The organism is Photobacterium profundum (assembly GCF_003026285.1).
GTDB lineage: Bacteria > Pseudomonadota > Gammaproteobacteria > Enterobacterales > Vibrionaceae > Photobacterium > Photobacterium profundum.
This window is the reverse complement of sequence record NZ_PYOD01000007.1, coordinates 57672-173014: the sequence shown is the minus strand read 5'-3', so window position 1 is coordinate 173014 and position 115343 is coordinate 57672. Positions and strand designations below refer to the sequence as shown.

Sequence of the window (115343 nt, the reverse complement as noted above, 5' to 3'; positions counted from 1 at the left end):
GCCGATGATGCCATACGCGGTATTCAACCACGTATTTACTTCAGTGGTTTAGTTTCTAATGGCAGTAAGTCGACCATATTCATGGGCACTGGTGTTAACGAGCGTGAGTTTAATATGAAAGGACCGTTCCTTGATATGAGAGCTGGTCAAACCCTGTCTGATATTACCTCTAGCCGTTATGATCCTGCCGAACCACAGGTGATGCTAGGGGTCGATTTAGCTCGCAATCTAAAAGTAAACATTGGTGATTGGGTAACATTACTTGCAACCACTAGTGACGGGGCACTTAACGCATTCGATTTCAATGTACGTGGCATCTATTCAACTGGTGTGCCTGATCTCGATAAACGCCAGCTGTACATCCATATAACAAGTGCACAAGAGTTATTAGCGAGCGACAAAGTCAGCACTTTATCCGTATTCTTATTTGAAACAGCACAAACAAATGCCGTGCAGCAACGTATTAGCGAAAAACTTCATCAGCTATCCAGCTCTTCTGACCTATTATCAAAAACATCGGACCAATTATCAAAAACGTCAGATCACTTGTCTCAGCCGATTGAAATCACCCCTTGGCAAGATCGCGCATTCTTCTACAAAAAAGTAAAAGATTTATATGACCGCATCTTCGGCATTATGGGAGCAGTAATGGGCTTGGTGGTATTCGTCGCTCTATTTAACACCATGACCATGACAGTGACGGAAAGAACTCGAGAAATCGGCACCTTATCTGCCCTTGGCAGTTACCCGTCAGAGATCATTCGAGGTTTTTTATGCGAAGCCGGATTATTAGCACTCATTGGTAGCATGTTAGGCGCGGTATCTAACGCCTTAACGTGTGTATTGTTATTATTTGTCGATGTTCAAATGCCCCCTCCGCCCGGCAGAAGTGAAGGCTACCCGCTGAATATTTATTTCTCATTTGAGCTTGTCGCGTTTACCACTTTCGGTGTGATGTTTATTTGTTTATTGGCTGCATTTTTCTCTGCACGTAAAGGCGTAAACAAACCCATTACCGAGGCATTAATTTATGTTTAATAGTTATTTTAGCCCTCACACGGCACGTCGTTTTCAATTCAACCGAACGCTGGTTTGCGCTGTTTTACTGGCACTTACATTACCTATATCGTCGTTGGTTTTGGCTAATGAAAGTATTGACCAACTTGAAGGCATAGCGCAACCTGAAAGCTTAACCCAACTTGAAAAGATTGCTCAGCCTAAACACAGAAACCAGCAAGCCGTAACAACAATGATAAGCAAAGCCGATAGCTACCGTATTCATCCCGGCGCTGCAAAAGTGGTTTCACTAGTGAAGCTTTATAAGTCAAACACGTTAGATAAAACGCGCCAGTACAATGTATATACCCGCCCTAATCGCGAGTCACTGGTGGTATTTAAATCAGCAGTGGAAGCAGGGCAAAAAATGCTGATGATTGAAGATAATTATTGGTTATTGATGCCCAAAAGCCGTCGCCCTATTCGTATTACCCCCATGCAAAAATTACTGGGTGAAGCATCCGTTGGAGATATATCAACACTCACTTGGAGTGAAGATTATCAAGGTGAATGGGTAAAATCGACATCCATCAAAACACCTAATGGCACAGAAGTAACAACCCACCAATTAAAATTGACCGCCAAAACCAAAGGGGCAAGCTATCAAACCATTGATCTGTGGTTAGACGCCAATAATGATTTCCCAATCAAAGCAGATCTGTATTTACGTTCAGGGAAAATGGCAAAACAAGCGTGGTTTACTCAAGGTTTGCGTGAAGGGGTAACCAGCGTTGTCGCCATGACTCTACTTGATAAGATCCAACCCAATAAAAAGACGATCATTGAATATCAAGCAATCTCGCGCCAGACGCTAGAAGATAAATATTACAACCCGGCGTATTTGTCTCGCAATAGTGTGTCAGAGCTATAATCATGAATAAAAATAAGGCGATTAAAGCATTCAATAACATCGGGGTTCTTATGATCCTTGTGTTACTGAATACGCCATATTCAGCCGCCAGTAATAGTAATTTATCACTACATTGGGATTGGATGATCAGTACTGAAAGCGTGCAATCAAGAAACTCGCCATTTATTCCGCCACAACCTGATAGCCGTCAAACCATTGATGGATTATTAGAAGTGGAAGTGGGATACAAACAATGGCTAGGATTGATTTCGTTTAAAACTACTGACCTATATTCAGAGACTCAAGGCGGAGCTTCAAGCTCTCTCTTAAATACTTACCAAAACACCTCTCCATACAGTGAGTCAAACAATGATCCTAGCGCTGAATTCATTATTCGAGAGCTGTATTGGCAAGGCGGTTTTTCCTTGGCGAATGAAGCTCTCGGTGAACAGTACATTGATGTCACATTGGGTAAAATTCGATTGGATTGGGGCGTAGGTTACGGTTATCGTCCGCTTGATATCATTAAGCCATATCGCAGAAATCCCGTTGGAATAGTCGCAGAAGAAGGGGCTGGCGTAGTGGCATTATCTGTTTTCGATGCGACAGGTGAATGGACGCTGCTTTACACCGATTCATCATGGACATCGCAATCACTTAATGACCTAGAGCTGCAATCTCAACAACAAGGCATTGGCGTTCGCCACTATGGGATGCAGGGCGAACAAGAATACCAATGGCTGGCTTACTATGACGATGTACGCCATGGATTAATCGGTGGCAGCATGGTGTCTGTATTAGATCTCGCTTGGGAATTTCATGGCTCTGCCACTTACCAACATCAAAGCCTAGGTTATGAACTACCAAATTCGAGCCAGCACCCCGTTGTTTTAGGTGAGCAAGGTAACGCTTTTCAAACCCTATTGGGGTTAACGTGGGCTAATGAAGTGGGCAATAGTATTATTTTAGAGTACTGGTATGACAGCCGAGCTTGGACTTCATCGCAATGGCAAGAAGCGATCGATACCACCACCAGCTTAAATAAAATAGCAACACCATCGACAAGTTCAACTCAGACTGGAACATCGCAAAACACAGCATTGAGTGCATCGTATGCGCAAGGTTTCCAACATAGCAATATTGTTCAGCACAATGTGATGTTGCATTGGTCACTCAATTCAACAGCATGGGCACAATGGGATTGGAGCCGAAAAATCAATTGGATTCAACACGTAACCCCAACCTTTGATTTGCTTTACTCCCCGCAAGATAATGGGATTATTGCGACACAGTGGCTGAACTATGAATGGATAGATACTGGAAGTGCCTCTCTCAATTTGGAACTTGCAGCACGATTTTTGACTGGGCAATCAAATTCAGCTTATGCTAATTTGCCAGATCAGCATATGATTTTGCTAAACCTGAAAGGGCGATTCTAATGAGCAATATACAAATGGACGAAAAAAAAGAAACGAATTATTCATGGGGTAAGTCGTTCTTATTAACCAGTATTTTTTGTTTTATCATTGCCTTAACAACTCAAGCAGTTTGGTCTAATTCTCTTTTAAAACACCTCATTATCAGCTTCGGTTTTGGCTATAGTGCGATTTTCAGTGCCAAGCTTATTCATCTTGTGTTTCCTTCGATTTCACGCCAACGAGAAATTATCTGCACTCTGAGTTTCTCGATGGTCTTTGGTACTTTAAATGCGCAGTATTGGGTAAATGATTTCCTTGGTGGTAATGGTTGGAATAACCTAAAACCTGTCATATTACTTGGGCTTATTTTTACTGGCTTTTGCTACTACTTCTTTTATTCAAAAGAACAAAAACTCATTGCCGATAAAGAGCTCGAAACCCTTAAAAGAAAACAAACAGAACAAGAAAAAGTACTGTTAGTCAGCCAACTGAAGCAGCTGCAAAGTCAGATCGAACCACATTTTTTATTCAATACGCTCGCCACAATCAGTGTGCTGATCGAAACTGACAGCAATAAAGCCAAATTAATGCTAGAAAAACTCACTGAGTTACTGCGCGCAACACTCAATAACACTCGGCACCAACACACTACGGTTGAGCAAGAAGTCTCATTGGTTGAGGCATACTTGCAGATCCAACAAATACGCCTTGGGGAGAGGTTAAACTATGTCATCAATATCGATGGCATCACATCAACTCAGGAATTACCACCGCTATTAATTCAACCGTTAATCGAAAATGCATTAACACACGGTATTGAACCCATAGCCAAGGGTGGGAAAGTCACACTCGATATAGTCAATATTGGTAAAACTATGCAGATCAGCGTAACGGATAACGGGGCAGGATTTAGCCCCACCCCGCATGCTGCTGGGCATGGATTAGGGCTAGAAAATATTCGCCAGCGCATAGACATGTTATTTGACGGCAAAGCCAGTATATCGATAAAAGAGCATCAAGCTGGTGGCGTCATTTCAACCTTAATCCTACCCATCGAAAAGCATGATTAGCACCATGAGTTCGCTAGTAAATTAAACGATCTAAGGACAGATAAGATGACACAATTTTCAACCGCGATAATTGCCGATGACGAACCGCTTTTACGCCATCATTTAAACCGTTCTTTAGCCGAAGTATGGCCAGAGCTCAGCATTGTGGCGAGTGCTGAAAATGGAAAAGAGGCTTGGTTAAAAATAAATGAACATCAACCAGACGTTGTATTTCTTGATATTCGCATGCCAGAATTAGACGGTATGGCACTGGCTAAAAAACTCAAACGAATGCCTACCTCACCCTTGATTGTTTTTATTACTGCGTATGATGAATATGCGGTAAAAGCATTTGAGCAAAGTGCGGTTGATTACTTATTAAAACCTATTTCCGAATCACGCTTACTGACTGCCTGCAATAAATTACAGCACCAGCTGTCAGTGCAGCAATCAAAACAACAGCCCCCCTCAAAGGCACAATCGCAACCCGACATATCGGCATTGATCCAGCAAATTCAACAGCTATCAACTCAGTCTGATCCACAATACCTCACTTGGATAAAAGCCAGCGCAGGTGATGACATTCATTTAATCGCGATATCCGATGTGCTCTATTTTAAAGCGGAAGACAAATATGTATCAGTGTTTAAGCGATTACCCAATAACGCAGTTCAAGAATATATTATTCGCACATCACTGAAAGAGTTGCTCGCACAGCTAAATCCTGATTTATTTTGGCAAATACATCGTTCAACAGTCGTTAATGTCGCAACCATTGAAAAAGTGAAGAAAGATCTAGCAGGAAGAATGTCAGTTATCGTTGATGGGCAAAAGCTGCCTGTTAGCCGAACTGCGCAAGGTTTATTTAAAGGAATGTAATAGCTAGATAGCTTGAACCAACAATAAACTGTTGTTAATAGTACTAAGCCCAAAACATATTTATTAGTAATAAATAACGTAATTAAAACTTTTTCAAGAGCCTTAAATGAGTATAACAACGAAAGAATATTGTCACAAAAAGGTCTAAGAAATCAGATGTTTTAACGAGATTCAGCCCACAAGTATATAGATTTACAATTACTCAAATATAACGCGATAGTATCACTAACTCTTCTTTCATATTCCTATGAGGCATTCACTGTTTTTACCCATTAGACGCCGAGCAGAATTTGCCATGACGCCTCTTGATAAACCAGTAAATTAAGACGCCATTTTTCACATGAAATTTAAAGTAGAAACCGTAGTGAATCCCACAGAGCTATCACTAAAACAGTAACAACAGCCTAAAATAAGATAATAACCATAAGAATCAGATAATAACAATGGTGAATGACGACACCAATCATATATAAAATGTATCGGTTACCTTTATCTTACGGTTAAAAAAGAAGTCCTTTATGGGTCAGCATCTTCTCTTTATTTTATAAATTGCCTTCACTAAAACATGTTCTTGATAAAAATCTTAATTCTCGACGTGAATTTTGTTCCATTTTTTACCCATTCTTATTGTAAACTATATTCCTTTAACGAAATCAATCGCAATTTTTATACCCCATAGATTCCTTTGATAAGGATATCAGTAGAATTAGGTATGACTTTTAAGAATGCCCTTTGCATTCGTATGACGGTAGCGGGAAGCCTTATAATGGGATATTTAGAAAGAATTAAACAGTTAGCTAAAATCCAAGGAATTAGCCAAAAGCAACTTGGCGAATCTTTGGGTCTTCAGCAAGGAACAATGAGCCGTAAGTTATCGGGTAAATACGGTATTGAAGTCCGTGAGCTAGAAAGAATCGCAGAGACATTAAATACGTCTATCGGTTACCTCTTAACTGGGCAAATCGATACAGGTACTCAAGCAACAACAGCGATTACTCATGAGTCTTCACAAGGTTCAACCTGTACTTACATCCCGATTATTCACCGTAAAGATTTTGGATCTTTCATCGACGGTGAATCCGTAAATGTAGTCAGTAAGCGCGTAATACCACAACACCTTGAACGTGATGATTGTTTAGGTTTATTTGTTGATAACGAAAACATTTCACAATGTGCACCGATTGGCAGCTATGCATTAGCCACCAAGCAAGCGACTTACCGCCCTAAACAACCAGTATTTGCATCGGTACGTGACAGTGAGCCTGATTTTTATCACATGACTCAATTAGCTGATGGTGTCATCTTTTCGACATCACAACCCGATTTTCCTAACCTCTTTGTCAATAATGATGAATTTAAAGTTCACGGCTACATCATTCAATCAGATTGGGCTTACGATCGTTAAACACAGCTTGTAATAGCTATGTGGGTATATACCAACCTAGGCTTTTAACTAGAAAGAATATCAAAACAGGCTGTTTCGATTTATTCAAATGGTCTGACACTTGTTTAGGTTGGTATTCACTTTATGACTACGTAGAATAGCGAGGGTAAAAAAAACCGTCGATATTATTCTTAGCTAGTGGTAAATCATGTCAAAAATTATCGTTGCCTCTACCAATCCGGCAAAAATTTCTGCTGTTTCTTCAGCATTCTCGCAAGCTTTCCCTGAACAATCCTTTACTGTTGAAGGCATTAGTGTCGCCAGCGAAGTAAGAGATCAGCCTTTATGTGCAGACGAAACCTTACTCGGTGCAAGAAACCGTGTTAAGAATGCACGAAAGTTGCAGGCTGATGCTGATTTTTACGTCGGACTGGAAGCGGGAATCGATGGGAATTCTACCTTCGCGTGGATGGTGATTGAAAACCATAAGCAACGCGGTGAAGCACGCTCTGCTTCTTTGCCTTTGCCCCCTATTGCGTTAGAAAAAATCCAACAAGGCATTGAGCTTGGTGATGTGATGGACGATATGTTTAATCAACAAAACGTTAAGCAAAAAGGTGGAGCCATTGCAATGTTAACCAACCATACACTCAGCCGCAGTTCGGTCTATCAACAAGCCCTGATTCTGGCCTTAATTCCATTTATGAATGAACAATGGTTTCCTTGCCGTTAACTTATACCAATGCCACTAATTATCAAAACGTCAGGTATTAAAAAATCCTGTCACGATACTCATTATTGAAAAAAGTATCGTGACAGGATTTGATGTATTCAGAGCAACTGGCTTATTGGAGAACTTATTGCTGTTGCTTCTTTAGTAACTCTGCCAGCCATTCTTTTGTATCGTCACTCTGATGCTTTAATTCATTAGATCCTCGGGTAATCGTTGCTACCCCAACCCCTAACAATTCACTAATTTTTCGTTGGCTACGTTGCCCATTCATTAGCTCATGAAGAATATTCACCCGAGCCAATAACGCCTCTCTTTCATCCGGGGTTAGCAATAGCTTCAGCATCACGTCATCTTTCTGCTCTAATGCTGCCTGACGAAGTAAATCGACGACCTGTTGCCACTCGGTAAAATCAGCCGTTTCCGGAGTTGTTGACATGTAAACCTCATTAAGGCGTTTTGAATCTTCAAGGAATGTTAACCTGTTCTGATCCTGTTGCACACTAATTTGATTGATTCAGCAAGATTTCAGCCTTGCTAAATCATCGTCAAACACCCTCTAGTAACGGGTTGTTAATTCATTCTTTTTAAGTAATGTCGATTTTTTACCCATCAAGTCACTGTAGTATATTTCAAACATTAAAACGTTCTGTACATAACCACGGGTTTCATTAAATGGAATTGCTTCAATGAAGGTATAAACATCACGAGAACCGCTATTTTGGCCCTTCCAACGATTCACTCGACTAGGACCTGCGTTATACGCAGCAAACGAATAGACACGGTTATCATCGTAGCGTTCTAGCATCATTTTCAGGTAGCCACTACCAAGACGAATGTTGACCCCCGGATCAAACAAACTGTTTTTCCCGGTATAATTACGCCCTAGCTTTTTAGCCGTTTCTTTAGCGGTGGCTGGCATCAATTGCATCAAGCCTCGCGCCCCAACTGGAGATTGTGCTCGTGAGTTCCATGCACTTTCCTGACGAGCCAATGCCATCATCGTCGGAGTTGGCAGGTCACGTTGCTTGCTGAAGAAATCAAACCACCACTTATGAGCCATCGGAAAACGCAATGTAACGTGATCCCACAACTGGCCAGAAATGGTTGCCTGTACCGCTAAATGGTGCCATTTATGTTTGCCCGCATAAGCAGCCAACATACGCTTTTGTTCAACCGTCTTTCCACTTAATAGGTAATACCATTCACGATTAGCATCAAGCGACTTATCCAGTGCTATCAGCTCTTGAATACGTACCAAGGTTGTCGTGTACTGCTTACTTTGCTTAGCAATACTCTCTGGCACCGTTTGGGTTGGATAGACGATCGGCTTGTTTAACACGGTTGCCGCCGCAGCACTGTAGAAATCACGTTGCCCTAAAATCGAGCTGTACAGCTTATTCGATTCTGATTTTTTACCGTTACGCGCAAGAAAATAGGCTTGCCAGAATGTCCAACGCGTGGTGTCTTTTGCTTCTTGTGGTAAACGATTCACCCACTTTTCAGCTTCCGTATAATTAGCTTCGCGTAACGCCAATCGAATACGGCGCTCTAGCGCATTAACACTGGAACTGGTTTCTAGCTTGCTATCACGCCACTGAATAAGATCGGACTTATCTGTCGACATTAACCTTAGTATTGTGTAATCCGCAATGTGTTGGGCACGTGATGGCTTAAGGTGTTGCCCATCAACGGTACGCTGAAATTGTTTAACTGCTTCTTTCACATCTTTACGGGCTAAGCGTTTATAAGCGGCTTCTGCTATCTGCTGGTTAAAATCGGTAACTTTGCTGCGTTTGGCAAAATCAGCGACGTTCTGTGGTTTATCTAATAAACCTAACATATCGTCACCTATCGCTTGGCTCGTTCCTGATAATTGTTTATCAAGATATTTCAACAAGCCGCTGTTGCCTTGATCGTAAGCCAATAACATACGATCGAGAATTAACTGATTCGTGCGTTTACCCGCTTTCGTCCAATCGGACAATAATGGATCACACGCATCGCTGATAGAGGTACCGGTTAGCCAAAGCGCGTTGGCCCCCTGCCAAGCAAGATCCTTATTTCCCTTCTGGCTTTGCGCATAATAGTAATAACATTTTAATGCTTGCCCGTTGGGTTCATTGGGTTGAACCGTTAAAAAATCATTCCAGCGTTTTGTGCTTGCAAGATAATTTAAGTAATTCCCTTTCACTGTCGTATTAAAAGGGAGATCCTTATAATCAGCAACAAACTCAGCTACTTGCGCGGGTGTTTTCTTGCTGAGATCTTTAGAAAAATCATGATAATCTAAGTATGGCGTTAAAGGGTATTCATCTAATTTTTGACGTAATTGACGATAACCATCATCATCTCTCTTATCTAACGCTTTACCCGCTTGTACATACCACTCACGTTGCTGATCAAGCTTAGAGGCGTGACTTACTGGCACACAGCTTAAACCGAATATCACCACGGTTACGGTTACTACCTTATGGACAGAAAAACTAAGCACAAGAAAACTCCATTTCGGTTTTAGGATGATATTTATTCATAGTAAACGCTAATTATGAACAATGCTGTTAATCTTATGTCTAGATTGGGTAAAATACCTTCTTCATTTTAGATTAGAGATCATAAACTGATATGGCTGAATACGTTTATACCATGCAGCGCGTGGGCAAAATTGTTCCACCAAAGCGTCAAATCCTTAAAGATATTTCATTAAGCTTTTTCCACGGCGCCAAAATTGGTGTTTTAGGCTTGAATGGTTCAGGTAAATCAAGCCTGCTCCGTATCATGGCTGGCCTTGATACGGAAATTGAGGGTGAAGCACGCCCACAAGCAGGTTTGAAGATAGGCTACCTTCCTCAAGAACCTGTTCTTGATGAAGAAAAAACAGTACGTGAAATTGTTGAAGAAGCAGTTTCTGACGTAAAAGACGCCTTAACACGTCTTGATGCGGTTTATGCAGCGTATGCTGAACCTGATGCAGATTTCGATGTGCTTGCTAAGGAGCAAGGTGAGCTTGAAGCCCTTATCGAAACCAAAGACGGCCATAATCTAGAAAATACTCTAGAGCGTGCCGCTGATGCATTGCGCCTTCCTGAATGGGATGCACCGATTAAATTACTGTCTGGTGGTGAACGCCGTCGTGTGGCAATTTGTCGCTTATTGCTTGATAAGCCCGACATGCTGTTACTTGATGAACCAACAAACCACTTAGATGCTGAATCAGTAGCATGGCTTGAGCACTTCCTATGTGAGTACACAGGTACTGTTGTGGCGATTACCCACGACCGTTACTTCCTTGATAATGCAGCTGGTTGGATTCTAGAGCTTGACCGTGGTGAAGGTATTCCATGGGAAGGTAACTACACATCTTGGCTTGAACAGAAAGATGCACGCCTACAGCAAGAATCATCTCAAGAAAATGCACGTCAAAAGACAATTGCTAAAGAGCTTGAATGGGTTCGTCAAAATCCTAAAGGTCGTCAAGCGAAATCAAAAGCACGTATGGCGCGCTTTGAAGAGCTTAATACTAACGACCACCAGAAACGTAACGAAACCAATGAACTGTTTATCCCACCGGGTGAGCGTTTAGGTGACAAGGTTATTGATGTAACCAACCTAACGAAGTCATACGGTGATCGCGTATTGATCGATGATCTATCGTTCAGCATGCCAAAAGGGGCCATCGTCGGCATTATCGGTGCCAATGGTGCCGGTAAATCAACACTGTTTAAAATGCTAAGTGGTGCTGAACAACCTGATTCAGGTACGGTAGAACTCGGTACAACGGTTAGCCTAGCGTCTGTTGATCAGTTCCGTGATAGCATGAATGATAGCAACACCGTTTATCAGGAAATTTCTGAAGGTGCTGAAATTATTCGTATCAACAACTACGAAGTACCAGCACGCGCTTATGTGTCACGCTTTAACTTCCGTGGCAGTGATCAGCAGAAACGCATTGGCGACCTTTCTGGTGGTGAGCGCAACCGTGTTCACTTAGCGAAACTGCTAAAAGCGGGCGGTAACGTATTACTACTCGATGAACCAACCAATGACTTGGATGTTGAAACACTTCGAGCACTAGAAGAAGCCTTACTTGAGTTCCCTGGTTGTGCCATGGTTATCTCGCACGACCGTTGGTTCCTCGACCGTATTGCGACCCATATTCTAGACTACCGTGATGAAGGCAAAGTTAACTTCCATGAAGGTAACTACACCGAATACACCGATTGGTTGAAGAAGACATTGGGTGCAAAAGCTGCAGAGCCACATCGCATTAAATACAAGCGTATGACTAAGTAATGTAGTCACCGTTAATAACACTAAAAAGAGCTGATATTTCGGCTCTTATTTTTTATATGGAAATCTTATAACAACACAAATATAGACCTTTGATATCCCTTCCCATTCATAATCGAACAATACAAAACGCTTCGTTTTATCACTTAACCATAGATATAATGCCGATTTCTTTAACTTTGCATTAATAAGCAACTGGTTTTAATAAATTTGTGATCATATTCCTAGAGATAAATCTCTTTTCTCTTTAAACTTATGTGACGATAATTCAAAAAATAAGAAGATTATGGTTGAACGTCGTCATTTCATGCGCATTATTTATCAGTCATCAGCAACGCTTTCTCAGGCCAATGATGAATGGACTACTGATGTCTGTGATCTCTCGTTGCAAGGGATACTATTAACCCGCCCAGCAGACTGGCAGCCGAGTCAAGATACATGCTACACCGTTCGCTTCTGCTTACATGAATGCGATATCGAATTGGTCATGGACACCCAATTAGTTCGACACTGTAATGATTATTTACGCATGCGTATTCAACATATGGATATTGATAGCGCAAGCCACTTAAAGCGCCTAGTCGAATTGAACATCGGAACTGATGAACTATTACATCGCGAGTTAGAACAACTTGCCGACTTAGAAAGATCTATTAACGAGCAGTAGAAACGAATTATTCATCATGTCTGACAATATATGCATCTCGGTTTCAGATAACCGAGGAACCTCACATTACCGTATTAACCGTTTTAAAAAACGTTATGTCGTATTGCTATCAACTGTACTTCTCTCTCTTTTAATAGGTGGCGGCTACAGTATTTATTTTCTCTATCAGCAGACGCAATCTTCTGATTACCAACTAAGTCAATTAAATGTACAAGCAGAGCAACTGTCTGAATCACTGACAGCTGAAAACACCACAAATGACAATCTCACCAAACAGCTTGCAGATAAGAATGCAGAACTATTGCGTCTTACCCAGCGCGTTGATGATGTAGAAACGATTTTAGGTTTACAAGGCGATAGCCCTGAAGACATTACTCTCGATCAGCGAATTGATAGTGCGGCAATTAGCTCTGCTGTTAGGGGGACATTATTTCGCTTAATACCTAACGGTAACCCTACCGATGATGTCCGTCTATCATCCGGTTTTGGCACCCGTATTCATCCAATAACGGGCAAACGTAAAAGTCACCGCGGGTTAGATTTTGCAGCGAATACAGGTGCGGCAATTTATGCCCCCGCAGATGCAGTAATAGAGCTTGTTCGCCCAAGTAACAAAGGCTACGGCAATCATTTAAAATTGAATCACTCTCTTGGTTTTACGAGTTCTTATTCTCACATGAGTAAGTTCAATGTAAAACGAGGACAGTTTGTCCGTAAGGGAGATTTAATTGGCTGGACAGGCAATACAGGCATGTCTACAGGTCCGCATTTACATTACGAAATCCGCTTCTTAGGACGAGCGATTAACCCTCGCCCGTTTGTCGATTGGACACCTGATAATTTTGATAATCTGTTTGAAAAAGAAAAAACAGTACAATGGGCTGCACTGTTAGAAATGGTCAACAATGTCGTTTCAATGCAAGTGCAACTAACATACGTACCCCAGCCCGCAGATCCAATCGATACTGCGAGCACCCAAGCAGTTTCAAGTGACGAGCGAAAACTCTAGGGTGATACCGAACAGGTTGATGATTATAACCATCCCCCCCAGCCCTTAAAAAAAAAGATAAAAAAACGAGAGCATCTGCTCTCGTTTTTTTTCATCGCTTATCAATACGTCACTATCGATGAACCCTTATCAAGCCATATTACTGGCAGTTGTATCTGATAATCTAAGACACACGATCAAAGGCTTCTAACGCTTCTTGCAAATCTTCTACCGCAATAATTTCAATACCGTTAATTTTCCGGCTCGCATTCGCCTTCGGTACAATCGCGCGCGTAAAGCCCTGCTTAGCCGCTTCCCGAATACGTTCCATGCCATTCGCTGCCGGGCGAATATCTGCATTCAAACCGATTTCACCAAACACCAGTACATCCTGTGGAATTGGCTGATTCTTGAAACTCGAGAAGATAGATAACAATACGGCCAAATCAGCAGAGGTTTCTTCAATCTTGATCCCACCGACGCAGTTCACGAAGATATCCATGTCTGACAGCATCACACCACCGTGCCTAGCTAATACGGCAATCGACATGGCTAAACGGTTAGAGTCATAACCAACCGATAAGCGACGAGGGTTCTCTGTCACGGAGTTATTACACAATGCTTGGATTTCTACCAACAACGGACGTGTCCCTTCCCACAACGTTGTACAGGCTGATCCTGCATGGTTCTTATCTGAACGACTCAAAAAAATAGCAGAGGGGTTTTTTACCTGCTTCATGCCTTGTTCGGTCATTGCAAAGAAGCACGATTCTGAATCAGCACCAAAACGGTTTTTAGAAGTGCGTAATACGCGAAACTTTTCATCTGATGTCGAAGATAAAGCAAACAATCCATCCACAATGTGGATTAGCTGCATAGGGCCAGCCACATTCGAATCTTTGTTAATATGACCAATCAGTAAAAAGGTGACGCCTTCCGTCTTGGCAAAACGCGTTAAGGCAGCTGCAGATTCTTTGACTTGGCTTGGGCTTCCTGCTGCAGAATCATTGTGTGCGACCGTCATGGTTTGAATCGAATCAATAATAACGAATTCAGCTTTCAGTTGAGTCACTAAATGTAAAACTTGCTCAACCGACGTTTCAGCGACAACATTAATTTTATCAATGTTTTGGGTTTTTAATCGCTCTGCACGTTGAGAGATCTGATGAATAGATTCTTCACCTGACACATACAATGCCGATTTTATTGCCGCTACCGCCCCAATACTTTGCAATAGTAACGTTGATTTACCCGCCCCTGGGTCACCACACAAGAGTAATACTGACCCCGGAACAATGCCGCCACCTAAAACACGGTCAAACTCACCAATACCTGAACTAAAACGCGGTAAATCTTTGGTTTCGACTTCAGACAATTTCTGTACTTTGGTTGAAGCACCTGCATAGCTGGTTGCTGCGCTAACAGAGCCTATCGCTGCTTTCGTTTTAGGGACTGTAAACTCGGTAATAGTGTTCCATGCGGCACATGCGCTGCACTGTCCTTGCCAACGAGGAAAATCAGCCCCACAGTCACTACACACATAAGCGCGCTTCATTTTTGCCATTTTGTATCCTAATTTATTGATCAAACACTCAATATTTATCGAAATTACGGCTAAAAGACGTTTTTAATCGATTAATCTCACTACACACTTAAGATTTGCTGCAAAATGCAGATAATAGAAGCACAAGTAATGTATCAGAAAATAAGATGTTACTGGACGAATATAAAGGACTAATCGAGCAACTCATCCCCGTTTACGATAGTGAAGACTTCGACGATGTCTTTTTAATGCTAACGTATGAGGAAACAGGCCCAACTCGCCTTCAGCTCAAACTCGAAATAAAGCGTATGATGGCACCTTGCCAGCAGATCGTTGATCTTCGCGGTCGAGTAAAAGGAGAATGCCGCCCGTATGAGCTCCACGGTCTCACCCATTGGTTAGATGATGTCGCGATCAATACTTATCACAAACGCATAAAAGTATACGGAGGCAAATTTCGAGTCGGATTATATGAAGCATTAATCAATACTCGTAATAACTTTCGCGTGCTGCATCATCAAGAAAAACTCAAACCACAAATAACTGAAAAAACAAAACAAGATACGCAGTTTGATGCCAATCTGATTCGTTTTGGTCATTACTTAACACGTGACGAAAACCGCCTGCAAATATCGACGCAAGTGAATCTGCGCCTTCCTTTTGGTCAAGCCGTGCATGGGGTGACGTCTGATCTTTCCTATTCAGGGGCTAAATTTAAAGTACCATCAGCCTTTAAATATAATCTTGGTCAAACAGTGAAAGCCAGTTTTCCTGTGTTGGCAGAAAAATGCAATGATGCCCGCCTTGCGAAAGATATTGAATACCGCATTCTTGGCATTGATGATAATAAAGATAACGACAGCTTCAAATGGTTACGCTTAACGCTACTGGGTGATAACCAAGTAATTAAAGACACTATCAAGCTGAATCAAAACCTGAGCACTAGTCGTTCTCGAAATAACCATGAAGACAAAGTAATTCAAGCCCGCACCAAAGGCTATGAGCATTGCTTTTTAAAACATACCGCTAGCTTGCCATTATTTTTCTCTGGCACAGAACTAAAATACAGCCTGTTAACTGAGCACAATCAAAATATTTGGGAAGATTGGCACGACGAACGCAACCAGCCTGTTATCAACCACCTTCTGTCAGAAGCACGGATGGCAACCCTTGGCAAAGCAGGATTGAAGCAATGTAGTACTCTGATTTACAGTTTTTACCACGAGCATAATCATAAAAAGTTTTTCTATTCTGCGGCACTGCCAGAGATGACCCAAGAGCAACGACAGCTCTTTTGGCAAATAGGGGCTACACGTAAGAGCTGGCGAGTCACACGTATAACGGTATACCCAATCGGATCGAATGATCTGGAACGCCTACAAGATATTGCACCTGAAATGGTGGAACAGTTCCAGCATTTAACCCATATTGGGGTCATGCAAAACCTAACCAATGACCAAGCACAGCAAGATTACAGGTTAAGCATTAAATCGCAATTACCGTCAAAAGCTTTGCATGTATTTAGACACCAACGCGATCCTATATGCCAAGCAAAAGGCGTATTTTTCGATCCCAAACCACAGCGAAGTGAAAATCGTTTTAAATTTAAAACCCCAGTAGAGATCCAACACCCAGAGCTCGGTAATGTACTCGGGGCCTCTATCGATTTCTCCACTCGCGGGTTAAACCTCAGTCTTGCACAGCCACTTGCCGCAAAGAAAGACGACAGTGTCATTATTAAATTTACCCAACTACACAAGTTAGATAAAAATTCATCGTTAGATAAAATGCCTTACCGCATCATTAGGATTAGTCCAGACTGTCTTAACATTCAATTAACGTCTGGCAGTGGTGAAGAAGCTCTAAAAGGCGAACAATTTTTACGACGATTAATCAATCATAATGAAAAAAAACTGCTTTTATCCAAAGAAACCTTACCCAAAGGTCCGCTATTATTAGCCATGCACCAAATGTTACTAACACGTCTAAACTGTGTGCCTTATTTTGCTGAAAAGATTAATCACAAAGTCACCGTAAAAGCGATTGGGTGTAATTTCCCATTACCCGCCCTCGCGAAGTTGTTTAATCAGTTAGCTAACGGCAAGGGATTTTCGTTACAGCCTATTTTTAAAAATCGGGTACAACGAATGCTGGCTGAAACCATGCGTCCGGTTGAAATTCGTCAACCATTCGTGCATGAAGTTTACCTTTGGGTTCAGCGTAAAGGTGACTCTGTCCAGCATATTGAGAGTAAATTGTTAGATGAGTTTGATGATTTAGAGCAACGAATCAATTTTGTAAAAAAAGCTCGTCAACAAGGCGAGTTCATCGCAATTCGTATCACTGCGGTACCTGTTTTAAACCCCATGACGGCATTAATTGGCGAAGAGTTAGGGCAATTAGCCCGCTTAACGATGCACCGTGCACGCGCATTAGAAGTCGAGTTTACGTCATTAATTGGCAGTGGTGAAATGTTCGATGTTACGGATGAAGTGCTGGTTAGACTCGAAATTAATTAAGTTGTTAGGCGTAGTATACAAAGCATAAAAAGGGCCATGATGTTGACATATCATGGCCCTTTTTATTTATGACGCTTAATGATTTTTAATGATTAATGTCGAAATACGCAAGAGTAGCCGAAGAACTATTCTAGATAAGTAAATGTTACCAACTCACATTTTGAGGCATTAACGATGCAGATAAGATACAAAGCACCCCACCTAAATCTGCATGACGAATAGCAACTGGTGCCTCAGCATCTACTTTTGGTTTCGCATGATAGGCTATCCCTAAACCTGCAGCAGCCATCATCACCAAATCATTCGCGCCATCACCAACAGCAACCGTATTGTGCGGTTCAATATCATATTCATCAGCAAGTTCATACAGAATATCTGCTTTTGCTTGCGCATCGACAACATCACCTAACACTTTACCTGTTAGCTTACCGTCCACAATTTCTAGCGTATTCGATTGAGCATGCACTAAGTGCAATTCATCTTTTAAGTAGTCTGAGAAATAGGTAAATCCACCTGATGCAATAGCGACTTTCCAACCATATCCATGCAATGTCGCCACCAACTCTCGTAACTCAGGCATCATGGGCAATGTTGAACGAACAGTTTCAAGAATCGATTCATCCGAACCTTTTAAAGCCTCAACACGCTGACGAAGGCTTTGCTCAAAATCTAATTCGCCCTGCATTGCACGTTCTGTTACTTCTGCAACTTGTTCACCAACCCCAGCTAAAACAGCAATCTCATCAATACATTCGATTTGAATCGCGGTGGAATCCATATCCATCACTATCAGCCCAGGCTCAAGCAGGTCGGGCAAATCAGAGGTACGAGAAAAATCCAGCTTTTGGCTAATGACAGCTGCTGCATACTCATCGGTTAATTCATTCCCAATCAATAATGCATCGTATGAGCCCACTTTCCATGCTGCGACAATATCCAGCTCTTGCCCTGCACTGTCTCCTATCTTATGAACATCAAGCTCAGTAATATGCCGACCATACAATAACCATGATGCTTTCTGCTTGGTTAAGTTAGGTACCGCTAATATTTGAGGAAAACGCTTGTTAAGCGAAGTGTGCTTTTTGATTTTAAGTAGTTGTTGCTCATCCATGTTTGTTTCTATCCATTTAATTCAAAAACAGCTTGGGCGTGATTGTTATTTATTCATAATCCAAGCTATTTATAATGACACGCTATGCGCAATTACATTCTATTATAGCCATTGATGACACTTTCACGCCCAAGTTACTCTTTGCTGTTACTATCAAAGTACCCTATTGCAATTTGTTTGGGCAAGCCCCAATATGGCAATCGTTTGATTTTGCAGTGTAGAATAAGACAATATGCGTCTACTCTACCAAGCTTATAACTGAATTACGTTGGTTATTATGAAAGTAAAAAAAACACGATTACAGCGAGCATGGCAATTATTTGTCTTAATTTTCAGTCTAGGTGGTTTAGTTGCCATGCTGGAGTATGGCTCTAATGTGAATATACGTAACTACGAGGTGCTCAGTGAACAAACACAGTCATTGTCTCGCCTCGTTGTTCGTCAAGCCGCAGAGAGTGCTTCAAAAGATGTTGTCGATAATAACCAAGACAAATTAAAAGCCCTTGTTCAGCAAGTCTCGCAAGAAGCCTTAATTTTAGATGCCAGTATTTATGATTTAGAGGGTATTACCCTTGCGAAAACCGAAGATGCCATGCCACTTGAACAAGTCACTGGGCTATCGACACCCTTAGCGATAGCAAGCTTTGGACGCCAACAAATTGTAGAACCCATCTTTTCTGGCGATAATATTATTGGTTTTATGCGCATTACACTGGAACACGGTAAACTACTCGAGAATGCCAATAACCAGATAGAAGAAATGACCAGTATTGTTCGAGGGCTCATTATTGCGGCCTTACTTATCGGCTTCTTGCTGGCTTACACCTTCGGACGCCGTAAAGACATCTGGCACTTCCCATTTTTACTGACAGCCAATGCTAAAGATTGATAATCAAGCAACCAATTTACACCAGAATACTTAGCCGTTAGCTTGCAGTCATAAAAAAAGACGACCTCGTGGTCGTCTTTTTTATATCTGGTTTACTATTATCGAATTATCGATAAATTATGCTTCGTCTGCATCACCTAGCAATACAGATTCAAGTGCGATTTCCATCATTTCATTGAACGTTAGTTGACGCTCTTCAGATGTTGTCGCTTCACCACGTAGAATGTGGTCTGAAACAGTACAGATAGTCAGTGCTTTAGCACCAAACTCAGCAGCTACACCGTAGATACCAGCCGCTTCCATTTCTACGCCTACGATACCGTATTTATCCATCGTTTTGAAAAATTCAAAGTCAGGATTGTAGAACAGATCAGCAGAGAAGATGTTACCCACTTTAACAGGGATACCTTTTGCTTTTGCTGCATCAACGGCATTTTGTACCATACCGAAATCAGCAATCGCAGCAAAATCGTGGCCGCCAAAACGGATACGGTTTACTTTAGAGTCTGTTGATGCGCCCATGCCGATAACTACATCGCGTAGTTTCACGTCATCACGTACTGCACCACAGCTACCCACACGAATAATTTTCTTAACACCAAAGTCTTTAATTAACTCTGTCGCGTAGATAGAACAAGAAGGGATACCCATACCGTGACCCATAACAGAGATCTTACGACCTTTATAAGTACCGGTATAACCAAACATACTACGTACGTTACATACTTCTTTTACGTCTTGTAGAAAAGTTTCTGCAATGTACTTCGCGCGTAATGGATCACCCGGCATCAGTACTACGTCAGCAAAATCACCCATTTCAGCATTAATATGTGGAGTAGCCATAGTTGTGTCCTTATTTCGTTTTTATAAACACTAAGTCGCGTTTTCTGTCATTACTAATAGCTGCTATTTCACTAAGGGGCAAATATAAATAGCCTCTTAATCAGTGAAATAGCAAAATGCGAAATCATTAACCTGAATTACAGGAATGACTTACCGTATTCCATGTCAGATGTACCGTAATACTCTGCAAGGCTTTGACCAATATCTGCAAATGTTTCACGACGACCTAAAGATCCAGCAGGAATCTTAGGACCCGTTACGATTACAGGGATATGCTCACGCGTATGATCTGTACCTTCCCATGTTGGATCACAACCATGATCCGCGGTCAGAATTAATACATCATCTTCTTGAAGCAGTTCTAGCACTTCTGGTAAGCGCTTATCAAAGTATTCAAGGGCTGCAGCATAACCTGCAACATTACGGCGGTGGCCATAAGCTGAATCGAAATCTACAAAGTTAGTAAAGACTAAGCTGTTATCTCCCGCTTGTTTAATTTGCTCAAGCGTTGCTTCAAACAGAGCAGGAATACCATTCGCTTTCACTTTTTTAGTGATACCACAGCCTGCATAGATATCGGAAATTTTGCCGATAGAAATAACGTCACCGCCTTTCTCATCTACTAACTTCTGCAGTACTGTTGTTGCTGGTGGCTCAAGAGATAAATCACGACGGTTACCCGTGCGTTCAAATTGCCCTTTACCTGGACCTGTAAATGGACGCGCAATTACACGACCAATATTATAGTCTTCCAGCTCTTCACGTGCGATTTGGCACAGTGTTAGCAAGTTATCTAAACCAAACGTTTCTTCATGACATGCAATTTGGAATACCGAATCTGCAGAGGTATAGAAGATAGGCATGCCCGTCTTCATGTGTTCTTCACCCAATGCATCCAATACGTGTGTACCAGATGCATGGCAGTTACCTAAGAAGCCAGGTAGGTTCGCACGCTTTAGGATGCGATCTGTCAGCTCTTTCGGAAAACTGTTGTCGAGATCAGAGAAGTAACCCCAATCAAACAATACGGGTACGCCTGCAATTTCCCAGTGACCTGATGGGGTATCTTTGCCTGATGATAATTCTTTGGCATGACCGTAAGCGCCAGTAATTTCAACACTTGGATCTAAGCCTTCAGGAAAGTAACCAGAAGATTCTTCACACGCTTTACCTAAACCAAGTTTATTTAAGTTAGGTAGGTGAAGTGGACCACTACGATCACCGTTATCAGCTTCGCCACGTGCACATGCCTGAGCAATGTGACCCATGGTATTTGAACCTACGTCACCAAAGTCAACAGCGTCTTCTGTTGCGCCGATACCGAAAGAATCGAGAACTAGGATAATTGAACGTTTCATTTAAACTCCATTAAATATCTTCAGCGCGAATACGACGGTAAACGTCAGGGGTTGGCGCAGGCTTTTCATCAGCAATAGTGATATTAGCACGTACGGCATTTGCCGCTTCTTGCCACTGTGCTTCGCTACGAGCGTGAATCACACATAACGCGGTATCTGTATTCACTTCATCACCCAAACGGATCATGTCGCTTAAACCTACTGCGTAATCAATGCTGTCACTCGCCACACGGCGACCGCCACCCATGCCAACAACCGCCATTCCTAAACCACGAGTATCCATGGCGTAAGCGTAACCTGTTGTTTCAGCAAACACTGGCTTAGCAATCTCTGCTTTCTCTAGGTAGTTGTCGTAATTTTCCATGAAATCGACTGGGCCACCTAAACCTGCAACCATTTTGCCGAAGCATGTTGCTGCTTTACCGTTATCCAGAACCGCTTGTAACTTCTCACGTGCTTGCTCAATATCTGAGGCTAAGCCACTGTTTACAAGCATTTCAGCACACAATGCCATGGTCACTTCAAATAAGCGAGGGTTACGGTATTCACCGGTGAGGAATTGTACGGCTTCGCGCACTTCCAAAGCATTACCGGCAGTAGACGCCAATACTTGATTCATATCTGTCAATAATGCTGTCGTTTTGGTGCCAGCACCATTTGCCACAGCCACGATCGATTTAGCCAAGTCTTCAGATGCTTCGTAAGTTGGCATGAATGCGCCCGAACCTACTTTCACATCCATAACCAAAGAGCCTAAGCCCGCAGCCAGTTTTTTCGACAAGATAGAAGCAGTGATCAATGAGATATTATCTACCGTCGCTGTTACGTCACGAGTGGCGTATACACGCTTATCTGCTGGTGCAAGATCGCCTGTCTGGCCAATAATCGCTACACCTGCATCTTTGGTTACTTGACCGAATACGTCATTGGTAGGGGTGATATTGTAACCAGGAATTGATTCTAATTTATCTAGCGTACCGCCAGTGTGTCCCAAGCCTCGGCCTGAAATCATTGGTACGAAACCACCACATGCTGCAACCATAGGGCCAAGCATCAAAGATGTTACGTCACCTACACCACCGGTAGAATGTTTGTCGACGATTGGGCCATCAAAGTTCATGTGGCTCCAATCGATTACCATGCCAGAATCACGCATTGCACAGGTCAGTGCTACACGCTCATTCATGGTCATATCATTAAAGTAAATTGCCATTGCAAACGCAGCAATTTGACCTTCAGACACAGTATCTTTTGCGATGCCTTGAATGAAAAAATTAATTTCGTCAGCAGTTAATTCAACGTTATCACGTTTTTTTCTAATTATTTCTTGCGGTAAATACATGGTATTCCCCAATCAAAAGTTGGTCGTAGGATAGATAACTATTCGATTGTTTTTAAATGAGAAATATCAGTTATTCCCCATAATTCGCCAGCATTAAGGCGCAGCGATCCACACAAGTATTGTGTTGTTTTAACAGAAACAATGAATAGTCACAGGTAGAGCTAAGATAAGGTGGCATTACGCCACCTTATTTATTCAGACTTAGTAGCCGCCTTGAGCCGCTTCTTCGCCTTCACCTAAAGTGTGCAATAAGTTTGCAAGTAGGCTTGATGCACCAAAACGGTAGTGCATGTTGTCAGCCCAGTCACCACCAAGAATGCGGTCTGCCATAGCAAGGAATGCTTGAGCATCTTCTGCAGTACGAACGCCACCAGCTGGTTTAAAACCAACTGTTTTAGCAACATCCATATCTTTAATTACTGTCAGCATAATTTCTGCTGCTTCTGGTGTTGCGTTAACAGGTACTTTACCCGTTGATGTTTTGATGAAATCTGCACCGGCTTTGATCGAAAGCTCAGAAGCCTGCTTGATTAGCGCTTCAGTCTTAAGCTCACCCGTTTCGATGATAACTTTAAGCAGAATATCGCCACATGCAGCTTTACATTGCTTAACTAGCTCAAAACCAACTTCTGAATTACCAGCAATTAATGCACGGTATGGGAATACAACGTCAACTTCATCAGCGCCGTATGCAACAGCCGCTTTTGTTTCAGCAACTGCGATTTCAATATCGTCGTTACCATGTGGGAAGTTAGTAACCGTTGCAATACGTACTTCTGGTGTACCTTGTTCACGTAACTGCTTCTTAGCAGCAGGAATGAAACGTGGGTAAATACATACTGCTGCAGTGTTGCCTACAGCTGTTTTAGCATTCTTACAAAGCGCGATCACTTTTTCATCAGTGTCGTCATCGTTCAGAGTTGTAAGATCCATTAATTTTAATGCACGTAATGCAGCAGCTTTTAAATCGCTCATGACTATCTCCAGTCCAGTTATTTTCTACCAAGCTTATAGAAACTGTTCCATACGCTTAACGATACGTCTTTTCATACCGCCAAACGGCCCGCTGACAGCGAACAGTTAGATAAGCGGACTTGATTCCTTGAAGACTCAAGTAAACAACGCGAGATCGTTTTACTTGATTGCTATCCTTTTCACCGCGCGAGACGTTATGTTTTTTTCATCTGTAATACAGAGACGAATCAACCAACGTCTTGCAAGTTCGTGTTGTTCAGCAAAACCGTGACAGTTCTTCCATCATGGTTAGCTAACGCTGAAACAACAGGTGCCTTTTTATGATGGTACGCCCTAATAATACCAAGGTCCGATGCACGTCACCATCAAAGTCGTGTTTCCACACGTGGACAATGTGTTTACCTTGAGAATTAACCCTAACTAATTAATAAGTAATGGTTAATCCCATTCAAACCACAACAATCAGTAATAAACCATTACTCATATATTCATAAATTATCGATTAATTATCCCATCAATAAGATATTCATAGGTCTAGACCGTTGCGATACAAAGTATGGTTTGAATCAATATGCAAGATGCTATCAAAAGAATAGAGCAGAAAACGGAGCGCAATCGATTTTATGAAGGAAAGAAACACGGCAAGGCTAGTTTTTACCAAATCTGTTGATCATTAGGGTGATTTGGAAACAATGATGCTAATACCAATATGGCGAAGTAAATGGTTATAACGTTGCGCAGGAAAACCAGCAAGAACAAGACAGCAATTGAATCAGCCTATGGTGCCAATTATAAAGCGCTGATGCCGTTACTCTTAATATTAGCCAGTAAATGTAAACAGATAATAGTGTAGGTGGTATCAGCTTTACTTTTCACTTTTAAACGGCAAAAAAAAACGCCACAGCAAGCTGTGGCGTTTTTGTGCTGACAGAGTCAGGAATTACATTGCGCTTAGTGAGAAGAACAAACCAGCGATTGTTGCAGACATTAGGTTAGATAATGTACCTGCAGCTACTGCACGCATACCGAAACGAGCGATATCGTGACGACGGTTTGGAGCAATGCTACCAAGACCACCTAGTAGGATTGCTACTGAAGATAAGTTAGCAAAACCACATAGTGCGAAAGAAATGATTACTTTCGTCTTCTCAGCAAGGATAACTGGAGCCGCATCGCCTAGGTACGGTACGTAACCTAAGTAAGCAACAAATTCGTTCAGGATCAGTTTCTGACCAATGAAAGAACCAGCAATATTTGCATCTTCCCATGGCACACCGATTAGGAATGCTAGAGGTTGGAATACATAACCAAGAATAAGTTCTAGTGTTAGTTCAGGCATACCGAACCAACCACCGATGCCACCTAGCATACCGTTAACTAATGCAATTAGACCAACGAAAGCCAATAGCATTGCACCAATGTTTAGTGCTAGTTGCATACCAGAAGACGCACCGCCAGCTGCCGCATCAATTACGTTAGCAGGCTTATCGTCAGCAGAATCAGCATCAGATGCTAATTGCTCGATAGGCTCTTCAGTTTCAGGCTTGATGATTTTAGCAAACAGTAGACCACCAGGGGCTGCCATGAAAGATGCTGCGATCAAGTATTCTAGAGGAACACCCATTGCAGCATAACCAGCAAGAACACCACCAGCAACAGATGCTAGACCACCACACATTACTGCAAACAACTCAGATTGCGTCATCTTTGGTACAAACGGACGCACAACAAGTGGCGCTTCTGTTTGACCAACAAAAATGTTAGCAGTTGCAGACATTGATTCCGCGTTTGATGTACCTAATACTTTTCTTAGACCACCACCAAGAACATTGATTACTACTTGCATAACACCCAAGTAGTAGAAAACGCTAATAAGTGCAGAGAAGAAGATTACTGTTGGTAGTACTTTAAAGGCGAAGATAAAACCAATACCTTCAACAGAAAAGTTAACTAAGCTACCGAATAAGAATTCGATACCAGTGTTACCGTAATCGATAACGCTCTGAACACCGCTACTCGCAGCACCTAGAACGTCCTTGCCCCAAGGTACATAAAGAATAAATGCACCCAACAAAAATTGAATGGCAAATGCGCCACCAACAGTACGTAAATTAATAGCTTTACGGTTATCAGATAATAGAAGTGCTAGACCTAGCAATACTACCATCCCAACCAGGCTCATAAACATGCTCATAGTTTATGGCATCCCTTTATAGTTAAGTTTGGCGTCTCGACAATTTGGCTCATTAAGAGTCCGGCAGCATTATACTCATCCAGGTAACTATAAAGTAATGCGGACATCACACTTTCCAAGGAAAGGAGATGTAAGTTTAGCGGTAATTGTGATGACAATCACACTAAGATCATTCATTCACGCAAACGTTTCGCGCAAACGTTTCGATCTGAGAGTGATATCACAATGAAATACGAAATAGTTCAGCGGTAGTTAAGGTTGTCACCTCTTCTATCACCTGTTCAGATTCCATTCTAATACTCGCTAAAGTTCGCAATATATTACATACCCTATCAGGGCGATTAGGCTCACCTTGGAACCCTGATATCGGCATATCTGGTGCATCGGTCTCTAATATGAGTTCTACCAACGGTAGAGACCCTATTGTATGGCGAGTTTTACTGGCACGGCTATATGTAATCGATCCACCTACGCCAATTTTGATACCTAGATCAATAAGTTGCTTTGCTTGTTGATAGCTACCACTAAATGCATGATAAACACCACCTGCAATGGGTAGATTTTGTCTCAAAACTTTCATCAATTCAGGAAATGCTTTACGACAATGCAAAATAACGGGTAAGTCAAACTGATTGGCTAACATTACCTGTTCGCTAAGCAACTCTATTTGTTGCTCTTTATCTGCATTAGCAATGACAAAGTCTAGTCCACACTCACCGATAGCAACGCACTTTTCTCGATAAGCGTCTGAATATTGAGACACTTTTTGGAGCCGTTCTTTCAGTAACGGTAAAGCGCATTCCGAATGTTCATGGCTAAAGAAAGGATGTAAGCCCAGAGCGTAATACAACTCATTAAATTGGTGACTTAACTGCTCAACTGCATGCCAATTTCTCTCCCCTACAGAAGGAATAATAATACGCTTAACCCCCGCATCTTTTGCCAATGTTAGGTAATGTTCTGGGGCATCTATAAAAGGGGCAAAATCAAAATGACAATGGCTATCAATCAACATAAAAACGCTTTTTATTCTGTAAATCAGAGGGCGAACTGTACTTTTTCTGTTGAAAATGTGCGGCTCGACGTTTGGGGTGTCGCGCATCATCTTCATCATAACGAATAGGCGCACAACAGCGCCTATTTTCGGGTGTAAAGCCCATACGTTCGCACCACTGATCATACTGAGCGATACATTTTTTCAACCATGCCAACATCTTCACCCTCTCTTCTTTAACATTCACCTATTATTATATTCACTTTTTAGCAACCATTACCACCATACTTCGCCCTAAGACTAAAATGCTATCAGGCTTATAAGCTGGTGCATCATCAATATCATAAATATCAAATGGGCTTGCTTGTCCCGTGTTTATCAATAAATGCCAATCACTGTACTCACGATTAGGCAAAGTGAATTCAAGCGGGTCCCAATACGCATTACAAATAACGTATAACTCATTTTTGGTTAAAGGATGGTTCACAGTAAGCGCCAACGAATGTGAATGCTCCGACCAATCGGGTTGATTGGGCTGTACACCATGCCAATTAATATCAACGCTTTTGATAACCGAGCTTAATGACATGTGCATGTTCCAATCAATAGTAGGCTCTGCGGTTCTTATTAGGCTTAGCTGTTTCACAAAGCGGTGAAGATCTGCATGCTGTTCGACAAGTTGCCAGTCAAACCAACTTAACTCATTATCTTGGCAATACGCATTATTGTTACCTTGCTGGGTACGACGCACTTCATCCCCCATATTGATCATCGGTGTACCTAAAGACAAAAATAACGTTGCCAGCATATTTTTACATTGCCGATTCCTCATCGCATCTATTTCGGCTATCTGCGTCGGCCCTTCAACCCCATAATTACAGGATATATTGTGGTTATCGCCATCGCGATTATCTTCCCCGTTGGCGTGATTATGCTTCTGGTTGTAACTCACAAGATCATTTAACGTAAAGCCATCATGGGCACAGATGAAGTTCACTGAACGATGTGGCGAGTGATGGTGGCTACAGTAAATATCAGGCGAGCCTAAAATACGGGAGGCAAATGTTTCTACACTGCCACTGTCGCCACGCCAAAATGCGCGTATATCATCGCGGTATTTACCGTTCCATTCATTCCAGCGATCGCCAATAAACGAGCCGACTTGGTACAAACCTGCTGCATCCCAAGCTTCAGCAATGATCTTAGTGCCACTCAAAATCGGATCTGAATCTATCGACCACAGTAATGGCGGCTCTTTCATCGGATGACCTTGACCATCACGAGCCAGCACCGATGCTAAGTCAAAACGAAAGCCATCAACCCGCATTTCAGTTACCCAAAAATGCAATGCATCAATAATCATTCGACGCAAGACACTATGATTCGCGTTGCAGGTATTGCCACAACCACTATAGTTAGCAAACTTGCCAGTATCACCTTCAGTCAAATAATAGGCTTTGCTCTGTAACCCTTTAAAACAAAATGTTGGACCGTTTTCATCACCTTCAGCGGTGTGATTAAACACCACATCCAGAATCACTTCGATATCCGCTTTATGTAACTCGCGCACTAACATTTTAAATTCATCAATGGCGGCTATAGGATTTTTCTCAACACTGTATTGAGCATGAACCGAAAAAAAGTTTATCGGACTATAGCCCCAATAATTCTGCCGCCCTTCAGGTGCATCATGGATATCAAACTGTTGTACAGGCATTAACTCAACAGCCGTTATGCCTAATTCTTTAAGGTACGGTATTTTTTCAATAATGCCTGAAAATGTGCCCCGTTTAGCGTCAGCAACACCAGATGATGGATGTTTGGTAAACCCAGCGACATGCATTTCATAGATAACTGTATCAGTCAGAGGGTGACCGGGAGCTCGTGATTCTTGCCAATCAAAATGACGATGATCAACCACAATGCTTTTCATACAAGCATCCATGTTTGAGCCAGGATCTATCGCTCGCTGGCGACTGTAATTTTGACTGAAGCAAACCGCATGGCTGTAAGGATCGATTAGTACTTTGTCTTTATCAAATAGCAGCCCTTTCTCAGGTTGCCAAGGACCATTAACTTGAAAAGCATACACCTGACCATGACCAATATTGCCTACGAACATGAACCAATAATGGCCACGCTTATGAAGGATAGGGTCTAGATCAAAAGAAATGAAAGGTGCATCAGCATGCTGATGGTGAAACAGGTGAAGAGTGATTTTCGTGGCATCTTTTGAATAGAGACTAAAGTTAACGCCGTTATCTTTTGCTGTCGCGCCTAGAGGTGATGCTTCACCAATCCATGTGAAAATATCTTGGTTTGCTACATCAGTATTTGCAACACGACTCTTTTGCTTACCTGCAGGTACTACATTGTCCATTGTTTAGCTCCTTGTCTCCCATATGCACAATGGGAGTATACACCCAAGCTACCTAAAGATGCAGGATTCAGAGTTATATCAGGTTGTTGGTTGATATCAGGACATAAAGCACAAAAAAGCCGCCACAAATGTGACGGCCTTCTGAACATGTTACTCGTTGGTGACTCTAATTGTGATTAGTGCTCACGAGTGGCATGAAATTCAACAGCAGGGAAACGTTCTTTCGCCAAATTCAAATTGACCATGGTTGGTGCAACATATGCTAAGTTATCACCGCCATCGAGAGCGAGGTTCTGCTGGTTTTTACGTTTAAATTCTTCTAATGTTTTCACATCATCACACTCAACCCAACGTGCTGTCGCGACATTAATACCTTCGTAGATGGCTTCTACGTTGTATTCTGCTTTTAAGCGTGCCACAACCACATCAAACTGAAGCACACCCACCGCACCAACAATCAAATCATTGTTTTGTAAAGGACGGAAGACCTGTACAGCACCTTCTTCAGAAAGCTGTACCAAACCTTTAAGCAACTGCTTCTGTCTCAATGGATCTTTTAGGCGAATACGACGGAACAATTCAGGTGCAAAGTTTGGAATACCAGCAAACTTAAGATTCTCACCTTGAGTGAACGTATCACCAATCTGAATCGTACCGTGGTTATGCAAACCAATGATGTCGCCCGCATACGCTTGTTCTGCACGAGTACGGTCACCAGCCATAAAGGTTACCGCATCAGAAATACTGACGTTTTTACCCGTACGTACATGGTTCATTTTCATGCCTTGGTTATAAGTACCTGACACGATACGCATAAAGGCGATACGGTCGCGGTGCTTAGGATCCATGTTGGCTTGAATTTTAAAAACGAAACCCGAGAACTTCTCTTCGATAGCTTCTACATCGCGCTCATTTGCTTTACGTGTTTGTGGTGCTGGCGCCCACTGCGTTAAGCCTTCAAGCATGTGGTCAACACCAAAGTTACCCAGTGCTGTACCAAAGAATACTGGTGTTAATTCACCTTTCAAGAACAACTCAAGATCAAATTCGTGCGCAGCACCAATAACCAATTCAAGTTCTTCACGTACGCTTGCAGCCAGTGATTCACCAACAGCAACATCTAACTCAGGGTTATCTAACCCTTTAATGGTGCGTACTTCTTGAATCTCGTGGCCGTGGCCAGATTCATACAAAATCGTTTCATCACGGTGAATATGGTAAACACCTTTAAATTCTTTACCACACCCAATCGGCCATGAAATTGGCGCACAAGCCATATTTAGCTCAGTTTCAACTTCATCTAATACTTCCATTGGATCACGTACTTCACGGTCCATTTTGTTCATGAAAGTAACGATTGGCGTATCACGTAAACGGGTTACTTCCATTAACTTACGCGTACGATCTTCGACACCTTTAGCGGCATCGATAACCATCAAACATGAATCAACAGCCGTTAATGTACGGTACGTATCTTCCGAGAAATCTTCGTGTCCAGGAGTATCAAGAAGGTTCACGAGGCAATCATTGAATGGGAACTGCATCACAGAAGTCGTTACTGAGATACCACGTTCTTTTTCCATTTCCATCCAGTCTGATTTCGCGTGTTGATTAGAACCGCGACCTTTTACGGTACCCGCTTTTTGAATAGCGTTTCCGAATAAAAGAACTTTTTCAGTAATGGTGGTTTTACCCGCATCGGGGTGAGAAATGATGGCAAACGTTCTACGTTTACCCACTTCTTGTAAAAAAGACATAAGTGTTGATAATCCTGTGAGAGATTCCAATAAGGGCTGACCCTAGAAAAGTACCATCGCCTGCGTAGGCAGGGAACTGCGAAAATTGTGTTATAGCAACAAATTACATGTCGACCTCAATCATACGCAGGAAATAGATGAAACTCAGGAGCCTGATAATGGCGGAATTATACGCAAATCCCACGAAAAGAAACAGAGATAACAAAGGAGATATAAAGGCTACATAACCAAATACGTCATAATTAACGCATCTTCACGTCCATTTTCGGATGGGTAATACCCTTCACGGCGGTTTATCTCGTTAAAGCCAGCCGCTTCATACAATTTATAAGCACGAACATTACTGGCACGCACTTCTAACCAGATATCTTCAGCATTCCGCTGTTGTAATATATCGATAAAGCCTTCTAACAATGCTTTACCGTAGCCCTTGCCTTGCTGGCTAGGATCAACCGCAATATTCAGTAATGTTGCCTCACCAGCCACCAGCTGACCGTAACAATAGCCCACGAGTGTATCATCGACTAACAAAACAAAATTCGTCGCGATATTGTTAGGCTCTTTACGAATCATCGATTCAGCCCACGGAAAAGTGTTGGCGGCACGCTCTATACGCCAAACATCATCATGGTGTTGCGATTCAAGTGGAACAATTTTATTTATCATAAGAACAAATCTGCTGCCATAAGGCTTTCTTACTTGATGGGTTTGAATGCATTGCTTGCAATGAACTAGAATTCAACACTTGGCAACCAACTGGGTGTACGCCTTGGCAACCTGCAAACCAACACCAGGTTAAATGATGTTCTGCAACTTGCTCTACCGCTTCTAAAGGCAATGATAACGCTTGTTCAGGCATCAATTTCATACTGCCTAAAATACGTCCAAACAGCCAAGCATCATGCTCATTCAGTTCATCATCAGTAATAAACAATAGTTTGCAACTTTCAGGTAGATCAATGACAGGTACTTGCATATTAGGGAAGAACTCCGGTTTGCGTACCTGCCAATAGGTTAACCCCATTTCTTGCAATACCTGAATATCACGCTGTTTCATTCAATACTCACAATAAGCTTTTAGTAGTGATAAACACTTTGGGCGGCAATCCTATCAAATTCATACCGCACCACCAAGACATACCCAGCATGCGTTTAATATAGCCATCATCAAAAATAAAAAACCACCGTTAAGGTGGTATTTTATGGTGAATATGGAATCAAACTATATTCCCGAGATTACAGCGCTGAAAACTCTTCACTGTACTTAACGACGCCAGATTTACCGGCTAGATGCTCAGGTATCACTTCTAACACCATAAAGGCCTCATCAGGTACTTCCCAAATACAGCCAAGACCGTGTTCAGAAGCTTTCTCGAAACCCACTTGTGGGTAATATTCACTGTGACCAAGCACAACGACAACGGGGTAACCAAAATCAGCCAGCATTAATTTTGCTTCTTCCATTAATGCTTTTCCAATACCTTGTCGTTGGTATTCAGGTTTTACCGATAATGGGGCTAAGCCTTGCCAATTGTCATCTACATCATCAACGGTAACTGGGCTAAAGAGAATATGTCCAATCACCTCGCCGTCATCGCTACACGCAACAAGAGATAATGTACGGTGACTATTCTCACGTAATCTCATCACTAAATCAGCTTCAGCATCGGTCTCAAACACCGTCTTCAGCAGTCGATCTATGGGTAGAATATCCGCAGGTGCTTCAGTTCTAATGAGCATTCATAACCTCTTTTTCAGCACCAGCACCTTGCATTCCCTTTTGAATGAAGTCTGCCGATTGCTGTAACAAAAATTTGAGCGGCGAAGGTAAAGAATCTAGATCAATGCTGTCCATCAAGTTCTTTACTTCCAGTCCTAACTCAGTATCCCCTTCTATACGAAGACGACGTTGAAAAAATAAGGTGTCAGGGTCTTCTTTACGTGCGGCAATTAAGACTAAGTCATTACATTCGCCACTGAAGCTAACATCTTCTTGCTCGATATGTTCAGCGACGACTAGTTTGTCATCTTGGTAGCTAATATACCAGTGCAGTTCTAAATCCCTGACTTCGACTTTTAACCATCGTCCATCAAGAAATTCAAAATCACCATCTTCTAACGCTTCCTTAAAAACGAGTGTTAAGCCTTCTAACATCATTTTTTTCTGAACCGTAAAAGGAGTCAATTTTGCTGGAACGCGAAGTAACGCAGGACCATGTTGAACAATGTGCTTTCGAAGTTGGGTTATCACTGTATGTATTTTCCTATCACTACCGCTATTAATACCTGATTGTATTGCAACCTTGGCAAACAGTTTCATGCCTTGAGTCAAAAAAAACGCTTCTCTCAGCGCAAAATTTAGAATTCTTCCTCATTCACAGGTTATATTACAGAACACGACTCATGAGATGAAACATTAAAATCATAGTCACCCTTTATAGTGCTACCCATTATGGTTATTCAATTTGGTAACCCCGCGCTATTTTCAATCTGAATATGGATATACGGTGCTTTAATGCCGACAGAGCAACTTAATTATTGGTTTCCTCTGCTCACAGATAACAGTCCGTTTCTGTTTGCAGTATTAGATCCACAACATAACTACTTAGTCGTTAATAATCGTTACTGCGAAATAAGCGGTCTTCAGCGTGACGATCTTGTTGGTCAAAATGACAGCGACATTCTAGGACAAGCCTTCTACCGCTCTCTGCGTCCATTTTATGAACGTGCTTTTCAAGGAGAATCAGTCGAAGGTGAAGTGGTTCTGGATGACAACCGTCATGAAACCAGCATGCATTTCAGCCTATCACCACTGCGAAATAAAATTGGGGATGTTAGCCATATTGTTCTGCATTCAGTCGATACGTCTGAACGACAAATTTTAGTTAACTCACTTGAAGAACTTGAACATCAATTAAAACAGCTAAATGAGTTGATCTCTGACGGCATGTGTATTGTTGAAGGTGGCATCATTATATCGGCCAATCAAATTGCGGCTAATTTATTAGGATTCGATGATTCTAAAGAATTATTAGGTGAAGAACTTGGCCGTTTACTAATAGATAGCCATAGTCAGCGCATCTTAGGTGAAACACTGTCTCAAATCCCAAGTGGTGATCCTCGTAAATGCCACACAAGCCCACGCTGCTGTACTGAACGTCCATTATTGGTTACCACATCAGACATAACCTTAATGGGTTCATCCGCAAAGCTGGTTAAACTACAAGACGCAGCTGAAAATACCGTGCAACAAGGACAAGTTGAACAGCTTGTTCATACCGACCCATTAACGGGTTTATACAATCGCCATGGTTTTAGTCGTCGATTAGAAAGTCTAATCACCAATGAAACACCACTGGTCATGCTGTACCTCGATATCGATAACTTCAAAAATATTAATGATTCATTAGGTCATCATATTGGCGATCGGGTACTGCAAGAAATATCACAACGCTTACGCCGTTTATTGCCGGAAAATGCCATTATTGGGCATTTGGGTGGCGATGAATTTGGGATTGTTTTATCTGAACCCGAGCACGATAGAGCGGGAGACCTCGTTGCTCAGCAAGTTATCTCGTTAATTAACCAACCTTTTGATTTGCACCATTTCAGTAAACATTTAGCGTGCTCAATTGGCATGGTGTCTTACCCTGGCAATGGTAATGATGCACGTATTTTGCTGCAAAATGCCGATACCGCGATGTATGAAGCAAAAAATCGTGGGCGTAATCGTTTAGTTAAATTCAATGAAGCCATGAATAAAGAAGCGCGCATGCGCTTATGGTTAGAAATAGAACTTCAAAAAGTACTGCAAAATAATGGTTTAGAAGTCTGGTACCAACCCAAAGTAAATGCTCGCGACTTTGCTATTGATGGCGCTGAGGCATTAGTTCGCTGGAAGCACCCAGTTGAAGGTTATATTAGCCCGGCACAATTTATTCCCGTCGCTGAGAACTCAGGATTAATCGAGCAGCTTGGCTTGGTCGTTATGCGAGAAGTTTTCACAACGGTAAGACGCTGGAAACAACAAGGTATCTTATCTGGACGTGTGGCGATCAACTTATCACCACAACAATTTGGTAACCCAAACCTCATTGATTTCGTGAAAAAGCTACTCAAAAGCACAGGCGTCAATGCCACAGATATTACCTTTGAGTTAACCGAAAGCGCCGTAATGAGTGATGGTGAACACACCATACAAATGTTAAACGCGATAAAAAAACTCGGGTTTGCATTATCAATAGATGACTTTGGTACTGGTTATTCATCATTGTCGTATTTAGCACGTTTTCCGTTAGACGAGCTAAAAATTGACCGCGCTTTTATTAATGACATCGATACGGTGCCCAAGCAGGTAACCTTGATTGAAAATATAATTAACTTGGGTAAAGCCCTTAATATGAGTATCGTCGCGGAAGGGGTCGAAACACGCCAACAAGCAACCTTGTTATCAAACCTCAATTGTGACTATATTCAGGGGTTCCATTTCTATCGTCCGTTACCAAAAAATGAACTCGAAGCGATCTTAGTGAAAAACAGTCGCAGCCAAGATTAACCACTTTTCTAGATAGGCATCTACCACTAAAAAGTTGTCCTAAATCAACAAAAACCTGCCTGACATCAAAACAAGGGGGCACTAAGCCCCCTACTATTTGCTCTATTACTTATTATTCCCATCAAAGACTGGTTGATAAAAATAATATGGAGCTACTTTGCCCCGCTGGTAACCTTCCAGCCTTAAAAACAGCGATTGATAACGGTGCTGACGCGGTATACATCGGCTTTAAGGATGATACAAATGCCCGCCATTTCGCTGGTTTGAACTTTACAGGTCGTAAGCTAGAAAAAGCCGTTCAATATGTGCAAGATCACAACAGAAAGCTGCACGTTGCCCTCAATACTTTTGCTCACCCAGACGGCTTTAGTCGCTGGACGAAAGCGGTCGACAATGCTGTTGCTATGGGGGTCGATGCCCTCATCGTTGCTGATATAGCGGTATTAGAATATGCAGCAACGCGTTATCCTGATCTTGAACTGCACTTATCGGTTCAAGCATCAGCAACTAATACTGCTGCCATTGATTTCTATAAACAAAACTTCAATGTGAAGCGCGTTGTATTGCCGCGTGTACTGTCGATTCATCAAGTGAAGCAACTCGCACGTAATACCAATATGGATCTAGAGGTATTCGCGTTTGGTAGCTTGTGCATTATGTCTGAAGGTCGTTGTTACTTATCTTCTTACATGACAGGTGAATCGCCCAATACGGTAGGGGCATGCTCACCAGCTAAATTTGTTCGCTGGCAAGAAACGGCGCAAGGGCTTGAGTCTCGATTAAACGATGTATTGATTGATCGTTATGCTGCAGGTGAAAATGCAGGATATCCGACACTGTGTAAAGGTCGTTTCGATGTCAATATTGATGGTGATAATAAGCGCTACCATGCATTGGAAGAACCAACGAGCCTCAATACGTTAGAGATATTACCGGAACTCTTTGCCGCCAATATTGCGTCGGTAAAAATTGAAGGTCGCCAGCGTAGCCCTGCTTATGTTGAGCAAGTAACAAAAACATGGCGAGCAGCCATTGATCGTTATAAAGCCAACCCTGAAGGCTACAGCGTCGAGCCAGCTTGGAATGCTTGCTTAGGCAACGTCTCTGAAGGTAAACAAACAACCCTCGGTGCTTATCACCGTAAATGGCAATAAAGGAGCCAAACATGAAATACTCTTTGGGCCCTCTTCTTTATTTTTGGCCAAAAACCGACGTTGAAGCTTTTTATCAACAAGCAAAAGAAACAGACACCGATATTATCTATCTGGGTGAAACGGTTTGCTCAAAACGTCGTGAAATGAAGCCTGCTCATTGGTTTGATATCGCAAAAGATATCTCTTCTACCGGTAAGCAAGTTGTCTTGTCGACCATGGCATTGCTAGAAGCACCTAGCGAAGTCAACATCATGAAAAAGTACATCGATAACGGCGATTTCATTATAGAAGCTAACGATGTATCGGCGATTCAACTCGCTCATGAGAAAAAAGTGCCGTTTGTCGTTGGCGCAGCTGTTAATTGCTACAACGCCCAGACGTTGAACCTTTTTCTGAAAAAAGGCATGACGCGCTGGTGTATGCCCGTCGAGCTGTCTAAAGAGTGGCTCCAGAATGTGGTCATCGAATGCGAAAAAATGGGTATTCGAGATAAGTTTGAAACGGAAGTTTTCAGCTACGGTTATCTGCCGCTGGCCTATTCTGCGCGTTGTTTTACTGCACGCGCTGAAGATAAAGCCAAAGATGATTGCGAAACCTGCTGTATCAAGTATCCAACAGGCATTACCGTTAATAGCCAAGAAGACCAGAAAGTCTTTACGCTAAATGGTATTCAAACCCAATCTGGCTATTGTTATAACTTGGTCAACGATCTGAAAAGTATGCAGGATCTCGTTGACGTTGTACGTTTAAGTCCGCTCAGTATTGATACACTTAGCAAAGTAAACGAATTTAAGTTAAATGAACAAAGCACCACTCGCCATCCGCTAGTTGGGGGCCATCACTGCAATGGTTATTGGCATAGCGTTGCGGGTCTAAATATCGAATAGCATTTACTATTCAAACATTTTTAATCAGATACAAAAAAGCCGCGACAATCGCGGCTTTTCTTCATCGCATTATGTGGCAATCAATAAAAACTAGTTCGTCTCTTTTTGTCCATTTTGTGCTTCATAAGCCGCCATAATTCTGCTGATTTCTAACAATGAGAAACGGTGCTCAACAAACTCATACACGTTACCCGCTAAAGCTAACTTGTATAGCATCACAGCCGCAGAATAATCACTTTGTTGTTGATACGCCTTCGCAAGGTAGAAGTACCCTTCAGTCAAGCGCTCTGCTAACTGATCATTACTTTCACTTTCCGTCGCAATCTCATTCAAAAATTGAGTTTCTGTGATTTCACCAAGATACAGACGCACAATTTGCCATCCCCAATCTTGCTTATCACTGGCATCATAACGTAGCTTTAATTTTTGAGCTGCCGTTTCAGAATCTTGTTCAAATTCAACAAAATATAACCAAATAACACGGTAAGGGTCATTCACACCTTGTTGGTAATGCACCAACAAATCATCGTGAGCCAATGCTAAACGACCACCATAATATAAAGCGATACCACGGTTACGCAGAGCAAACGGATGCTGAGGGTTTAGCTCTAAGGTTGAATCAAACGCTTCATACGCGGCATCAAAATGCGCGCTTTGGGTAAAATACACCCCAAGAATATTAAAAACATCTGGCTGGTTTGGCTTCAACGAAAGAGACTGGTTAAAATCAAGGCGTGCTAAATCACGTAAGCCCAAGCTGTCATTTAATAAACCACGCTCATAAAACATTTGTGCAACGGTCGCTTTATCGAGATCATCACGCTTTAGTAGCTGATCAATACGCGCCAATTGTATTTGCTGTTGAATTGTAGGTTGAAATGGCACAGCCATCGGAGGATGGGTCCATTTCGCTTGAGACGATGCACATCCTGTTAGTACCATCACTGCGGCAATACATACGAGCTTTAACCTGTTTGCAATCAATGCTGTTCTCCCTGAAGTACACAATTTAGATATAAAAAAAGGGGCTAATCAGCCCCTTTATAACATGCTTTCAGAAGAAAGACTTAGCCTTGTGGCTGTTCGTCTTGTACTGGCGCAGGATTTTGATCTGCAACAGCTTCTTTCATGCTTAGGCGAATACGACCCTGACGGTCGATTTCAAGTACTTTAACTTGAACTTCTTGACCCATTTGTAGATGGTCAGATACTTTCTCTACGCGCTCTTGAGCGATTTGAGAAATGTGTACCAAGCCTTCTTTAGCACCGATAACTGATACGAATGCACCAAAGTCTACGATACGCATTACTTTACCAGTATAGATGCGACCAACTTCAACGTCAGCAGTGATTTCTTCGATACGACGGATAGCTTCTTTAGCTGCAGCGCCTTCAGTTGCTGCAATCTTGATTGTACCGTCGTCTTCGATTTCAATTGTAGTACCAGTTTCTTCAGTTAGTGCACGGATAACTGCACCACCTTTACCGATAACATCTTTAATCTTGTCAGAACTGATCTTCATCGTATGAATACGAGGAGCAAACTGAGAGATATCATCACGGTGAGAACCAATTGCATCGTCCATCACGCTAAGGATGTGCTTACGTGCACCTTTAGCTTGATTTAGAGCGATCTGCATGATCTCTTTAGTGATACCTTCAATTTTGATATCCATCTGAAGTGCTGTGATACCGTCGTCAGTACCCGCAACTTTAAAGTCCATGTCACCTAGGTGATCTTCGTCACCAAGGATGTCAGAAAGAACAACGAAATCGTCGCCTTCTTTAACAAGACCCATTGCGATACCCGCAACAGACGCTTTAATTGGCACACCAGCATCCATAAGAGCTAGAGAAGTACCACATACAGAAGCCATTGAAGATGAGCCGTTAGATTCAGTGATTTCCGATACAACACGTACTGTGTATGGGAACTCTTCAACAGAAGGCATTACTGCAGCAATACCACGCTTAGCAAGCTTACCGTGACCAATTTCACGACGCTTAGGTGAACCAACAAAACCAGTTTCACCAACACAGTATGGAGGGAAGTTGTAGTGTAGAAGGAAGTGATCTTTCTTCTCACCCATGATGCTGTCGATGATTTGTGCGTCACGTTGTGTACCAAGCGTAGCAGTAACTAGAGCCTGAGTTTCACCACGTGTGAACAAAGAAGAACCGTGAGTACGTGGAAGTACACCAGTACGTACGTCTAACGCACGAACCATGTCTTTTTCACGACCATCGATACGTGGGTTACCCGCGATGATGCGGCTACGTACAACGTTCTTCTCAAGAGAGCTTAACATGCCACGAAGTTCACGCTCATCCAGCGTTTCGTCTTCAGCAAGAAGGCTTGTAACAACATCGTTCTTAATAGAACCGACTTCGTCGTAACGTGCCATCTTTTCAGTGATTTGGTATGCGTCAGAAAGGCGAGTTTCAGCTTTATCAGCAACGCGCGCTTTAAGTTCAGCATTAACGACTGGTGCAGTCCAATCCCAAGCAGGAGTTGCAACTTCAGCCGCAAACTCGTTGATTGCATTGATAACAACTTGTTGTTGGTCGTGACCATAAACAACAGCTTGTAGCATTGTCTCTTCAGATAGGCGATCAGCTTCTGATTCAACCATCAGAACTGCGTCTTTAGTACCAGAAACAACTAGATCTAGGCGGCTTTCTTCTAGTTCAGTGTTGCTTGGGTTAAGAACGAATTGATCGTTAACAAAACCAACACGTGCTGCACCGATAGGACCATTGAACGGTAGACCTGAAATAGCAAGTGCCGCAGACGTTGCGATCATAGTGATCATGTCTGGGTTTACATCTGGGTTTACAGAAACCACAGTTGCAATTACTTGTACTTCGTTTTTGAATGCACTTGGGAATAACGGACGGATAGGACGGTCAATTAGACGCGCTGTAAGCGTTTCGCCTTCAGAAGGGCGACCTTCACGCTTAAAGAAACCACCAGGAATTTTACCTGCAGCGTATGTACGCTCTTGGTAGTTAACTGTTAGAGGGAAGAAGTCTTGACCTTCAACGGCCGCTTTCTTACCAACAACAGATACAAACACAGACGTATCGTCCATGCTTGCCATAACAGCAGCAGTCGCTTGACGTGCCATAACACCAGTTTCTAGGGTAACTGTATGGTTACCGTACTGGAAAGTCTTTACGATAGGATTCACGTGAATTTCCTTAATATTATTCGCATTTTATTTGCGCCATTGAGTATATCTGACACAAAGAAAGGCGTCATGTGATGAAACCCACTTTCACGATGATTTTACATATCGCGACTAATGAAAATTATCTATCGAATCAATATTTTCGCTTATTCGTCAAATAACATTCATTAGCCGCGACCTTAAGGTCGGGAAAACGACTGCATAATCAGGGTAAAGGTGTGTTTCAGTAAATATAGAGCCTAATAAAAAGAAAGGAGCCATAAGGCTCCTTTCTCGAAAGCAATCTTAGCGACGTAGGCCTTGACGCTTGATAAGATCTTGGTAACGATCAAGATTCTTACCTTTAAGGTAGTCTAGAAGCTTACGACGGCGAGAAACCATACGTAATAGACCGCGACGGCTGTGGTGATCGTGTTTGTGGTTAGCAAAGTGACCTTGAAGGTGGTTGATTTGTGCTGTTAAAAGCGCAACCTGAACTTCAGGTGAACCAGTGTCGTTTTCGCATTGTGCGTATTCAGCAACGATAGTTGCTTTAGTTTCTGCATTCAGAGACATAACTCTTCCTAATACTAGATGTTTTTAATTTGTGTCGCCAATCTCTGATTCAGCCGACACCCGAACCGCGGATTATACTGGCAGCATAGAGTTGCTGCAAGAAAAAAGAATAGAAAGAAAAACGCGATGAAAATAGTGACTATTTTCATCGCGTTTATTATTCAAATCTCTAGCGGAAAACTGCTAAATTAACAGTTAGCTAACTATTATGCTTCGTCTTGTTTGTTAGCCATAACACGCTTAGGCGCAACCATATTGTTTTGGTCTATTTCACCAATACCAATGAAGTCACGTTGTTCCCCAACGGTAATGCGAACCAATGTACCTTGTTCTGGTAGTTTGCTCGCTTTGACTGGTTGACCGTGCAAAATAGCATCGCCACCTTCAACAGTAACATTCGCCTCAGGCAAATCTTGAACTGCAGAATCTGTCGGTAACAATAGTGGATCAAGTAATTCGCCAGGCTCAATACCTTGCTCTGTTGCCTGATCAAGCAATGCTTGAAGTTGTTCTAAGGTAACAACTTTTTCCATCGGATAATCAGACACACCAGTACGACGTAAATACACAACGTGCGCACCACAACCCAGCATTTCACCAAGATCATCGGTAATAGTACGAATGTAAGTCCCTTTTGAACAATGCACTTCCATTTCAACTTCATGACCTTCAAAACGAAGAAGCTCAATAGAATGAACGGTGATTTTACGAGATTCACGAGGAATTTCGATACCTTCACGGGCATATTCATAAAGAGGGCGACCTTGATACTTCAATGCTGAAAACATTGAAGGGATCTGGTCAGTCGTGCCACGGAACTTAGCGATGCAACGTTCAAGCTGACCACGGTCAACTTTCACTTCACGCGTTTCAACAACTTCACCATCAGAATCAGAGGTATTTGTACGCTCACCTAATTTTGCAATTACGCGGTAGCGCTTATCTGAATCTAACAAAAATTGAGAAAACTTCGTTGCTTCACCAAAACAAATCGGCAGCATACCTGTCGCTAATGGATCAAGCGCTCCAGTATGACCCGCTTTTTGAGCAAAGAAGATACGCTTTACTTTTTGCAGCGTATCATTCGAAGTAATTCCGGTTGGTTTATCGAGAAGAATAACTCCATCGATTGGACGACCCTTACGACGACGTGCCATTACTTATCCTCACCTTCTTCCGTGTTATCTTCATCAACACGACGCTCTTCGTCATCACGAACAGCATTAGAAACTAAGTTCGAAATACGCATACCTTCAGTCAATGACTCATCAAAGATGAATGTAAGTTCAGGAGTTACACGTAGGCGAATTTGCTTACCAAGAAGTGAGCGAATATACGGTGCCATTTCACGTAAAACAGCTAGGCTGCCTTTAGCAGTTTGTTCACCGATAGTGAAGAATGTTACAAATACTTTTGCGTAACACATATCACGTGATACTTCGACACTTGAAATTGTCGTCATACCAACACGTGGATCTTTAAGTTCACGTTGAAGGATAACAGCAAGTTCTTTTTGTAACTGCTGAGCAACACGTTGGGTACGACTGAATTCTTTAGCCATTTTAACTATCTCTCTTAAAGAAACGGGCTATCTTAAAGAAGAAAGCGCTCTTGAAAGAATGGGGAGCCTAAGCTCCCCATTGGGTTGTATGTTTACTTAATTAGATAAGTAACAACCTTGATGATTAATCAAGAGTACGTTGAATCTCAATGATTTCAAATACTTCGATCTGGTCACCAACGCGAACATCATTGTAGTTCTTAACGCCGATACCACATTCGTAGCCATTCTTAACTTCGTTAACATCATCTTTGAAACGACGTAGTGATTCAAGCTCACCTTCGTAAATAACCACGTTATCACGTAGAACACGAATAGGGTTGTTACGCTTGATAGTACCTTCAGTAACCATACAACCAGCGATTGAGCCGATCTTAGGAGATTTGAATACATCACGAACTTCAGCTAGACCAATGATTTCCTGACGGAATTCAGGAGCAAGCATACCGCCCATTGCAGCCTTAACTTCGTCAATCAATTGGTAAATAATTGAGTAGTAACGTAAGTCAAGGTTTTCGTTATCAATCATACGACGAGCTGGAACATCAGCACGAACGTTGAAACCAAGAAGAATTGCATTAGACGCTGCTGCAAGTACTGCATCAGTTTCAGTAATACCACCAACACCTGAACCAACAACCTTCACTTTAACTTCGTCTGTAGACAACTTCATTAGTGAATCAGCGATTGCTTCGATAGAACCTTGTACGTCAGCTTTCAGTACAACGTTCAGTTCAGCAACTTCACCAGCTTCCATGTGTGAGAACATGTTTTCTAGTTTAGCTTTTTGCTGACGTGCTAGTTTAACATCGCGGAATTTACCTTGACGGTAAAGTGCAACTTCACGTGCTTTACGCTCATCACGTACAACAGTCGCTTCGTCACCCGATGCTGGCACACCAGAAAGACCTAAGATCTCAACTGGAATTGAAGGACCAGCAGTCTCGATTTCTTTACCGTTTTCATCGCGCATTGCACGAACACGGCCATGTTCAAGACCACAAAGAACGATATCGCCCTTACGTAGCGTACCTGATTGAACAAGTACTGTTGCAACTGGACCACGACCTTTATCAAGACGAGATTCAACAACAACACCGCTAGCCATGCCTTCTTTAACTGCTGTCAGTTCAAGAATTTCAGACTGAAGCAAGATAGCTTCTAGCAAACCGTCAATGTTTGTACCTTGCTTAGCAGAGATGTGAACAAACATGTTTTCACCGCCCCACTCTTCAGGGATAACATCGTACTGAGCTAGCTCATTCTTAACGTTGTCTGGGTTTGCGCCTTCTTTATCGATCTTGTTCACAGCAACGATCAAAGGAACACCTGCCGCTTTAGCGTGCTGGATTGCTTCGACTGTTTGAGGCATAACGCCATCATCTGCCGCTACTACTAGTACAACGATATCTGTCGCTTGAGCACCACGAGCACGCATAGCGGTAAACGCTGCGTGTCCCGGAGTATCAAGGAAAGTAATCATACCGTTGCCAATTTCAACGTGGTAAGCACCGATATGCTGCGTAATACCGCCAGCTTCGCCAGAAGCAACGTGTGCTTTACGAATATAATCAAGCGTTGATGTTTTACCGTGGTCAACGTGACCCATGATAGTAACAACAGGAGCACGAGACTCAGCAATTTCATCTTCACCGCGGTCAGACATCAGTGCTTCTTCAAGTTCATTTTCTTTACGGAAAATAACTTTGTGACCCATTTCTTCAGCAACAAGCGCTGCTGTTTCTTGGTCGATTACCTGATTAATAGTAACCATAGCGCCCATCTTCATCATCGCTTTGATGACTTCAGTCGCTTTTACTGACATTTTGTTAGCCAGTTCAGAAACAACAACTGTTTCGCCAATCACAACATCTGATTTAGCGACTGTCGCTGTTTTATCAAAACCTTGTTGCATTGAAGTAGGAGCATTAACCTGAGGTTTTTGCTTACCACGTCCACCACGTTGGTTACGACCGCCACGACCTTTACGATCATCTGCTTTTTTAGCAGCTGGCTTTTTCTTACGACGAGTACCAGTGGTTTCTTCTTTACGATCTTGCTCATCTTCCGCAGCACGGGCATGAGTAGATGTTGTTACGTGGTAATCTGATTTTTCCATACTTGTTGTTGCATTCTGCTCAGTAGCTGACCAGTTTTTTTCATTTGTTTCTGCCATTTTGCGGGCCTCTTCTAGCTGACGCTGACTATCTTCTTCGGCTTTACGCTTGGCTTCCTCTTCCCGGCGAAGTTGCAATAACTCAGTTTCACTCTTAGCCTGTTCGACAGCGACGGTGCGTTTAGCTTTCTCTTCGGCTTTACGCTTATCTGTAGCTTCACGCTTCACCGTATCCTCAGTGTTACGTTTAGCCTTATTTTCTTCTTCACGTTTCGCTTTTTCTTCAGCCAAACGCGCGTCATCAACTTTACGTTTTGCAGCTTCTTCTGCTTCTCGTTTAGCGTTCAATTCAGCATCTTGCTGAGCTTGAACTTCACGTTGTGCAGTTTCTTCTGCGACACGCTTAGCGTCATCAGCAGCACGCTGCTCTTCTTCAAGAGCTGAGCGCTTCACGAAAGTACGCTTTTTGCGTACTTCCACTTGAACACTTTTACTTTTACCACCCGTACCCGACACACTTAAAGTACTGTGTGTCTTACGTTGTAAGGTAAGGCGAGTTGGAGTGCCATCAGTACTCTCACCACCGTGCTCTTTTTGCAGGTGTGACAATAGAGACTGCTTCTCGGTTTGGCTTACGTTATCTTCAGCTTTCTTGCTGATACCAGCATCGGAAAACTGTTGAAGCAAACGGTCAATTGGTGTTCCCACTTCTGCCGCTAATGCTTTAACTGTAACCTCTGACATACTGCTCCTCCCTTGCTAATTTTTTATTACGCTTCGTCGCTAAACCAACAAATATTACGCGCAGCCATAATAAGCTCACCCGCTTTTGCTTCGTCCATCTCTTCGAGGTCGAGCAAATCATCTGTGCCTTGGTCAGCAAGATCTTCCAGCGTACAAATACCTTTCGCAGCTAGCTTAAACGCTAATTCACGCTCTAAACCGTCAAGACCAAGAAGATCAGCTGCAGGCTCTACACCCTCAAATGATTCTTCTTGCGCAAGGGCAAGCGTAGTCAGTGCTGCTTTCGCACGATCACGTAGCTCATTAATTGCGTCTTCATCAAGACCTTCAACATCCATAAGCTCGCTAACAGGAACGTAAGCGATTTCTTCTAGTGTTGTGAAGCCTTCTTGAACCAATAGCGTCGCGAAGTCTTCATCAATGTCTAGGTGCTTAGTAAACGTATCAATCGATACTTGTGCTTCTTCTTGGTGCTTCTTCTGTAGATCTTCTACAGTCATTACATTTAGTTCCCAGCCAGTAAGCTGTGATGCTAAACGGATATTCTGACCACTACGACCAATTGCTTGAGCAAGGTTATCTTTCTCAACAGCAATATCCATTGTGTGGTTATCTTCATCAACAATGATTGAAGCAACTTCAGCAGGCGCCATTGCATTGATAACATACTGTGCTGCGTTTTCGTCCCAAAGAACGATATCAATACGCTCACCAGCAAGTTCGCTAGAAACGGCTTGTACACGTGCACCACGCATACCAACACACGCACCAACTGGGTCAATACGTTTATCGTTTGTTTTCACTGCAATTTTTGCACGTGAACCAGGATCGCGAGCTGCGCCCATAAGTTCAATCAGCTCTTCACCGATTTCTGGCACTTCAATGCGGAATAGCTCTAATAGCATTTCTGCTTTAGAACGAGTCATGAATAATTGGAAACCACGCGCTTCAGGACGCACTGCGTATAGAAGACCACGAATACGGTCACCTGAACGGAAATTTTCACGAGGAAGCTGATCATCACGTTGGATTACGGCTTCTGCATTGTTACCTAAATCGATAACTACTGCATCACGGTTTACTTTTTTAACGATACCAGTGATTAGCTCACCTTCGTTATCCATAAACTGCTCAACAATTTGCTCGCGTTCAGCTTCACGTACTTTCTGTACGATTACTTGCTTAGCAGTTTGTGTTGTAATACGGTCGAATGTTACTGATTCGATCTCGTCTTCAACAAACCCACCAAGTTCGATGGTTTCATCATCGTATTGTGCTGCTTCAATCGTCATTTCTAATGTCGGTTGAGTAACTTCATCAACAGCAATCCAACGACGGAATGTTTCAAATTGGCCCGTCTTACGATCGATAGCAACACGAACATCAATTTCAGCTTCGTGTTTTTTCTTAGTAGCTGTTGCTAGTGCGATCTCTAGAGCTTCAAAGATACGCTCACGAGGAACAGCTTTTTCATTGGATACCGCTTCAACGACAGCCAAGATTTCTTTGTTCATTTCTAATGCCTCTGCTTAGCGGTTAGAATTTTGGAATCAGGTTAGCTTTGGAAATATTGCTAAGTGCGAATGTTTCATCATTACCGTCGACTTTCAGAGTGATAAGCTCACCCTCAACAGCAACAATGTCACCCTTCCACTTACGGCGATTATTCATCGCCATTTTCAATACCAAGTTGACCTCGTGACCAACAAATTGTTGGTAATGTGCAGCTTTGAACAGCGGCCTCTCGAGACCAGGGGAAGACACCTCCAGGTGATAAGCCACAGTGATAGGATCTTCTACATCCATAACTGCACTGATTTGACGGCTTGCTTCGGCACAATCTTCCACATTAATACCATTTTCATGATCCACGAAAACACGTAATGTAGAATGTTCGCCTGCGCGAATAAATTCCAAGCCTACCAGTTCATAACCTGAAGCATTTACAGACGCCTCAAGTAGTTCGGTTAATTGCATCTCTAAAGCTGTCAAGACAACCCCCTGAAAACAAAAAAAGGGCCAAAAGCCCAGTGAATATCTGAATTATCATATTTCAGATAATAAAAAACCCCGAATACGGGGTTTTTTATTACTGGACCCTGATTACCACAGCAAGCTGTGATAGAAAAACAACATCTCTATTAAATAGGATAGTCGCTTTTCGGGAAAGTGGTTGCGGGAGCTGGATTTGAACCAACGACCTTCGGGTTATGAGCCCGACGAGCTACCAAACTGCTCCATCCCGCGTCCGAAATCTAAACGTATTATATCGTTCAGATGTTACTATTACAAGTAACCAGTATAATGGTGCCGAGAAGGGGACTTGAACCCCTACACCTTGCGGCACTAGCACCTCATGCTAGCGTGTCTACCAATTTCACCATCTCGGCTAAATCTTTTATTACTGAGGAATGTCGCTATTTACAGGCGCAGTCTCAGTTTTTTCTACAACTTGCTCTGAGTTTACGTTGCCACTCAGATCTTCCCAGCCACTTTTTTCAGATGCTTGCTTAGCACTCATGTTGCCAAGAACAAGACTAATAACAAAGAAAATTGCTGCACAAACTGTAGTCATTCGGGTCAAAAAGTTTCCAGAGCCGCTAGCGCCAAACAGAGTTCCTGATGCACCAGCCCCAAATGAAGCTCCCATATCCGCGCCTTTACCTTGTTGAACCAGTACTAGGCCAATAACACCAAGCGCAGCCAACAGATAAATCACAAGTAGAATTTCGTACATGGGTTCCACCTATTGTCAATTTTGCTGTGCCGGCTTTTGTTGTAGTACTGCCAGCGCACTCCCATCACTAAGGAGCGGGAGAATACTAGCGAATGCATGTAGATGTGACAAGCACTATTTCATCAAATAGTTATTAAGGCGAGCCACTTGTACAACATTTAAACAAAAACCAACACAAACTATTAAATATCACCTAAAAAATAAAACAGGATGATATTAAACCTACGCTTAACAGTTATCTTTAACTGCTTGAGCGATTTCAAGTGCGTATTGCTGCACTAAATCTGCATTTTCGCCTTCAACCATAACGCGGATCAAAGGCTCTGTACCAGACTTACGTAATAGAACACGGCCAGTATCACCCAACTTAGCTTCAACCGCTTTTTGCGCAGCAATAACAGCATCAGACTCTAACGGATCACCCTCGCCTTTGAAGCGAATGTTTTCTAACACTTGCGGGAACATTGTCATGCCATCGCTAAGTTCTTTCAATGTCATCTTACTACCAACAATTGATGCCATCACTTGCAAGCCAGCAACAATGCCGTCACCTGTCGTGATTTTATCTAATAAGATAACGTGACCTGAATTCTCTGCACCAATTAACCAATTATGCTTCTGCAGTTCTTCCATCACATAACGGTCGCCTACTTTTGAGCGAACAAAGGGAATACCTAAATTTTTCAAGGCAACTTCCATACCAAGGTTAGTCATTAATGTACCAACAACCCCGCCTTTAAGTTCACCACGGCGCAATGCATCGCGGGCAACAATATAAGCGATTTGGTCACCATCAACTTTGTTGCCTTCATTATCAACCATGATCACGCGATCGCCGTCACCATCGAGAGCAATACCAAAGTCGGCTTTCTCTTCTAGTACTTTAGCTTGTAATGCACGTACATCGGTTGCGCCAACTTGGTCATTAATGTTTATACCGTTTGGCTCACAACCAATAGTAATCACTTCAGCGCCAAGCTCTCTGAATACATTAGGGGCAATATGATACGTTGCACCGTGAGCACAATCGACAACGATTTTATACTCAGAAAGATCATATTGAGAAGGAAAAGTACCCTTACAGAATTCGATGTAGCGACCAGCTGCGTCATTGATACGGTAAGCCTTGCCTAACATTGCTGATTCAACGCAAGTCAGTGGTTTTTCCATCTCAGCTTCAATCGCTAACTCAACCGCATCAGGTAATTTTGTGCCTTCCGATGAAAAGAATTTAATGCCGTTATCATAATACGGGTTATGCGATGCTGAAATCACAATACCCGCTTCAGCACGGAAAGTACGCGTAAGGTATGCAACAGCAGGTGTTGGCATAGGTCCGGTAAATGCGGCTTGTAGGCCTGCCGCAGCAAGACCTGCTTCTAATGCAGATTCAAGCATGTAGCCAGAAATGCGCGTATCTTTACCAATCAATACCTTCTTGGTGCCTTGCTGAGATAAAACACGCCCTGCAGCCCAACCCAACTTGAGTACAAACTCGGGGGTAATAGGACCTTCGCCAACCAATCCACGAATACCATCGGTACCAAAAAACTTACGTTCCGCCATTATATGCTCCTAGCAATTTCTTTTATTTTTTAACATGACTCTAGAAATATCAGTATTTTTTATACCAAATGCCGTTATCTACATCGAAATCACGCTTAGTTTTATTCTTGTGCCTGCGTCATACGGCACACTTTTAGCGCATCAACAGTTTCTTGTGCATCATGAACACGAATTATTTGCGCACCTTTCATTGCTGCAATTGTCGCACACGCCAGGCTACCAACAAGACATTCACTTGGCTGTTTGCTCAACAATTTTGAAATCATCGACTTTCGAGACATCCCTACTAAAAGAGGAAGTCCAAATTGGTGGAATTTATCCAAATGCGCCAGCAAGTGATAATTATGTTCCAAGGTTTTACCAAAACCGTACCCTGGATCTAATAATAATTGTTCACGGGCAATGCCTGCTTTTTCACATGCACTAATACGTTCGGCAAGAAATACACTCACATCAGTAATTAAATCGCCATAATGTGGTTGAGCCTGCATTGTACGCGGCTGACCTTGCATATGCATTAAGCAAATCGGCACATTGGCTTTTGCTGCTGCCTTTAATGCTCCCTCTTCACGTAATGCGCGCACATCATTGATCAAATCAGCACCTGCTGTAACCGCTTCCGTCATCACAAGCGCTTTACTCGTGTCTATTGATACCCAACAATCAAAGCGCTGCCGAATTGCCTCAATAATAGGTACAACACGTTCAAGTTCTTGCTCTTCTGAAACATCTGCAGCACCAGGGCGAGTCGATTCACCACCGATATCGAGAATACTGGTTCCAGCCTCTAGCATAGCCTCAACATGTCGCAGCGCATGATCAAATTGATTGAATTTCCCCCCATCTGAAAATGAATCAGGGGTAACATTTAAGATCCCCATAGTATGGGGGTAAGACAAATCGAGTGTTTTTTCTTTGCTTGTCAAAATCACGAATCATTACTCCATGATAATTTAAATAAAAAAAACCCCGACACAAGTTCGGGGCTTTAATATTTGAAAGGCAATTAAGCTTGAGGCTTATCGTCTTCTTTTGGTTCTTGTTCCGCTTTTGGCTTTAGCTCTTCGCTGTCAGTTGCAACTGGCTTTTCTTCAGTTTCAACTTTAGCTTCTGCTTTCGCTTCAGGTGTCGGCTCTGATTTAGCTGCTGATGGCTTTATTACATCATCAGTATCGCCCCAACCTTTCGGTGCGCGAATTTCTGATTTACGCTCCATCAAATCATCGATTTGACCAGCATCAATCGTCTCATACTTCATCAATGCATCTTTCATTGCATGCATGATATCCATATTTTGAGCTAGAATTTCACGAGCACGTTCATAGTTACGGTCGATAAGAGCACGAACTTCCGTATCAATAGCACGAGCAGTATCATCAGACATATGTTTAGTCTGTGTAACCGAACGACCTAAGAATACTTCGCCTTCATCTTCAGCGTAAAGCACTGGACCCATCTTTTCAGAGAAGCCCCATTGAGTAACCATTTTACGTGCAATATCAGTCGCACGTTCGATATCGTTAGAAGCGCCAGTAGACACTTTATCAGCACCGTAGATCAACTCTTCAGCTAAACGTCCGCCATAAAGGCTTGAAAGCATAGATTCAAGGAATTCACGAGAATGACTAACACGATCCTTTTCAGGCAGGTACATAGTCACACCCAACGCACGACCACGAGGAATAATTGATACTTTGTACACTGGATCATGATCCGGTACCAAGCGACCAATAATTGCGTGGCCCGCTTCGTGATATGCTGTTGATTCTTTTTGGTCTTCAGACATAACCATTGATTTACGCTCTGCGCCCATCATGATTTTATCTTTCGCCAATTCGAACTCAACCATTGAAACAACACGCTTGTTACCGCGAGCAGCAAACAATGCAGCTTCGTTCACAAGGTTCGCCAAATCAGCACCAGAGAAACCAGGCGTACCACGAGCAATCAAAGATGGTACTACATCTCCTTCAAGCGGCACTTTACGCATGTGAACTTTAAGAATCTGTTCACGACCACGTACATCTGGCAAGCCTACAACAACCTGACGGTCGAAACGACCTGGTCGAAGTAATGCTGGATCCAATACGTCGGGACGGTTTGTCGCAGCAATAACAATGACACCTTCATTACCTTCAAAACCATCCATCTCAACAAGCATTTGGTTCAATGTCTGTTCACGTTCATCGTGACCACCACCAACACCAGCACCACGTTGACGACCTACAGCATCGATCTCATCGATGAAAATAATACAAGGCGCTGCTTTTTTTGCTTGTTCGAACATGTCACGTACACGAGATGCACCTACACCAACGAACATTTCAACAAAGTCAGAACCGGAAATAGTGAAGAACGGTACTTTCGCTTCACCAGCAATTGCTTTTGCCAACAACGTTTTACCCGTACCAGGAGGACCAACCAACAAAATACCTGTTGGAATTTTACCACCTAGTTTTTGGAAACGGCTTGGATCGCGTAGATAATCAACCAGCTCTTTAACGTCTTCTTTTGCTTCATCACAACCTGCAACATCTGCAAACGTTGTTTTGATTTGGTCTTCACTCATCATACGCGCTTTAGATTTGCCGAACGACATGGCTCCTTTGCCACCGCCGCCGCCTTGCATCTGACGCATGAAGAAAACCCAAACACCAATAAGAAGTAACATTGGGAACCACGAGATGAAGATTGAAGCAAGTAAGCTTGGCTCTTCAGGTGGAGTACCCAACACTTTCACATTAGCGTTGATAAGATCGTCTAGTAGTTTCTGATCGTTAAAAACAGGCAGATAAGTGACGTATCGCGTATTGTCACGCTTAAATACGGTGATTTCACGCTCGTTGAATCGTGCTTCCCTTATCTGATCCTGACCGATTTCACGGACAAACGTCGTATAATCGACTTGACGGCCAGCGCTATCACTAGGACCGAAGCTCTGAAAGACAGACATCAGAACCACAGCGATAACCAACCACAAAATCAAGTTTTTTGCCATGTCACTCAAGGTGTTAGCCCCGCAATAACTTAAAGATGAATGTAGAGTACTACAGTTTGTAACCTGTAGCCACAATATAGACCTCACGAGAGCGATCTCGAGAAGAATCCGGTTTTCTTATTTTAACTACTTTGAACATGTTACGAATTTCAGCTAAGTACTGATCAAAGCCTTCACCTTGGAATACTTTAACAGCGAAGCTGCCATTCGGAGCAAGAACTTGTCGGCACATATCTAATGCTAGTTCAACAAGATACATTGCTCTAGGTTGGTCTGAAGCAAGGTTACCGCTCATATTTGGTGCCATGTCTGAAAGTACGACATCAACCATGTTTGGTTGAATACGCTCTAACAGTGCACTTAACACCGCCTCTTCGCGAAAATCCCCTTGCAAGAAGCTGACGCCCGGTAATGAATCCATCGACAAAATATCGCATGCAATAACTTGTCCTTCATCACCAACCACTTCAGCGGCGTACTGTGACCAACCGCCAGGTGCAGCACCAAGGTCAACCACTGTCATGCCAGGTTTTAATAATTTATCTTTATTTTGAATCTCTTCAATCTTAAAGATAGCACGAGAGCGATAGCCCCTTTTTTGTGCCTCTTGGACGTATTTATCATCAAAATGTTCTTTTAGCCAACGACCAGAGCTGGCCGATTGTTTATTTCTACTCATACTAAACCTAATGAGTTGATGTATTTATCCAGTATACTGCGTTGAAAATGTTCTGCGTATACTAAACAAATTAGTCTTCTAGTCTAGATGGCGTTAGAATGTCGTGTTTTCAACCCTAATTCACAAAATAGAGTCATCATGAATCTAAGTACCAAACAGAAGCAACACCTTAAAGGCCTTGCTCATAATCTAAAACCTGTTGTTCTTATGGGCTCAAACGGTTTAACTGAAGCAGTAATCGCTGAAATCGAAATTGCGCTTAATCACCACGAGCTAATCAAAATCAAGGTTGCTACTGAAGACCGCGAAACCAAGATATTGATTGTTGATGCAATCATTCGCGAAACGAAAGCGGAAAAAGTTCAAGTAATAGGTAAAACACTCGTTCTTTACCGCCCGACGGAAGAACGAAAAATCGAACTTCCTCGCAAATAAAAAAGGCCGCCAATGCGGCCTTTTTTACATCAACTCACTTTGAAATTGTAACATCTGAGCTTTAAATAACCGTTCAAATGTAACATTTACTAACAGTTAAATAGAATTACAGCCTTTATCGTTAGAACCACTATCGATTAAATGTACTGAACTTGCTCGATTTCAAATTCTTTTACGCCGCCCGGTGTAAAGATAGAAACTTCATCACCTTCAAGCTTACCGATTAATCCACGTGCAATCGGAGAATTTACAGAGATCAGATTTTTCTTAATATCTGCTTCGTCATCACCAACGATACAATACATCACTTCATCATCAGTATTTATATCAATAAGCTTAACAGTCGTACCGAAAATCACTTTACCGGTATTTTCCATTTTCGTGACATCAATAACCTGAGATACAGAGAGCTTATATTCGATATCTCGAATTTGTGCTTCGCAAATACCTTGTTCTTCACGCGCAGCGTGATACTCAGCATTTTCTTTTAAGTCACCCAATTCACGAGCTTCACCAATCGCCTTAGAAATAATAGGACGACGCTTTAACAGTACCTCCAGCTCTTCACGTAGAGTCTGTTCACCACGCACAGTCATTGGAACCTTTTCCATAAATTTCACTACCTCAGTACACCCCAAGACGCTCGTCACTCTTAGGGGAAAAAAAGCCAGACCAGCATTGGCTGAACCAGCAGGGTTTAAAGGGTTACTGTCATTTTAAACAAAGATGACAAAGAGATCACCTTCGAAAATCATTATTATTGAACTCTTACAAAAGTCAGCCTGTAACACAATCAAACAGCATAAAGATGTGTTAAACCTCACAATTTAACCAACAGTAACGATTTAAACACCAGAAAAAATATCAACAAAACTCTAAATACAACTAAATCAACACGACAGCATCGAACTTTTTTACAATTAAATAAAACACTGAAAAATAAGGACATAATAAGAAATATAACTTTAAAAATATCCTCATGTAGTATTTTTCAGTTTTTTTTACTAACAAAAAACAAAATAGACCAGTAAAAAGAACGTCATGCATTTGGAACTTAAATGTACATAAATAAAATAATTTTAAAAAGGATTCGGCAATGAACAAGAAACTGATTGCTTTAGCAGTAGCAGCAGCATCTATCTCTTCTGTAGCAACAGCAGCAGAAGTTTTCTCAGACGAAACATCTAGCCTAGCAATTGGCGGTCGTTTTGAAGCTCGTGCAGTACTAGCTGACGTAGAACAAAGCAATGGTAAAACAAGCAGCGAAGTGTCTGATAACAGTCGCGTACGTATCAACGTTGCAGGTAAAACAGACATCACTGACACTGTTTACGGTATCGGTTTCTACGAAGGCGAATTCACAGACGGTGACGAAGTTAATAACCGTCACCTAAACGCAGGTATCGGCGGTGACTTCGGTCAAGTTGTTTACGGTAAGACTGACGGCTCTCTAGGCATGCTTACAGACTTTACCGATATCATGGCATACCACGGTAACGAAGCTGGTAACAAACTAGCAGCAGCTGACCGTACTGGCAACAACCTTGCGTACGTGGGTTCTTTCGACCTAAATGGCGACAACCTAACAGTTAAAACAAACTACGTGTTTGCTGGTAGCGAAGAAAACGAAGGTTACTCTGCTGCTGCAATGTATGCAATGGACATGGGCCTAGCATTCGGTGCAGGTTACGGCGAGCAAGAAGGCCAAGCTCTTTCTGGTGACAAAACTGGTAAGCAAGCATTCGGTGCTATCTCTTACACAATCAGTGATTTCTACTTCTCTGGTCTTTACCAAGATGCACGTAACACAAATGTATACGGCAACATCAATGTTGCAGAGTCTACTGGTTACGAATTCGCAGCTGCATACACTATGGGTAAAGCAGTATTCATTGCAACTTATAACTACCTAGAAGATACAGACAAGAACGCTGACCTACGTGATTCTATCGCAGTTGACGGTACTTACTACTTCAACAAGAACTTCCGCACTTACGCTTCGTACAAGTTCAACATGCTAGATCAAGACTCATCAGTTGGCATCACTAAAGCTCGTACTTCTGACGAGTTCGTTCTTGGTGCACGTTACGACTTCTAATCCCGCTTGGATTAGTTAAGCTTAACGCTGATACTTTTAAAAACGCAGATCGCAAGATCTGCGTTTTTTATGTCTATCTACTATATGATTAGCACTATTCTTTCAGATAATTGTGCATATTCATGTTTAAAAAAATCTTATCACTGTCACTGCTCATTATGAGTCTGCCTTCACTGGCTGCGTTCAATCCCCAAGCCGCCATCAATAAACTGCCTAATGGACACGATTTAGCGTTAATGATCGTTGACCCTGCAACCAATCAGGTACTTTTTTCTCAGCGTGAAGAGCAATTACAAGCCCCAGCCAGCACACAAAAAGTGATCACTGCACTTGCTGCTAAACTCTACCTTAATGACAACTACCGCTTTAATACCGATCTTGAAGTTAGTACTAACGATGTGATTATTCGCTTTAATGGTGATCCAACATTATCCCGCACTGAACTCACCTCGCTGTTAAAAACACTCAAAAAGAATAATCTTTCAACGATCAAAGGTAATCTATACCTAAACGGCAATGCTTTCTCTGGTTATGAGCGCGCAGCTGGCTGGCCATGGGATATTCTAGGCGTTTGCTATAGTGCGCCATCAAGCAGCATTACACTTGAACACAACTGTGTACAAGGCGCTTTATACAGTAATAAAGCTGTTGGTCAACAAACGCGTATTAACGTTCCCAGCCACCAGCCGATTAACGCGGTATCTAATGCGCTTATCGTGACCAAAGAACAACAAAAACAACAACACTGCGAATTAGAGTTAGTTGCAAATCCTAGTAACAACTATCAACTCAGTGGCTGTTTACCACAAAGTAAGAAACCACTGCCGTTAAACTTTGCCGTGCAAAATACCGAAGCCTATACCGCAGCAGTGATTCAGCAGGAATTAAAACGTACAGGGATCCAGCTAAAAGGTCAGATTCTACGTAATAACAATATAAAAGGTAAACGCATTGCACGTCATCAATCGGTACCGCTGTCGGAACTGATCGATGTAATGCTGAAGAAATCAGACAACTTAATCGCTGATAACTTAACCAAAACATTAGGTCGTGAATACTTTAAACAAGCAGGCACATTCAACAATGGCGTGGCAGCAATCAAAGCCATTTTACAGGAACACGCCAATATCGACTTAACCGATGCTGTTATGGTCGATGGTTCTGGCTTATCACGAAATAACCGCATAAAAGCAAGCTCACTGATGCAAGTGATCACTTACCTCTATAATAATCCGTCACTGGGTTTACTGAAAAATATGCCAGTATCAGGAGAAAGTGGTACGTTACTTTACCGACAAAGCCTTCGCCAAGCGCCACTGAAGGGCAATATAGTCGCAAAAAGTGGGTCTTTATATGGCAGTTACAATCTAGCTGGAATGATTAAGACTCAATCAGGTAGAACACTGTTGTTTGTCCAAGTAGTGAATAACTATTTTCCACCCGATAATACGAATGATAAGCCCACTACTTCCCCCATTACTGAATTTGAAAAAGCCTTATACCTAGGCATTTATAACAAATATTAAGAAATATAATGTAGCCAATTGCTTCAATTACCTACGACTAGAAACAACAAAGCCCTAACGCATTAGATACGTTAGGGCTTTCGTTATGATTTCTAGCTTAATGCTACGATAATCCAAGCATCCAATTAACAGTGGTAAAGTAAATCATCATACCGGTGATATCGACCACAGAGGCCAAGACAGGGCTAACCAATACCGCAGGATCTAATCGACATGCTCGTGCCACCATTGGTAGTACGCCACCAACACTCGTTGATAATACAACCTGAAGCGAGATAGCCATGCCAATTGCCATTGCTATATCTTCTAGGCTCATACCTACAGGCAACGAGCTGTTATCACTGAACATCATCACACGCCCCATAATCACCGCGGCTAATACGCTAGCCATAATGATTGATACGCGAAATTCTTTCCACAATACGAGTAGCCAATCTTTACACCGTATCTCTTCCATCGCGAGCGCCCTTACCACCAAGGTTGCTGCTTGCGAGCCTGTATTACCACCAGCAGCCGCAATAACGGGCATATAGATAGCGAGTAATACTAACTGGCTTAATGTATCTTCATAATGAGAGATAATTAAACCGGAAACAATACCGAGTAAAGCCAACCCCACAATCCAACCGATACGCTCACGTACATGGCTCATTACACTGTTTTGTAAGTAGTGACCAGCAGGCTCAGCTTCAGAGCACAGTAAACCAAGCCCACTCGCTAAGTGGCGCATACGTACTTCTTCACCCAGTTCATCTAGCCGATCAAGTAGGTTTTGGACATGACGTAGCGGGCACTCATGGAGCACGGCAGTAGCCTCTGTCATTGGCATTACTACCAATAATTTTGCTTGTTCATCAAAGGAATATTTTAAAAATGCATTTCGTGCAGCCAGAATATCATTCTGACCATAGTTTTCCGTTACAGCATCAGCTGCATAGTTCATTACCGCCATGGCGAATCTCCCGATTGGCATAGTTACAGTAACGACCATCAAAATTTTGCCACAATACAAGGTAAACGTGCTTTTTACTCTTTGCTGTAACACTAAAAAATAGCACTACAAACAACAGCAAAATGCCTGTCATTTACAACTTATTGACATAATTCAACATTGAGAATATAGGAAGAAAATCGAGGAAATATTGTCAAACTGGGTATAAAAGAAAATATACAAATAAGGACAGATTATTCCGAACCCTAGCAGGATCGGAAACATAGGAGACCGACACCATTAAAGGGTTTGATTTTCCACCTTCATACTCGGAGGATGGTCGGTATCGTTCATTGAAATCTCCAAAATTTGCCGCTTGTTGCGACGTCGGTAATTGTACGCAATCCAATACTGAGTTCAAGTTCTATATGAGTTAAAAGTGATACAAATTGTGATGGTTACCATTACCTCGTTATTTGACTAGTGAATATAAAAAACCCACCAAAAGGTGGGTTTTTAAATATATGCACTATACCGTTAAGATTGCACCTTAATGGTCGTGATTATGCCTTAATACGAGCGTGAAGCTCTTGCAAAGATGTAACGTGCCCACGGTCATCGGCAGTGTGAGCCATACACGTTGCAAATGCAGCATTTAGCGTAGTGGTGTAATTCACCTTTTCAGCCAATGCGCTACGACGAAGTACTTTAGAGTCTTCAATCGCTTGACGACCTTCTGCCGTATTTACAATGTAGGAATATTCATTGTTCTTGATGCGGTCAAGAATATGAGGACGACCTTCGTGTACCTTGTTCACTAGACGTGGGTTAATACCCGCTTCACCTAGAATCACAGCTGTACCGTGTGTTGCATCTAGCTGGTAGCCAAGCTTCACAAGCTTAGATGCTAAATCGACAACACGTTGCTTGTCATTATTACGTACCGATAATAGTGCACGACCACCATCTTCGTATTCTTTACCACAACCAAGTTCTGCTTTAGCAAATGCTTCTGCGAATGTATCACCAAAGCCCATAACCTCACCTGTTGAGCGCATTTCAGGGCCTAACAGCGGATCAACACCTGGGAATTTGTTAAATGGCAGAACCACTTCTTTTACAGAATAATAAGGCGGGATAATCTCTTTAGTAAAGCCTTGAGATTCAAGAGACTGACCAGCCATTACACGTGCTGCAATTTTCGCTAGTGGTGCACCTGTTGCTTTCGAAACAAATGGTACAGTACGCGCAGCACGAGGGTTAACTTCAATTAAGTAAACTTCGTTATCTTTCACTGCGAACTGGGTATTCATCAAACCACGAACACCTAGTTCAAATGCTAGCTTTGTCACTTGCTCACGCATCACATCTTGGATTTCTTTGCTTAGCGTGTATGCAGGCAGTGAACATGCAGAATCACCTGAGTGAACACCCGCTTGTTCAATGTGTTCCATGATGCCGCCGATAACAACTTGTTCACCATCACAAATAGCATCAACATCGACTTCAACTGCATCATCAAGGAAGCGGTCAAGCAATACTGGTGATTCGTTAGAAACACTTACCGCTTCATTAAAGTAACGGCGAAGATCTTGCTCATCGTAGACGATTTCCATCGCACGACCACCCAATACATACGATGGACGAACAACTAATGGGAAACCAATAATGCGTGATTTCTCAATCGCCTGTTCCATTGCAGTAACAGTGGCATTCTCTGGCTGTAACAGACCTAAACGGTCAACCGCTTGCTGGAAGCGCTCACGGTCTTCTGCACGGTCGATAGCATCTGGGCTAGTACCTATAATTGGTACGCCAGCAGCTTCAAGTTCGCGAGCCAGTTTCAGTGGCGTTTGGCCACCGTATTGAACAATAACGCCTTTTGGCTTTTCAACACGTACAATGGCTAACACATCTTCCAATGTTACAGGTTCAAAGTACAAACGATCTGATGTGTCGTAATCCGTTGAAACCGTTTCAGGATTACAGTTAACCATGATGGTTTCATAACCATCTTCACGTAATGCTAATGATGCATGAACACAACAGTAATCGAATTCAATACCTTGACCGATACGGTTAGGGCCACCGCCCAGAATCATGATCTTATCTTTATCTGTTGGCTGTGCTTCACACTCTTCATCGTATGATGAATACATGTAAGCCGTATCAGAAGAGAATTCAGCCGCACACGTATCAACGCGCTTGTAAACTGGGTGAATGTCATACTGGTCACGTAATTTGCGGATTTCGCTCTGTGCAACACCTAGCAATTTAGCTAAACGCTCATCAGAGAAACCTTTACGCTTTAGCTTACGTAGTTCAACAGCATTTAGACCCGCAAAACCGTTATCTTTAACTTTTTGCTCATCTTTAACGATGTCTTCAATTTGTACCAAGAACCAACGGTCAACATTCGTTAAGTTGAACACGCCATCAACCGACATACCTGAACGGAATGCATCAGCAATGTACCAAATACGCTCTGCGCCTGGCTCTTTCAGCTCATGACGAATCTTGCTCATTGCATTTGGTTCGTCTAGATCAACCATTTCATCAAAGCCTGTTGCGCCAACTTCTAAGCCACGCAATGCTTTCTGTAATGATTCCTGCTGATTACGACCAATGGCCATCACTTCACCCACAGATTTCATCTGTGTTGTAAGACGGTCATTAGCACCGGCAAACTTTTCAAAGTTAAAACGAGGGATCTTCGTGACAACATAGTCAATAGTCGGTTCAAATGATGCAGGTGTCGCACCACCCGTGATGTCGTTCATTAACTCATCAAGGGTGTAACCAATCGCCAGCTTCGCCGCGATTTTTGCAATCGGGAAACCTGTTGCTTTTGAAGCAAGCGCAGATGAACGCGATACACGTGGGTTCATTTCGATGATAACCATACGGCCATCTTTCGGGTTGATACCAAACTGCACGTTTGAGCCGCCAGTTTCAACGCCGATTTCACGTAGCACTGCTAACGATGCATTACGCATCAACTGGTATTCTTTATCTGTTAGCGTTTGTGCTGGTGCAACAGTAATTGAATCACCTGTGTGAACACCCATCGCATCGAAGTTTTCAATCGCACATACGATGATACAGTTGTCGTTTTTATCACGAACAACTTCCATCTCGTATTCCTTCCAACCAATTAACGATTCATCGATAAGCAATTCGTTTGTTGGTGAAAGATCTAAACCGCGAGTACAGATTTCTTCAAATTCTTCTTTGTTATAAGCGATACCACCGCCTGTACCACCCATCGTAAACGATGGACGAATGATACAAGGGAAGCCAACCATATCGAGAACTTTGTAAGCCTCTTCCATCGTCTTCGCTGTATCAGCATTAGGACATTCTAAACCGATAGATTTCATTGCTTTGTCGAAACGTGAACGGTCTTCAGCTTTATCAATTGCATCAGCTGTAGCACCAATCATTTCAACATTGAATTCTTTTAGTACACCCTGCTTTTCAAGCTCTAGTGCACAGTTAAGTGCAGTCTGGCCACCCATCGTCGGCAGTAAAGCATCAGGGCGTTCTTTAGCTATGATGTTACGCACAACTTCCCAATGAATTGGCTCGATATATGTTGCATCGGCCATGTCAGGGTCAGTCATAATAGTTGCAGGGTTCGAGTTAACCAGAATAACTCGGTAACCTTCTTCACGCAGCGCTTTACAAGCTTGTGCACCTGAATAGTCAAACTCACATGCCTGACCGATAACAATCGGACCAGCACCTATAATCAGAACACTTTTTATGTCAGTACGTTTTGGCATTTCTTACTACTCCGGCTTAGGCGCTGCGTGCTTCATTAACAGAAAGCTTAATTAACTCGATAAAGTGGTCAAACAGTGGTGCGGCATCCGTTGGGCCAGGGCTCGCTTCAGGGTGTCCCTGGAAGCTGAATGCTGGCTTATCTATACGGTGGATACCTTGAAGAGAACCATCAAACAGGGATTTGTGCGTTGCACGTAGCGTATCTGGCAATGTTGCTTCGTCAGCAGCAAAACCGTGGTTCTGGCTGGTGATCATGACCACATCACGGTCGATATCTTTTACCGGGTGGTTAGCACCGTGGTGACCAAACTTCATTTTTACTGTCTTTGCACCACTTGCCAGAGCAAGGATTTGGTGACCAAGGCAGATACCAAAAATCGGTAAACCTATATCAAGGAATGTTTTCGTAGCTTCAATAGCATACGTACATGGTTCAGGGTCACCAGGGCCATTCGACAAGAATACGCCGTCTGGGTTCATCGCAAGAACGTCTTCTGCCGATGTTTGAGCAGGTACAACAGTTAAGCGGCAACCACGGTCAACTAACATTCGTAAAATATTACGCTTAGCACCGAAATCATAAGCAACAACATGGTATGGCAGTTCACTGTCATCTTTTGCCTCAGGCAAACCATCAAGCAATGTCCATGAACCTTGCTTCCACTGGTATGTTTCAGCCGTTGTTACCACTTTCGCAAGATCCATCCCTTTCAAGCCCGGGAATTCTTTTGCTTTTTCTAATGCCAATGCTTCATCAAGGTTATCACCCGCCATGATGCAGCCATTCTGAGCGCCTTTCTCACGAAGAATACGCGTTAGCTTTCGCGTATCAATCTCGGCAATGCCGACAATGTTTTGTGATTTAAGGTAGTCAGAAAGGGAACGTTCATTACGGAAGTTTGAAGCGAGGAGGGGTAGATCACGAATTACCAAGCCTTGCGCATGGATTGAAGTAGATTCTTCGTCTTCGGAATTGGTTCCGGTGTTGCCAATATGGGGATAGGTAAGCGTTACAATCTGTTGGGAATAAGAAGGGTCAGTGAGAATTTCCTGATACCCCGTCATCGAGGTGTTAAAAACAACTTCACCAATGGCCGAACCATCTGCCCCAATGGATATACCACGGAACACAGTCCCATCTTCAAGGACTAACAGCGCAGATTTGCTCAAGACAACCTCCAAAAAATAAAAATGCAATTAAAACAGATAAACTTGCAACTACCCATTCCATACAAAGTCGAAACCCAAGTCAAACTGAATTTTGACAAATTCCGCGCATTCTATGGATCACTGCTCAAACTGTCAAGAATCAATCCAAAATAAGTGTAAAATATATCGACTTTAGAGAGAAAATGCAGCCAAACGATAGAAATCATAAGATTTAAGATGATATTCAGGGCTTATTTTATGAGCAAGTCACACTTTATCGTTTGCGTAACTAAAGATAAATCACAAAACAATTAATATGCGAAGCAAACGATCAGCTATTACGAGTTTAGCCTTACTAACGGAGGGTTTATGTGAATTATGCCCATAAAGCAAAACTATTCACACAAAAGTAAGCAATTATTAATGACAAAATGAGGCGAGAGGAAAGTGGGTATAAAAATCACTGTTTATGCACCAAAACAAACATGATGCATAAACATTCACGAAATACCTTTAGGGAATAATGCAAGTTTCAGGCTAACGCTTAAAGGTCATCAAGCCCAAGTACATCTTGCATGGTATAAAAGCCCGATTGATTATCTGCAAGCCATACCGCAGCACGTACCGCCCCATTTGCAAAGGTCATACGATCGGTGGCTTTGTGCGTAATTTCAACTCGCTCACCAATATCAGCAAACATAGCGGTATGCTCACCCACAATATCGCCAGCACGAATGGTTGCAAAGCCAATTTCATCACGTGTGCGTTCACCTGTAATACCTTCACGAGCATATACAGCAACATCACTCAACTTATTGCCCATTGCACCCGCAATCGCTTCCCCCATACCGATGGCAGTTCCAGATGGTGCATCCACCTTATGGCGATGGTGTGCTTCTATAATCTCGATATCAGTATAATCACCCATAACTTTCGCCGCTTTTTCTAACAACTTGAAGACGAGATTAACGCCTACGCTGTAGTTAGGCGCCATCACAATCGCGATGTCTTTGGCCGCTAAATCGATAAGCGCACGTTCTTCCTCTGAAAAACCCGTCGTACCAATAACGATTTTCTTACCATATTGCTTACACAGCTCAATATTCGCCAAAGTCGCCACGGGGGCTGTGAAATCAATCAACACATCAAAATCGTTAGCTACCTTCGCAAGATCATCCACTATCGCAATGCTTATATTACCAATACCAGCCAACTCACCCGCATCGACCCCAATGAGCGTTGATTCAGAACGCTCTGTTGCAACACCTAATGCTGCTTTTTCTGAGTTTGCCGTTGCTTTCAATAACTGACGGCCCATACGCCCAGCCGCACCTGCAATCGCAATTCTAACCATTGCGTTTATTCTCCCTGGATAAATGATGTCACCAATCATTTCAATGTAACGTGTTGAGACCATGAAATCTATATACAAAAAAGCCCTGACTTTCGTCAGGGCTCTTAATTAGTGTAAGAAAATTTAGATATTCTTTACTTGCAGCTCTCGTGGTACTTCAAAGAACATATTTTCTTCTCGTCCACTCAGCTCTTCAACGTCACCACCAATCAGTGCCTGAATACGAACAATAATCTGATTAACAAGATCTTCTGGTGCTGATGCCCCTGCCGTCACACCGACTTTGGTTTTACCTTCAAACCAAACTGGTTGAACATCTTCAGGGCAATCAGTTAAAAAGCCCGGCGTACCAAGTTTTTCTGATAATTCACGTAAACGGTTAGAGTTTGATGAGTTCTTTGAACCTACCACTATCATAACATCAACACTTTCAGCCATTTCACGCACTGCATCTTGGCGATTTTGAGTGGCATAACAGATGTCATCTTTACGTGGTCCTTGAATCTCAGGGAACACTTTACGTAATTGATCGATCACACCTGCCGTTTCATCAACTGACAGCGTAGTTTGGCTTACGTAATGCAAATTACTTGGATCTTTCACTTGAAGCTTTTCAACATCGTCAGGCTTTTCGACCAAGTACATGCCACCCGTTTCGCTCGCATACTGCCCCATTGTGCCTTCCACTTCTGGGTGACCAGCGTGACCAATAAGTACCACTTCCATACCGCGGCGGCTTGCACGTGCGACTTCCATATGAACTTTCGTTACCAATGGGCAAGTTGCATCAAAAACCGTTAATTGACGCTCTTTCGCTTCATTTCTTACCGCTTGAGAAACACCATGAGCTGAGAAAATCACAATATTGTCATCAGGCACTTCGCTGAGTTCTTCGACAAAAATAGCACCCCGCTGTTTTAGCCCTTCAACAACGAAACGATTATGAACAACTTCATGACGTACGTAAATCGGTGGTTGGTACATTTCTAACGCACGCTCGACGATACTGATCGCACGGTCGACACCGGCACAAAAACCACGTGGGTTTGCTAATAAGATTTTCATTTCAAACAGCTCTTAATCTTGGATTTCGACAACGTCTACTTCAAAAGTAACACGCTGCCCAGCAAGAGGGTGATTAAAGTCGACGGTAACTGAATCACCAACGACACTGGTTATAATTCCGGGTATATCATGTCCGTCAGGGCCAGCAAAGCCGATAATCGTCCCAACTTCTGCAGGTGTATCTGCACTGAACTTACTTAAGTCTACATGATGAATATTGTCTGGGTTAGATAACCCAAATGCATCTTCAGGATCTAGCTCAAACTGACTTTTCTCACCAGTAGATAGGCCCAGTAAACACTTTTCAAAATTTTCCGTCAGGCTACCATCACCCATACGAAACTTGGCTGGCTTACCCATAGCTTGCGTTGAGTCAGCCACAGAGCCATCTTCTAATTTAATGGCGAAGTGCATGAGTACTTCACTTTTTTCCGTTATTACCGACATGTAAACATCCTAGTAGTAAGAGGCCAATTTATAGGACACTAGAGAGAGAACGCACTTTATTTTATCTTTTTTTGTATGACTCTCTAAATGCTTGCCCCTTTTTACAACAAAGCGCCGCCCGTATCAACGGACAGCGCTTAAGGTTATTACGTAACTCTGATTTTCGGTGATTAACTGACTGTTTCTTTCTTATCAGCGATGAAGCCTTCAATAATGATCAGTGCAGCACCGATACAAATAGCGGTATCTGCGATATTGAATGCCGGCCAATGATACGTTCCCGCATAAAAATCAAGAAAATCAACCACAAAACCATGATACAAACGGTCAAATAAATTACCGAGAGCACCACCAATGATCAATGCATAAGCACTATTTGCCAATCTATTTTGGAGTGGCGTACGACGCATCCAAAAAGCCAACAAACCAGACACACCTAATGCAATCGCAGCAAATAGCCAACGCTGCCAACCACCAGCATCATTTAAAAAACTAAATGCAGCACCGTAGTTATGTACATAAAGCAAATTAAAAAATGGCAGGATCTCAATGCGGTTGGGCCAACCGTAATCCATGGTATTCATAACCAAGAATTTACTGCCAATATCAATGATGAACACCAGAACCGCTAGCAATAGCCAGCGAATTCCAGATTGTTTAAGCGTTAGCCCTTGCTTAGACGATTGCTGTGTCATTAGGCAAACTTACGCTCTTCGCCTTCACCGCTGATGTTAGTCACACAACGGCCACATACTTCTTCGTGACCTTCGATTGTGCCAACATCAGCAACATGGTGCCAACAACGATCGCACTTCGCCGCTTCAGATGCGTTAACTGTCACAAATAGACCTTCAACGTCTGTCTCTTGCGCACCTTCAGGCATGCTGTCTGCAATAGCAAAAGCAGCTTTCGATGTTAACAATACAAAACGTAATTCATCTTCAAGCGTATTCAGCTTTGCTGCTAATGTTTCATTTGCATGCAAAGTGATTTCTGCTTGTAAAGAACCACCAATCACTTTGTCTTTACGCGCAAGTTCAAGCAGCTTATTTACCGCACCACGAACTTGTTGAATTTCAGCCCAGAATTCATCATTCAGTACTTCGTCGTCTGCAAGACCAAATAAACCTTCGAACCATTCGCCAGTAAATACGAACTTATCACGCTGGCCTGGCATTTCGTTCCAGATTTCATCAGCAGTGAACGACATAATTGGTGCCATCCAACGAACTAATGCTTCAACAATGTAGTAAAGCGCAGTTTGACAGCTACGTTGTGCATGACCACCTTGCTTCGCTGTGTACTGACGGTCTTTGATTACGTCTAAGTAGAAAGAACCCATCTCAACAGAACAGAATTGCATCAAACGCTGCGTTACACCGTGCAGGTTGTATTCGTCATACGCTTTAATGATTTCTTCTTGTGCTTCCATTGCACGACCCACAGCCCAACGATCCAATGCCACCATATCTTCTGGCGCAACAAGATCTGTTTCTGGGTTGAAGCCATTCAAGTTAGCTAAGAAGAAACGTGCTGTGTTACGAATACGACGGTATGCATCAGCTGAACGCTTTAGGATTTCATCAGAAACCGCAACTTCGCCAGTGTAATCCGTTGATGCAACCCATAGACGCAAGATATCAGCACCCAGCTTATTCGTTACATCTTTTGGTGCAACAACGTTACCAACAGATTTAGACATCTTACGACCTTGACCATCAACCACGAAACCGTGTGTTAATACTTGGTTGTAAGGTGCTTTACCTTTCATTGCTACCGATGAAATCAATGAAGATTGGAACCAACCACGGTGTTGATCTGAACCTTCTAGGTATAGATCAGCAGAGTTGCCGTTATATTCTTCACGGCTATCAACTACAGAGAAGTGCGTAACACCAGAGTCGAACCATACGTCTAGTGTATCGAGTACTTTCTCGTAATTAGCAGCATCGGCTTCGCCCATTAACTCAGCAGGATCGAGATCCCACCATGCTTGAATGCCTTTCTGCTCAACAAGCTGTGCTACTTTTTCAATCAGTGCACGCGTATCAGGGTGAAGCTCTTGTGTTTCTTTATGAACGAACAGAGCAATTGGTACACCCCAAGTACGTTGACGAGAGATACACCATTCAGGGCGACCTTCAACCATACCTTCGATACGACTTTGACCCCACTCAGGTAACCACTGAACGCTCTTGATTTCACCTAATGCTTTAGCGCGAAGGCCTGCTTTGTCCATTGAAATGAACCACTGCGGCGTCGCACGGAAGATAATAGGTGTTTTGTGGCGCCAGCAATGTGGGTAGCTGTGCTCATAAGCATGATGGTGTAATAACGCACCGTGCTCTTTTAATGTTTCAACAACAACATCGTTAGCTTTAAATACGTGTTGACCAGCAAACAGCTCTGTATCAGGTAAGTAAACGCCGTTACTTCCTACAGGGTTCGCAATTTCAAGGCCGTACTTTTGACCAACAACGAAGTCTTCTTGACCGTGGCCAGGGGCTGTGTGTACACAACCAGTACCAGATTCAGTCGTAACGTGATCACCAAGAACAATTGGCACATCAAAGCTATAGAATGGGTGATTGAAGCGCATTAGCTCCAAATCTGCACCTTTACAGAAGCCAAGATTGTGGAAATGCTCGATACCGGCACGATCCATCACATCTTTTGCTAGCTCTGCTGCAACAATTAAGCGGTATGCCGCTTTATCATTTGCAGCATCTGCTTCAACTTGAACCAATACATATTCAAGATCATCACGTACTGCAACGGCACGGTTAGCTGGCATTGTCCAAGGCGTGGTTGTCCAGATAACAACAGACACATCACCTTGACCTTCGTGACCTTCTGCACAGTTAAATTTAGCGACAACACCCGTTTCATCAACGGCTTTAAATTTAACGTCGATAGAAGGTGATACTTTATCTTGGTATTCAACTTCAGCTTCAGCCAATGCAGAACCACAATCAGTACACCAGTGAACAGGCTTAAAACCTTTCAATAGGTGATCGTTTTCTGCAACTTTGCCCAAAGAGCGAATGATGTTCGCTTCTGTTGCAAAGTCCATTGTACGGTAAGGCTTATCCCATTGACCTAGTACACCTAGGCGAATGAAACTTTCTTTTTGACCTTCAACTTGACCCGCTGCGTATTCACGGCATTTTTGGCGGAATTCAGCAGCAGTTAGTTTACGCCCTGGCTTGCCCCACTTTTTTTCTACCATCAATTCGATAGGTAAACCGTGGCAATCCCAACCAGGAATGTAAGGGGCGTCAAAGCCAGAAAGTGTCTTTGACTTAATAATAATGTCTTTCAGAATTTTATTTAGCGCGTGACCAATGTGAATATCACCGTTGGCGTAAGGAGGGCCATCGTGCAATATGAAGGATTTCTTACCCTTCTTAGCTTTACGGATTTCACCGTAAAGATCTTCATCATCCCAACGTTTTAGCATTACTGGCTCACGTTGTGCCAGGTTGCCTCGCATCGGAAACCCTGTTTCAGGTAAGTTCAGGGTATCTTTATAGTCACTCATTGATTCTCGATTCCGTTACTTGGGCGAAGTTGGACATTATTACGCTCAAACAGCCACACCCGTGCCGTTTGAGCATCACGCTCGATTTGTGCTTTTAGCGCATCGAATGATTCGAATTTTATTTCATTACGTAACTTATGGTGTAGCACTACCTCTATCTGACAACCGTATAAATCCGATTGAAAATCAAAGAGGTGAACTTCTAATTGCTGACGTACACCATTGACTGTTGGTCGATGACCAACATTGGCAACACCCGGTAAAGGTGCGCCATCAACACCGATGACCTCAACCGCATACACACCAGACACAGGTGATACTCGGCGTTTTAAAGGGACATTCGCTGTTGGAAAACCAATTGTTCGACCAAGTTTTCGGCCATGGGATACTCGCCCACTGATGCTATAAGGACGGCCTAACATTGAGGCCGCCAACGGTAATTGATCATTCACTAACGCATGGCGTATAGCGGTACTACTGACGCGCTGTTCTAACATACAAAAACTTTGAGTACTTACAACGACAAAACCGAACTCACGTCCGGCAGCTTCAAGCATTTCAAAATTTCCGCGTCGACCTTTACCAAAACGGAAGTCATCACCCACTACCAGAAATTTAACACCCAATTGCTCTACCAACAAGCGACGAACAAAATCTTCTGCCGACATATTGGCAAACTGAGCATTAAAGTTGACGCAGAGCAAACGTTCGACGCCTGTTTTTTTCAGTTGTGTGTACTTATCACGAAAGCGAGTTAAACGAGCAGGGGCATTATCTGCCGCAAACAATTCAAGCGGTTGGGGTTCAAAAGTCATCACCGTTGCCGGTAAGCCCAATGATTGCGCTTTTGTGATCACTTGGCGTAACACCGCCTGATGCCCTAAATGAACACCATCAAAATTACCAATCGTCAACACGCAATCGTGATGCCTTGGTTTAATGTTATGTATGCCTCGAATTAATTCCATGCGTCGCTTTTATTATTCGCAATGTGAAAAACTGACGGATTATATACTACTAAAAGCAGTCTATCAGCTATCAGTACGAAGATGATGAGGTCGAATGCCTAAAATCATCACAGAAATAAGATACACAAATGCACCAACTGCAATCAACCCCGCTAACCATGTAGCACGATTAAGTGTTGACCATTCGCTCCATAAATCGATATTCGGCATTAACCACAATAGAGATGCGACCATAGCAGCGCCAGCAATTACTAGCCTTAACACGAAGAATAAGGTTTTTTTCGTGATGCGGTAAACATTGGCAATGTGTAGGCCTCGATATAGCAGCCCTGCGTTAATCAAAGCAGATAACGCGGTTGCCATCGCCAAGCCAACATAACTAAAGAAATATGCAAATATGGCATTAAAAAACATATTCGATACCATGGCTATAATGCCATAACGTACAGGCGTTTTCGTATCTTGGCGGGCGTAATAACCTGGGGCGAAAATTTTAATCAGCATAAAATTCAATAGACCAGCAGATAAAGCCCACAAAGACATCGCAGATTGATTAACATCATACAGCGAGAATTCACCACGCATAAACAATACCATCAACATCGGTTTTGCGAGTACTAGCATCCCCAGCATGGCAGGAATACCCAGCAGCAATACCATGCGCACCCCCCAATCCATGGTTTCCGCAAACTGCTTGCCTTGTTGATCTGCATGTTTTCGTGATAATGCCGGAAGAATCACAGTGGCGATGGCAATACCAAATAATCCTAATGGAAATTCTAATAAACGATCAGAGTAGTACAACCAGCTAATCGATCCAGTCATCAGGAAACTGGCAATAAATGTATCAAGCAGTAAATTTATCTGGCTAACAGACACTCCAAAAATAGCTGGCAACATCAACTTTCGAATTTTTGTTACACCCGGATCATTCCAACCCCATTGTGGTCTTACTAATAATCCTGCTTTTGCCAAAAATGGCAACTGAAAAACAAACTGTATAAAACCACCCAGAAACACACCGATAGCTAAACCAATCTCAGGTTGGTCTAAATTCGGAGAGATCAACCAAGCACAACCAATAATCGCGATATTCAAAAATACAGGCGTAAAAGAAGAAACAGCAAATTTTCCGATGGTATTAAGAATTGCTCCAGATAATGCAACAAAAGTAATAAACCACAAATAAGGAAAAGTGATCTTCAGTAACAGGCTGGCTAATTCAAATTTTGCACCATCAGGTCCACCGTTTAACCAATCAATAAACCACCCTGCACCAAACATGGCCGTTACGACCCCCGAGCATAAAACACCCACTAGAGTAACAAGGGTAACAATGACACCAAGTGTGCCTGACGCTTTAGCAATAAGCTGCCGAGTCTTATCAATATCACCAGATGCATGATATTCAGTCAATACGGGAACAAAAGCTTGAGAAAAAGCACCTTCGGCAAAAAGGCGACGTAAAAAGTTAGGAATCTTGTTGGCAAAGAAGAAAACATCGGCCGCAGCCCCTGCTCCCATAAGGTTTGCCACGACAACATCTCGCACTAAACCGAGCACTCGGGAGATCAAAGTCATGGCGCTAACTATCAGTCCAGAGCGTAAAAGACGCTTACTCACAAAAAAAACCTCATAAAGATGGCTCAGAAAGGTTACTTCCAGACCAAATGCTGGTAAAATCTGCCGCCATATTAACCGTGTTATTCCGCGAGTGCCAACTAGATTGGTTTGGCGGATATTCACACAAATCATTTGACAAGTTTTGGTTAAGCAGGCATAGTCCTCGCCCTAAAATTGTCACCGTACCAAGATTTGGGAGTTACACCCTTGGCGAATATCAAATCTGCTAAGAAACGTGCTATTACTTCAGAAAAACGTCGTCAGCATAACGCTAGCCGTCGTTCTATGATGCGCACTTTCTTCAAAAAAGTTATTGCTGCTATTGAAGCTGGCGAAAAAGAGAATGCAACTAAAGCATTCGCTGAAATGCAACCTGTTCTAGATCGCATGTCTACTAAAGGCTTGATCCATAAGAACAAAGCTGCACGTCAGAAAGCACGTCTAACAGCTAAAATCAAAGCTCTTTAATTTAAAGAGTTGCGAATTAGCATAAAAAAAACCGGCCTACGCCGGTTTTTTTTTATCTTTTAAAAGAGCTTCTCATTACATACTGAATAACATGGGTTTGCTTACCAATTAACCACAATACATACCATGTAAAAGCTTTATCATCGCTCTAACTTCGTCACTTTTTAAACGATAGTATACCGTTTGCGCTTCTTTACGGGTATCAACTAACCCATCACGCCTTAGCCATGCCAAATGTTGAGATAATGCAGACTGGCTCAAGCCAAGCTTCTCACTCATCATCCCTACCGACATCTCTTCTTCTAGTAAATAGCAAAGAATAAATAAACGTCGCTCATTAGCCATGGCTTTCAGCAACACTACAGCTTTGGGCGCATTTTGCTCCATCTGTTGCAGATCCATACTCTAACCGCCATTAATTTAAGTTATTGCTAATATACTTAAATTCTATAGGGTTTACTAGCTTTACGCCCATAAATAACATTACTTTATGTAACGTTATTTAAACAATTTACTAAAATCTGCTTCGCATATTTTTTTTACTGCGGGATGCATAATCATTCGTTCAGCAAAAATCACGTAATATTCTTCTTTTATTTCTTTCACCCGCTTCAGTTCACGAATGGTATTCGACTCTTCAATTTCTTCTGCATAAATCGATGGCGCGACAAACATAGAGCGATGATATGAACCAAAGGCTTTCATTAACGCAGCATCATCAAATTCACCCAGTATATTAGGAGTAATGCCTTGCTGATCAAACCATTGATGTAATTTTCTTCCCATGGCAGTGCGACGACCAGGAACCAAAAGTTTGTAATCTTCAATACATGCAGGGAAATCGACAGGTTTAGCAGGAACAGAACAAAAGAAGCTCATGCTCGACTCCCCTAATTTCTTACTGTAAAGCCCTGGGCTTTTACCTGAATCTACAGGGCAGTCAGATAGGATCATATCCAGCTTGTGCAGTGACAGCTGTTCTAGGAGCATTTCGTGGGTAGATTCATAACAACGTAATTGAATTCGCTCATCATCAGGTACGCCTTCCAGTAATATTTTACTGACTAACCGTTTTGATAATGCATCGGCAACCCCAACTTCGAGTAAAAGATTATCTTGTTGAGTGTAGTTAACGATATCGAGCATTTCATAGCTCAAGTCAAACATTTTATCGGCATACTTAAAAACAAGTTGTCCCAATTCTGTCGGTTCGATATTACGACCAACACGCTTGGTTAATTTGCCTTTTAAGCGCTCTTCTAACACTCTTATTTGCCCCGTCACAGTTTGAGGGGCTAGAAATAAGGCATCTGCCGCTTTTGTAACAGAGCCCTGTTTGCATACCATCCAGAAATAATATAAATGGTTATAATTGAGATGAGACATCCAGCTACTCGTAAATAAAAAAACCCCAGATACCCAGCTTACGCTGCGCATCTTGGGGCTTCAATATTTATTGCAATTCGAACAGAAACAAATCAGAAAAACGTTACAAATTACTCACCTGAATGTTTTTATTTTCTGTTTGTACCGTTTTACGATAACGCTCCCCTACACGTTGTTCTAATGCACGAGATCGAAAAGAATCTTCCAATTCACCCACTTCAGCTATATCTACATTCTCTTTACCATGGCTAATGCCTGCAAAGTAAGCCTGACAGATTTCAGTCTGAATATTATCAATACAGCCGTCATAATCAGAACCTGCAAAGGCTGATGATGAAGCTAGAATTACAACGCTTAGAAGGTAACGTTTCATTTTATGCCTCCGTTTTAGGCAAAGTCCGACTCAATAAGATGTAACCTACAACAGCAGCAACTGTTGAACCCATTAATATACCTAGACGTGAATAGGTATTGAAATCAGCAGGGGCACCTACAAATGCCAATGATGATATAAAGATCGACATTGTAAAGCCGATACCACACAACACAGACACAGCAAAGATGTGCTTCAGGTTAATACCATCAGGCAATGTGGCTAATCCCATTTTCACAGCAATATAGCTTGCAGTGAAAATACCCAATGGCTTACCCAGGAATAGTCCAGCAGCGATACCTAGTGGCAGCATACCTGTAACGCTTTCAAGCGATACACCTTCTAAAGAGATACCAGCATTCGCAAATGCAAATAGCGGTAGAATTAAGAAAGCGACATAAGGATGTAAAACATGCTCTAGATGCTTCAGGGGTGAATGCTTATCAGAACGCCCATCTTTGCCGGTTAGTGGAATAGCAAAACCAAGTACTACACCAGCCAATGTTGCGTGTACGCCAGACTTCAACACACTAAACCATAGAATTGCACCAACAATTAAGTACAGAGAAGTCTTGGTAACATTCTTAGCATTCATCACAAACAGCGTCGCTGTTGCAGCAAATGCAACGGCAAGTGCCAATGTTGATAAATCACTGCTGTAAAACAGAGCAATAATCACAATGACACCCAGGTCATCAATAATAGCCAGCGCTAATAAAAAGACTTTCAAGCTAACTGGAACACGATTACCCAATAACGCCATAACACCTAATGCAAAAGCAATATCGGTTGCAGCAGGAATAGCCCAGCCTTGAAGCGCAATAGGATCTGCAAAGTTAAATGCTACATAAACCAATGCTGGTGCAACCATGCCGCCCACTGCGGCAATAGCAGGGAAAATAGCTTTCTCTTTTGTATTTAGAGCACCTTCAATCAACTCTCTTTTTACTTCAAGTCCAATTAACATGAAGAAAATAGCCATCAAGCCATCATTAATCCAATGCTCAACAGATAAACCTGCGATATATGAACTCAATGTACCGCTATATAGAGATTGTAATGGGGAGTTCGCAATAACCATTGCTACCGCTGCGGCAATAATAAGAATGATACCGCCCGCAGACTCTAACTTTAAAAACTTACGTATAGCATCGGTCATTGACCGTGACTCCTTAAAACAAAACAAAAAATATTACGATTTGTAAATTTAGTGTAGCCGTCACACTTACTATCTGTGAAATCGTTTGTTCAGCGTTAATAGCTCGATAAAACCGAATTATTAGCACCTTAAGTAAGAAATATCCGCACAATTGAATAAGTAGTTATTATTTCTGACATATAAAATACTAGTTATTCACTATATAAATGAAAATTATCACTCTTTTTTTAAGTATTTTTAGCATAGTAAACTTAAATAAAAAAAACTATACAGATAAAATCAAAAAACTTACAAAACAACAAGTTAAGTTACAATTTAATTTGCAACTTAGATTTTCCGCATTCAACCAGCTTCACAAATTAAGCACAATATCGCTTTATGACTGTCAGTGTCATATTTCTGAAATATTACAGAACTACCATCGCCTCAGATTTCAACAAAATGAAACCCAAACGACATACTACTGTCATGGAGATATGATTATGAATACCCAAGCCACTACTGCTGAAACAGCAAGCAGCTCTATGCGTTGGGTCCGCTGGGCAAACCTAGCGTTCATGCTTTACGTTTTACTTGTTGCCGTATCAATGGTGAGCAGCGGCTTTAAATGGTCGGTCGGTGAACAAGCTAAAACTTTATTTGAATTTGCATCGCATCCTGTAGCAGGCCTAATGATTGGCTTGGTTGCAACAGCACTTATTCAATCTTCAAGTACAGTGACATCAATTATTGTAGGCTTAGTTGCTGGTGGATTACCGGTAGAAACTGCAATTCCAATGGTGATGGGCGCAAATATCGGTACAACACTAACCAATACAATCGTTAGTCTTGGTCATGCGCGTTGTAAAGAAGAATTCCGTCGTGCATTTGCTAGTGCAACCGTACATGACATCTTTAATTTACTTGCCGTTGCTATTTTTCTTCCTTTAGAAATGGTGTTTGGTTTACTGGATAAAATCTCTCAGTGGTTAGTATCGCCAATGTTGGACGCTGGCGACATGAGTATGAAAGGCTTGAACTTTATGAAGCCATTGACTCAGCCAGCGGTCGATATTGTTAAAGGTCCATTAGCAACATTTGGTAATGTCGGTGGTGTGGTTCTTATTTTCATCGGTATTGCATTAATTTTCATGGCAATCACAACAATGGGCAAGCTTATGCGTAGCCTGATGGTTGGACGTGCACGTGACATTCTAAAAAGTGCGATAGGTCGCGGTCCTCTACACGGTATTGCTTCTGGCACCGTGGTTACCATCCTTGTTCAATCGTCTTCAACAACAACAAGTTTAATGGTACCGCTAGTAGGTACAGGCGTATTAAAAGTACGTGATGTTTACCCGTTTACGCTAGGCGCTAACATTGGTACGTGTATTACAGCGCTACTGGCTGCAACGGCTATCTCTGGTGAGTACGCGGTATTTGCTCTACAGATTGCACTTGTACATTTAGTCTTTAATGTACTGGCAACACTTGTTATCTTCGGTATTCCTGTGCTGCGAGAATTACCATTAAAAGGTGCATTCTTCTTAGGTGACTTAGCGACAAAGAGTAAAGCGGCAGTGGCTGGTTATATTGCCTTTATATTCTTGGTTCTTCCTGGCTCTATCTTAGCGTTTACCGCCTAATCGCTTATGCTCTGGTATATCGATTAACTGAAAATACCAACATAAAAAAGCCCCGCATTGGTTATCAATACGGGGCTTTTGTTGATCTTTACGTCACAATTGATCGTGAAAAATGCGTGTAAGCTTTAAACCGAAAATGGATACTTTATCGCTTCATGATGCTCGTAGCCAATCACTTCAAAATCATCCATTGTTACCCACGTTTCCAAGTCTTCAAGACTTTTGATCTTTGGGTTAATAATAAGTTTTGGTGAAGCAAAAGGGGTACGCGTTAATTGCACATCACGCAGCAAAGGCAACTGATCTTCATAGATATGTGCATTGATAATCTTATGATAAGCCAGCCCAGGCTTCTTGCCTGTAATCTGAGCCATTAGCGCTAGCAGTGTATAAACCTGGACTTGGTTAAAATTGAGCCCTAGCGGCACGTCACATGACCGTTGGTAGCTTGTTAGGTGCAAGGTATCCCCAAGTAATGAAAACGTGTGTGTATGCATACAAGGACGCAAACACCCCATATCAAACTCACCTGGATTATAAAAAGTCAGGATTTCACCGCGATCATCAATACCTTCAGACAGGTTATCAACAATTTTTCGCAACTGATCGATGGTGCTACCATCGGATTTCTGCCAGCTACGGCCTTGAACGCCGTACACTCGCCCCATGTCATCTTCACCTTTACGGTGCGGGTTATTCAGCCAAGCCAAATTATCATTCGCATTCATGTCCCACGTTTTTGTTCCCAAGGCACGAAAGTCAGCAGCATTATCATAACCACGGATATAGCCAAGTAACTCAGCAATCGCGGATTTCCAGAAGCTTTTACGAGTGGTTATAAGCGGAAACTGATTATTAGCCACATCAAACGTTAAATCGGCATTAACAACAGTAAGGCACCGCTTATTAGTGCGTTTATTTTCAATCCAAACGCCATCGTCAACAATACGCTGACAGAGTTCTAAATACTGTTTCATCGTTTTACTCGCTATTAGCCCGCTTCATTCACAAGTGCTCTTGTGTTCGATGGTAAGAAGTTTACCAGTTACCCATTATGCGCGACAGGGAATGAAATCAAAAAAAGCAGCATCGTTAGATGCTGCCTCTGTTTGTATGTCTTAAAGCTGGCGTCGTTTATGCCGTTTTAGGCTGTGCCTTGTAAGCCCATAGCATCAGTAACGCGCCAAAGATTATCATTGGAGAAGACAATATTTGTCCCATACTGATCCAGTCACCAAACAAGCCTAACTGAGCATCGGGTTCACGGAAGTATTCAATAATAAAACGGAAACTACCGTAACCAATCAGGAATAAGCCCGATACAGCCCCTGCAGGACGAGGCTTACGAATAAAGATATTCAAGATAATAAGTAGTACGAACCCTTCAAGAAACGCTTCATAGAGTTGCGATGGGTGACGAGGAAAAGGACCACCAGTAGGGAATATCATCGCCCATGGCACGTCGGTTACTCGTCCCCACAATTCGCCGTTCATAAAGTTACCCACACGCCCCATACCTAAACCAAACGGTACAAGCGGTGCAATAAAGTCGGCAACAGAAAAGAATGTGCGTTTATTGCGATGTGCATACCAAAGCATTGCCGTCATCACACCAAGTAAACCGCCATGGAACGACATACCGCCAGTCCATACTTGGAATAGATACAACGGGTTATCGAGGAACAGTCCAAAGTTATAAAACAACACATAACCAATACGACCACCTAGCACGACACCTAGAAAGCCCGCGAATAACAAGTCACTCACTTGATCGCGAGTCCATCCACTGTTTGGTTTGTCTGCTCGACGGTTCGCTAACCACATAGCAAAAAGGAAACCCACTAAATACATCAAGCCATACCAGCGAATCGCCAGAGGACCAAGTTGAATTAAAACTGGATCAATTGTCGGAAAGGTTAAAAAGCCTTGGCTCATTAAAATAATCTCTTTAAAGGGTAACAATCTAAATAGGAAGGTAGGTCAAAGCGCATATTTCTCACTCTTTCCATTTATCCCAAAAACATTTTACTGCCAATAAATAACAGAAAAACGGCAAATATTTTCTTTAATGTCATCGTTGGTAAGCGACTGACTAATGCTGCACCATAACGAGTGGTAATCACTGAGGTTGATACGATACCAATCAATGCTGGTAGATAGACATAACCAATACTCATTGGTGGTAAAGCGGCTTCATTTAAGCCTGAAAAAATAAAACCAACCATACCTGCAACCGCAATAATTGCACCAGATAGTGATGCACAACCAATTGCTCTGCGCATTTCAACACCATGCCAGCTTAAATACGGTACCGTTAACGAACCACCACCAATACCTGCAAGACTTGAAATTACCCCAATCACCCCACCACTACAAGCACAAGCCATAGGGCTCGGTATAGGACGGTGGCTTGTCATTCGCATCGATAGCAACATTTGTAATGCTAGCAATAAAACGATGGAGGCAAAAATTTTGGGCAATAATTCGGTCGGCACCATTTCAGCAATAATGCTTCCACCTAACCCACCAAGCACAATCCCCGGAGCCATTGATTTAACAATTGAAAAATCAATATTCCCCAGTTTAATGTGATTACGTGCTGAAGCGCCAGAGGTCAAAACAATGCTGGCTAATGAGGTTGCCAGTGCCATGTGCATCACTAGACTATTGTCTATACTCGCAAGTGGCAATAACCAAACCAATGCAGGAACAACTAACAATCCCCCACCAATACCTAATAAGCCCGCAAACAGCCCAACAAAAGACCCCAACAACAAACACATGGCAAATAACCATAACGTGCTTTCTAACATCTAGTAACCTCTTTTATACCTAGCACGCTTACTATTTACCCGCACGGATAAAGCCACCTAGCCCACGATCTTCAACAAATTTTGTTGTCACCGTTCGTACATCAACAGATAACGCAGAGCCTAAAGCAAACTGCGCTAACGACTCCATTTCTTCTACTGTTATATGACGTAATATGTACTTTATTTTCGCCACATTACGGGTATTCATACTCAATGAACGGTATCCCATTCCTACCAGCAATAATGCCCCTACAGGGTCACCAGCCAGTTCCCCACATAAGCAAACAGGAATATCCATTTGCTTTCCCGCGTCAATAATATGCTTTAACGCATTTAAAACTGCGGGGTGTAATGCATCATAGACATTCGCAACCCGTGCATTGTTCCGATCAACGGCTAATAAATATTGTGTTAAATCGTTACTACCAACCGAAATGAAGTCGACTCGCCCTTTCAGTATTGGTAATTGATACAAAATAGAAGGCACTTCAATCATGATACCAATGCGTGGGCGCTGAAGTTCAAAACCGTTCTCTTTCGCTTGCAGGGAGACTTCATCAAATGCACGATCAATCAACACTTTCGCATCGTCTAGTTCGGCAATTCCAGAAATCATCGGAAGCAGTATGTCCATGTTATTCAAACCAATGCTGGCTTTTAACATAGCACGTACTTGAATAAGAAAAATTTCAGGATGATCCAATGTGAAGCGAATTCCTCGCCATCCCAAAAAAGGGTTATCTTCTTCAATTGTCAGATAAGGTAACGGTTTATCACCACCAATATCCAGTGTACGCATGACGACAGATTTATCAGGATAAGTGGCTAAAATAGAATGATATTGTGATGTTTGTTCTTCTTCTGATGGGAAGCTTCGTTGCAATAGAAAAGGGACTTCTGTTCGATATAGGCCAACACCATCAACCCCTCGATTGACAGCAATATTAGTATCTGCACTCAATCCAGCATTCAAGTGAATATAAATACGCTCATTATCTTTTGTGTATGACGCTTTGCCTAGCTCCCCTTCAACGGTCTTAGTCAGCTCATTTTCTTCATCAAGTAGACGTCGATATTCAGCCAATACATGTACGTTAGGGTTAATAAGAAGGTCGCCGCTATAGCCATCAACAATAACTTCACACTGATGTATCTTTTCAGGGGTAAAGTCGACACCCATAATAGCAGGGATGCCCAAGGCACGAGATAAAATAGCAGCATGCGAGTTTGATGCGCCTTCCTGTGCAACGACGCCAGCTAGCATACCCGCCGGAACCGTTGCTAACATTGCTGCTGTTAGTTCTCTCGTTAATAGAACAACGGGCTTATCCCATTGATACTCGGTTGATTCTTCATTGTGGATAAAAAATAATAATCGTTGACCTAACTCGCGAATATCTTGAGCTCGCTCTTTTAAGTATTCATCTTTCATGTTGGCAAAGCGCGATGAATACGCTTCAACTACCTGCCGAATTGCCCACTCGGCTTTATCGCCACTTGCTATCTTGGCAAACAGATCTTTACGTAACATAGGATCATTTAATAAGTGATTAAACAAATCAAAAATCGCTAAAGTTTCTTTTTGTAGTTCACTATCAAACCGTTTTCTTAAGCGGCGGAACTCTGCACTCGCCAAATCAATGGCAATACTTAATCGCTCTTGTTCTTCATTTCGATCTAAACACGATGCAGGGAGTACATGTTCCAACAAGGGCTGGGTATCATCCCACCATGCTGTCGCCACAGCTACACCAGGCGAAGCTGGCGCCCCCACTAAATGCATTCCATCATGTTGATCTGGCCACATACCTTGGGCTTTTGCATGTGCAAAAACAACCGCTAGCTGTGCAGCCAATGTGACCATAAAAGATTCTTCGCTTTCATCAAACTCACGTCGTTGACGTTGCTGAATAACCAGCACGCCCAAAACCTTGCGTTGATGAATAATAGGTGTACCGAAGAAAGAGCCAAATGACTCTTCTCCGATATCAGGAAGGTGCTTGAAGTGCGGGTGGGTTCTTGCATCGGCGACATTGATTGGCTCAGCTCTGCTGCCAACTAAACCCACTAATCCCTCGCTAAAGCCTAAGCCAACTTGGTGATGAGGTTTCGTTAAGCCCTGAGTTGCCATCAAGGTATATTCTTGCCTGTCATAATCAGCAATATACACAGAGCAACACTCAGTATTCATTGCTTTACATGTATTAATGACAAGCTGATCAAGCGCTTCAATTAAGCTTTGAGCGCTTGCGACTTTCTCAACGATCTCTCTAAGCTGTATCAGCATAGTTAGTAGCCTTACCTGCTATACCATTAAGGATGGCTCCGATTTACCCTCGTTTGCTTTTATAACGTTTTAATTTTCTTTCTTTCCGTTCTTTAAACGGCATCGCTATTGCGGCAAACTCTTTTAACGCTCGACGGTAAACATCGCGCTTAAAAGAAACAACTTGTCTCACCGGATACCAATAACTGACCCAACGCCAACCATCAAATTCCGGTGTACTACCGCGTTGCATATTAACCCTTGACTCATCGCATTCCAGACTGAGCAAAAACCACTTCTGTTTTTGCCCGATACAAACAGGTTTGGAATCCCACCTTACAAGACGTTTCGGTAACTTATACCGTAGCCAATGACGGCTAGAAGCTAAAATCCTGACATCTTTCTTGGTAAGTCCCACTTCCTCATACAATTCCCGGTACATCGCTTGTTCAGGCGTTTCTCCCTCATCGATGCCACCTTGTGGAAACTGCCAAGAATGTTGTCCATATCGTCGAGCCCAGAAAACTTGGCCATGGCTATTGCAGATAACTATCCCTACATTAGGGCGGTATCCATCGCCATCTATCACTGGACGACCTCAAGTATAAATATCTATTAACAGTGATTTTTTCACAGATCGAGGGGAAGGGTAAACAAACATTCCAGTTTATGAACGTTTTTTACTACTCAGCCCCCACTTTATGGATAACTTTTCGACCGTGACCATTTTATAAACAGGCTAATGAGACCTACCCCACATTTATTCACTCTTTCTGTGGATAGATTTGTGCAGAAGCGTTAATAAACGCTTGTTTCATCGCTTCACCAACGAATGTACATATTATTAGCCCATAAAAAAATTAAACATAAATGCTTATTTTTCATGGTGATAAATAGTTAAACTTATTAATAAAAACTGTACGTTTACATTTTTTATAACGTAAAAAACATGATCGATTAAAGATCCACCAATTCCAACTTTATCCACACTATAAATGCATACAACCTAAAAAAACCAATTGTAAATCGTTTAAATAACCCACAAATACCTGTTTATTTATACAGTCTCATTAAAATGAAAAAAATTGTTCCATTTACCTGTGGATATCTTTATGAAAGATCATTACATTTCTCTTTCACTCGCTAAAATGTGACTACAAGAAACCGATAAAAACAGTAAAAAACAAAATAAAAACCAATAAATTCAAAAGATTAAGAAGCACCAGCCCTTTAGGGCCTTTACTGTTTCGTCACTAATTTCACGAGATCATATGAATATCCTATATTTTATTAAGAATAATCACTTATTCTCAATCAGCAGGTACTTTTCATTCACTATATGAGTGTATATAAAATCTCTATGTAGAATAACTATACTTCAGTTTTATGCCTAGCATCTTGGTACGATTTGCCTTGCTGACTTTGCATCTTGAAGTATCATGGGTATATTCTTACATCACTTTACCAATTCGTATATTTTGGTATTTTGGCAACAACCTAGCTATTAATCCGATTTTTCATCAAAACTCATTATTAAAACGTTATGCAACCAACACCTAAATCAGAATCAGAACTGTTATTACGCGCCCAAGATCTAGCAGGATCGACATTAGGAGAACTTGCTGAGCAGGCAGGAATAACTCCCCCCCCCGATCTTAAGCGCGATAAAGGTTGGATTGGTCAATTACTTGAATGGCATCTCGGTGCTGTGGCGGGTAGCAAGCCAATTCCTGATTTTCCTGAATTAGGGATTGAGCTAAAAACCATCCCAATCGGATACAGCGGAAAGCCACTTGAAACCACATTTGTATGTGTTGCTCCGTTGATTGGTTTACATGGTTTACATTGGGGAAATAGTCATATTCGCCATAAATTGGCTCGAGTATTATGGGTTCCTGTTGAAGGTGAACGCGACATCCCGCTCGCCGATCGCCAGGTTGGCTCTCCCTTACTTTGGAGTCCATCTATTGAAGAAGAGCAGCAGCTTCGCCAAGATTGGGAAGAGTTGATGGATATGATCGTATTAGGTCGAGTGGAACATATCACTGCTCGGCATGGCGAGGTACTTCAACTTCGTCCTAAAGCCGCTAACAGCCGAGCATTAACAGAAGCATATGGCGAAAATGGTCAACCAATAAAAACCTTACCCCGTGGATTTTATTTAAAAACACACTTCACAGCTGCCATTTTAGCGCGTCATTTCATTCTCTAATTCATCAGCAGCAAACCAATATTCATTGCGCTATCAGAGATCTATATAGTCAACATAATCAAAGCGAGATAATCATATCTTCACGGCATGTTGATAATTGACCGTCGGGGGAAAACTCGTCGTACGGGTCAATAACACGCAATACGACCGATGTGATACCTAGCGGACGTAATAAGTTTTTAACATTTTCAATTGATTGAAAGTGAAGCATTTCATCCTGATCATCTTTTAATGGAACCAATTGATGCTTGTATTCTATTTCCATCAAATAATCAGATCGCCCAGCGTAGCTGGTTAATACACATTTAGGTGTCTGAGCTTCACCCGACTTTAACCAATGTTTCAATTGAGATAATTTCATCGCTTTTCCTTAAGCTTCGTTTTTAGAGCCAGATTAATATTTCAGTCAATATAACTATGTGTCATGTTCTGACTGTCGGCAAGTTAGGATCTGCCAAAAACAACAAAAACTGACTTTTCATGATCTTACTGCCTTGATATATTGAAGTAACAGCACATCAGTCCAAGGAAGGCTTATGGAATACCATAAAATCCCCCATTCATCATTAGAAGTCAGTAAAATTTGTTTAGGAACAATGACTTTTGGTGAACAAAACACAGAGTCAGAAGCCCATGATCAACTCGATTTTGCTTTTGAGCGTGGTGTGAATTTTATTGATACCGCAGAAATGTACCCTGTTCCTCCTAAGCAAGAAACGCAGGGGCTCACAGAAACCTACATTGGTAACTGGCTCAAGAAATCGGGGAAACGCGATAAAGTCACTTTAGCGACGAAAGTCGCAGGACCTCGATCACTCCCTTATATTCGTAATGATATGGCACTTGATCGTCGTCATATCCACGATGCGGTAGAAACTAGTTTAAACCGCTTACAAACAGATTATATCGATTTGTACCAATTGCACTGGCCACAGCGTGAAACAAACTGCTTTGGTCAATTGAATTACACGTACAGTGAAGATGCAACAGGCGTCACTATCACCGATACACTCGAAGCATTAGCTGAATTAGTCAATGCAGGGAAAATTCGTCACATCGGCTTATCGAATGAAACACCATGGGGAGTAATGTCATTTCTGAAATTAGCAGAGAAGCATAATCTTCCTCGTGTTATTTCAATCCAAAACCCGTACAACTTATTGAATCGTAGTTTTGAAGTTGGGCTATCAGAAATAAGCCATCATGAAGGGGTTGAGTTACTGGCTTATTCACCTCTAGCTTTTGGTGCATTAAGCGGAAAGTACTTAAACGGAGCGCGTCCAGATGGGGCTAGATGTACGCTGTTTGAACGTTTTTCTCGTTATTTCAATCCACAAGGTATCGCAGCCACACAAGCTTATATTGATATTGCCAATAAACATGGTCTTGATCCTGCACAAATGGCACTCGCATTTATCAATCAGCGTCCATTTGTCGCTTCCAATATTATTGGTGCAACCAACCTCGGTCAGCTTGAATCCAATATTTCAAGTCTAGATGTAACACTGAGTAATGATGTGCTTAAAGACCTTGAATTAGTAGGAGTGACTTATTCAAACCCTTGCCCTTAGACAAAAAAATGCCCCTGCTTGTTAAAACAGGGGCCAATAACATTAGCTCAACCAGCATGTATCTAGCTATAGTGATACATAGATACATGGCTATATTGATACGGGTAACTTTATCGAATTAACCTTTCGATCTCGAGACAGTTTTCGTAGCAAAGCATTGTAAACTGTTACAACTCATGTCATTCGATTAACACGTTTTGATCCTTCCGATAAAGCCAAACAATGTATACATGCAGGCTGAGTTACGGCGCCCTATTCTTAGGAATAGTAGAATAAGGCGCTAACATTACGTTATAAGTCTAGATTTAAACCTTCGTCTAAGATTATAAACTTTACGTTCTGCTGGAGTAGTACTTAAGCCTACCTTCATACGACCATCTCTCTCGACACCAATATCTTTTAATACATGCTGAGATAAATGAGGTAAATTCGCTAAAATACGGCGGCGCTCACGACGAAATGCTTCGTGCTCACGATGAATATCTAGACGAATAAGTAAAACTGCAAGGTGCAAATAAACTGATTGGCGCATAAGAATGCTCTCCATTTAATTATATTAAAGGAGGGATACAGGCATACTGACGAGAATTTGCTTACAACTGCTCACCGCGACAGATACCCGCGGCCCATAGACACAGCGGATGCTGTTAGTGTTTAGTGAATTGCTTGATGGCATCAACAGCAGGACGCGTACAATTCATCATAGTGATAGTGTTCATATGTACCTCCTGAAGTGACGTTATAGTATTGAAATGAGTGTTAATTTTAACCACTTACAATTATTTGACAAGCATATATTTCATCTACAATGCATAACAAAGTTATATGCTATAACTGTTTTTTGTACATTCTAAATATATTGTAAAATATCTTAATATCGATGAGCCAACAGCATGAGTGACCATTTTTCAATCACATTGAGCTCATGACCATCAGTATGTTATCAACTTATACTCACGAGTAATTAGCCGTCATAAAAAAACGCTATATAAGCGTTTTTTTGCATCGATAAATTCAATTATGGGTTATCACGAAAATTCCGTGGAGCAGGCACTAAATCATGTTTATTCAACAGCCTATACATAGTTGCACGAGAAACCCCTAGTTCACGGGCTGCAGCTGAAATTTGACCTTTATTATTCTCTAACACCGTTAGCAGGGCCCCACGCTCCGATTCTTCTCTGATCGTTTTTAAGCTTTGCTTATCGTCATTTAGCCGTGGTATATCAAGATGATCCGCTTCAATACTTTTATCTTCAGCCAATAGTACAGCACGTTTTACTTGGCTAATTAATTCTCGTACATTCCCCGGCCAAGGGTATGTGATTAACATTTTTTGGGCTTCATCAGAAAAGTGCTTTGCAACGCTATTGTATTGTCTTGCAAATTTAAGCAATAAAAACTCTGCAAGTAAGCTGATATCGCAGCCTCGCTCCCGCAATGCAGGCACGACAAGCGTAACAACATTTAAACGATATAGCAGGTCTTGCCTTAATTTACCCTCTGAGACTAGCTGCTCTGCAGGGTAGCTGGTGGAAACAATAACCCTAATATCTGACGTTACCTTCTCACCAGCAGTTGTAGTGAATGTGTCATCTTGAATAAACTGTAAGAGCTCTTGTTGTCTCTGATCTGACAACGCTGAAATTTCATCGAGATATAAGATGCCTTTATCAGCTAAAGCAAAGCAACAAGGGGAGGAATTCATATCACAATGCTGTTCATCGTTACTATCACTGAACCAGTCTGCTGTAACCGTTTCACAGCTAACCCGAACAAATGCATTATTGGCACGGGTTGATGCTTGATGAACAGCCCGAGCAACCAACTCTTTTCCTGTGCCAATTTCACCTTCAATAAAGACAGACACATCATTGGCTGCAATACGTTGTACTTGATGACGAAGCTTCTTCATGACTTCTGTTGTACCTTGCAAACCTTGTTGGCCAAATCGCCCTAAATCAGGCCATACTTTGCGCTCTAACTGTAACATTCCCAATTGATGACCAATGGTTTCTTGTAACTGAGCAACAGGCGTCGGTGAAGTAAAGTAATCAATACAAAAGCTAGCAATAAATTGGCAAATGGCGTCTGAAGCAAGCTGATCTTCTCGCACAACAGCTAACCAGCGTACTTGTTTATTACGGTTAACCAGCGTCGCTATACCATTGATGCTGAAGTCATCTTTACTGAGGTCGACAACACCAATACAAGGGCCAATATCCAATAATAAAGACTCAGCGGCTCTTAGATCATAACAACGATGGCATACCCAGCCTGCTTGCTCTAAAGAGGGCAACCATGATTGAGAACTACCACCAAAGACTACTAGCGCTCCTGGCATTACTCCCATATTAACCCCTCTTTTCATCATTAAGCCTTTAGATAATAAACAATAACTATGTGATATAACGTCCAAATATAATGCACGGCCAACAATGCTATGCAGGCATATCGGTTGATGATATATGCCACAATTAACCCATTGCAACTTGTTTACTATAAATGTGGGGTATGCTCCTGTTTTTTCTAAAAATAGATGCATCTACACCATGAATAATGCGGTTAACATGGCAAAAATAGCAAACAATTCAATAATGAAAGATTCTAATTAAGATGAATGAAATCTGATCATTACCATCAATAAAATTAATAATATAAAGAATTGTAGTAGGTAAAAAATCATAAAACGAAAAAAAGCGCCTTTCGGCGCTTCTTATTAAGTTTTGTTTTTTACAGCATATTGTTTAGCTAACAGTTACAGGTGTCGCTTCAACGTCATCAGCTGGTACGCCAATTTCATTTTCACTCTTTGCCACAATCGTGTTTACAGCGGTATCACCAACAACATTTGAGCTAGTACAGAACATATCATTAATACGGTCAACCGCGGCAACAATTGCTAGACCTTCTGGCGGTAAACCTAATTGGTGAAGCAATACACCAACCATCACAATACCACCACCCGGAACACCACCAGCACCAATTGATAGCAACAAGATAGTTAAACCCAAGGTAAATAAGTCGGCTGTATTAATTGGCTGACCAAATGCGTTCGCCACAAAAATTGTTGCCAGTGCAATGTAAATAGAGACACCAGACATGTTCATTGTTGCACCCAATGGCACACCAAAACCAGCGACTGACTTCGAGACGCCAATCTTATCTGTCAGTGTACGCATAGTTACTGGAATGGTTGCATTTGAGCTTGCTGTCGATAGTGAAAATAAAATCTGCTCACGGGTATGACGAAGGAAACTTGTCGGCTTAATGCCAGTTGTAATACCCACCATCATTGGATAGAAGAAGAAAATCCAAAAAACCAACATCGCAACAACTAGGCCAACATAACCAGCCACAGACATTAAAGTATTACCATCTAATGTTGCACCTAGTTGAATCATCAGTGCAAATACACCGAATGGCGCTAGGCTCATAACCAAGCCTACTAGCTTCATCATGATTTCGTTTGCCATCTTGAACGTTTTGATTGCAGGACCGCCACGCTTATCAAGCGCTTGAATCGCAAGTCCCGTCAAAATAGCCATGAAGATGATTTGTAGCATATCGCCATTAGCAAAAGCTTGTACTGGGTTGCTTGGTACAATATTAACGATTAGAGAGAAAATATCAGGGGTTTCTGTTGTCGTTAATTCAACGGTTTTTTCTACAGTACCAGCTAAATTAGCACCTGCACCCGGTTGGAAAATCATACCAACAGTTAATGCTGCTGCAATCGCGATAATGGTATTAATAATGTATAGAGCAAAGGTTTTACCACCTAAGCGACCAAATGCAGTGATATCTTTCAATTCAACAATACCGCAAACAATCGATACGTAGACAAGAGGTACTACAAGTAATTTAATCAGTGAAACGAACATACCACCAGCGCCTTCCGCTAAGCCAAGTACGTAGGTATCCATCAACGTCACGCCATTAAATAGGTATTGAATTGCTGTACCTATAATCAGACCTATAAATAGGCCCGCAAATATCTTTCCTGATAACGATTTATTCATCGTCCATCTCCAGTTGGTTGTGCTTAGTAATATTAGATTTACATTGCGTTCCCACTGTTCCTCGTGGGTTGAGCGACATTTTACATAGATGATGAAAGGATAAAAGGAGATATTTTACAATGCAGTTACAAATAAGCGACAAAAAAGAACATTAACAGATCGGACAAATCACAATACAAAAAACTAAATAATATATAAAACGGTAACTTATAAGTAGTGTGAATAGCAGAATGTATGGAGGTAAAGCAAAAGAGAGCTCAAATTTTGAATGACGAGTTATGTGAATTGAATCACATCGAGAGTTTCCTTATGAGTGCTATTTACACAAAATTCCACTATTGGAAACTTCTGTCTTTTAAAATTCTAAACTAAATTAACTACTAAATAGGCAGATATTTAAAAGCGGCAATACCAATAAGGATAAGAAACTGAAGTCATGAAATGCATAACGCGCATAATAAAAAAGCCACTCATTGAGTGGCTTCTATTTATCCATATTACGCCGAAAAGTAGCGTAACTAAACTAAAGCAATGATTATGCTTTGTTTTGTGGACGTAGTGCAGGGAACAAGATTACGTCACGGATAGTATGTGTGTTAGTGAACAACATTACTAAACGGTCGATACCAATGCCCTGACCAGCTGTTGGCGGTAAGCCGTGCTCTAGCGCAGTGATGTAGTCTGCATCGTAATACATTGCTTCATCATCACCAGCATCTTTCGCGTTAACTTGCGCTTTGAAACGCTGATCTTGATCTTGTGCATCGTTAAGCTCAGAGAAGCCATTCGCGACTTCACGACCACCAATAAAGAATTCAAAACGGTCAGTAATGAAATCATTAGTATCGTTACGACGCGCCAATGGAGAGATATCTGCTGGGTATTCAGTAATGAACGTTGGTTGCATTAATTGAGGTTCAGCTGTCTCACCAAAGATTTCTTCAAGAAGTTGACCACACGTCCAGAATTTTTCAACGTAGATATCAAGACCACGTGCGATGTTAGCCATCAGTTCGCGATCTGCAACTTTCTCGTAAGTAAGCGCTTGAATTTCAGCGTTATCTGGGTTGTATTGCTTGATTGCATTTAACATGCTGATACGTGGGTATGGACCACCAAAATCAACAATTGCATCGCCATATGGTAGTTTAGGCGAACCGTGTAGGTCTGTTGCAATGCTGCTTAACATTTCTTCCGTTAGATCCATCAAGTCGTTGTAATCTGCATACGCCATGTAGAATTCCATCATGGTGAATTCTGGATTATGACGAGGAGAAAGACCTTCGTTACGGAAGTTACGGTTAATTTCGAATACACGCTCAAAACCACCAACCACTAGACGCTTCAAGTAAAGCTCCGGTGCAACACGTAGATACATATCGATATCTAACGCATTGTGGTGAGTAATAAATGGACGTGCCGTTGCGCCACCAGGGATAACGTGCATCATTGGTGTTTCAACTTCCATGAAGTCTTTCTTAGTCATGAAGTTACGAATTGCACTCACAACTTTAGAACGCATGATCATTGTGTTACGAGAATCTTCGTTAACAATCAAATCAACGTAACGCTGACGGTAACGCATTTCTTGGTCTGTAAGACCGTGGAACTTCTCTGGTAACGGACGAAGTGCTTTAGTTAACAATTCGTAGTTATCCATCGTCACGTAAAGATCGCCTTTACCTGATAAGTGAAGCTGACCTTTAACACCGATGATGTCACCGATATCAAGACCTGAGTACTTCTCTTTTAATTCTTTTTGTACCGTTTTATCAGCATAAGCCTGAATACGACCCGATACATCTTGAATCGCTAAAAATGGACCACGTTTAGCCATAACACGGCCAGCGATAGCAACGATGTGGCCTTCTTCTTCAAGCTCTGGTTTCGTTTTCTCACCGAAAGTAGCCTGTAGATCAGCAGCTAGGCTGTCGCGACGGAAATCATTTGGGTGACCGTTTGCATTACAGTTTTCGCGGATCATTTCTAGCTTTGCACGGCGCTCAGCAATCAGCTTGTTTTCGTCTTGTACTTGATCAGTCATGGGGGGAACCTTTAATTATTAACCCAATTCGGTTAGAGACCTGATTTCAGGCTAGCTTCGATAAAACGGTCTAAATCGCCGTCAAGTACAGCTTGGGTGTTACGATTCTCCACCCCTGTACGTAAATCTTTAATGCGCGAGTCATCCAATACGTAAGAACGAATTTGGCTGCCCCAACCAATGTCAGACTTAGAGTCTTCATTAGCTTGCTTTTCAGCATTTTGCTTTTGCATCTCAAACTCGAACAGTTTTGCTTTCAACTGTTTCATCGCTTGATCTTTGTTCTTATGCTGAGAACGGTCATTCTGACACTGCACCACAATATTGGTTGGAACGTGCGTAATACGTACCGCAGATTCCGTGGTGTTTACGTGCTGACCACCCGCTCCTGATGCGCGGTATACATCGATACGCAAATCAGAAGGGTTAATATCTATAACAATGTTGTCATCAATTTCTGGGTAAACAAACGCAGAAGCAAATGAAGTATGGCGGCGGCCACCTGAATCAAACGGTGATTTACGCACTAAACGGTGAACACCCGTTTCAGTACGTAGCCAGCCGTAGGCATACTCACCTACAAGGCGAATGGTTGCTGATTTAAGACCCGCAACATCACCAGCAGAGACTTCGATAATCTCGGTTTTAAAACCTTTTGCATCGGCCCAACGTAAATACATACGTAACATCATTGATGTCCAGTCCTGAGCTTCTGTACCGCCCGAACCAGCTTGTAGGTCAATGTAACAATCTGATGAATCGTATTCACCCGAGAACATGCGGCGGAATTCAAGCTTAGCTAGCTTGGCTTCCAACTCTGCCAGTTCTGGTTCAATCTCATCAAATGTTTCTTGATCGTCTTCTTCTACCGCTAATTCAAGCAAACCCGCAACGTCTTCTACGCCCAGATCTAGTTGATCGATAGTTTCAACCACGGCTTCTAATGCTGCGCGTGATTTACCTAGAGCTTGAGCGCGTTCTGGCTCATTCCATACAGCTGGTTGCTCTAGTTCTGCATTGACCTCTTCTAGTTGCTCTTTCTTAGCATCATAGTCAAAGGTACCCCCTAAGAATGTCAGTACGTGCTGATACATCCTCAAGTCGGTTTTTAATTGGATTAATCTCGAACATTGCCACTCTTCATCACCGAAACGGACATAACCGCAAGATTCTATCGAATTGTCTCTAGAATATACAGCGCTGTAATGGGGTTTCTTACCCTAATTGTTAAGAGATAGCGATCATCTATGTCTCAACTTCAGCATTAAGCCGAAGATGATAAACCTTGAAGCCGTTTATCATCTTGTTAAGCATCAATTTTATGACGGTATATTGATTATTTTGCAACCAAGTGTTCAATCATCAATTGCACACTTCTATTTCCACGAAATTCATTCACATCGAGTCGATAAACAAGATCAACCTGTTGTACTGAAGCATCAGGCCAAGATTTAAGATCAACGTTAAAAGCAATGGCATCGATAACGCTGCCCCCATTTATCGGCTCAACCATCATTTTTAAATGCTTGCTGCCCACCAGCTTCTGATGCAGTAAACGGAACGTGCCATCAAATGATGGTTCAGGGAATTGCTGTCCCCAAGGGCCACCATTGCGTAACACTTCTGCGGTCTCAATATTCAGATCGTTAGCGGCAAGTTCACCGTCAGTCAAAAAGATACCTTTAAGTGCATCCTCATCTAACTGGCTACGTACAATGTCATCGAACGCCTTACTAAAACCGCTAAGTTGATCTTCAGGAATGGTTAAACCAGCCGCCATCGCATGACCACCAAACTTTACAATCATCCCTGGGTTTCGCGTATCGATAAGATCAAGCACATCTCGCATATGTAAACCAGGAATAGAACGGCAAGACCCTTTAATTTCACCCTCTCCCGCATCAGCAAACGCAATAACAGGGCGGTGATATAAATCTTTAATACGCGATGCCAAAATACCAATCACACCTTGATGCCAATCGCGTTGAAATAGGGCTAAACCATAAGGCATATCTTGCTGATTAAATGAGATGCGCTCACAAATAGCCAGCGCTTCTTCTTTCATGCCATGTTCTATTTCTTTTCGTGTTTGGTTTAGACCATCAAGCTCTGATGCCATACGACGTGCTGCTTGAATGTGGTTACATAGCAATAACTCAACACCAAAAGACATGTCATCTAATCGCCCTGCCGCATTAATACGGGGACCAAGCGCAAAGCCTAAATCGCTCGTCACTAAACGGGCCGGATCGCGATTTGCCACTTCAATTAATGCTTGAATACCAGGGCGACACTTACCCGCACGAATTCGCTGAAGGCCTTGATGCACGAGTATGCGATTATTCCCATCAAGTGCAACCACATCAGCCACTGTGCCCAGTGCAACTAAATCCAGCAGCTCTGCTAAGTTCGGCACCGGTATGCCTTTTTGTTCAAACCAATTGATACTGCGTAACTCAGCACGTAATGCCAGCATTAAATAAAAGGCAACCCCAACACCACATAGTGATTTAGAAGGAAATGTACATACATCGAGATTAGGGTTTACGATGGCATCAGCAATCGGTAACTCTCTACCTTGTAAGTGATGATCGGTCACCAATACTTGCATACCTTTGGCTTTTGCAGCGGCTACACCGGCGATCGACGATACGCCGTTATCCACCGTCATGATCACTTCTGCGCCACGCGCTTCAGCTTGAACAACCACTTCTGGACTTAAGCCGTAGCCATCTTCAACGCGGTTAGGAATTAAATAGTCGACATTGCTGCAGCCAAGCATGCGTAATGCCAATACCGACAAGGCTGAACTGGTGGCACCATCGGCATCGAAATCACCCACGATGATAATACGTCGGTTTTCAGCCAACGCCGTAACCAATAGCTGTACGGCAGGCTCGATACCATGCAATTTATCGTAGCTTAATAGCCCTTTTGCACCACGCTCAAGTTCAAGCTCTGATGCAATACCACGACTCGCGTAAATACGTTGTAATAAAGGTGGAGTCGCAGCTGAAAAGCCGGAAGTATCGGCAGTCGGTCGACGTTTAACTTCAATCATAATGGGTAATTTCCGGCATATGTAATGTGTGCTGAATGCATCACATTCTATCTCAATTCATGGTACAAGCCATGAAAAAAGCCCGTAATCTGACTGAATCATATTACGGGCTTTCATGGTGTATTGTCTGATCTTGTGACCATTAAATGCCTACAAGTAAACCACGCTATATTAGCTACGGCTATCGAGCATTTTACGCAGCATAGGCGCAGGCTGGTAACCAGGAAGCATTGTACCATCTTCCAAGATTAATGCTGGCGTACCACTCACCCCCATAGCAACACCTAATTCATAATGCTTACGTACAAGATCTTCGCGCAATTTAATACCACTGTCATCAAATGTGCCGCCCTTCGCATCATTCATGGCTTTTGCTTTATCTTTAGCGCCCCAAATAGCACTCATTTGCTCGAAGTTACCAGAACGCTCGCCACCACGTGGGAAAGCAAGGTAACGAATGGTGATACCCGCATCATTATATGCTTGCATTTCACCATGCAACTTACGGCAATAGCCACATGTCGTATCGGTAAAAACTGTCACGACATACTTTTCGTCTTTCGCAGGGTAGATGATCATTTCATCTTCCATACCTTGCAGTTTGTCTTTGTTAATTTTCGCCATTTTTTGTTCGGTTAGATTCACGGGCTCGGCACCCGTATTCTGATACAAATGCCCTGCAATAAAGTAATTGCCGTCATCAGACACGTAAACAACGCCACGCTTAGTCACCACTTCGTTCATGCCTGAAATAGGAGAAGGAGAAATCGAGCTTGGAGCTAAACCTAGCGCACCCAATTTCGTTTTAATTGCAGCCTCGTCGGGCTTTGCTGCTGCAGAAAAAGCAGTTAACGCAACCACAGTCGCAAGTAATGTTCGGCCAAAAAAGTGCATTCGACTAGATCCTTTAAAAAAGTAATATAAAGAGTAGACCAGTGAGAGTCCGAAAAACTTTCAAAGTTCATTATACGGGTAGTCACAGAGCAGTTACTAGATGAACTCGATCATCTTTATTATTATTAAGTCGCGTATGTATTGGCACTTAATCATTAAACACGAGGGTGATGCGTCGCATGAAGTTGTTTTAAGCGCTCTGTTGCTACATGAGTATAGATCTGAGTAGTGGATAAATCACTATGCCCGAGCAGCATCTGTACCACACGTAAATCAGCGCCATAATTCAACAAATGGGTTGCAAATGCATGCCTCATTACATGGGGCGACAATGTATCAGTATCAATACCCGCAATCACCGCATAATGCTTAATACGATGCCAAAACGTCTGCCTTGTCATTTGCCTTGCTCGTTTACTGGGAAATAAGACATCAGAGCTTTTCTCACCTAACAGTTGTGGGCGGCCGCTATCAATAAACTCTTCAATCCAATCAATCGCGCTTTCTCCCATAGGCACTAAACGCTCTTTATCACCTTTACCCATCACCCTCACAACACCTTGGCGTAAGCTCACATTTTCCATGGTTAAGCTAACCAACTCAGTAACACGTAACCCTGTGGCATAAAGCAACTCTAACATCGCTTTATCACGCAATTCTATCGGGTTATTGGTATCTGGCGCGTCAAGCAAGGCACCGACTTGCTCTTCGGTTAAATCTTTCGGTAAACGTTTAGGCAAACGCGGGCTCACCATCATACTGCTCGGATCATCGTCACGCATTTTTTCACGGTATAGGTACTGAAATAAACGGCGAATAGCCGACACCATGCGTGCGCGCGACGTTTGTTTAAAATCGGCATCAAATAGCCATTGTTGATACCGTTGTAAATCATCGGAAGATAACGTCACCAAGCGATAATTTTTGTCTTCGCTCCACTTTCGCAATTTGGTTAAATCATTACGATAAGACATCAGCGTATTTTCTGATAACCCTCTTTCCATCCACATTGCATCTAGAAAGCGTTCAATCATATTTTCGTCGTTTTCCACAACAACCTCTTATCCTATATGCAAATACACCAACTGAAATGCATGGATATAAACACAGTACTTTTCTCATGGTAGTCTATTTATACCTAAAAGTAACTTGTCATATCACAGCCGATAACACTGAAACACAATAAAACCGCGAGATAAAACATAGAGGAATAGAAAGAAGCTAGGTAAACTCTCAGCCATTACATACACCAATGGATTATCAGCATGAAAATTGGCCTATTCTACGGTTCAACAACTTGTTACACAGAAATGGCGGCAGAAAAAATCCGCGAGTGTATTGGTGATGAGCTCGTTGAACTGCACAACATCAAAGAAACACCGATCAGTGAAATGAACAACTTTGACATGCTGATCATGGGGATCTCCACATGGGATTTCGGTGAACTACAAGAAGATTGGGAAGCGGTATGGGAACAACTCGATGGATTAGCCCTTGCTGGTAAAACCGTGGCTTTCTTCGGCATGGGTGATCAAGAAGGCTACACCGAGTGGTTTTTAGATGCGATGGGCATGTTGCACGACAAACTACTGCCAACAGGCATTAACATCGTAGGCTATTGGCCCAACAATGATAGCTACCAATTTGAAGCATCGAAAGCACTAACAGAAGATGAAGAATTCTTTGTTGGTTTAGCCCTCGATGAAGACAGCCAATTTGAAATGAGTGATGAACGCATAACACAATGGTGTGAACAAATACTGACTGAATATAGCGATTCACTCTAAGCCTTTTACTAGAGTTAAAGACTCTTTAGATAACAAAAAACGGGATGCCATAATGGCATCCCGTTTTGTTTTAATGCAATTTTTAATATAAAGAAAATTATGCAGTTTGACGCGCTTGCTGAGCCACTTTACCACCAATAACACAGGTGATGACGAGAGCAATCGCTGTTGGCAGTAACCAAGCCATACCATAATCAAACAGAGGGATAATTCTGAATGCAGACACATCAAAGCCCGCTACTTTTGCAGCATCAATCAGGCTGAACGACAACGCCACGATCATTACTACGCGGTAAGACAATACTGGATTTGGTAACCAACGACGAATAAAGGTCAGCATTACCAGTGCCATTGCAATTGGATACAGTGCAAACAACGCAGGTAAAGAAATCGTGATTAACTGATTAAGACCAACGTTTGCAACTACACAACAAATTACAGCTAGCAATGTTACCCACTTCTCGTAAGACCATTTAGTCAATGAAGAAAAATACTCAGAACACGCAGTTAATAGACCGACAACCGTTGTTAAGCAAGCTAATAAAACAATTAGCGACAAAATCATTTGCCCAGCTGGACCAAACAATGCAGCCACGTAAATAGCAAGAATATCGCCACCATTAGCAGCACTGCCAGCAATTACGCCACTTGTTGCGCCTAGGTAGAATAATGAAATATAAACAAAAGCCAAACCTGCAGCGGCAATTAAACCAGCACAAATTAAGTATTTACGTGTAGCAACTTCATCTGTAATGCCTTTGCTACGAACTGCATCAACAATCACCATACCAAATAGCAATGCAGCTACTGCATCTAGTGTGTTGTAGCCTTCAACGAATCCTTTAAGGAAAGGCATGTCAACGTAGTCACCTTTCGCCGCTTCAATCGCATCTTGTGGATTAACCACAACAGCTACAGCTAATGCCACTAGCGCAATAAACAGGATTGGCGTTAAAAACTTACCCACTAAATCGACTAAGTTGCCACGAGAGCGAGAAAGGAACAGAGCAATAGCAAAAAAGACAATAGAGAAGATTGTTAAGCTAAGCTGTCCAGCATCGGCAATAAAGGGTTTAACACCCATTTCGTAAGCAACAAGACCGGCACGAGGTGCAGCAAATGCAGGCCCAATAACAATAAAAATTAATACCGCAAGTAAAGTAGCCACTTTAGACGGTAAGTCACGAGTAAGCCCTTTCCAACCACCAGCTAGTGCAACGGCAATAATGGCAATCAACGGTAAGCTAACCCCCGTAGAAAGGAAACCAAGCATCGCAGGTATAAGGTGCTCACCCGCTTGTTGACCCGCTTGAGGTGGGAAAATAATGTTACCCGCCCCTAAGAAAAATGCGAAGGTCATAAAACCTAACGCCAAGATATCTGTTACTTTCAGTGTTTTCTTCAAACTACACCTTCCCACTCGTATTTGTTTATTAGTTGTGTTTGTTTCTTATAATTTATGTCACGCAATACATGTTGCTAAATGTGACACTTATCGCAGCATAATGAAGAAAAAGTTAACAATTAGCAACGAGGTAACTAAAAACACCATAATCTTTGGCTTCGCGCACTAATAACTAGCATATAACACCAGTTTTAACTTAAAAATAAGAACTACAAGCCAGCAAAAGCTTTTAATCCAATAAATGCAAAACAACACTTACAACCACATAACAATACCGATACAGAATTTAAATATTAATAACAGTATTTATCTGTCTCTATCTCATTGTTTGATAAGTCGATGTTTAAATCTCTTGCATGGCAATTTTAACCAATAAGGAGGATCTAATATTTGCTTAAATTGGTATTATACTGTTGGTAAATTGAGGAGGCAGAATGGCAAAAGGTTTTACATTCAAACAGTTCCACGTCGACGACGGGGGATGCGGTATGGCAGTCAGCACTGATGGGGTATTACTCGGAGCATGGGCGACACTACCTAAACACGGAAAGCTCATTGATATTGGTACAGGCAGTGGTCTACTGGCTTTGATGATGGCGCAGCGTATTGCACCAGCATTATGTTCCATAACTGCGATTGAATTAGATAATTCTGCCGCAGATGCTGCTACGAAAAATTTTTCTAATTCGCCATGGTCATCCTCTTTACACTGCGTAAAGCAAGATATCCAACGATGGATCCATACACAGCCTAAAAATAATATTGAAAACATTATATGTAATCCGCCCTATTTTAATTTTGGATTACAAGCCGACAACCAAACAAGAGCGACAGCGCGGCATACAGATACGTTAACCCATGATGTGTTATTGCAATCCATCACATACTTACTCGCGCCAACAGGGATCGTAAGCTTAATATTGCCAGAATACGAAGGGCGGGAAATCATTCAAGCTGCTGAAAAATATGGCTTACATTGTCAGCGATTATGTGAAGTAAAAAGCACTGAAAGAAAGCCCGTTAGTCGACTGTTGATCGAACTCACCCCCAGTACAGTGAAATTAGACACGCAAAAAGAAACATTATGTATCCATAATAGCGGGCAATATTCCGCGCAGTTTGTGTCTTTGACTCGTGATTTTTATCTTAAGCTTTGATGAATACGTTAGCCAAAGAAGCATTGTAAGCGTAATCAATGAAGTTTTTATGCTTTAATCGGTGATACTTGCGGCAATAGCCTCTATAATGCCGCCCCTTATATTAAAACCACTAATGATCGATCCATTATCCTGCACCGGAAAAGGTGGCGATTGTTATTGGAGTTGGTCTTGTCCGAGGAGAAATAACTGGTGAAAGACTTTTCCGAGTTAGAGTTAGATAGCGCACTTTTAAACGCGATTGAAGAAATCGGCTACACCCGCCCGACCGAAGTTCAGGCACAGGCTATCCCTCACGCCCTGGACGGTAGAGACGTATTGGCTTCCGCTCCTACTGGTACCGGAAAAACAGCTGCATTTCTTTTACCGATGATCCAGCACTTACTTGATTTCCCTCGTAAGAAGCCAGGGCCAGCGCGTGTATTAATTTTAACCCCAACGCGTGAACTTGCGATTCAAATTGCTGACCATGCGCGTGCATTAGCTAAAAATACTCACCTAAAAATCTTCACGATCACTGGCGGTATTTCATACGATGATCACGCTGAGCTTCTAGGTAAAACACAAGATATCGTTGTAGCAACACCTGGGCGTTTAATGGAGTACGTTGAAAGTGAGCGTTTCGATTGCCGAGCAATTGAATGCCTAATCTTAGATGAAGCTGACCGTATGCTAGATATGGGCTTCACTAAAATTGTTGATCGTATTAACCACGAATGTCGCTGGCGTCGTCAAAGCCTTCTGTTCTCTGCAACCTTAGAAGGTAAAGGCGTTCGTGAGTTTTCAGAAACCATTCTGAAAGAACCTGTAGAAGTAAACTCTGCACCTTCACGTCGCGAACGTAAGAAGATTCATCAGCTTTATTTACGTTGTGACGATATGGGCCACAAATTGGCACTGCTTGAGCAAATCCTGAAGCATCAGGCAGAGCGAAGCATTGTCTTTGTAAAAACCCGTGATCGTCTGGCAACTTTGCGTGATCAGCTTGCGTCAATGAACGTGAAATGTAGTTGGATTCAAGGCGAGATGGCACAGCTATCTCGTAATAATGCGATTGCCCGTTTCCGTGATGGTGATGTCAATATCCTGATTGCAACAGACGTTGCGGCTCGTGGTATCGATTTACCCGATATCAGCCACGTAATCAACTTTGATATGCCACGTACCGCTGACGTGTATTTACACCGTATTGGTCGTACTGCACGTGCAGGAAAGAAAGGTATTGCGATTTCACTGGTTGAAGCACACGATCAAGCGATGATCGAACGTGTAAGTCGTTACATGGAAGAAGAAGTGCCAGAACGCTTCATCAATGGTTTACGCCCAGCAAGCAAAAAAGCTAAAACCGTTAAGAAGAAAAAAGTAAAGATCGATAAGAAACTAAAAGTAGCTAAGAAAAAGAAAGCGGCTAAAAAGCACAAGAAAGCATCAGAAAACAAACCTGAAGCTTAATCACTTATCGGTTTATCTCTACAACAGAGAAACAAAAAAGGCAGAGATAAAATCTCTGCCTTTCTTTTATCTGTCATACCCAAATACTAACAACAGAAGAATACATCTTCTAGGCAATGTTCAGCACATCGCTCTAGCAGTGTTACTTCAATTGCTCTTCACGTTTAAAAATGAACTCTTTGCTGGTGGATTCTGCTGGCACGAAATAGTAACCCGCTACATCAAATTGCTTCAGTTCATCAACTGACTTAATACGATTATCAATAATGTAACGTGCCATCATGCCGCGAGCTTTTTTAGCGTAAAAACTGATCACTTTATAATTTCCATTCTTACAATCTTTAAAAACTGGCGTGATGAGCAGTGCATCTAATGATTTTGGCTTCACCGATTTGAAATATTCATTTGACGCTAAGTTGATCAAGATATTATCGCCCTGCTCGGCAAGCGCAACATTGAGCTTTTCAGTGATCACGCTACCCCAGAACTGATACAAGTTATCACCACGTGGGTTGGCAAGCTTTGTACCCATCTCTAAGCGATAAGGTTGCATTAAATCAAGCGGACGTAGTAAACCGTATAAGCCAGACAACATACGAAGGTGCTGCTGAGTATAGGCAAAATCCTCTTCCGTCATGGTTTCTGCCGCCAGCCCGGTATACACATCGCCTTTGAATGCCAAAATAGCCTGACGCGCATTCTCTGTCGTAAATTCTGGCTGCCACTCAGCAAAGCGGGCTGCATTTAAACCTGCTATTTTATCACTCACCTTCATCAGGCTAGCAATATCCATTGGTGTTAACTCGCGGCACACTTCCATCAACTCTGAAGAGTGATCCGTTAGCTCTGGTAACGTATAAGTTTGCGTTGCTAAGGGAGAGTCATAATCAAGTGTTTTTGCTGGGGAAACCACAATTAACATAAGGCTTTATCCATTAGGTTTGATAACGGAAGATTATCATTATTAACAAAAAAAACCACGCGATTGTCGCGTGGCTTAATAGATTTATCTAATAGGTAATACCTATCACTCTTTCGATTTAGGTTGATCCCAAATCCCTTCTTCTAGCTGTGCATGCAGCTCTGGGTAATCTTTACTATCAAATGTCGGTACCTTACCTTGCGAAAGCTGCTTATTGTAATCCTTAGCCAATTTCACCGCCGTGCCAGATAGAAGAACAATCGCAATCAAGTTAATGATCGCCATCATCCCCATCGACACATCAGCCATAGCCCACACCGTTGGTAAATCGGCAATTGAACCAAACATCACCATGCCGAGTACAACAAGACGGAATACGTTCAAGCCCGCTTTGTTGTTGTGCTCTAAAAAGATCAAATTCGTTTCTGCGTAGGAGTAATTTGCCACAAGAGAAGTAAACGCAAAAAAGAAAATAGCCACAGCAATGAAGATTGAACCCCAGCTACCAACTTGAGCACTTAGCGCACGTTGCGTCAGCTCAATACCCGTCACCTCACCATGGGGCACATATTCGCCTGACATCAAAATAATCGCCACCGTGGCCGAACAAATAACAATGGTATCCATGAAAACACCTAGCATTTGCACATAACCCTGAGAAGCAGGATGAGGAGGATATGGTGTCGCAGATGCCGCGGCATTCGGTGCAGAACCCATACCGGCTTCATTGGAAAATAAACCACGTTTTAGGCCATTAATCATGCCCTGTGCAATGGTGTAACCTAAAGCGCCTGACGCCGCTTCTTCTAAACCAAATGCACTGCGGAAGATCAGTGAGATAACCCCCGGTAATTTTTCCATATTGGTAAACATGATAAATAACGCTAACAATAAGTAACACAGCGCCATTGCCGGTACTAAAATTTCGGCTGTACGTGCTATAGCCCGTAATCCACCAAAAATAATAATTCCCGTCATTACTACCAATACCATACCGACGTACGTTGGATTAAAACCAAATGCGACATTCATTGCTTGCGAAATAGAATTCGCTTGCACGGCATTAAATACCAAGCCAAAGGCAATAATAAGGAAAATAGAAAACACCACGCCCATCCAGCGCATGCCTAACCCTTTCTCCATATAATACGCAGGGCCGCCACGATAGTTACCATCTGCATCACGGGTTTTATACAACTGAGCAAGTGCACTTTCGGCAAAAGCGGTTGCCATTCCTAACATAGCGATTAACCACATCCAGAAAATAGCACCAGGACCACCTAAGGTCAGAGCAACGGCTACACCGGCCATATTGCCCGTACCTACACGCGCAGCCAAGCTGGTACAAAGTGCCTGAAAAGACGAAATACCTGCTTTATCCGATTTTCGGCTATTTCGCATCACACTGAACATATGCCCAAAATGTTTAAATTGAATAAAGCCTAAACGGTAAGTAAAGAAGATACCGACACCGACCAATAGATAAATGAGCACAGAGCCCCATAACAGATCGTTTAAAAAATTAATCTGACTAGTCACGCCCGATACCTCATACACATTAAAAAAGAATAAATACCCACTCAAAAAAACATGAGTGAAACACAATAAAATAATAATAGTTGTTTACTAACAACCTTCGTTGTTCTTATTGATTTACAACAGAAATAGAGCGTCGAACAATGCCTATCACTCTTATTACGTTTATCAAACTGAATCTATGGAACTAATAGACAATCAACCCAAAAGGCATTGATACTAAAAACATTATAGAAGGTATATGATCATGCAAAGATATATAGCAAAAAGCAATACTTCATGCTTTATGCCTAACCTTAAAAGCATATTTTCGCATCTTTATTAGCGTGTGACTTAACGACTGAAAACAATTTTTATCGCATTAATGCGCCAAAATCATCCAAATTAAATACAAATATCCCTTAAATTAATCGAATCATGCTCAGAGAAACTCATTAGCCATAGTCCATTTATTCACGTTACTTTTTCTCACCTCGGCATCAATGACTTATTGAGTATGCTCATTTTTCACTCCGCCAGCTTGTGATCATACGAACACTCACATAAAAAATTCATAAAAAGCCAACATTTACGAAACACATTAATTTTATTTTAAAACTATATATGCTATTAAACTTATATAGTCATGTAAGAACTAGAGGTGCTTTATGGATAGCTTTGCATTCGATGACATTCTTGCAACACAACAGCCGGCTCGCGGGTCACGCAGTAAACCGGTAAAACGGAAGTGGCGTGAAATTGAAGCAATAAAGGACAGGCAAAGACTGCGTAGAGAATTACAAGATCTTGATATGCTCCAAGACCTTTCAGATGAACAGATTGATTTCTAATCAATCCACATGCTAAACAATATAAACAGCGCCAATCAGATTGGCGCTTTCTTTTTAATTATCCGTAACGACAATTAAACACGATAGTCCAGCAATAACGATTACTTTGATATATGTTCAGATAATTTTTGATAACGTGCATCAACATGCTCACCAAAGAGTGGATCATCCTGATAAACTTGCAGTTCTTTCGATACTGCAACCCAATCTTCTGCAGTAAAATCACGACGAATTAGCGGGAATATGTTTTTTTCTTCAAACTCTAGATGTGCCTTCTGACGTACGACAAACACATTCAACTTTTCAGCAAAGATATCAAGAGGAATAACGGCATCCATTAGTACCATTTCAACCGTATCAGCAAACTCAGCAGTAAGCTGTGCCAACTGATGATGCTCTTGCTCGAGGCTTTGCATATCGCCATTTTTTGCATAATGCGATTGATAATAATGGTACAGAATATCTTCCTTGGGATGATGGCAGTGTTCAGCATACTGTTGAAGGTATTCCACAATATCTTTAATCAAGCTGTAATTAACCGTACGACCATTTTCAATAGCATCTAGCTTCTGCTGCAGAATATTCAATAAGCGGTTTATATAACCATGCTCGGTATGAATACTATCTAACATCATAACCCTCTCCTTGATTGCTTATCTTAAATGCATTTATTTAAGTGTAATTCATCAAAGAAAATACATATTGATCCTGATTACTAATTGTTCACATTTTCACGGGTATTTATTAACACCTGTTGTTATCAATCATTTAAAACCAGCCACTTACTCTTGAATCCTTTTAGGCTGCCAATCAATTGGTGCTTTATTCATGTCACATAATAGATGATTCACTTGAGAGAAATGCTTACAACCAAAAAAACCACGATATGCCGATAGCGGTGATGGATGAGCCGATTTTAAAACATGATGCTTATCGGTATTAATCTTTTTACCTTTTTTCTGCGCATGCGCTCCCCACAATACAAACACAACGCCCGCACTCTGTTGATCAAGCACATCGATAATTTTATCCGTAAATGTTTCCCAACCAATTTTGGCATGTGAATGCGCTTTACTTTGCTCGACAGTCAACACTGTATTTAATAGCAAAACACCTTGATCTGCCCAACTTTGAAGGTAACCATGCTGGGGAATTTGAAATCCTGGGATATCGGTGGCTAATTCTTTGTACATATTCGCGAGTGATGGGGGTGTTTTAATGCCAGGCAAAACAGAAAAACTCAAACCATGTGCTTGATTAACGCCATGGTAGGGATCTTGGCCTAATATTACGACCTTTACTTGGGCTAATGGTGTTGAATTAAATGCATTAAAAACATCTTGCTCAGGAGGGAAAATAACGTTGCCATTAGAACGGGCAGTAGACACAAACTGTTCAATTTTCTGAAAATAGGGCTGTTGTTTTTCTTGATTGATAATGTCTTGCCAAGTATTTGTGGGGCTCATCATATTGATCCTGATTCGATGTAATACCGTTATTCTAACGATTTCAACATTAAAATCAGAAGTGATTATTCAGAGCCACCACAAAATAACCACCTTAAGCCCTACCTAATTGATCTTTATGGTGTGGCGTAACGGGTGAGCGCCAATGCCCACGACCTTGAATTGGGCGGTTTGCTTGAGGTAATCGAGCAGCATAAATTGCGGTTTGAGAAATTATTGTCATGTTCATAATCCTAACTCCAATAAGAATAAAATCCACTATGAATAAGGATATGAAAAAAGAATGCCAACTTTTAATCATGACAAATAAATAGATTAAATACATATAGTTATGCTTATAGTTTTTTTGTTGTTAAAAAACTTAAAGCACCATTTCAACGCACTTGCCCTATCACTGTGCTTTTATTCATTGGCCACAAATGAGCGTAGCGTCATAATTTCTTGCTGCCAAATATCAGGATTTATAGTTTCTAACACCAAGGGAATATTATCAAAACGACTATCTTGCATCAGGTAGCGGAAGCAATCCCAGCCAATTTCACCTTCCCCTAGGCTATGATGTCGATCTAAATGGCTTCCCAATTTTCCCTTTGAATCATTTAAATGCATGCCACGTAAAAAAGACATTCCCACCGTCTGATCAAATTCAGCAAATGTTGCCTCTGTAGCAGATTCAGAGCGTAAGTCATAACCCGCAGCGAATGTATGGCAGGTATCAATACATACACCTACACGGCTCTTATCTTCAACCTGTTCAATAATTTCAGCTAAATGTTCAAATCGCCAACCTAAATTCGATCCCTGTCCTGCGGTATTCTCAATCACCGCCACAACATCAGGCACTTCCTGATGCGCCATATTTATCGATTCAGCAATCAATCTTAAACAGTCTGATTCACTAATCTTTTTTAAATGACTACCAGGATGGAAATTCAGTAAAGTAAGCCCGAGTTGATTACAACGCTGCATTTCATCAATAAATGCCGCACGAGATTTCTCCAGCTTTTCTGTCTCAGGGTTGCCCAAATTGATCAAGTAAGAATCATGCGGCAAAATCGCCTCGCTCTTAAATTCGTACTGCTGACAACGCGCTTTAAAAGCGATAATAACATCTTGTTCTAATGGCTTAGCCACCCACTGTCTTTGGTTCTTTGTGAATAATGCAAAGGCGTTAGCACCAATTTTGGCTGCATTTTCCGGTGCATTAAATACCCCGCCAGCCGCAGAAACATGCGCACCAATTAACTTCATTTTTAATCCTATTTGTTATGTTATTTTCCCACATGAGTTACAACAAAATACGCCTATTCATGGCCTGTATTCCGCTTAAATCAAGGGGTTCACTTTTTATTTATGTTGTAATTTTACTACAAATGATCATTTAAACTATTTTTTAAACTTTAAAATAACTACCGAATAGTAGGTAAACTAAGGTTAACTTGACCTAGCTCAAAAAAACAGCCGCATTAAAAACAGGGTTTATTGTTGTTATTTGATCTACATCAATACCAATTCTCTATTATCGAGGTATATAATAGGCAGCTCAATAAAAAATTTAAAAACTAACTACATTTCTTCGGAGAATAAAGTCATGATCACAGGCATTCAAATTACAAAATCAGCGAACGATGATCTACTAAATAGCATCTGGTTACTAGACAGCGAAACAAATGAAGCTCGCTGTGTTGTAGCAAAAACTGGCTTTGAAGAAGATCAAGTTATCGCAGCAGCAGACCTAGGTGAATACGAGTCTCGTGACGTTGCTATCGAAGTTCCAGCTAAGATTGAAGGTGGTCAGCACCTTAACGTTAACGTTCTTAAGAAAGAAACACTGGAAGATGCAGTAGCACACCCAGAAAAATACCCACAGTTAACAATCCGTGTATCAGGTTATGCTGTACGTTTTAACTCTCTAACAACAGAGCAGCAAAAAGACGTAATCGCTCGTACTTTCACTAGCAGCCTGTAATTTAGCTATTAGATAAAAGTATAAATAGGACGGTGCCTAAGGTGCCGTTTTTTTATGCCTGTTATTCATCAAATCATGCCGCCTTTAATCTACCCCCTCTTTAATATCAGCTTACTTTTCAGTATGGCGTTCATATCACAAATATGGATATTTTTAATATTCACCTCTCAATACCGACCAAATAACAGACAGTTTCACTAAATTTAGCGTACATTGCCAGCACAGTTGTTTGTATGAACAATTGGACAAATAACAATGTGCAGCATAAATTTCTTAAAACATTCCCTCTCAGGAGCCAGCTTTATGAAGTTAATACTAAAATTGATCTCTGGTATTTTAGTCGGCATCCTACTCGGCTTTTTTGCGCCGGATAGCATAATTCGAACACTACTAACAATAAAACAACTTGGCGGCCAACTAATCGGTTTTACCATTCCTCTTATTATTCTTTTTTACATTACTAGCGGTATTGCCAGCTTACCTAAAAATTCAGGTTCGTTATTAGGTAAAACCGTCGCACTCTCTTACGGTTCAACGATTATTGCAGGTAGCCTCGCCTTTCTTGTTGCCAGCGTTGTCATCGCTGGATTACCAGAATCAACGGTTACCGTCGCTAGCAGTTCTGATAAATTAACAAGCTTTCTAACATTAGAAATACCGCCATTATTTGGTGTAATGACGGCTCTCGCCACTGCCTTTTTATTTGGATTAGGTATCAGTATTACCGATAGCCAAAATTTAAGAAAAATTGCAGATGAAGGGCGCAATGTTATTGACCTTTTATTAGCAAAAGTCATTATTCCATTTTTACCGCTATATATTGCTGGCGTGTTTGCTGAAATGTCAGCAGAAGGAACGGTTTTTACCACATTAAAAACATTCGGTGTAGTCTTAACCCTAGCTATCATCATGCATTGGGTATGGATTACTATTCAGTACACTATAACGGGGTTGGTACTTCGTCAGTCACCAATAAAATTAATCAAAAACATGCTACCGGCCTACTTCACCGCCGTTGGTACCATGTCGTCGGCTGCAACCATTCCGGTTACCCTGCGCCAAACAAAAAAGAATGGTGTTGATGATTCTATTGCAAACTTTACGATCCCTTTATGTGCCACGATCCACCTTTCAGGTTCAACCATTACACTCGTCACTTGCTCTACTGCTGTAATGGCATTAAGCCAACATATTGCCATCCCATCATTAATTGAAATGTTACCGTTCATTATGATGCTTGGTATTACTATGATTGCCGCACCTGGAGCACCCGGTGGTGCAGTAATGGCGGCGCTAGGGTTAATGGCTTCTATGCTCGGTTTTGGCGAGGCAGAGCTTGCCCTCATGATTGCACTATATATGGCACAAGATAGCTTTGGTACAGCCTGTAATATTACTGGTGATGGCGCTATCGCATTATGGGTCAATAAATTTTCTAAAGAAGAAAAACACCAGCCAGCAATAGAAACTCAACAAGAAAGTTAACGCATAAAAAAACGGTAGCCATTACGGCTACCGTTTTCAATTTCTAAAAAACATGTTAGATCATTTTAATCTTGAACACTTCGCAACACTGCTTTTAACTGCTCAAAATCATTATCGCGCTCTAGTGATAACAGCTCCATCGCGCCATGCTTAGCAAGCGGGGCTGGCAGATCGATATCAAGCTCAAGGATCTCATCAACCACTTCTTTAAACTTCGCCGGGTGCGCCGTACATAAGAACAAGCCGGTTTCGCCATCTTGTAACTGTTCGTTAAGCACACGGTAAGCAATCGCCCCATGCGGTTCGCATAAGTAACCATCAGCATTCATGTCACGCAACGTTTCTGCTGTTTGCTCGTCTGTTACTGCGCCGTAGCCAAGCTCGTTAAGCCCCCAGCCTTTCAACTGACATAACTCTTCGATACGTGGCCAGTTATTCGGCTCACTCACATCCATCGCATTAGAAATGGTTGGAATCGTCGAGGTTGGAGCCCAATCACCCGTTTGCAGGTAACGTGGCACGGTGTCATTCGCATTCGTAGCAACAATAAAGCGCTTCACTGGTAAACCAAGTGATTTAGCCAACAAACCTGCCGTCAAATTACCAAAGTTACCACTGGGTACTGAAATCACTAAATTGTCACGTTGTGCTTTAGGCAACTGAGAAACGGCTTCGAAGTAATAACAAATCTGTGCCATTAAACGGCTGATGTTAATTGAGTTTGCTGAGTTTAGACCAACATCTTGGCGTAATTGAGCGTCATCAAACGAGGCTTTAACCAGCGACTGACAATCATCAAATGTGCCATCAACAGCAACGGTTGTGATGTTGCGACCTAATGTACAAAATAACTTTTCCTGTAACGGGCTGATTTTGCCTTTCGGATATAAGATCACAACCTTGATATTATCCATGCCATAAAATGCATGGGCAACAGCTGCCCCCGTATCACCAGATGTTGCAGTCAAAATAGTAACTTTGCCATCTTTGTCAGACACAGCAGCTAAAGATTGCGCCATGAATCGGCCACCGAAATCTTTAAAGGCTAATGTCGGGCCATGAAATAACTCTAGAGCGTAAACGTCATCTTTTACTTTCGCTAATGGGGCTGGGAATTGGAATGCGTTACCCACCATCTGATTAACGGTTTCTGAAGTAAGCTCTTCACCAATAAAGGCGGAAAGGATTTTGCTGCTACGGCTAACAAAATCCATTTCTAATAATGCATCGACATCACCCAAATCAGGTAACTCTGATGGGAAAAACAGACCTTGATTACGTCCTAAGCCCTGACGCACTGCCTGACCAAAGGAAACCTGTTCTTGATGTTCTTTTAAATTATACAACTTCATAGTTATAGCTCACTTCCTGTTACTTTCGATCCCGTGCTGTCTAAACGACAAACATGGACAAATCCTTCATCATTCTGAACATAATTGTCTTCGAGCCAACGTGCAATACGTTTTGCTACTTCTAGGTCATTACATACACTGAACATGGTTGGTCCCGACCCAGAGATCCCACTAGCCAAGGCACCAGCTTCCAGTGCATATTGTCGTGCATTTGAAAAGCCTGGTAATAATCGTTCACGATAAGGTTCAGCAACCACATCTTTAACCATTTTTGCTGCAAGCTCTGGTTGCTGAGAATGGCAGGCATGAATGAAGCCGCCAAGGTAACGACCATGTGCAATCACATCTTGTCGGCGGTACTGAGATGGCAAGATTGCACGCGCTTCTGCTGTTGGTACTTTTATGCCAGGGTAAGCCATTACCCAATACCAATCGTCAAAACAAGGCACTGGCTGGCTAATAATACCCAGCTCTTGAACCATAAATTGCAGCCCACCTAAATAACACGGTGCCACATTATCGTAATGCAAACTGCCTGATATTTTTGCTTCCATTTCGCCCATTAAAGCCAGTAATTCGACTTCATTCAACGGCATTTCATGAAAACGGTTTAATGCATCTAATGCAGCAACAACTGAACATGCACTTGAACCTAAACCCGAGCCTATTGGCATATTCTTTTCAAGCGTCATCGATACAGGTTTTAATTCGATGTTTTTCTTATCTAACTCACGAGCAAACACTAACCAGCAGTGGTAAACAATGTTCTCGTCTTGTTCTACTGGCAGTTTTGCAACGAAGTCACCAACGCATTTTAAAGTAAAAGGTTGCTCACCAGCGGCAACTTCAACGCGATCACCTAACAAAGAGCCATCAATCGGTGATACCGCGGCACCCAGTACATCAAATCCAACACTTACATTGCCAATTGATGCTGGCGCATAAACAACAACACTCATTTTTATACTCCCAACTTCCAGCCTAATGTACGCATTAGATCAGCAAACACACCAGCTGCTGTCACTTCTGTACCTGCACCGTAACCACGTAATACTAGTGGAATCGGTTGATAATAACGGCTGTAGAATGCCAAGGCATTTTCGCCATCTTTAATTTTAAACATTGGATCATCAGGGTTTACTGCTGCAATCTTAACGAAGCATTTACCTTGATCAATTTCTCCCACGTAACGCAAGACTTTATCTTCTTTTGCTGCATCTGCTGATAACTGCTCAAAGTAAGCATTCGCTTCTGGCAAACGAGCCATGAAATCATCAATAGAGCCTTCTGCATTAAAACCTGGCGGTAATGCCTGCTCGACGACAACATCTTCCAGTTCTAGTGCTAAGCCCGTTTCACGCGCCAGAATAAGCAGTTTACGTGCGACATCCATACCCGATAAATCATCACGAGGATCAGGTTCTGTAAAGCCATTTTCACGAGCCACCGTGGTTGCATCACTAAAACTCATACCTTCATCTAACTTACCGAAGATATAAGATAATGAACCCGATAAAATGCCAGAGAAACGCGAAAGTTCGTCACCAGCAGACAGCAAATTCTGTAAATTTTCAATAACCGGCAAACCAGCACCAACCGTTGTATCGTACATAAACTTACGACGAGTAGAGCGTGCCGCCTGACGTAACTGATGGTAATACGCCATGCTCGCAGTATTGGCTTTCTTGTTTGGCGTAATAACGTGGAAACCTGCCGCTAGATAGTCAACGTACTGCTCTGCAATACCTTGATCAGACGTACAATCAATCACAACAGGGTTAATAATATGGTGACGCTGAACCAATTGGATCATACGTGCCAGAGTTAATGGCTCATTAGCCACCCCTACCTGATCACGCCAGTTTTCAAGTGAAATACCATTGTTATTAAGTAACAAGCCTTTACTATTAGCTAAACCACAGACACGAATAACAATGCCTTTGTCTGCAAGTTTTGCTTGTTGACGACGAATTTGTTCAACCAATTCACCACCAACACCACCAACACCAATCACAAATACATCAAGAAAGTGTTTACTGTTAAACAGGTTTTCATGACACGCTTTCACCGCTTCAGCCACTTTCATTGCTGGGATTACCGCAGAAATTGCACGCTCAGAAGAACCTTGAGCTATCGCAATAATATTCACATTTACCTCAGCTAAAGAAGTAAAGAAGCGTGAGGCAACCCCTTGCGATGTACGCATACCGTCACCCACTAATGTCACAATGGCTGAATCATCGATAAACTCGATCGGCTCTAAGAGGCCTTCTTTTAACTCTAACTCGAAGTTATTTTGTAACGCTTGTTGCGCAGCAACTTTATCATCACTTTCGATACAGAAACTAATGCTGTATTCAGACGATGATTGTGTAATCAATACAATCGATACACCAGAAATCGACATCGCACCAAAGACACGCGCAGCCATGCCAACCATGCCTTTCATTCCTGGACCCGATACGTTGACCATGGTCAGATTTTTCAGCGTGGTAATGCCTTTAATCGCCAAGTTATCTTCACCGGTATCAAGACCGATTAATGTACCAGCACCTTGTGGACTAAAACTGTTTTTGATTAAGCAAGGAATATGGAACTGGGCAATTGGTGCGATTGTTTTTGGGTGTAGAACCGAGGCACCAAAATAGGATAGCTCCATCGCTTCTTGGTAACTGAGGGATTTAAGTAAACGCGCATCAGGTACAATACGAGGATCACAGCTGTACACACCATCAACATCAGTCCAGATTTCACAACATTCAGCACGAAGGCAAGCTGCCAATACTGCTGCGGAATAATCGGAACCATTACGCCCTAACGTTACTAATTCACCGTCGCTATTACCGGCAGTAAAACCAGGCATAATATTAACGTGACCTTCAGGCAGAGGGTTTCGTTTGAAATTTTGCGTCGAAACTTCGATATCAACATGTGCTTCGAGGTAATCGCCTTGGGCAAACAAATAGGCAACAGGGTCAATTAAGCTCGCAGGCTGACCTTTCGCTTCAAGCAATGCTTTCATCGTAACAATAGATAAACGTTCACCTTTACTGATGATTTTGGCATATACATTATCAGGGCATAAACCTAATAACTTCATGCCATGTACATACTGTTTAAGTTGACCTAACGAACTCGCTAGCTTTGCATCAACCAAATCCTTATCAAAGCTTGGCACCAACACTTTAAGTCCAGAAAATAATTCA

97 protein-coding genes and 2 tRNA genes (2 of these 99 cut by a window edge) are annotated in these 115343 nt (G+C 42.1%); 28 read left to right on the top strand and 71 right to left on the bottom strand.

The annotated features are described in order from the left end of the window. From C9J48_RS17555 to yjjX, 7 genes are all read left to right on the top strand, one after another. On the top strand, window positions 1–1038 hold the 3' portion of the coding sequence (locus C9J48_RS17555; RefSeq protein WP_006230728.1) for an ABC transporter permease. It extends 297 nt beyond the left edge of the window; 1038 of the gene's 1335 nt are visible here — the last part of the coding sequence; its start codon lies off the left edge, out of view; its stop codon occupies window positions 1036–1038. Continuing rightward, window positions 1031–1927, top strand: coding sequence for an outer membrane lipoprotein-sorting protein (locus C9J48_RS17550; RefSeq protein WP_006230727.1), 897 nt, complete (start codon window positions 1031–1033; stop codon window positions 1925–1927). The genes C9J48_RS17555 and C9J48_RS17550 overlap by 8 nt, the downstream gene beginning before the upstream one ends. Continuing rightward, window positions 1927–3345 (top strand): hypothetical protein, encoded by a 1419-nt coding sequence (locus tag C9J48_RS17545; protein WP_373456047.1) that lies wholly within the window; start codon window positions 1927–1929, stop codon window positions 3343–3345. The genes C9J48_RS17550 and C9J48_RS17545 overlap by 1 nt, the downstream gene beginning before the upstream one ends. Before the next feature lie 14 nt (window positions 3346–3359). Further along, window positions 3360–4394, top strand: coding sequence for a sensor histidine kinase (locus C9J48_RS17540; RefSeq protein WP_036803438.1), 1035 nt, complete (start codon window positions 3360–3362; stop codon window positions 4392–4394). A gap of 45 nt (window positions 4395–4439) precedes the next feature. Beyond that, a complete protein-coding gene (locus tag C9J48_RS17535; protein WP_006230724.1) occupies window positions 4440–5252 on the top strand; it encodes a LytR/AlgR family response regulator transcription factor in 813 nt (270 codons plus the stop codon). A gap of 766 nt (window positions 5253–6018) precedes the next feature. Then, complete coding sequence (locus C9J48_RS17530) at window positions 6019–6657, top strand: helix-turn-helix domain-containing protein (RefSeq protein ID WP_006230723.1); 639 nt, start codon at window positions 6019–6021, stop codon at window positions 6655–6657. Window positions 6658–6844: 187 nt separating this feature from the next. Next, a complete protein-coding gene (yjjX, locus tag C9J48_RS17525) occupies window positions 6845–7369 on the top strand; it encodes an inosine/xanthosine triphosphatase (RefSeq protein ID WP_006230722.1) in 525 nt (174 codons plus the stop codon). A 124-nt stretch (window positions 7370–7493) separates the two neighbouring features. Here the strand turns inward: yjjX and trpR are convergent, their stop codons facing one another. Then, complete coding sequence (trpR, locus tag C9J48_RS17520; protein ID WP_006230721.1) at window positions 7494–7805, bottom strand: trp operon repressor; 312 nt, start codon at window positions 7803–7805, stop codon at window positions 7494–7496. 120 nt (window positions 7806–7925) lie between these two features. Next, on the bottom strand, window positions 7926–9860 hold the full coding sequence (gene sltY / locus C9J48_RS17515) for a murein transglycosylase (protein ID WP_036803279.1): 1935 nt from the start codon (window positions 9858–9860) through the stop codon (window positions 7926–7928). Window positions 9861–9991: 131 nt separating this feature from the next. Between sltY and ettA the strand changes: the two genes are divergently transcribed. The 3 genes from ettA to C9J48_RS17500 all read left to right on the top strand — a co-directional run bounded on the left by ettA (window position 9992) and on the right by C9J48_RS17500 (window position 13332). Then, entirely contained in the window at window positions 9992–11659 is a 1668-nt protein-coding gene (gene ettA, locus C9J48_RS17510) for an energy-dependent translational throttle protein EttA (RefSeq protein ID WP_006230719.1), read from the top strand. 283 nt (window positions 11660–11942) lie between these two features. Continuing rightward, window positions 11943–12323 (top strand): PilZ domain-containing protein, encoded by a 381-nt coding sequence (locus C9J48_RS17505; protein ID WP_006230718.1) that lies wholly within the window; start codon window positions 11943–11945, stop codon window positions 12321–12323. A gap of 16 nt (window positions 12324–12339) precedes the next feature. Further along, a complete protein-coding gene (locus C9J48_RS17500; RefSeq protein WP_006230717.1) occupies window positions 12340–13332 on the top strand; it encodes a M23 family metallopeptidase in 993 nt (330 codons plus the stop codon). Window positions 13333–13495: 163 nt separating this feature from the next. On the opposite strand, the gene radA is transcribed toward C9J48_RS17500, so the two are convergent. Then, the gene (radA, locus tag C9J48_RS17495) at window positions 13496–14875 is read right to left on the bottom strand and encodes a DNA repair protein RadA (protein WP_006230716.1); all 1380 of its coding nucleotides are present in this window, start codon (window positions 14873–14875) and stop codon (window positions 13496–13498) included. A 146-nt stretch (window positions 14876–15021) separates the two neighbouring features. On the opposite strand from radA, the gene C9J48_RS17490 reads away from it, so the two are divergent. Next, the gene (locus tag C9J48_RS17490) at window positions 15022–17373 is read left to right on the top strand and encodes a PilZ domain-containing protein (RefSeq protein WP_006230715.1); all 2352 of its coding nucleotides are present in this window, start codon (window positions 15022–15024) and stop codon (window positions 17371–17373) included. A gap of 145 nt (window positions 17374–17518) precedes the next feature. Here the strand turns inward: C9J48_RS17490 and serB are convergent, their stop codons facing one another. Next, window positions 17519–18484: a phosphoserine phosphatase gene (gene serB / locus C9J48_RS17485; RefSeq protein WP_006230714.1), complete on the bottom strand. Its 966-nt coding sequence runs from the start codon at window positions 18482–18484 to the stop codon at window positions 17519–17521. A 277-nt stretch (window positions 18485–18761) separates the two neighbouring features. Between serB and C9J48_RS17480 the strand changes: the two genes are divergently transcribed. Then, a complete protein-coding gene (locus C9J48_RS17480) occupies window positions 18762–19373 on the top strand; it encodes a YtjB family periplasmic protein (protein WP_006230713.1) in 612 nt (203 codons plus the stop codon). Window positions 19374–19490: 117 nt separating this feature from the next. On the opposite strand, the gene deoD is transcribed toward C9J48_RS17480, so the two are convergent. From deoD to ubiT, 13 genes are all read right to left on the bottom strand, one after another. Further along, on the bottom strand, window positions 19491–20216 hold the full coding sequence (deoD, locus tag C9J48_RS17475; protein ID WP_006230712.1) for a purine-nucleoside phosphorylase: 726 nt from the start codon (window positions 20214–20216) through the stop codon (window positions 19491–19493). 137 nt (window positions 20217–20353) lie between these two features. Further along, complete coding sequence (locus C9J48_RS17470) at window positions 20354–21574, bottom strand: phosphopentomutase (protein ID WP_006230711.1); 1221 nt, start codon at window positions 21572–21574, stop codon at window positions 20354–20356. Between the two features lie 10 nt (window positions 21575–21584). Continuing rightward, complete coding sequence (gene deoA / locus C9J48_RS17465) at window positions 21585–22916, bottom strand: thymidine phosphorylase (protein WP_006230710.1); 1332 nt, start codon at window positions 22914–22916, stop codon at window positions 21585–21587. A gap of 201 nt (window positions 22917–23117) precedes the next feature. Beyond that, complete coding sequence (deoC, locus tag C9J48_RS17460; RefSeq protein ID WP_006230709.1) at window positions 23118–23891, bottom strand: deoxyribose-phosphate aldolase; 774 nt, start codon at window positions 23889–23891, stop codon at window positions 23118–23120. Between the two features lie 940 nt (window positions 23892–24831). Further along, window positions 24832–26085 (bottom strand): NupC/NupG family nucleoside CNT transporter, encoded by a 1254-nt coding sequence (locus C9J48_RS17455; RefSeq protein WP_006230708.1) that lies wholly within the window; start codon window positions 26083–26085, stop codon window positions 24832–24834. Between the two features lie 220 nt (window positions 26086–26305). Next, the gene (locus C9J48_RS17450; RefSeq protein ID WP_006230707.1) at window positions 26306–27100 is read right to left on the bottom strand and encodes a TatD family hydrolase; all 795 of its coding nucleotides are present in this window, start codon (window positions 27098–27100) and stop codon (window positions 26306–26308) included. Continuing rightward, window positions 27090–27299 carry a DUF5363 family protein gene (locus tag C9J48_RS28370; RefSeq protein ID WP_006230706.1) on the bottom strand — a complete coding sequence of 70 codons (210 nt, stop codon included), beginning with the start codon at window positions 27297–27299 and terminating at the stop codon, window positions 27090–27092. The genes C9J48_RS17450 and C9J48_RS28370 overlap by 11 nt, the downstream gene beginning before the upstream one ends. A gap of 39 nt (window positions 27300–27338) precedes the next feature. Further along, window positions 27339–29459: a glycogen debranching protein GlgX gene (gene glgX, locus C9J48_RS17445; RefSeq protein ID WP_006230705.1), complete on the bottom strand. Its 2121-nt coding sequence runs from the start codon at window positions 29457–29459 to the stop codon at window positions 27339–27341. A gap of 176 nt (window positions 29460–29635) precedes the next feature. Beyond that, window positions 29636–31216, bottom strand: a complete 1581-nt coding sequence (prfC, locus tag C9J48_RS17440; protein WP_006230704.1) for a peptide chain release factor 3 — start codon at window positions 31214–31216, stop codon at window positions 29636–29638. A gap of 219 nt (window positions 31217–31435) precedes the next feature. Continuing rightward, window positions 31436–31882, bottom strand: a complete 447-nt coding sequence (gene rimI, locus C9J48_RS17435) for a ribosomal protein S18-alanine N-acetyltransferase (protein ID WP_006230703.1) — start codon at window positions 31880–31882, stop codon at window positions 31436–31438. After that, window positions 31872–32273, bottom strand: a complete 402-nt coding sequence (locus tag C9J48_RS17430) for a DNA polymerase III subunit psi (protein ID WP_006230702.1) — start codon at window positions 32271–32273, stop codon at window positions 31872–31874. The genes rimI and C9J48_RS17430 overlap by 11 nt, the downstream gene beginning before the upstream one ends. 179 nt (window positions 32274–32452) lie before the next feature. Beyond that, window positions 32453–32956: a GNAT family N-acetyltransferase gene (locus tag C9J48_RS17425; protein WP_006230701.1), complete on the bottom strand. Its 504-nt coding sequence runs from the start codon at window positions 32954–32956 to the stop codon at window positions 32453–32455. Beyond that, window positions 32946–33467: a ubiquinone anaerobic biosynthesis accessory factor UbiT gene (gene ubiT, locus C9J48_RS17420; protein WP_036803275.1), complete on the bottom strand. Its 522-nt coding sequence runs from the start codon at window positions 33465–33467 to the stop codon at window positions 32946–32948. Before ubiT ends, C9J48_RS17425 begins: the two co-directional genes overlap by 11 nt. Before the next feature lie 264 nt (window positions 33468–33731). On the opposite strand from ubiT, the gene C9J48_RS17415 reads away from it, so the two are divergent. The 3 genes from C9J48_RS17415 to C9J48_RS17405 all read left to right on the top strand — a co-directional run bounded on the left by C9J48_RS17415 (window position 33732) and on the right by C9J48_RS17405 (window position 37812). Continuing rightward, window positions 33732–35771 (top strand): sensor domain-containing protein, encoded by a 2040-nt coding sequence (locus C9J48_RS17415; protein WP_006230699.1) that lies wholly within the window; start codon window positions 33732–33734, stop codon window positions 35769–35771. 146 nt (window positions 35772–35917) lie between these two features. Continuing rightward, entirely contained in the window at window positions 35918–36925 is a 1008-nt protein-coding gene (gene ubiU, locus C9J48_RS17410; protein ID WP_006230698.1) for a ubiquinone anaerobic biosynthesis protein UbiU, read from the top strand. Window positions 36926–36936: 11 nt separating this feature from the next. Next, window positions 36937–37812 (top strand): U32 family peptidase, encoded by an 876-nt coding sequence (locus C9J48_RS17405; protein WP_006230697.1) that lies wholly within the window; start codon window positions 36937–36939, stop codon window positions 37810–37812. A gap of 90 nt (window positions 37813–37902) precedes the next feature. Here the strand turns inward: C9J48_RS17405 and nlpI are convergent, their stop codons facing one another. The 15 genes from nlpI to rlmE form a co-directional block, all read right to left on the bottom strand. Beyond that, window positions 37903–38796: a lipoprotein NlpI gene (gene nlpI, locus C9J48_RS17400; RefSeq protein ID WP_006230696.1), complete on the bottom strand. Its 894-nt coding sequence runs from the start codon at window positions 38794–38796 to the stop codon at window positions 37903–37905. 83 nt (window positions 38797–38879) lie between these two features. After that, window positions 38880–41003 carry a polyribonucleotide nucleotidyltransferase gene (gene pnp, locus C9J48_RS17395; protein WP_006230695.1) on the bottom strand — a complete coding sequence of 708 codons (2124 nt, stop codon included), beginning with the start codon at window positions 41001–41003 and terminating at the stop codon, window positions 38880–38882. A 285-nt stretch (window positions 41004–41288) separates the two neighbouring features. Next, window positions 41289–41558: a 30S ribosomal protein S15 gene (gene rpsO, locus C9J48_RS17390; RefSeq protein WP_006230694.1), complete on the bottom strand. Its 270-nt coding sequence runs from the start codon at window positions 41556–41558 to the stop codon at window positions 41289–41291. Between the two features lie 206 nt (window positions 41559–41764). Further along, window positions 41765–42715, bottom strand: coding sequence for a tRNA pseudouridine(55) synthase TruB (gene truB, locus C9J48_RS17385; protein WP_006230693.1), 951 nt, complete (start codon window positions 42713–42715; stop codon window positions 41765–41767). Beyond that, window positions 42715–43119 carry a 30S ribosome-binding factor RbfA gene (gene rbfA, locus C9J48_RS17380; RefSeq protein WP_006230692.1) on the bottom strand — a complete coding sequence of 135 codons (405 nt, stop codon included), beginning with the start codon at window positions 43117–43119 and terminating at the stop codon, window positions 42715–42717. The genes truB and rbfA overlap by 1 nt, the downstream gene beginning before the upstream one ends. Window positions 43120–43243: 124 nt before the next feature. Further along, window positions 43244–45979, bottom strand: a complete 2736-nt coding sequence (infB, locus tag C9J48_RS17375; protein WP_006230691.1) for a translation initiation factor IF-2 — start codon at window positions 45977–45979, stop codon at window positions 43244–43246. 26 nt (window positions 45980–46005) lie between these two features. After that, window positions 46006–47493 (bottom strand): transcription termination factor NusA, encoded by a 1488-nt coding sequence (gene nusA, locus C9J48_RS17370; RefSeq protein ID WP_006230690.1) that lies wholly within the window; start codon window positions 47491–47493, stop codon window positions 46006–46008. A gap of 22 nt (window positions 47494–47515) precedes the next feature. Continuing rightward, on the bottom strand, window positions 47516–47971 hold the full coding sequence (gene rimP, locus C9J48_RS17365) for a ribosome maturation factor RimP (RefSeq protein WP_006230689.1): 456 nt from the start codon (window positions 47969–47971) through the stop codon (window positions 47516–47518). A 178-nt stretch (window positions 47972–48149) separates the two neighbouring features. Then, window positions 48150–48226 (bottom strand) — tRNA-Met (locus C9J48_RS17360). Between the two features lie 58 nt (window positions 48227–48284). Then, window positions 48285–48369 (bottom strand) — tRNA-Leu (locus C9J48_RS17355). 11 nt (window positions 48370–48380) lie between these two features. Next, window positions 48381–48716: a preprotein translocase subunit SecG gene (secG, locus tag C9J48_RS17350; RefSeq protein ID WP_006230688.1), complete on the bottom strand. Its 336-nt coding sequence runs from the start codon at window positions 48714–48716 to the stop codon at window positions 48381–48383. A gap of 228 nt (window positions 48717–48944) precedes the next feature. After that, complete coding sequence (gene glmM / locus C9J48_RS17345; RefSeq protein ID WP_006230687.1) at window positions 48945–50282, bottom strand: phosphoglucosamine mutase; 1338 nt, start codon at window positions 50280–50282, stop codon at window positions 48945–48947. Between the two features lie 101 nt (window positions 50283–50383). Next, the gene (gene folP, locus C9J48_RS17340) at window positions 50384–51214 is read right to left on the bottom strand and encodes a dihydropteroate synthase (protein ID WP_006230686.1); all 831 of its coding nucleotides are present in this window, start codon (window positions 51212–51214) and stop codon (window positions 50384–50386) included. 74 nt (window positions 51215–51288) lie between these two features. Continuing rightward, window positions 51289–53280, bottom strand: coding sequence for an ATP-dependent zinc metalloprotease FtsH (gene ftsH, locus C9J48_RS17335; RefSeq protein ID WP_006230685.1), 1992 nt, complete (start codon window positions 53278–53280; stop codon window positions 51289–51291). Between the two features lie 49 nt (window positions 53281–53329). After that, entirely contained in the window at window positions 53330–53959 is a 630-nt protein-coding gene (rlmE, locus tag C9J48_RS17330; protein ID WP_006230684.1) for a 23S rRNA (uridine(2552)-2'-O)-methyltransferase RlmE, read from the bottom strand. Window positions 53960–54097: 138 nt separating this feature from the next. Between rlmE and yhbY the strand changes: the two genes are divergently transcribed. After that, a complete protein-coding gene (gene yhbY, locus C9J48_RS17325; RefSeq protein WP_006230683.1) occupies window positions 54098–54394 on the top strand; it encodes a ribosome assembly RNA-binding protein YhbY in 297 nt (98 codons plus the stop codon). Between the two features lie 137 nt (window positions 54395–54531). Here yhbY and greA read toward each other — a convergent pair whose 3' ends face one another. After that, window positions 54532–55005, bottom strand: a complete 474-nt coding sequence (gene greA, locus C9J48_RS17320) for a transcription elongation factor GreA (protein WP_006230682.1) — start codon at window positions 55003–55005, stop codon at window positions 54532–54534. Between the two features lie 485 nt (window positions 55006–55490). Here greA and C9J48_RS17315 point away from each other — a divergent pair, with 485 nt between their 5' ends. Together C9J48_RS17315 and dacB are read left to right on the top strand one after the other, a co-directional pair. Beyond that, window positions 55491–56492 carry a porin gene (locus C9J48_RS17315; protein WP_006230681.1) on the top strand — a complete coding sequence of 334 codons (1002 nt, stop codon included), beginning with the start codon at window positions 55491–55493 and terminating at the stop codon, window positions 56490–56492. A 122-nt stretch (window positions 56493–56614) separates the two neighbouring features. Next, window positions 56615–58018: a serine-type D-Ala-D-Ala carboxypeptidase gene (gene dacB, locus C9J48_RS17310; RefSeq protein WP_006230680.1), complete on the top strand. Its 1404-nt coding sequence runs from the start codon at window positions 56615–56617 to the stop codon at window positions 58016–58018. Between the two features lie 103 nt (window positions 58019–58121). Here the strand turns inward: dacB and C9J48_RS17305 are convergent, their stop codons facing one another. The 10 genes from C9J48_RS17305 to murJ all read right to left on the bottom strand — a co-directional run bounded on the left by C9J48_RS17305 (window position 58122) and on the right by murJ (window position 72882). Continuing rightward, complete coding sequence (locus tag C9J48_RS17305) at window positions 58122–58970, bottom strand: magnesium transporter (RefSeq protein ID WP_006230679.1); 849 nt, start codon at window positions 58968–58970, stop codon at window positions 58122–58124. A 542-nt stretch (window positions 58971–59512) separates the two neighbouring features. After that, window positions 59513–62734 carry a carbamoyl-phosphate synthase large subunit gene (carB, locus tag C9J48_RS17300; protein ID WP_006230678.1) on the bottom strand — a complete coding sequence of 1074 codons (3222 nt, stop codon included), beginning with the start codon at window positions 62732–62734 and terminating at the stop codon, window positions 59513–59515. A 16-nt stretch (window positions 62735–62750) separates the two neighbouring features. Next, on the bottom strand, window positions 62751–63905 hold the full coding sequence (gene carA, locus C9J48_RS17295; protein ID WP_006230677.1) for a glutamine-hydrolyzing carbamoyl-phosphate synthase small subunit: 1155 nt from the start codon (window positions 63903–63905) through the stop codon (window positions 62751–62753). Between the two features lie 523 nt (window positions 63906–64428). Next, window positions 64429–65238, bottom strand: a complete 810-nt coding sequence (dapB, locus tag C9J48_RS17290) for a 4-hydroxy-tetrahydrodipicolinate reductase (RefSeq protein ID WP_006230676.1) — start codon at window positions 65236–65238, stop codon at window positions 64429–64431. A 123-nt stretch (window positions 65239–65361) separates the two neighbouring features. Further along, on the bottom strand, window positions 65362–66303 hold the full coding sequence (ispH, locus tag C9J48_RS17285; protein WP_006230675.1) for a 4-hydroxy-3-methylbut-2-enyl diphosphate reductase: 942 nt from the start codon (window positions 66301–66303) through the stop codon (window positions 65362–65364). Window positions 66304–66315: 12 nt separating this feature from the next. Next, window positions 66316–66750 (bottom strand): FKBP-type peptidyl-prolyl cis-trans isomerase, encoded by a 435-nt coding sequence (gene fkpB / locus C9J48_RS17280; RefSeq protein ID WP_006230674.1) that lies wholly within the window; start codon window positions 66748–66750, stop codon window positions 66316–66318. 170 nt (window positions 66751–66920) lie between these two features. After that, the gene (lspA, locus tag C9J48_RS17275; RefSeq protein ID WP_006230673.1) at window positions 66921–67445 is read right to left on the bottom strand and encodes a signal peptidase II; all 525 of its coding nucleotides are present in this window, start codon (window positions 67443–67445) and stop codon (window positions 66921–66923) included. Then, window positions 67445–70291 carry an isoleucine--tRNA ligase gene (gene ileS / locus C9J48_RS17270; protein WP_006230672.1) on the bottom strand — a complete coding sequence of 949 codons (2847 nt, stop codon included), beginning with the start codon at window positions 70289–70291 and terminating at the stop codon, window positions 67445–67447. Before ileS ends, lspA begins: the two co-directional genes overlap by 1 nt. Continuing rightward, window positions 70288–71259, bottom strand: coding sequence for a bifunctional riboflavin kinase/FAD synthetase (gene ribF / locus C9J48_RS17265; RefSeq protein ID WP_036803266.1), 972 nt, complete (start codon window positions 71257–71259; stop codon window positions 70288–70290). The genes ileS and ribF overlap by 4 nt, the downstream gene beginning before the upstream one ends. A gap of 63 nt (window positions 71260–71322) precedes the next feature. Continuing rightward, a complete protein-coding gene (gene murJ, locus C9J48_RS17260; RefSeq protein ID WP_006230670.1) occupies window positions 71323–72882 on the bottom strand; it encodes a murein biosynthesis integral membrane protein MurJ in 1560 nt (519 codons plus the stop codon). A 207-nt stretch (window positions 72883–73089) separates the two neighbouring features. Here murJ and rpsT point away from each other — a divergent pair, with 207 nt between their 5' ends. Continuing rightward, window positions 73090–73350, top strand: coding sequence for a 30S ribosomal protein S20 (rpsT, locus tag C9J48_RS17255; RefSeq protein ID WP_006230669.1), 261 nt, complete (start codon window positions 73090–73092; stop codon window positions 73348–73350). A gap of 108 nt (window positions 73351–73458) precedes the next feature. On the opposite strand, the gene C9J48_RS17250 is transcribed toward rpsT, so the two are convergent. The 4 genes from C9J48_RS17250 to nhaA form a co-directional block, all read right to left on the bottom strand. Beyond that, entirely contained in the window at window positions 73459–73752 is a 294-nt protein-coding gene (locus C9J48_RS17250) for an ArsR/SmtB family transcription factor (protein ID WP_006230668.1), read from the bottom strand. A 96-nt stretch (window positions 73753–73848) separates the two neighbouring features. Further along, window positions 73849–74736 carry a transcriptional activator NhaR gene (nhaR, locus tag C9J48_RS17245; RefSeq protein WP_006230667.1) on the bottom strand — a complete coding sequence of 296 codons (888 nt, stop codon included), beginning with the start codon at window positions 74734–74736 and terminating at the stop codon, window positions 73849–73851. Window positions 74737–74839: 103 nt separating this feature from the next. Next, a complete protein-coding gene (locus C9J48_RS17240; protein WP_006230666.1) occupies window positions 74840–75109 on the bottom strand; it encodes a hypothetical protein in 270 nt (89 codons plus the stop codon). A 1-nt stretch (window position 75110) separates the two neighbouring features. Next, complete coding sequence (gene nhaA / locus C9J48_RS17235; protein ID WP_006230665.1) at window positions 75111–76268, bottom strand: Na+/H+ antiporter NhaA; 1158 nt, start codon at window positions 76266–76268, stop codon at window positions 75111–75113. A 482-nt stretch (window positions 76269–76750) separates the two neighbouring features. On the opposite strand from nhaA, the gene C9J48_RS17230 reads away from it, so the two are divergent. Further along, the gene (locus C9J48_RS17230; RefSeq protein WP_006230664.1) at window positions 76751–77893 is read left to right on the top strand and encodes a Na/Pi symporter; all 1143 of its coding nucleotides are present in this window, start codon (window positions 76751–76753) and stop codon (window positions 77891–77893) included. Window positions 77894–78018: 125 nt separating this feature from the next. Here C9J48_RS17230 and C9J48_RS17225 read toward each other — a convergent pair whose 3' ends face one another. From C9J48_RS17225 to rppH, 5 genes are all read right to left on the bottom strand, one after another. After that, complete coding sequence (locus C9J48_RS17225) at window positions 78019–78870, bottom strand: thymidylate synthase (protein ID WP_006230663.1); 852 nt, start codon at window positions 78868–78870, stop codon at window positions 78019–78021. 157 nt (window positions 78871–79027) lie between these two features. Beyond that, a complete protein-coding gene (lgt, locus tag C9J48_RS17220) occupies window positions 79028–79828 on the bottom strand; it encodes a prolipoprotein diacylglyceryl transferase (protein WP_006230662.1) in 801 nt (266 codons plus the stop codon). A gap of 74 nt (window positions 79829–79902) precedes the next feature. Further along, on the bottom strand, window positions 79903–80706 hold the full coding sequence (locus C9J48_RS17215) for a sulfite exporter TauE/SafE family protein (RefSeq protein ID WP_006230661.1): 804 nt from the start codon (window positions 80704–80706) through the stop codon (window positions 79903–79905). Window positions 80707–80737: 31 nt separating this feature from the next. Further along, window positions 80738–82993, bottom strand: coding sequence for a phosphoenolpyruvate--protein phosphotransferase (gene ptsP / locus C9J48_RS17210; protein WP_006230660.1), 2256 nt, complete (start codon window positions 82991–82993; stop codon window positions 80738–80740). A 43-nt stretch (window positions 82994–83036) separates the two neighbouring features. After that, window positions 83037–83561: an RNA pyrophosphohydrolase gene (gene rppH, locus C9J48_RS17205; protein ID WP_011217351.1), complete on the bottom strand. Its 525-nt coding sequence runs from the start codon at window positions 83559–83561 to the stop codon at window positions 83037–83039. Between the two features lie 954 nt (window positions 83562–84515). On the opposite strand from rppH, the gene mutH reads away from it, so the two are divergent. Further along, window positions 84516–85184, top strand: coding sequence for a DNA mismatch repair endonuclease MutH (mutH, locus tag C9J48_RS17195; RefSeq protein WP_006230658.1), 669 nt, complete (start codon window positions 84516–84518; stop codon window positions 85182–85184). 58 nt (window positions 85185–85242) lie between these two features. On the opposite strand, the gene C9J48_RS17190 is transcribed toward mutH, so the two are convergent. Further along, window positions 85243–85545, bottom strand: coding sequence for a DUF6482 family protein (locus tag C9J48_RS17190; protein WP_006230657.1), 303 nt, complete (start codon window positions 85543–85545; stop codon window positions 85243–85245). 175 nt (window positions 85546–85720) lie between these two features. Here C9J48_RS17190 and C9J48_RS17185 point away from each other — a divergent pair, with 175 nt between their 5' ends. Beyond that, the gene (locus C9J48_RS17185) at window positions 85721–86755 is read left to right on the top strand and encodes an NADP(H)-dependent aldo-keto reductase (RefSeq protein ID WP_006230656.1); all 1035 of its coding nucleotides are present in this window, start codon (window positions 85721–85723) and stop codon (window positions 86753–86755) included. A 286-nt stretch (window positions 86756–87041) separates the two neighbouring features. On the opposite strand, the gene C9J48_RS17180 is transcribed toward C9J48_RS17185, so the two are convergent. The 8 genes from C9J48_RS17180 to xerD form a co-directional block, all read right to left on the bottom strand. Then, a complete protein-coding gene (locus C9J48_RS17180) occupies window positions 87042–87287 on the bottom strand; it encodes a YjiS-like domain-containing protein (RefSeq protein WP_006230655.1) in 246 nt (81 codons plus the stop codon). Between the two features lie 486 nt (window positions 87288–87773). Continuing rightward, window positions 87774–89108, bottom strand: coding sequence for a sigma-54-dependent transcriptional regulator (locus C9J48_RS17175; RefSeq protein ID WP_006230654.1), 1335 nt, complete (start codon window positions 89106–89108; stop codon window positions 87774–87776). A 394-nt stretch (window positions 89109–89502) separates the two neighbouring features. Then, a complete protein-coding gene (locus C9J48_RS17170) occupies window positions 89503–90777 on the bottom strand; it encodes a dicarboxylate/amino acid:cation symporter (RefSeq protein WP_006230653.1) in 1275 nt (424 codons plus the stop codon). A gap of 535 nt (window positions 90778–91312) precedes the next feature. Further along, the gene (lysS, locus tag C9J48_RS17165; protein ID WP_006230652.1) at window positions 91313–92821 is read right to left on the bottom strand and encodes a lysine--tRNA ligase; all 1509 of its coding nucleotides are present in this window, start codon (window positions 92819–92821) and stop codon (window positions 91313–91315) included. Between the two features lie 32 nt (window positions 92822–92853). Further along, window positions 92854–93952 (bottom strand): peptide chain release factor 2 gene (prfB, locus tag C9J48_RS17160; protein ID WP_107244265.1). Its coding sequence is split into 2 segments (ribosomal slippage): window positions 92854–93876 and window positions 93878–93952, totalling 1098 coding nucleotides; the frame shifts between segments, so codons are not numbered across the junction. A gap of 205 nt (window positions 93953–94157) precedes the next feature. Then, complete coding sequence (gene recJ / locus C9J48_RS17155) at window positions 94158–95882, bottom strand: single-stranded-DNA-specific exonuclease RecJ (RefSeq protein WP_107281192.1); 1725 nt, start codon at window positions 95880–95882, stop codon at window positions 94158–94160. Between the two features lie 171 nt (window positions 95883–96053). Continuing rightward, window positions 96054–96776: a bifunctional protein-disulfide isomerase/oxidoreductase DsbC gene (gene dsbC, locus C9J48_RS17150; RefSeq protein WP_006230648.1), complete on the bottom strand. Its 723-nt coding sequence runs from the start codon at window positions 96774–96776 to the stop codon at window positions 96054–96056. A gap of 155 nt (window positions 96777–96931) precedes the next feature. Then, a complete protein-coding gene (gene xerD, locus C9J48_RS17145) occupies window positions 96932–97828 on the bottom strand; it encodes a site-specific tyrosine recombinase XerD (protein ID WP_006230647.1) in 897 nt (298 codons plus the stop codon). 213 nt (window positions 97829–98041) lie between these two features. Here xerD and fldB point away from each other — a divergent pair, with 213 nt between their 5' ends. After that, entirely contained in the window at window positions 98042–98563 is a 522-nt protein-coding gene (gene fldB / locus C9J48_RS17140; protein WP_006230646.1) for a flavodoxin FldB, read from the top strand. Between the two features lie 97 nt (window positions 98564–98660). On the opposite strand, the gene brnQ is transcribed toward fldB, so the two are convergent. Next, on the bottom strand, window positions 98661–99968 hold the full coding sequence (gene brnQ / locus C9J48_RS17135; RefSeq protein WP_006230645.1) for a branched-chain amino acid transport system II carrier protein: 1308 nt from the start codon (window positions 99966–99968) through the stop codon (window positions 98661–98663). A 434-nt stretch (window positions 99969–100402) separates the two neighbouring features. Here brnQ and C9J48_RS17130 point away from each other — a divergent pair, with 434 nt between their 5' ends. Both C9J48_RS17130 and srmB read left to right on the top strand, forming a co-directional pair. Then, window positions 100403–101125, top strand: coding sequence for a tRNA1(Val) (adenine(37)-N6)-methyltransferase (locus tag C9J48_RS17130; protein ID WP_006230644.1), 723 nt, complete (start codon window positions 100403–100405; stop codon window positions 101123–101125). 192 nt (window positions 101126–101317) lie between these two features. Beyond that, entirely contained in the window at window positions 101318–102577 is a 1260-nt protein-coding gene (gene srmB / locus C9J48_RS17125; protein ID WP_006230643.1) for an ATP-dependent RNA helicase SrmB, read from the top strand. A 142-nt stretch (window positions 102578–102719) separates the two neighbouring features. Here srmB and yaaA read toward each other — a convergent pair whose 3' ends face one another. Together yaaA and C9J48_RS17115 are read right to left on the bottom strand one after the other, a co-directional pair. Next, window positions 102720–103499 carry a peroxide stress protein YaaA gene (gene yaaA / locus C9J48_RS17120; protein WP_006230642.1) on the bottom strand — a complete coding sequence of 260 codons (780 nt, stop codon included), beginning with the start codon at window positions 103497–103499 and terminating at the stop codon, window positions 102720–102722. A 105-nt stretch (window positions 103500–103604) separates the two neighbouring features. After that, window positions 103605–105038, bottom strand: coding sequence for an alanine/glycine:cation symporter family protein (locus C9J48_RS17115; RefSeq protein WP_006230641.1), 1434 nt, complete (start codon window positions 105036–105038; stop codon window positions 103605–103607). Window positions 105039–105682: 644 nt separating this feature from the next. Here C9J48_RS17115 and C9J48_RS17110 point away from each other — a divergent pair. Then, window positions 105683–105865, top strand: coding sequence for a DUF3545 family protein (locus C9J48_RS17110; RefSeq protein WP_006230640.1), 183 nt, complete (start codon window positions 105683–105685; stop codon window positions 105863–105865). Window positions 105866–105966: 101 nt separating this feature from the next. Here the strand turns inward: C9J48_RS17110 and C9J48_RS17105 are convergent, their stop codons facing one another. From C9J48_RS17105 to nfo, 4 genes are all read right to left on the bottom strand, one after another. Beyond that, entirely contained in the window at window positions 105967–106500 is a 534-nt protein-coding gene (locus C9J48_RS17105) for a hemerythrin domain-containing protein (protein WP_006230639.1), read from the bottom strand. Window positions 106501–106647: 147 nt separating this feature from the next. Then, window positions 106648–107331, bottom strand: coding sequence for a uracil-DNA glycosylase (gene ung, locus C9J48_RS17100; RefSeq protein WP_006230638.1), 684 nt, complete (start codon window positions 107329–107331; stop codon window positions 106648–106650). A gap of 94 nt (window positions 107332–107425) precedes the next feature. Beyond that, entirely contained in the window at window positions 107426–107554 is a 129-nt protein-coding gene (locus tag C9J48_RS28285; RefSeq protein WP_006230637.1) for a hypothetical protein, read from the bottom strand. A 179-nt stretch (window positions 107555–107733) separates the two neighbouring features. Continuing rightward, entirely contained in the window at window positions 107734–108582 is an 849-nt protein-coding gene (gene nfo / locus C9J48_RS17095) for a deoxyribonuclease IV (RefSeq protein ID WP_006230636.1), read from the bottom strand. Window positions 108583–108922: 340 nt separating this feature from the next. Here nfo and grcA point away from each other — a divergent pair, with 340 nt between their 5' ends. After that, window positions 108923–109300 carry an autonomous glycyl radical cofactor GrcA gene (gene grcA, locus C9J48_RS17090; protein ID WP_006230635.1) on the top strand — a complete coding sequence of 126 codons (378 nt, stop codon included), beginning with the start codon at window positions 108923–108925 and terminating at the stop codon, window positions 109298–109300. Between the two features lie 303 nt (window positions 109301–109603). Next, the gene (locus C9J48_RS17085; RefSeq protein ID WP_006230634.1) at window positions 109604–110785 is read left to right on the top strand and encodes a dicarboxylate/amino acid:cation symporter; all 1182 of its coding nucleotides are present in this window, start codon (window positions 109604–109606) and stop codon (window positions 110783–110785) included. Between the two features lie 65 nt (window positions 110786–110850). Here the strand turns inward: C9J48_RS17085 and thrC are convergent, their stop codons facing one another. The 3 genes in view from thrC to thrA are tightly spaced (at most 2 nt apart) and all read right to left on the bottom strand, a layout consistent with a single transcriptional unit that may run on beyond the window. Next, window positions 110851–112137, bottom strand: coding sequence for a threonine synthase (gene thrC / locus C9J48_RS17080; protein ID WP_006230632.1), 1287 nt, complete (start codon window positions 112135–112137; stop codon window positions 110851–110853). Between the two features lie 2 nt (window positions 112138–112139). Next, complete coding sequence (gene thrB, locus C9J48_RS17075) at window positions 112140–113096, bottom strand: homoserine kinase (RefSeq protein WP_006230631.1); 957 nt, start codon at window positions 113094–113096, stop codon at window positions 112140–112142. Window positions 113097–113098: 2 nt separating this feature from the next. Then, window positions 113099–115343, bottom strand: the 3' portion of a protein-coding gene (gene thrA / locus C9J48_RS17070) for a bifunctional aspartate kinase/homoserine dehydrogenase I (RefSeq protein WP_006230630.1). Its footprint extends 215 nt past the window's final position; only the last 2245 of its 2460 coding nucleotides appear in the window; its start codon lies off the right edge, out of view — the gene reads right to left on this strand; its stop codon occupies window positions 113099–113101.

Coding starts and splice junctions, on each gene's coding strand:
- C9J48_RS17415 (WP_006230699.1), top strand. CDS start 33,732: ATGCCGACAGAGCAACTTAATTATTGGTTTCCTCTGCTCACAGATAAC.
- C9J48_RS17240 (WP_006230666.1), bottom strand. CDS start 75,109: ATGAAACGTTACCTTCTAAGCGTTGTAATTCTAGCTTCATCATCAGCC.
- ptsP (WP_006230660.1), bottom strand. CDS start 82,993: ATGCTGATACAGCTTAGAGAGATCGTTGAGAAAGTCGCAAGCGCTCAA.
- fldB (WP_006230646.1), top strand. CDS start 98,042: ATGAAAATTGGCCTATTCTACGGTTCAACAACTTGTTACACAGAAATG.
- rimI (WP_006230703.1), bottom strand. CDS start 31,882: ATGATAAATAAAATTGTTCCACTTGAATCGCAACACCATGATGATGTT.
- rlmE (WP_006230684.1), bottom strand. CDS start 53,959: ATGAGTAGAAATAAACAATCGGCCAGCTCTGGTCGTTGGCTAAAAGAA.
- C9J48_RS17500 (WP_006230717.1), top strand. CDS start 12,340: ATGTCTGACAATATATGCATCTCGGTTTCAGATAACCGAGGAACCTCA.
- C9J48_RS17530 (WP_006230723.1), top strand. CDS start 6,019: ATGGGATATTTAGAAAGAATTAAACAGTTAGCTAAAATCCAAGGAATT.
- C9J48_RS17430 (WP_006230702.1), bottom strand. CDS start 32,273: ATGAAACAGCGTGATATTCAGGTATTGCAAGAAATGGGGTTAACCTAT.
- C9J48_RS17425 (WP_006230701.1), bottom strand. CDS start 32,956: ATGCTCATTAGAACTGAAGCACCTGCGGATATTCTACCCATAGATCGA.
- nhaR (WP_006230667.1), bottom strand. CDS start 74,736: ATGTCTCATCTCAATTATAACCATTTATATTATTTCTGGATGGTATGC.
- C9J48_RS17185 (WP_006230656.1), top strand. CDS start 85,721: ATGGAATACCATAAAATCCCCCATTCATCATTAGAAGTCAGTAAAATT.
- rpsO (WP_006230694.1), bottom strand. CDS start 41,558: ATGTCTCTGAATGCAGAAACTAAAGCAACTATCGTTGCTGAATACGCA.
- ung (WP_006230638.1), bottom strand. CDS start 107,331: ATGAGCCCCACAAATACTTGGCAAGACATTATCAATCAAGAAAAACAA.
- fkpB (WP_006230674.1), bottom strand. CDS start 66,750: ATGTCGGTAATAACGGAAAAAAGTGAAGTACTCATGCACTTCGCCATT.
- yhbY (WP_006230683.1), top strand. CDS start 54,098: ATGAATCTAAGTACCAAACAGAAGCAACACCTTAAAGGCCTTGCTCAT.
- lysS (WP_006230652.1), bottom strand. CDS start 92,821: ATGACTGATCAAGTACAAGACGAAAACAAGCTGATTGCTGAGCGCCGT.
- rbfA (WP_006230692.1), bottom strand. CDS start 43,119: ATGGCTAAAGAATTCAGTCGTACCCAACGTGTTGCTCAGCAGTTACAA.
- glgX (WP_006230705.1), bottom strand. CDS start 29,459: ATGGACAATGTAGTACCTGCAGGTAAGCAAAAGAGTCGTGTTGCAAAT.
- C9J48_RS17480 (WP_006230713.1), top strand. CDS start 18,762: ATGAAAGTAAAAAAAACACGATTACAGCGAGCATGGCAATTATTTGTC.
- C9J48_RS17315 (WP_006230681.1), top strand. CDS start 55,491: ATGAACAAGAAACTGATTGCTTTAGCAGTAGCAGCAGCATCTATCTCT.
- C9J48_RS17550 (WP_006230727.1), top strand. CDS start 1,031: ATGTTTAATAGTTATTTTAGCCCTCACACGGCACGTCGTTTTCAATTC.
- C9J48_RS17190 (WP_006230657.1), bottom strand. CDS start 85,545: ATGAAATTATCTCAATTGAAACATTGGTTAAAGTCGGGTGAAGCTCAG.
- deoC (WP_006230709.1), bottom strand. CDS start 23,891: ATGAGCGATTTAAAAGCTGCTGCATTACGTGCATTAAAATTAATGGAT.
- C9J48_RS17305 (WP_006230679.1), bottom strand. CDS start 58,970: ATGGCGGTAATGAACTATGCAGCTGATGCTGTAACGGAAAACTATGGT.
- C9J48_RS17215 (WP_006230661.1), bottom strand. CDS start 80,706: ATGTTAGAAAGCACGTTATGGTTATTTGCCATGTGTTTGTTGTTGGGG.
- ftsH (WP_006230685.1), bottom strand. CDS start 53,280: ATGGCAAAAAACTTGATTTTGTGGTTGGTTATCGCTGTGGTTCTGATG.
- dapB (WP_006230676.1), bottom strand. CDS start 65,238: ATGGTTAGAATTGCGATTGCAGGTGCGGCTGGGCGTATGGGCCGTCAG.
- ileS (WP_006230672.1), bottom strand. CDS start 70,291: ATGAGTGACTATAAAGATACCCTGAACTTACCTGAAACAGGGTTTCCG.
- nhaA (WP_006230665.1), bottom strand. CDS start 76,268: ATGACCGATGCTATACGTAAGTTTTTAAAGTTAGAGTCTGCGGGCGGT.
- grcA (WP_006230635.1), top strand. CDS start 108,923: ATGATCACAGGCATTCAAATTACAAAATCAGCGAACGATGATCTACTA.
- deoD (WP_006230712.1), bottom strand. CDS start 20,216: ATGGCTACTCCACATATTAATGCTGAAATGGGTGATTTTGCTGACGTA.
- ubiU (WP_006230698.1), top strand. CDS start 35,918: ATGGAGCTACTTTGCCCCGCTGGTAACCTTCCAGCCTTAAAAACAGCG.
- C9J48_RS28370 (WP_006230706.1), bottom strand. CDS start 27,299: ATGTTGGCATGGTTGAAAAAATGTATCGCTCAGTATGATCAGTGGTGC.
- infB (WP_006230691.1), bottom strand. CDS start 45,979: ATGTCAGAGGTTACAGTTAAAGCATTAGCGGCAGAAGTGGGAACACCA.
- recJ (WP_107281192.1), bottom strand. CDS start 95,882: ATGATTGAAGTTAAACGTCGACCGACTGCCGATACTTCCGGCTTTTCA.
- secG (WP_006230688.1), bottom strand. CDS start 48,716: ATGTACGAAATTCTACTTGTGATTTATCTGTTGGCTGCGCTTGGTGTT.
- trpR (WP_006230721.1), bottom strand. CDS start 7,805: ATGTCAACAACTCCGGAAACGGCTGATTTTACCGAGTGGCAACAGGTC.
- C9J48_RS17490 (WP_006230715.1), top strand. CDS start 15,022: ATGTTACTGGACGAATATAAAGGACTAATCGAGCAACTCATCCCCGTT.
- nfo (WP_006230636.1), bottom strand. CDS start 108,582: ATGAAGTTAATTGGTGCGCATGTTTCTGCGGCTGGCGGGGTATTTAAT.
- carB (WP_006230678.1), bottom strand. CDS start 62,734: ATGCCAAAACGTACTGACATAAAAAGTGTTCTGATTATAGGTGCTGGT.
- C9J48_RS17085 (WP_006230634.1), top strand. CDS start 109,604: ATGAAGTTAATACTAAAATTGATCTCTGGTATTTTAGTCGGCATCCTA.
- ettA (WP_006230719.1), top strand. CDS start 9,992: ATGGCTGAATACGTTTATACCATGCAGCGCGTGGGCAAAATTGTTCCA.
- radA (WP_006230716.1), bottom strand. CDS start 14,875: ATGGCAAAAATGAAGCGCGCTTATGTGTGTAGTGACTGTGGGGCTGAT.
- serB (WP_006230714.1), bottom strand. CDS start 18,484: ATGGATGAGCAACAACTACTTAAAATCAAAAAGCACACTTCGCTTAAC.
- C9J48_RS17130 (WP_006230644.1), top strand. CDS start 100,403: ATGGCAAAAGGTTTTACATTCAAACAGTTCCACGTCGACGACGGGGGA.
- yjjX (WP_006230722.1), top strand. CDS start 6,845: ATGTCAAAAATTATCGTTGCCTCTACCAATCCGGCAAAAATTTCTGCT.
- lgt (WP_006230662.1), bottom strand. CDS start 79,828: ATGAGCCAAGGCTTTTTAACCTTTCCGACAATTGATCCAGTTTTAATT.
- C9J48_RS17405 (WP_006230697.1), top strand. CDS start 36,937: ATGAAATACTCTTTGGGCCCTCTTCTTTATTTTTGGCCAAAAACCGAC.
- mutH (WP_006230658.1), top strand. CDS start 84,516: ATGCAACCAACACCTAAATCAGAATCAGAACTGTTATTACGCGCCCAA.
- lspA (WP_006230673.1), bottom strand. CDS start 67,445: ATGACACAGCAATCGTCTAAGCAAGGGCTAACGCTTAAACAATCTGGA.
- glmM (WP_006230687.1), bottom strand. CDS start 50,282: ATGGCGGAACGTAAGTTTTTTGGTACCGATGGTATTCGTGGATTGGTT.
- C9J48_RS17170 (WP_006230653.1), bottom strand. CDS start 90,777: ATGAATAAATCGTTATCAGGAAAGATATTTGCGGGCCTATTTATAGGT.
- C9J48_RS17450 (WP_006230707.1), bottom strand. CDS start 27,100: ATGTTGATTGATAGCCATTGTCATTTTGATTTTGCCCCTTTTATAGAT.
- thrB (WP_006230631.1), bottom strand. CDS start 113,096: ATGAGTGTTGTTGTTTATGCGCCAGCATCAATTGGCAATGTAAGTGTT.
- dacB (WP_006230680.1), top strand. CDS start 56,615: ATGTTTAAAAAAATCTTATCACTGTCACTGCTCATTATGAGTCTGCCT.
- C9J48_RS17110 (WP_006230640.1), top strand. CDS start 105,683: ATGGATAGCTTTGCATTCGATGACATTCTTGCAACACAACAGCCGGCT.
- deoA (WP_006230710.1), bottom strand. CDS start 22,916: ATGTATTTACCGCAAGAAATAATTAGAAAAAAACGTGATAACGTTGAA.
- C9J48_RS17535 (WP_006230724.1), top strand. CDS start 4,440: ATGACACAATTTTCAACCGCGATAATTGCCGATGACGAACCGCTTTTA.
- ispH (WP_006230675.1), bottom strand. CDS start 66,303: ATGAAAATCTTATTAGCAAACCCACGTGGTTTTTGTGCCGGTGTCGAC.
- yaaA (WP_006230642.1), bottom strand. CDS start 103,499: ATGTTAATTGTGGTTTCCCCAGCAAAAACACTTGATTATGACTCTCCC.
- prfC (WP_006230704.1), bottom strand. CDS start 31,216: ATGTCTTTTTTACAAGAAGTGGGTAAACGTAGAACGTTTGCCATCATT.
- truB (WP_006230693.1), bottom strand. CDS start 42,715: ATGGCACGTCGTCGTAAGGGTCGTCCAATCGATGGAGTTATTCTTCTC.
- C9J48_RS17250 (WP_006230668.1), bottom strand. CDS start 73,752: ATGGATCTGCAACAGATGGAGCAAAATGCGCCCAAAGCTGTAGTGTTG.
- C9J48_RS17230 (WP_006230664.1), top strand. CDS start 76,751: ATGAATACCCAAGCCACTACTGCTGAAACAGCAAGCAGCTCTATGCGT.
- greA (WP_006230682.1), bottom strand. CDS start 55,005: ATGGAAAAGGTTCCAATGACTGTGCGTGGTGAACAGACTCTACGTGAA.
- C9J48_RS28285 (WP_006230637.1), bottom strand. CDS start 107,554: ATGACAATAATTTCTCAAACCGCAATTTATGCTGCTCGATTACCTCAA.
- C9J48_RS17455 (WP_006230708.1), bottom strand. CDS start 26,085: ATGAGCATGTTTATGAGCCTGGTTGGGATGGTAGTATTGCTAGGTCTA.
- dsbC (WP_006230648.1), bottom strand. CDS start 96,776: ATGCACTTTTTTGGCCGAACATTACTTGCGACTGTGGTTGCGTTAACT.
- C9J48_RS17180 (WP_006230655.1), bottom strand. CDS start 87,287: ATGCGCCAATCAGTTTATTTGCACCTTGCAGTTTTACTTATTCGTCTA.
- ribF (WP_036803266.1), bottom strand. CDS start 71,259: ATGGAATTAATTCGAGGCATACATAACATTAAACCAAGGCATCACGAT.
- thrC (WP_006230632.1), bottom strand. CDS start 112,137: ATGAAGTTGTATAATTTAAAAGAACATCAAGAACAGGTTTCCTTTGGT.
- C9J48_RS17505 (WP_006230718.1), top strand. CDS start 11,943: ATGGTTGAACGTCGTCATTTCATGCGCATTATTTATCAGTCATCAGCA.
- C9J48_RS17225 (WP_006230663.1), bottom strand. CDS start 78,870: ATGAAACAGTATTTAGAACTCTGTCAGCGTATTGTTGACGATGGCGTT.
- C9J48_RS17175 (WP_006230654.1), bottom strand. CDS start 89,108: ATGGGAGTAATGCCAGGAGCGCTAGTAGTCTTTGGTGGTAGTTCTCAA.
- C9J48_RS17105 (WP_006230639.1), bottom strand. CDS start 106,500: ATGATGTTAGATAGTATTCATACCGAGCATGGTTATATAAACCGCTTA.
- C9J48_RS17470 (WP_006230711.1), bottom strand. CDS start 21,574: ATGAAACGTTCAATTATCCTAGTTCTCGATTCTTTCGGTATCGGCGCA.
- nusA (WP_006230690.1), bottom strand. CDS start 47,493: ATGAACAAAGAAATCTTGGCTGTCGTTGAAGCGGTATCCAATGAAAAA.
- C9J48_RS17540 (WP_036803438.1), top strand. CDS start 3,360: ATGGACGAAAAAAAAGAAACGAATTATTCATGGGGTAAGTCGTTCTTA.